This is a genomic window from Heliomarina baculiformis (assembly GCF_019966545.1).
GTDB lineage: Bacteria > Pseudomonadota > Alphaproteobacteria > Rhodobacterales > Rhodobacteraceae > Heliomarina > Heliomarina baculiformis.
The window spans coordinates 57,672-173,014 of record NZ_JAIMIC010000003.1; the positions used below are offsets into that span (position 1 = coordinate 57,672).

Annotated in this window: 103 protein-coding genes and 1 pseudogene (2 of these 104 cut by a window edge); 62 read left to right on the forward strand and 42 right to left on the reverse strand. The window is 60.1% G+C overall.

Translation table 11 applies throughout. The annotated features are described in order from the left end of the window. Together fdxA and MF268_RS07400 are read left to right on the forward strand one after the other, a co-directional pair. Positions 1-25, forward strand: partial view of a ferredoxin FdxA gene (gene fdxA, locus MF268_RS07395; RefSeq protein WP_088635587.1) — the 3' end only. It extends 314 nt beyond the left edge of the window; only the last 25 of its 339 coding nucleotides appear in the window; its start codon lies beyond the left edge, outside the window; it ends in the stop codon at positions 23-25. 275 nt (positions 26-300) lie between these two features. Beyond that, a complete protein-coding gene (locus tag MF268_RS07400) occupies positions 301-810 on the forward strand; it encodes a CarD family transcriptional regulator (RefSeq protein WP_088635588.1) in 510 nt (169 codons plus the stop codon). Between the two features lie 53 nt (positions 811-863). Here the strand turns inward: MF268_RS07400 and cobS are convergent, their stop codons facing one another. Next, positions 864-1,625: an adenosylcobinamide-GDP ribazoletransferase gene (gene cobS / locus MF268_RS07405; protein WP_238370269.1), complete on the reverse strand. Its 762-nt coding sequence runs from the start codon at positions 1,623-1,625 to the stop codon at positions 864-866. A gap of 81 nt (positions 1,626-1,706) precedes the next feature. On the opposite strand from cobS, the gene cobT reads away from it, so the two are divergent. Then, on the forward strand, positions 1,707-2,723 hold the full coding sequence (cobT, locus tag MF268_RS07410) for a nicotinate-nucleotide--dimethylbenzimidazole phosphoribosyltransferase (protein ID WP_238370270.1): 1,017 nt from the start codon (positions 1,707-1,709) through the stop codon (positions 2,721-2,723). A gap of 32 nt (positions 2,724-2,755) precedes the next feature. Here cobT and MF268_RS07415 read toward each other — a convergent pair whose 3' ends face one another. Then, the gene (locus MF268_RS07415) at positions 2,756-4,645 is read right to left on the reverse strand and encodes a monovalent cation:proton antiporter-2 (CPA2) family protein (protein ID WP_238370271.1); all 1,890 of its coding nucleotides are present in this window, start codon (positions 4,643-4,645) and stop codon (positions 2,756-2,758) included. Positions 4,646-4,684: 39 nt separating this feature from the next. Next, entirely contained in the window at positions 4,685-5,140 is a 456-nt protein-coding gene (locus MF268_RS07420; protein WP_088635592.1) for an Lrp/AsnC family transcriptional regulator, read from the reverse strand. A gap of 145 nt (positions 5,141-5,285) precedes the next feature. Between MF268_RS07420 and hppD the strand changes: the two genes are divergently transcribed. Then, on the forward strand, positions 5,286-6,380 hold the full coding sequence (hppD, locus tag MF268_RS07425; protein WP_238370272.1) for a 4-hydroxyphenylpyruvate dioxygenase: 1,095 nt from the start codon (positions 5,286-5,288) through the stop codon (positions 6,378-6,380). A gap of 86 nt (positions 6,381-6,466) precedes the next feature. On the opposite strand, the gene MF268_RS07430 is transcribed toward hppD, so the two are convergent. Then, positions 6,467-9,211, reverse strand: a complete 2,745-nt coding sequence (locus MF268_RS07430) for a hypothetical protein (protein ID WP_238370273.1) — start codon at positions 9,209-9,211, stop codon at positions 6,467-6,469. Positions 9,212-9,393: 182 nt separating this feature from the next. Between MF268_RS07430 and MF268_RS07435 the strand changes: the two genes are divergently transcribed. Then, complete coding sequence (locus tag MF268_RS07435) at positions 9,394-10,110, forward strand: SIMPL domain-containing protein (protein ID WP_238370274.1); 717 nt, start codon at positions 9,394-9,396, stop codon at positions 10,108-10,110. 71 nt (positions 10,111-10,181) lie between these two features. Here the strand turns inward: MF268_RS07435 and MF268_RS07440 are convergent, their stop codons facing one another. Then, complete coding sequence (locus MF268_RS07440) at positions 10,182-11,474, reverse strand: O-acetylhomoserine aminocarboxypropyltransferase/cysteine synthase family protein (RefSeq protein WP_238370275.1); 1,293 nt, start codon at positions 11,472-11,474, stop codon at positions 10,182-10,184. Positions 11,475-11,656: 182 nt separating this feature from the next. Here MF268_RS07440 and MF268_RS07445 point away from each other — a divergent pair, with 182 nt between their 5' ends. Then, positions 11,657-12,301 (forward strand): hypothetical protein, encoded by a 645-nt coding sequence (locus MF268_RS07445; RefSeq protein ID WP_238370276.1) that lies wholly within the window; start codon positions 11,657-11,659, stop codon positions 12,299-12,301. Between the two features lie 48 nt (positions 12,302-12,349). Here the strand turns inward: MF268_RS07445 and MF268_RS07450 are convergent, their stop codons facing one another. From MF268_RS07450 to MF268_RS07460, 3 genes are all read right to left on the reverse strand, one after another. Next, positions 12,350-12,766, reverse strand: coding sequence for an ester cyclase (locus MF268_RS07450; RefSeq protein WP_238370277.1), 417 nt, complete (start codon positions 12,764-12,766; stop codon positions 12,350-12,352). Next, a complete protein-coding gene (locus tag MF268_RS07455) occupies positions 12,759-13,367 on the reverse strand; it encodes a 3'-5' exonuclease family protein (protein ID WP_238370278.1) in 609 nt (202 codons plus the stop codon). The genes MF268_RS07450 and MF268_RS07455 overlap by 8 nt, the downstream gene beginning before the upstream one ends. Positions 13,368-13,501: 134 nt before the next feature. Continuing rightward, entirely contained in the window at positions 13,502-14,506 is a 1,005-nt protein-coding gene (locus MF268_RS07460; protein ID WP_238370279.1) for a hypothetical protein, read from the reverse strand. Between the two features lie 147 nt (positions 14,507-14,653). Between MF268_RS07460 and MF268_RS07465 the strand changes: the two genes are divergently transcribed. After that, positions 14,654-15,376 (forward strand): hypothetical protein, encoded by a 723-nt coding sequence (locus MF268_RS07465; protein ID WP_238370280.1) that lies wholly within the window; start codon positions 14,654-14,656, stop codon positions 15,374-15,376. Between the two features lie 110 nt (positions 15,377-15,486). Here the strand turns inward: MF268_RS07465 and MF268_RS07470 are convergent, their stop codons facing one another. Further along, a complete protein-coding gene (locus tag MF268_RS07470; protein ID WP_238370281.1) occupies positions 15,487-16,176 on the reverse strand; it encodes a helix-turn-helix transcriptional regulator in 690 nt (229 codons plus the stop codon). Positions 16,177-16,249: 73 nt separating this feature from the next. On the opposite strand from MF268_RS07470, the gene MF268_RS07475 reads away from it, so the two are divergent. Beyond that, positions 16,250-16,453: a hypothetical protein gene (locus MF268_RS07475; protein ID WP_238370282.1), complete on the forward strand. Its 204-nt coding sequence runs from the start codon at positions 16,250-16,252 to the stop codon at positions 16,451-16,453. Here MF268_RS07475 and MF268_RS07480 read toward each other — a convergent pair. The 6 genes from MF268_RS07480 to MF268_RS07505 form a co-directional block, all read right to left on the reverse strand. Then, positions 16,450-18,066, reverse strand: a complete 1,617-nt coding sequence (locus tag MF268_RS07480) for an AMP-binding protein (protein ID WP_238370283.1) — start codon at positions 18,064-18,066, stop codon at positions 16,450-16,452. The two genes, MF268_RS07475 and MF268_RS07480, sit on opposite strands and share 4 nt — an antisense overlap. A 2-nt stretch (positions 18,067-18,068) precedes the next feature. Beyond that, positions 18,069-19,199, reverse strand: a complete 1,131-nt coding sequence (locus MF268_RS07485) for an acyl-CoA dehydrogenase family protein (protein ID WP_238370284.1) — start codon at positions 19,197-19,199, stop codon at positions 18,069-18,071. 67 nt (positions 19,200-19,266) lie between these two features. Further along, on the reverse strand, positions 19,267-20,070 hold the full coding sequence (locus tag MF268_RS07490; RefSeq protein WP_420485424.1) for an enoyl-CoA hydratase family protein: 804 nt from the start codon (positions 20,068-20,070) through the stop codon (positions 19,267-19,269). 5 nt (positions 20,071-20,075) lie between these two features. Beyond that, positions 20,076-20,516, reverse strand: coding sequence for a MarR family winged helix-turn-helix transcriptional regulator (locus MF268_RS07495; RefSeq protein ID WP_238370286.1), 441 nt, complete (start codon positions 20,514-20,516; stop codon positions 20,076-20,078). Beyond that, positions 20,513-21,262, reverse strand: a complete 750-nt coding sequence (locus tag MF268_RS07500) for an SDR family NAD(P)-dependent oxidoreductase (protein ID WP_238370287.1) — start codon at positions 21,260-21,262, stop codon at positions 20,513-20,515. The genes MF268_RS07495 and MF268_RS07500 overlap by 4 nt, the downstream gene beginning before the upstream one ends. Then, the gene (locus MF268_RS07505; RefSeq protein ID WP_238370288.1) at positions 21,259-23,544 is read right to left on the reverse strand and encodes a bifunctional salicylyl-CoA 5-hydroxylase/oxidoreductase; all 2,286 of its coding nucleotides are present in this window, start codon (positions 23,542-23,544) and stop codon (positions 21,259-21,261) included. Before MF268_RS07505 ends, MF268_RS07500 begins: the two co-directional genes overlap by 4 nt. Positions 23,545-23,792: 248 nt before the next feature. Here MF268_RS07505 and MF268_RS07510 point away from each other — a divergent pair, with 248 nt between their 5' ends. The 3 genes from MF268_RS07510 (at position 23,793) to MF268_RS07520 (ending at position 27,925) form a co-directional block, all read left to right on the forward strand. Continuing rightward, positions 23,793-25,127, forward strand: coding sequence for an NAD(P)-dependent oxidoreductase (locus MF268_RS07510; protein ID WP_238370289.1), 1,335 nt, complete (start codon positions 23,793-23,795; stop codon positions 25,125-25,127). Positions 25,128-25,194: 67 nt separating this feature from the next. Then, entirely contained in the window at positions 25,195-26,499 is a 1,305-nt protein-coding gene (gene preA, locus MF268_RS07515) for an NAD-dependent dihydropyrimidine dehydrogenase subunit PreA (protein ID WP_238370290.1), read from the forward strand. Positions 26,500-26,584: 85 nt separating this feature from the next. Next, a complete protein-coding gene (locus MF268_RS07520; RefSeq protein WP_238370291.1) occupies positions 26,585-27,925 on the forward strand; it encodes an MFS transporter in 1,341 nt (446 codons plus the stop codon). A 142-nt stretch (positions 27,926-28,067) separates the two neighbouring features. Here the strand turns inward: MF268_RS07520 and MF268_RS07525 are convergent, their stop codons facing one another. Then, entirely contained in the window at positions 28,068-28,685 is a 618-nt protein-coding gene (locus tag MF268_RS07525) for a TetR family transcriptional regulator C-terminal domain-containing protein (protein WP_238370292.1), read from the reverse strand. Between the two features lie 146 nt (positions 28,686-28,831). Here MF268_RS07525 and MF268_RS07530 point away from each other — a divergent pair, with 146 nt between their 5' ends. From MF268_RS07530 to MF268_RS07570, 9 genes are all read left to right on the forward strand, one after another. After that, positions 28,832-29,116, forward strand: coding sequence for a cupin domain-containing protein (locus tag MF268_RS07530; protein WP_238370293.1), 285 nt, complete (start codon positions 28,832-28,834; stop codon positions 29,114-29,116). A gap of 11 nt (positions 29,117-29,127) precedes the next feature. After that, complete coding sequence (locus MF268_RS07535; RefSeq protein WP_238370294.1) at positions 29,128-30,381, forward strand: Zn-dependent hydrolase; 1,254 nt, start codon at positions 29,128-29,130, stop codon at positions 30,379-30,381. A 4-nt stretch (positions 30,382-30,385) separates the two neighbouring features. Then, the gene (locus MF268_RS07540) at positions 30,386-31,435 is read left to right on the forward strand and encodes an acyltransferase family protein (protein WP_238370295.1); all 1,050 of its coding nucleotides are present in this window, start codon (positions 30,386-30,388) and stop codon (positions 31,433-31,435) included. Positions 31,436-31,472: 37 nt separating this feature from the next. Further along, positions 31,473-31,787: a hypothetical protein gene (locus MF268_RS07545; protein ID WP_238370296.1), complete on the forward strand. Its 315-nt coding sequence runs from the start codon at positions 31,473-31,475 to the stop codon at positions 31,785-31,787. Between the two features lie 15 nt (positions 31,788-31,802). Beyond that, positions 31,803-33,257, forward strand: coding sequence for a dihydropyrimidinase (gene hydA / locus MF268_RS07550; RefSeq protein ID WP_238370297.1), 1,455 nt, complete (start codon positions 31,803-31,805; stop codon positions 33,255-33,257). A gap of 108 nt (positions 33,258-33,365) precedes the next feature. Continuing rightward, positions 33,366-34,139: an ABC transporter ATP-binding protein gene (locus MF268_RS07555; RefSeq protein ID WP_238370298.1), complete on the forward strand. Its 774-nt coding sequence runs from the start codon at positions 33,366-33,368 to the stop codon at positions 34,137-34,139. A gap of 42 nt (positions 34,140-34,181) precedes the next feature. Then, positions 34,182-35,111, forward strand: coding sequence for an ABC transporter permease (locus MF268_RS07560; RefSeq protein WP_238370691.1), 930 nt, complete (start codon positions 34,182-34,184; stop codon positions 35,109-35,111). A gap of 85 nt (positions 35,112-35,196) precedes the next feature. Next, positions 35,197-36,042 (forward strand): ABC transporter permease, encoded by an 846-nt coding sequence (locus tag MF268_RS07565; protein ID WP_238370299.1) that lies wholly within the window; start codon positions 35,197-35,199, stop codon positions 36,040-36,042. Positions 36,043-36,106: 64 nt separating this feature from the next. Next, positions 36,107-37,102, forward strand: a complete 996-nt coding sequence (locus MF268_RS07570; RefSeq protein WP_238370300.1) for an ABC transporter substrate-binding protein — start codon at positions 36,107-36,109, stop codon at positions 37,100-37,102. Between the two features lie 59 nt (positions 37,103-37,161). Here the strand turns inward: MF268_RS07570 and MF268_RS07575 are convergent, their stop codons facing one another. Further along, positions 37,162-37,563 (reverse strand): VOC family protein, encoded by a 402-nt coding sequence (locus tag MF268_RS07575; protein WP_238370301.1) that lies wholly within the window; start codon positions 37,561-37,563, stop codon positions 37,162-37,164. 142 nt (positions 37,564-37,705) lie between these two features. Between MF268_RS07575 and MF268_RS07580 the strand changes: the two genes are divergently transcribed. The 3 genes from MF268_RS07580 to MF268_RS07590 are packed head-to-tail and all read left to right on the forward strand — an operon-like array spanning position 37,706 to position 40,013. Then, a complete protein-coding gene (locus MF268_RS07580; protein WP_238370302.1) occupies positions 37,706-38,419 on the forward strand; it encodes an ABC transporter permease in 714 nt (237 codons plus the stop codon). Beyond that, positions 38,412-39,146 (forward strand): ATP-binding cassette domain-containing protein, encoded by a 735-nt coding sequence (locus MF268_RS07585; RefSeq protein WP_238370303.1) that lies wholly within the window; start codon positions 38,412-38,414, stop codon positions 39,144-39,146. The genes MF268_RS07580 and MF268_RS07585 overlap by 8 nt, the downstream gene beginning before the upstream one ends. Positions 39,147-39,176: 30 nt before the next feature. Then, on the forward strand, positions 39,177-40,013 hold the full coding sequence (locus MF268_RS07590) for an ABC transporter substrate-binding protein (RefSeq protein ID WP_420485419.1): 837 nt from the start codon (positions 39,177-39,179) through the stop codon (positions 40,011-40,013). 105 nt (positions 40,014-40,118) lie between these two features. On the opposite strand, the gene MF268_RS07595 is transcribed toward MF268_RS07590, so the two are convergent. The 11 genes from MF268_RS07595 to MF268_RS07640 all read right to left on the reverse strand — a co-directional run bounded on the left by MF268_RS07595 (position 40,119) and on the right by MF268_RS07640 (position 50,863). Beyond that, positions 40,119-40,991: a helix-turn-helix transcriptional regulator gene (locus MF268_RS07595; RefSeq protein WP_238370304.1), complete on the reverse strand. Its 873-nt coding sequence runs from the start codon at positions 40,989-40,991 to the stop codon at positions 40,119-40,121. Between the two features lie 2 nt (positions 40,992-40,993). After that, positions 40,994-41,119 (reverse strand): hypothetical protein, encoded by a 126-nt coding sequence (locus MF268_RS25180; RefSeq protein WP_273544946.1) that lies wholly within the window; start codon positions 41,117-41,119, stop codon positions 40,994-40,996. A gap of 21 nt (positions 41,120-41,140) precedes the next feature. Further along, positions 41,141-42,340: a c-type cytochrome gene (locus MF268_RS07600; protein WP_337926792.1), complete on the reverse strand. Its 1,200-nt coding sequence runs from the start codon at positions 42,338-42,340 to the stop codon at positions 41,141-41,143. Positions 42,341-42,416: 76 nt separating this feature from the next. Further along, complete coding sequence (locus tag MF268_RS07605; protein WP_420485420.1) at positions 42,417-43,631, reverse strand: formate dehydrogenase subunit gamma; 1,215 nt, start codon at positions 43,629-43,631, stop codon at positions 42,417-42,419. 278 nt (positions 43,632-43,909) lie between these two features. Beyond that, entirely contained in the window at positions 43,910-44,887 is a 978-nt protein-coding gene (locus MF268_RS07610) for a calcium-binding protein (RefSeq protein WP_238370306.1), read from the reverse strand. 207 nt (positions 44,888-45,094) lie between these two features. Beyond that, entirely contained in the window at positions 45,095-45,688 is a 594-nt protein-coding gene (fdh3B, locus tag MF268_RS07615; RefSeq protein ID WP_088632752.1) for a formate dehydrogenase FDH3 subunit beta, read from the reverse strand. A 13-nt stretch (positions 45,689-45,701) separates the two neighbouring features. Further along, a complete protein-coding gene (locus tag MF268_RS07620; RefSeq protein WP_238370307.1) occupies positions 45,702-48,737 on the reverse strand; it encodes a formate dehydrogenase subunit alpha in 3,036 nt (1,011 codons plus the stop codon). A gap of 154 nt (positions 48,738-48,891) precedes the next feature. After that, positions 48,892-49,083 carry a ubiquinol-cytochrome c reductase iron-sulfur subunit N-terminal domain-containing protein gene (locus MF268_RS07625; protein ID WP_238370308.1) on the reverse strand — a complete coding sequence of 64 codons (192 nt, stop codon included), beginning with the start codon at positions 49,081-49,083 and terminating at the stop codon, positions 48,892-48,894. Between the two features lie 69 nt (positions 49,084-49,152). After that, positions 49,153-49,761 carry a TorD/DmsD family molecular chaperone gene (locus MF268_RS07630; RefSeq protein WP_238370309.1) on the reverse strand — a complete coding sequence of 203 codons (609 nt, stop codon included), beginning with the start codon at positions 49,759-49,761 and terminating at the stop codon, positions 49,153-49,155. Then, positions 49,758-50,339: a DUF3306 domain-containing protein gene (locus tag MF268_RS07635; RefSeq protein WP_238370310.1), complete on the reverse strand. Its 582-nt coding sequence runs from the start codon at positions 50,337-50,339 to the stop codon at positions 49,758-49,760. Before MF268_RS07635 ends, MF268_RS07630 begins: the two co-directional genes overlap by 4 nt. Continuing rightward, a complete protein-coding gene (locus tag MF268_RS07640) occupies positions 50,336-50,863 on the reverse strand; it encodes a DUF3305 domain-containing protein (RefSeq protein WP_238370694.1) in 528 nt (175 codons plus the stop codon). Before MF268_RS07640 ends, MF268_RS07635 begins: the two co-directional genes overlap by 4 nt. Positions 50,864-51,115: 252 nt before the next feature. Between MF268_RS07640 and MF268_RS07645 the strand changes: the two genes are divergently transcribed. The 5 genes from MF268_RS07645 to MF268_RS07665 all read left to right on the forward strand — a co-directional run bounded on the left by MF268_RS07645 (position 51,116) and on the right by MF268_RS07665 (position 55,580). Beyond that, on the forward strand, positions 51,116-53,068 hold the full coding sequence (locus tag MF268_RS07645) for a 4Fe-4S binding protein (protein WP_238370311.1): 1,953 nt from the start codon (positions 51,116-51,118) through the stop codon (positions 53,066-53,068). Positions 53,069-53,140: 72 nt separating this feature from the next. Continuing rightward, entirely contained in the window at positions 53,141-53,335 is a 195-nt protein-coding gene (locus MF268_RS07650; protein ID WP_088632747.1) for a DUF6494 family protein, read from the forward strand. Between the two features lie 3 nt (positions 53,336-53,338). After that, positions 53,339-54,400: an Mrp/NBP35 family ATP-binding protein gene (locus tag MF268_RS07655; RefSeq protein WP_238370312.1), complete on the forward strand. Its 1,062-nt coding sequence runs from the start codon at positions 53,339-53,341 to the stop codon at positions 54,398-54,400. Continuing rightward, the gene (locus tag MF268_RS07660; RefSeq protein ID WP_238370313.1) at positions 54,397-55,104 is read left to right on the forward strand and encodes a DUF4444 domain-containing protein; all 708 of its coding nucleotides are present in this window, start codon (positions 54,397-54,399) and stop codon (positions 55,102-55,104) included. The genes MF268_RS07655 and MF268_RS07660 overlap by 4 nt, the downstream gene beginning before the upstream one ends. Continuing rightward, a complete protein-coding gene (locus tag MF268_RS07665; protein WP_238370314.1) occupies positions 55,101-55,580 on the forward strand; it encodes a DUF6505 family protein in 480 nt (159 codons plus the stop codon). Before MF268_RS07660 ends, MF268_RS07665 begins: the two co-directional genes overlap by 4 nt. Here MF268_RS07665 and MF268_RS07670 read toward each other — a convergent pair. Then, positions 55,577-56,077: a flavin reductase family protein gene (locus tag MF268_RS07670; RefSeq protein WP_238370315.1), complete on the reverse strand. Its 501-nt coding sequence runs from the start codon at positions 56,075-56,077 to the stop codon at positions 55,577-55,579. The two genes, MF268_RS07665 and MF268_RS07670, sit on opposite strands and share 4 nt — an antisense overlap. A gap of 185 nt (positions 56,078-56,262) precedes the next feature. Between MF268_RS07670 and MF268_RS07675 the strand changes: the two genes are divergently transcribed. After that, positions 56,263-56,748: a DUF992 domain-containing protein gene (locus tag MF268_RS07675; RefSeq protein ID WP_238370316.1), complete on the forward strand. Its 486-nt coding sequence runs from the start codon at positions 56,263-56,265 to the stop codon at positions 56,746-56,748. A 210-nt stretch (positions 56,749-56,958) separates the two neighbouring features. Continuing rightward, positions 56,959-57,624 (forward strand): dimethylsulfonioproprionate lyase family protein, encoded by a 666-nt coding sequence (locus MF268_RS07680; protein WP_238370317.1) that lies wholly within the window; start codon positions 56,959-56,961, stop codon positions 57,622-57,624. Between the two features lie 46 nt (positions 57,625-57,670). Here the strand turns inward: MF268_RS07680 and MF268_RS07685 are convergent, their stop codons facing one another. Then, positions 57,671-58,354, reverse strand: coding sequence for an adenylate kinase (locus tag MF268_RS07685; RefSeq protein ID WP_238370318.1), 684 nt, complete (start codon positions 58,352-58,354; stop codon positions 57,671-57,673). A gap of 4 nt (positions 58,355-58,358) precedes the next feature. Further along, the gene (acs, locus tag MF268_RS07690; RefSeq protein ID WP_238370319.1) at positions 58,359-60,335 is read right to left on the reverse strand and encodes an acetate--CoA ligase; all 1,977 of its coding nucleotides are present in this window, start codon (positions 60,333-60,335) and stop codon (positions 58,359-58,361) included. Between the two features lie 496 nt (positions 60,336-60,831). Between acs and MF268_RS07695 the strand changes: the two genes are divergently transcribed. The 3 genes from MF268_RS07695 (at position 60,832) to MF268_RS07705 (ending at position 64,007) form a co-directional block, all read left to right on the forward strand. After that, positions 60,832-61,848, forward strand: a complete 1,017-nt coding sequence (locus MF268_RS07695) for a C4-dicarboxylate TRAP transporter substrate-binding protein (protein ID WP_238370320.1) — start codon at positions 60,832-60,834, stop codon at positions 61,846-61,848. A gap of 129 nt (positions 61,849-61,977) precedes the next feature. Continuing rightward, the gene (locus MF268_RS07700) at positions 61,978-62,607 is read left to right on the forward strand and encodes a TRAP transporter small permease subunit (protein ID WP_238370321.1); all 630 of its coding nucleotides are present in this window, start codon (positions 61,978-61,980) and stop codon (positions 62,605-62,607) included. Further along, positions 62,607-64,007, forward strand: a complete 1,401-nt coding sequence (locus MF268_RS07705; RefSeq protein WP_238370322.1) for a TRAP transporter large permease — start codon at positions 62,607-62,609, stop codon at positions 64,005-64,007. The genes MF268_RS07700 and MF268_RS07705 overlap by 1 nt, the downstream gene beginning before the upstream one ends. Positions 64,008-64,133: 126 nt before the next feature. Here MF268_RS07705 and MF268_RS07710 read toward each other — a convergent pair whose 3' ends face one another. Both MF268_RS07710 and hemP read right to left on the reverse strand, forming a co-directional pair. Continuing rightward, complete coding sequence (locus tag MF268_RS07710; RefSeq protein ID WP_238370323.1) at positions 64,134-64,664, reverse strand: hypothetical protein; 531 nt, start codon at positions 64,662-64,664, stop codon at positions 64,134-64,136. Then, positions 64,661-64,828 carry a hemin uptake protein HemP gene (hemP, locus tag MF268_RS07715; protein ID WP_088632735.1) on the reverse strand — a complete coding sequence of 56 codons (168 nt, stop codon included), beginning with the start codon at positions 64,826-64,828 and terminating at the stop codon, positions 64,661-64,663. The genes MF268_RS07710 and hemP overlap by 4 nt, the downstream gene beginning before the upstream one ends. A 343-nt stretch (positions 64,829-65,171) precedes the next feature. Between hemP and MF268_RS07720 the strand changes: the two genes are divergently transcribed. The 5 genes from MF268_RS07720 (at position 65,172) to MF268_RS07740 (ending at position 70,206) form a co-directional block, all read left to right on the forward strand. Beyond that, positions 65,172-66,059, forward strand: a complete 888-nt coding sequence (locus tag MF268_RS07720; protein ID WP_238370324.1) for a class II glutamine amidotransferase — start codon at positions 65,172-65,174, stop codon at positions 66,057-66,059. Continuing rightward, positions 66,060-66,737 carry a GltB/FmdC/FwdC-like GXGXG domain-containing protein gene (locus MF268_RS07725; protein WP_238370325.1) on the forward strand — a complete coding sequence of 226 codons (678 nt, stop codon included), beginning with the start codon at positions 66,060-66,062 and terminating at the stop codon, positions 66,735-66,737. It abuts the gene before it with no gap. Further along, entirely contained in the window at positions 66,737-68,068 is a 1,332-nt protein-coding gene (locus MF268_RS07730; protein WP_238370326.1) for an FMN-binding glutamate synthase family protein, read from the forward strand. The genes MF268_RS07725 and MF268_RS07730 overlap by 1 nt, the downstream gene beginning before the upstream one ends. A gap of 59 nt (positions 68,069-68,127) precedes the next feature. Beyond that, positions 68,128-69,447 (forward strand): type III glutamate--ammonia ligase, encoded by a 1,320-nt coding sequence (glnT, locus tag MF268_RS07735; protein WP_238370327.1) that lies wholly within the window; start codon positions 68,128-68,130, stop codon positions 69,445-69,447. A 114-nt stretch (positions 69,448-69,561) separates the two neighbouring features. Further along, positions 69,562-70,206 (forward strand): helix-turn-helix domain-containing protein, encoded by a 645-nt coding sequence (locus MF268_RS07740; RefSeq protein ID WP_238370328.1) that lies wholly within the window; start codon positions 69,562-69,564, stop codon positions 70,204-70,206. Positions 70,207-70,298: 92 nt separating this feature from the next. Here MF268_RS07740 and MF268_RS07745 read toward each other — a convergent pair whose 3' ends face one another. Beyond that, a complete protein-coding gene (locus MF268_RS07745) occupies positions 70,299-70,487 on the reverse strand; it encodes a hypothetical protein (RefSeq protein WP_238370329.1) in 189 nt (62 codons plus the stop codon). Between the two features lie 11 nt (positions 70,488-70,498). On the opposite strand from MF268_RS07745, the gene purU reads away from it, so the two are divergent. From purU to MF268_RS07770, 5 genes are all read left to right on the forward strand, one after another. Continuing rightward, positions 70,499-71,383 (forward strand): formyltetrahydrofolate deformylase, encoded by an 885-nt coding sequence (gene purU / locus MF268_RS07750; RefSeq protein ID WP_238370330.1) that lies wholly within the window; start codon positions 70,499-70,501, stop codon positions 71,381-71,383. A 657-nt stretch (positions 71,384-72,040) separates the two neighbouring features. After that, positions 72,041-72,889 carry a sulfotransferase family 2 domain-containing protein gene (locus tag MF268_RS07755; RefSeq protein ID WP_238370331.1) on the forward strand — a complete coding sequence of 283 codons (849 nt, stop codon included), beginning with the start codon at positions 72,041-72,043 and terminating at the stop codon, positions 72,887-72,889. Between the two features lie 15 nt (positions 72,890-72,904). Then, a complete protein-coding gene (locus MF268_RS07760; RefSeq protein WP_238370332.1) occupies positions 72,905-73,897 on the forward strand; it encodes a glycosyltransferase family 2 protein in 993 nt (330 codons plus the stop codon). Between the two features lie 4 nt (positions 73,898-73,901). Continuing rightward, positions 73,902-75,167: a glycosyltransferase family 4 protein gene (locus MF268_RS07765; RefSeq protein WP_238370333.1), complete on the forward strand. Its 1,266-nt coding sequence runs from the start codon at positions 73,902-73,904 to the stop codon at positions 75,165-75,167. Between the two features lie 610 nt (positions 75,168-75,777). Further along, on the forward strand, positions 75,778-79,635 hold the full coding sequence (locus MF268_RS07770; protein WP_238370334.1) for a LamG-like jellyroll fold domain-containing protein: 3,858 nt from the start codon (positions 75,778-75,780) through the stop codon (positions 79,633-79,635). A 110-nt stretch (positions 79,636-79,745) separates the two neighbouring features. On the opposite strand, the gene MF268_RS07775 is transcribed toward MF268_RS07770, so the two are convergent. The 4 genes and pseudogenes from MF268_RS07775 to MF268_RS07785 all read right to left on the reverse strand — a co-directional run bounded on the left by MF268_RS07775 (position 79,746) and on the right by MF268_RS07785 (position 84,206). After that, entirely contained in the window at positions 79,746-81,011 is a 1,266-nt protein-coding gene (locus MF268_RS07775; protein WP_238370335.1) for an O-antigen ligase family protein, read from the reverse strand. Positions 81,012-81,013: 2 nt separating this feature from the next. Beyond that, positions 81,014-82,372 carry a GMC family oxidoreductase gene (locus tag MF268_RS07780; RefSeq protein WP_238370336.1) on the reverse strand — a complete coding sequence of 453 codons (1,359 nt, stop codon included), beginning with the start codon at positions 82,370-82,372 and terminating at the stop codon, positions 81,014-81,016. Between the two features lie 63 nt (positions 82,373-82,435). After that, positions 82,436-82,630, reverse strand: a pseudogene (locus MF268_RS25455) (FAD-dependent oxidoreductase); the annotation flags it as partial. Positions 82,631-82,778: 148 nt separating this feature from the next. Further along, positions 82,779-84,206 (reverse strand): hypothetical protein, encoded by a 1,428-nt coding sequence (locus MF268_RS07785; protein ID WP_238370337.1) that lies wholly within the window; start codon positions 84,204-84,206, stop codon positions 82,779-82,781. Between the two features lie 603 nt (positions 84,207-84,809). Between MF268_RS07785 and MF268_RS07790 the strand changes: the two genes are divergently transcribed. The 9 genes from MF268_RS07790 to MF268_RS07830 all read left to right on the forward strand — a co-directional run bounded on the left by MF268_RS07790 (position 84,810) and on the right by MF268_RS07830 (position 100,548). Beyond that, entirely contained in the window at positions 84,810-90,281 is a 5,472-nt protein-coding gene (locus MF268_RS07790; protein ID WP_238370338.1) for a PKD domain-containing protein, read from the forward strand. Positions 90,282-90,295: 14 nt separating this feature from the next. Then, a complete protein-coding gene (locus MF268_RS07795) occupies positions 90,296-91,906 on the forward strand; it encodes a hypothetical protein (protein WP_238370339.1) in 1,611 nt (536 codons plus the stop codon). Between the two features lie 96 nt (positions 91,907-92,002). Next, on the forward strand, positions 92,003-94,051 hold the full coding sequence (locus MF268_RS07800; RefSeq protein ID WP_238370340.1) for an acyltransferase family protein: 2,049 nt from the start codon (positions 92,003-92,005) through the stop codon (positions 94,049-94,051). Next, entirely contained in the window at positions 94,048-95,217 is a 1,170-nt protein-coding gene (locus tag MF268_RS07805; RefSeq protein WP_238370341.1) for a glycosyltransferase family protein, read from the forward strand. Before MF268_RS07800 ends, MF268_RS07805 begins: the two co-directional genes overlap by 4 nt. Before the next feature lie 73 nt (positions 95,218-95,290). After that, on the forward strand, positions 95,291-96,217 hold the full coding sequence (locus MF268_RS07810; protein ID WP_238370342.1) for a hypothetical protein: 927 nt from the start codon (positions 95,291-95,293) through the stop codon (positions 96,215-96,217). 227 nt (positions 96,218-96,444) lie between these two features. Next, positions 96,445-97,143 carry a sugar transferase gene (locus MF268_RS07815; protein ID WP_238370343.1) on the forward strand — a complete coding sequence of 233 codons (699 nt, stop codon included), beginning with the start codon at positions 96,445-96,447 and terminating at the stop codon, positions 97,141-97,143. Between the two features lie 341 nt (positions 97,144-97,484). Further along, positions 97,485-98,984: an oligosaccharide flippase family protein gene (locus MF268_RS07820; RefSeq protein WP_238370344.1), complete on the forward strand. Its 1,500-nt coding sequence runs from the start codon at positions 97,485-97,487 to the stop codon at positions 98,982-98,984. A 4-nt stretch (positions 98,985-98,988) separates the two neighbouring features. Further along, positions 98,989-99,678: a sulfotransferase family 2 domain-containing protein gene (locus MF268_RS07825; RefSeq protein ID WP_238370345.1), complete on the forward strand. Its 690-nt coding sequence runs from the start codon at positions 98,989-98,991 to the stop codon at positions 99,676-99,678. A gap of 3 nt (positions 99,679-99,681) precedes the next feature. Further along, positions 99,682-100,548, forward strand: a complete 867-nt coding sequence (locus MF268_RS07830; protein ID WP_238370346.1) for a family 16 glycosylhydrolase — start codon at positions 99,682-99,684, stop codon at positions 100,546-100,548. An 8-nt stretch (positions 100,549-100,556) separates the two neighbouring features. Here MF268_RS07830 and MF268_RS07835 read toward each other — a convergent pair whose 3' ends face one another. The 3 genes from MF268_RS07835 to MF268_RS07845 form a co-directional block, all read right to left on the reverse strand. Beyond that, positions 100,557-101,774, reverse strand: a complete 1,218-nt coding sequence (locus tag MF268_RS07835) for a polysaccharide biosynthesis/export family protein (RefSeq protein WP_238370347.1) — start codon at positions 101,772-101,774, stop codon at positions 100,557-100,559. Continuing rightward, positions 101,771-104,041: an exopolysaccharide transport family protein gene (locus MF268_RS07840; protein WP_238370348.1), complete on the reverse strand. Its 2,271-nt coding sequence runs from the start codon at positions 104,039-104,041 to the stop codon at positions 101,771-101,773. Before MF268_RS07840 ends, MF268_RS07835 begins: the two co-directional genes overlap by 4 nt. 131 nt (positions 104,042-104,172) lie before the next feature. Beyond that, positions 104,173-105,105: a sulfotransferase family protein gene (locus MF268_RS07845; RefSeq protein ID WP_238370349.1), complete on the reverse strand. Its 933-nt coding sequence runs from the start codon at positions 105,103-105,105 to the stop codon at positions 104,173-104,175. A 357-nt stretch (positions 105,106-105,462) separates the two neighbouring features. Between MF268_RS07845 and MF268_RS07850 the strand changes: the two genes are divergently transcribed. Genes MF268_RS07850 through MF268_RS07860 form a run of 3 tightly spaced genes read left to right on the forward strand, consistent with a single transcriptional unit; the run spans position 105,463 to position 108,790 of the window. Then, a complete protein-coding gene (locus MF268_RS07850) occupies positions 105,463-106,665 on the forward strand; it encodes a glycosyltransferase (protein WP_238370350.1) in 1,203 nt (400 codons plus the stop codon). Next, positions 106,659-107,663 carry a glycosyltransferase family 2 protein gene (locus MF268_RS07855; protein WP_238370351.1) on the forward strand — a complete coding sequence of 335 codons (1,005 nt, stop codon included), beginning with the start codon at positions 106,659-106,661 and terminating at the stop codon, positions 107,661-107,663. Before MF268_RS07850 ends, MF268_RS07855 begins: the two co-directional genes overlap by 7 nt. Then, the gene (locus MF268_RS07860; RefSeq protein WP_238370352.1) at positions 107,660-108,790 is read left to right on the forward strand and encodes a glycosyltransferase family protein; all 1,131 of its coding nucleotides are present in this window, start codon (positions 107,660-107,662) and stop codon (positions 108,788-108,790) included. The genes MF268_RS07855 and MF268_RS07860 overlap by 4 nt, the downstream gene beginning before the upstream one ends. On the opposite strand, the gene MF268_RS07865 is transcribed toward MF268_RS07860, so the two are convergent. Beyond that, positions 108,787-109,746, reverse strand: coding sequence for a glycosyltransferase family 2 protein (locus MF268_RS07865; protein ID WP_238370353.1), 960 nt, complete (start codon positions 109,744-109,746; stop codon positions 108,787-108,789). The two genes, MF268_RS07860 and MF268_RS07865, sit on opposite strands and share 4 nt — an antisense overlap. 608 nt (positions 109,747-110,354) lie before the next feature. Between MF268_RS07865 and MF268_RS07870 the strand changes: the two genes are divergently transcribed. From MF268_RS07870 to MF268_RS07895, 7 genes are all read left to right on the forward strand, one after another. Further along, entirely contained in the window at positions 110,355-110,648 is a 294-nt protein-coding gene (locus MF268_RS07870; RefSeq protein WP_238370354.1) for a hypothetical protein, read from the forward strand. 330 nt (positions 110,649-110,978) lie between these two features. After that, positions 110,979-111,167 (forward strand): periplasmic nitrate reductase, NapE protein, encoded by a 189-nt coding sequence (gene napE / locus MF268_RS07875; RefSeq protein ID WP_238370695.1) that lies wholly within the window; start codon positions 110,979-110,981, stop codon positions 111,165-111,167. 6 nt (positions 111,168-111,173) lie between these two features. After that, entirely contained in the window at positions 111,174-111,665 is a 492-nt protein-coding gene (locus MF268_RS25460) for a ferredoxin-type protein NapF (RefSeq protein ID WP_420485421.1), read from the forward strand. Beyond that, on the forward strand, positions 111,658-111,933 hold the full coding sequence (locus MF268_RS07880; RefSeq protein WP_238370355.1) for a chaperone NapD: 276 nt from the start codon (positions 111,658-111,660) through the stop codon (positions 111,931-111,933). The genes MF268_RS25460 and MF268_RS07880 overlap by 8 nt, the downstream gene beginning before the upstream one ends. Next, the gene (gene napA, locus MF268_RS07885) at positions 111,918-114,425 is read left to right on the forward strand and encodes a periplasmic nitrate reductase subunit alpha (protein ID WP_238370356.1); all 2,508 of its coding nucleotides are present in this window, start codon (positions 111,918-111,920) and stop codon (positions 114,423-114,425) included. The genes MF268_RS07880 and napA overlap by 16 nt, the downstream gene beginning before the upstream one ends. Continuing rightward, the gene (locus tag MF268_RS07890; RefSeq protein WP_238370357.1) at positions 114,425-114,883 is read left to right on the forward strand and encodes a nitrate reductase cytochrome c-type subunit; all 459 of its coding nucleotides are present in this window, start codon (positions 114,425-114,427) and stop codon (positions 114,881-114,883) included. Before napA ends, MF268_RS07890 begins: the two co-directional genes overlap by 1 nt. Before the next feature lies 1 nt (position 114,884). Then, a protein-coding gene (locus tag MF268_RS07895) for a NapC/NirT family cytochrome c (RefSeq protein WP_238370358.1) crosses the window boundary here: on the forward strand, positions 114,885-115,343 show its 5' portion. Its footprint extends 234 nt past the window's final position; 459 of the gene's 693 nt are visible here — the first part of the coding sequence; it begins with the start codon at positions 114,885-114,887; the stop codon falls past the right edge of the window.

Sequence of the window (115,343 nt, forward strand, 5' to 3'; positions counted from 1 at the left end):
GGAAGCTCCGGGCGAGGGCGGCTAATCGATTCGCCCTTTGCCTTGCACGGCAAGGCATGCCACAGTGCGAAAAATGCCGTGATTCACTGAGGTTTCGAAGATGATCCAACGTCATCTTCCAATCATGCAGTTTTTGTGATACATTTATCCGATAGATGATGGAAAATACCGGATCGTCCGCGACGCGCTCACGTCGGGATGGGCATATCGGAGATTGAGAACGCTGTTGGACGGGTCATGGATGTGGCCCGCTGCGGTGTCTTTGTCGCCTAAAGCACCCGGTCTGCAAGGAAGTGCTGAATGACCAAATCAAAGAAGCTGGAATTTCGTCCCAACGAGTATGTTGTTTACCCGGCGCATGGCGTCGGTCAGATCGTATCCATCGAGGAGCAGGAAGTCGCGGGTATCGCGCTTGAACTCTTTGTGATCTCCTTTGAAAAAGACAAGATGACCCTGCGGGTGCCCACGAACAAGGCGACCGAGATCGGCATGCGCTCGCTAAGCTCGCCCGACGTGATCAGCCAGGCGATGAAGACGCTCAAGGGCAAGGCCAAGGTCAAGCGGGCGATGTGGTCGCGTCGCGCGCAGGAATATGAACAGAAAATCAACTCGGGCGACCTGATCTCGATTGCGGAGGTCGTGCGCGACCTGCACCGTACCGACGATCAGCGTGAGCAGAGCTACTCCGAGCGTCAGCTCTATGAAGCGGCTCTGGAACGCCTGACCCGCGAAGTCGCGGCTGTCAGCGGCGGCGATGAAACCGTTGCGGCCAAGCAGGTCGACGATGTGCTGATGTCGCGCGCCGCCTGATAAAGCCTAACAAGATTTGTGAAGAACCGGTCGTCCCTTGGGCGGCCGGTTTTTTATGCGGCGGTGAAAGCGATGAGCAGGGTGATTTCGCTGACTTGCTGGCTGGCCCCAAGAATGTCGCCGGTCTGGCCGCCGATCTTGCGTTTGGCGATCACGGCGAGAATGCCGACGGCCAAGACGGCCAACAGGAATGGCCCGATTACCTCAGGACCGCTCGCCAACAGCGCAATGATAAGACCAAGCGCAAGCGCGCCTATACTGGTTGTCCAGCCGGGCCGTCCGACGCTGTGCGACAGACCGTCCGCGCGGGCATGGGGCAAGGCCGTCATCATCGCAGGCAGAACAGCGCGTGACAGAACGGCAACGGCGAGGATCGTCACGACTCCGGTTTCGAGAATTGCCGCCAGCGCCATCCAGCGCAGGCCCAGTGAGAGGATCAGGGCAAGCACGCCATAACTGCCGATGGCGCTGTCCTTCATGATTTCGAGCCTCCGGGCGCGGTCGAACCCGCCCCAGAGACCGTCGGCGGTATCGGCCAGACCGTCCTCGTGCATGGCGCCGGTCACCATGATTTGCACGGCCATTACCAGCCCGGCGGCGATCAGGGGCGAAATGCCCACGGCAAGGGCCGCCCAGCCAGCAAACGCCGCTGGAACGGCGACCGTAAGCCCGGCCAGCGGAAAGGCCCAAGCGGCACTGGCCTGACGTTGAAAAGCACTCGCGGCAAGCGTGGGCAGGGGCAGTCGCGTCAGCAGAACGCAGGCAAGCAACGGGTCCGTAAGTGAAATCCGACCGGCTGTTTTGCCACCTTCCATGCGCGGCGCCCTTTCTTGGGGTTGTGATGCTCTACCCAGCGGTTAAACAACGGGGTCAGTTTCGATGCAATGAGGCTTTCAATGCTGCCCGATCTTACAAACATGGACACGTTACGCGATCTGTTGAGATCCGCCCCGGGGATCGGGGTCGATGCACGGGCCGCCGCGACAGAACGCAATGCCCAGCTGACCAAGCCGCCGGGGGCGCTGGGGCGTCTCGAGGATCTGGCGATCTGGTACGCAGGCTGGCGGGGCGAGGCGCGGCCCAGCATCGCGACGCCGCATGTGATCGTATTCGCAGGCAACCACGGGGTGACGGCACAGGGCGTTTCGGCCTTTCCGCCAGCGGTGACCGAGCAGATGGTCGCGAATTTCCAGCATGGGGGCGCGGCGATCAACCAGCTTGCACAGGCGGCAGGCGCACGGATGGATGTGCATGCGCTTGAGCTCGACCGCCCGACCGGGGATTTCACCGAACAGGCCGCCATGAGCGACGAGGAATGTCTCGACGCGCTGCGCCGGGGCTGGTCGGCGGTGGACCTGTCCGCCGATCTTTTGGTGGTCGGAGAGATGGGCATCGGCAATACCACATCGGCAGCGGCACTCTGCCATGCGCTCTTTGGTGGCAATGCGGCTGACTGGACCGGGCGTGGCACCGGAGTCGATGAGGCGGGGCTTTCGATCAAGACTCAGGTGGTCGCACGGGCGGTAGGGCTGCATGGCGGGGCAGGCGATGGTCTGTCGCTGCTGGCCCGACTTGGCGGGCGCGAAGTCGCGGCGATGGCGGGTGCTATCGCGGCTGCACGGGTGTTGCGCATTCCGGTGATCCTTGACGGGTTCATCTGCTGCGCGGCGGCGGCATGCCTGCAGAATGTGGCGGCAGGAGCGCTTGATCACGCCGTCGCAGGCCACCAGAGCGCCGAAGGCGCCCACGGCGCGCTGCTGCAACGGCTGGGCAAGGATCCGATCCTGTCGCTGGGCCTGCGGCTTGGCGAAGGCTCTGGCGCGGCACTTGCGATCAATATCCTCAAGAGCGCGGTGGCCTGTCACAGCGGCATGGCGACATTCGCCGAGGCGGGCGTTGCGGCTGGAAACTGAGTGATCGCCCGGTCCCGAAACCGGGCGATCCTTTACGCTGACTTGCGGTTGTTTTCGTAAACGCGGTTCAGCAGCGCGGCTTCTAGTTCTTTCTCAAGCTCCTTGGCCTTGGCGATATAGGCCGCGTTTTCGCTGGCCGGGATGTTCGGATCCCAGACTTCGGCCAGTTGCCGGACCGTGACCCGGTCATGGGCATAGAAGGTCTGAGCCGCCTCGCTTGCCTCGTATTCCGAAAGGCCGATGTTCTCGAGCACGTAGCGCCCGGCACGCAGAGAGCTGTCGAACATCTCGCGTACAATGTCGTTCGCGCCCGCCTTGTAGAGTTCGAACACGTGCGGGCGGTCATAGGCACGGGCCACGATATGCAGGTCGGGGCGCTGGCGGCGCGCATAGGCTACCAGCATCGTGGCCTTGTCCTTGTCATCCATCGCCACGACCAGCACGCGCGCCTTCTGCAAGCCCGCCGCGCGCAGCAGCTCGGGCCGGGTCGGATCGCCAAGGAACCCCTTGAACCCGAAACGCCGCATCAGCTGGATCGTTTGCATGTCGTGGTCAAGCACGATGGTCTTGAACCCGCTGGCTTGTACCAGCCGGTTGACGATCTGTCCGAAACGGCCAATCCCGGCGATGATGACGGGGCCTTCCTCGTCGATCTCGTCGGGTTTGTATTTGGGGCCTGCCACATCGCTCATCCGGCGCGAAATCACCTCGTACAGGATGAACAGGAGCGGGGTGATCAGCATCGTCAGGGCGACGATCAGCAACAGTTTTTCCGCGACATCGCCGGGGATGACGTTCTGCTGGGTCGAAAAGGAAATCAGCACGAACCCGAATTCCCCGGCCTGCGCCAGCGAGAGGGTAAAGAGCCAGCGGTCGCGCCCCTTGAGCTTGAAGGCGCGTCCCAGCAGGTAAAGCACGATGCCCTTGACCAGAATGACCAGCACGGCCAGCCCGATCAGGTCGGCGGCATCCGCAAAAAAGGCGGTGAAGTTGATACCCGCGCCCACGGTGATAAAGAACAGCCCCAGCAGCAGCCCCTTGAACGGTTCAAGGTCGCTTTCCAGCTCGTGCCTGAATTCGCTGTTGGCAAGCACCACGCCCGCGAGGAACGCACCAAGCGCGGGTGACAGGCCCACCAGCGTCATCAGAAAGGAAATGCCGACCACGATCAGCAGCGCCAGTGCCGTATACATCTCGCGCAGGCCCGCCACATGGATGAACCGGAACACGGGCCGCGTCAGGTAGATGCCCGCAAGGATGACCAGACCGATCACGCCGATCGTCACCAGCGTGACCGCCCAGCCCGGAAGGCCCTCGACGAGAGATACCGCATGGCCATGCCCGCCGGCGGCGGCCTCGTGTATCGCAAGGGAAATCGACCCGTCGTCATTGATCGCGCCGTAGATTTCATTGACGGCAAGAAGCGGCAGCAAGGCAAGGATCGGGATCACCGCGATATCCTGCGTCAGCAGCACCGAAAAGGCGGAACGCCCGCCGCCCGTCTGCATCAGCCCCTTTTCCGACAGGGTCTGAAGCACGATGGCGGTCGAGGAGAGCGACAGGGCAAGACCGATGGCGACGGCGGTCGCAAAGGGCTGCCCGGCGACAATGGCGGCGGCCATGATGACCAACGTGCTGAGGACGACCTGCAAGCCGCCCAGACCGATCAGCTTGTGGCGCATGTTCCAGAGCGCCCTCGGTTCGAGTTCGAGACCGATCAGGAACAGCATCATCACGACGCCGAATTCGGCGAAATGGCGCAGTTCTTCCATTTCGGAGCCGACTAGATGGAGCACCGGACCGATGACGATGCCCGCCGCCAGATACCCAAGCACGGATCCAAGGCCAAGCCGGGCAGCAATCGGAACCGCGATCACCGCGGCAGCCAGATAGATCGAGGCTTGGTAGAGGAAACTATCCATTGTCAGTCGGTTCCTTCCCGAGAGGGACGAAGTACATGTTCACGTCGGCAGCGGCGCGTCGCGTTTGAGCTGATCCATCACGATCTGGCTTTGCACGCGCGCCACGGCGGGGTGCGGCAGGATGACTTCGTGTATCAGCGCATTCAGGGCGGGCAAATCACTGCAATAGACGCGTAACAGATAATCAGCTTCGCCGGTCATGGTCCATGCGCTTGTGATCTCGGCCCGGGATCGGATCAGACGTGCGAAAGAGGCGGATTGCTCGGGGCCGTGGGTGCCAAGCTGGACCTGCACGAAACCCTGCACGCTGAGTCCGAGACGCAGCGGGTCGAGCCGCGCCGAATAGCCCTGGATAATGCCATCGGCCTCAAGCCGCTGGCGGCGGCGCCCGGCCTGGCTGGGCGAGAGGTTCAGAAGCTCACCCAATTCCTGCGCTGTCAGATGCGCATTGCCCTGCAGCGCCGCGAGCAGGCGTGTATCCGTGTCATCAAGCATATGCGGCGAATCCTTTATTCTTACTTACATAGTGCATGTTTCCCGCATAACTACCCCTGATCCTAATCGAAAACGCGCAACTTTAGCATGAAGTTTGCGTTACGATTTGGCTAACCAGAAATGACAGCCAGAGGAGAAGCGAATCATGGGTCCTTTCCCGCATGACGCACCGAAATCCGAAATCACCGAGGCCAACCCGGCCGGAACGGACGGGTTCGAATTCGTCGAATTCGCCCATCCCGACCCTGAAGAGCTTCGCGGTGTTTTTTCGCGTATGGGCTACGAATGCGTCGCCCGCCACAAGTCCAAGAATGTTGAGCTTTGGCAGCAGGGCGATATCACCTATGTCCTGAATGCCGAGCCGAACAGTTTTGCCTCACGCTTTGTCGATCTGCACGGTCCTTGTGCACCGTCGATGGGCTGGCGCGTCGTGGACGCGCAGCATGCGTTCGACCATGCGGTTGCGAATGGCGCCGAACCCTACACCGGCGATGACAAGACGATGGACGTGCCCGCGATCCTCGGGATTGGCGGATCGTTGATCTATTTCATCGACCAGTATTACGACACCTCGCCTTATAACGAGGAATTCGAATGGCTGGCGCAGTCCAAACCACGCGGCGTCGGGTTCTATTACCTCGATCACCTGACCCATAACGTGTTCAAGGGTAACATGGACACTTGGTTCAAGTTCTACGGCGACCTGTTCAACTTTCGCGAAATCCGCTTTTTCGACATCGAGGGCAAGTTCACCGGGCTTTTCTCGCGTGCGCTGACCTCGCCCTGTGGCCGGATCCGTATTCCTCTGAACGAGGACCGGGGCGAAACCGGCCAGATCGTGTCCTACCTCAAGAAGTACAATGGGGAAGGTATCCAGCATATCGCGGTCGGGTCGGACAATATCTATGACAGCACCGATGCGATTGCCGACAAGGGCGTGAAATTCATGCCTGGTCCGCCGGATACCTATTACGACATGTCCAAGGACCGCGTCGTCGACCATGACGAACCGATCGAGCGGATGAAAAAGCACGGTATCCTGATCGATGGCGAAGGCGTCGTCGATGGCGGTGAAACCCGTATCCTGCTGCAGATCTTCTCAAAAACCGTGATCGGTCCGATCTTTTTCGAGTTTATCCAGCGCAAGGGCGACGACGGGTTCGGCGAAGGCAACTTCAAGGCGCTGTTCGAGTCCATCGAACAGGAGCAGATCGACAATGGTGAGATCGCGGCGGAGTAACGTCTCCCGCTTGCAAGCGATCCACGGGGAGGAGAACGGGCGGCATCCAGCCGCCCGTTTTTTTGTGTAATGCGGAGAGGTGGGGGTTAACCGCTCGGAATCTTCAGGGTCAGGTTGCGCCCGCCCTTGGAATAGCGCAGCTCGCTGTCGCCGATGGCCACGATGCGTCCGCCATCGACACTGTCGCCGACCTGAACCTTTTTATATCGCCCGCTGGGCAGGCGCACGAGCGCGCGCCGGTTCGACGGCGTGCCGTAGACCCCGATGAGGTTCACGCGGCGCAGGTTGATCGCATTGTCGAGCGTTGCCTGCCGGGCCACCGAGGCCGAGGATGGAATGGTCGGCTGCACACGGACAGGCGCAACAGGTTCCGGTTCATCCGCTTCCTCTGGTGCTGCCCGAGCAGTCCTGACGATGCTGGCGAAATCGGCGGGCCGTGGATCGGGACGCCGCGACGCCGCGACGGCCTGTGCCGACGGCGGCGCGGGGGTTGCCTGTTCGGCGCGCAGGGTTTCCGCCTCTTCCTGAAGCGAGCGGGGCCGCAGCTTGGGCCGCAGCGTGGCCAGTTCGTCGCGGGTCAGCCCGCCAAGCTGCGTGCGTTCCTGACGTTCGGCCAGATCCTCGGGGCGCAGGCGCGGGCGCAGTTCGGCCAGACGGTCGCGCAGCGCATCGCTTTCCGCCTCTTCCTGCACGTCGAGCCGTTCGGGAATCGACGAGGGGCGTATGGGCGGCAGACCGGCATAGATCCGAACCCCTTCCTGGTTCAGCGTGCCTTCGGGCGTGGCCTCGACAAGACCGTTTTCGTCCAGCGCAAAAAGCGTACCGGCGGCGGCAGGCGAGCTCACCACATCCGGCGCCTCATCCGTTTCAAATTCCTCGGGCTGGGGCAGGGCCACCGCATCCTGAGACATGTCGGTGCGGTCGATCGACGCGATGAACAGGTCGTCAAGACCGATCACGGCGGGCGAGGCAGGGGCCTCGGGCGCTTCGGGCCAGATGCCGGTCGCGGCATAGCGGGCCTCTTTCTCGGCCTCGGTCTGCGGCTCGGCGGGGACCTCTGTCGCAACAGCCGTGTCCTCGCCCCCGGCCGGGGCCGGTTCCATATCCTGCGCATCGGCAACGGCTTCGTCATCCAGCACTTCGCTGTCGATCCCAGGCAAATCGTCGTCAATCGCGGGCAGCTCGTCTGCAGGGATCGCGTCACTTTCACCTTCGTCCAGCGCGTCAAGAACCGCCATGTCAGTTTCGCTCAGACCGGGCGCATCGGGAAGGTTCTGCAGGCTGTCATCCGCGGCCGGCGCCTCGGGTGCGCCGGGTTCCGCCGCGATCTGCGGGCCCTGATCCACGTCCGTATCCGGCGCGGCATTCGGGTCAGTGTCGGTATCCGCCGCGCCAGGGCGAAACACGCCTTCGCTTTGTTCCACGGCGGTGACAACCGGGTCTGTATCCAGCACATCGGGGGCCGGTACAACGGCAGGAGTCAGCGCATGTTCGCTGGCCGCATCGTCGGTGCCAAAGAGACCGGCAATCCCGTCATCCAGGAACAGGCTGGCCCATATCGCGACGGCTGCAAGGAACAAAAGCAGCCCGGCGGTAAGGATCAGGCCAAGGTGACGGGGTTTGCCGCCCACCTTGTTGTCGCGCGCGCCAAAGACAGTCATCTTGGCGGCTTCGTCACCGGCTTCGCTCATGGCGGCGGGGGGCGGCGGCGCGATCCGGCTGGTCGTCTGTTTCGGTCTGGTGGTAACGGGCGGGTCGTCTTCTTCACGCTTGCGGCTGAGAAAGGCGCTGAACCCGGTGGCCGTCGGCACCGGGTCTTCTTCGGGCTGCGTGCGGAATTCGGGGGCCGTCAACGTGAGATCCGGTTCGGCCTCTTTATACTCCGGTTCTTGATACTCAGGGGCGGCCACGACCGGGTCGGGGTCGGTTTCGCTCTTGGCCCTGACCTCGGCCTCTTCTATCGGCTCGTCCTCATCGTCTTGAGTGACGGTTTCAGCGATGTCGCCAGCCACCGGCGTATGTTCGACCTCGGGGGCGACGCCACTGGCGACAGGACCGGGCGCCAGCGAGAAACGCGGCCGTTCGGCAGTCAGCAACTCGCCGGTCGCAGGGCTGTCTTCGGCAGGGGCGGGGCCTTCCCGTCGTGCCCGGCGCGAGGAAAACCCGGCGGGCGCGGTCGGCTGCGGGACGGTGTATTCCGTTTCGGGGGCCTCGTCCGTGTCTGGTTCAGGCTCCTCGACAGTTTGAGATTCTTCGACCGGTTCAGGTGCCGGCTCGGGGTAAACCGCCTTGCCGACGACCACGACCGCGATTCCGTCCGGTTCTACCGTGTTCTTGCCAAACTCATGGGTCGCGGCCTTGGTCTGGCCAAACCACGGCTCGCCCAGAAACGCCTCATCGCCGGGGATGGCCGCAAAGGCCAGCGGCCCCATCTCATGCTCAACCGCAAAGGCTTCCGCTTCTTCAAGCGTTTCGCGCGCTACCGCCGCAACATGGGTCATGCGCCCGTCGCTGGCGGTGTCATAGACCAGTTCGCTCAGGTCATAGGGCGTCGCCTCGGCAAGCGCCTCGCGCACGAGACTGTCGCGGATATCGCCCCGCGCATCCCCGGTTTCGACGCTCAGATATCTGATCTGCTCATTCGGCAGGATCAGCTTGGTGCGCAGTTTGCCGGTGGCAAGCTTCTTTGCCCTGGCGCGCAGCTCGGACACGGCAGCGGCAAGATCGGGCGCGTCGAATCCGGCGTCACCCACATGACGCCATCCGCCCGCCGCCCGGTGCAGCAGGGTAATTCCGTCGAACGTCAAGGAAAGGGCAAAATCGGGTTTCATTCCGCGGCCATTCATCCCATTTTCAATATGTTGCCACCCCGGCATCCGGCATAGCCAGAGCCATCCCGACCGGGCCCAGTTTAAAGCAGGACTCTGCCGAGGAAAAGAAAAACACCACAGCAGACCTTGCGATATCACGGGCAACGCTTTCATCTTGAGATATAGTTCAAAGGAAACGAGTAATGAAACCATCTATCCTTCTTGCCGGTGTTTTGGCTGCATTCTGCGCGACCACCGCGCCAGCCCTGCTTGCCGCACAGGAGCTAACCCAATCCCGTCAAATTATCGTCAACGGTGAAGGAGAGGTCACCGCGGCCCCGGATATGGCCACGATCACCCTTGGCGTGACCCACCGGGCAGACGAAGCCAAGGCGGCGATGGACACGACATCGGATAATGTCGCGGCGATTCTCGAACGTCTCGCGACACTTGGCGTGGCCGAGAGCGATATGCAGACCCGTAACCTGACGCTCAACCCGGTCTGGTCCGATAATGGCCGGACCGATCTGGAACAGAACGTCATCACCGGATTCGTCGCGAGCAACACGATCTACGTCCGGGTCCGCGATCTGGAAAGCCTTGGCCCGCTCCTTGATGCGGTGATCGAAGATGGCGCGAATGACTTCAATGGCTTGCAGTTTTCCATGCAGAACCCCGATCCGCTGATGGACGAGGCCCGCAAGGCCGCCGTCAAGGACGCGATGGCCAAGGCGGTGCTCTATGCCGATGCCGCCGGTATCGAGCTGGGGCAGGTGCGTTCTATCACCGAACAGGGCGGCGGACGCCCGATGATGATGGAAATGGCGGCCTCTGCCCGCAAGGGTGGTGTGCCGATCGCGGCGGGCGAGGTGACTGTCAGTTCCTCGGTCAGCATGGTCTTTGACATCGTTAGCCCCTGAAACCGTTCAAATCGAACAAAAAAGCGCGCCGTTTGCAGCGGCGCGCTTTTCGTTTTCGGAAAGGCGGTGCCTCAGGCCGAGGCTTTGGCCAGCGCCTGATCCAGATCGGCGATCAGATCGTCCGCGTCTTCGATCCCGATGGAGATCCGCACCATGTTCGGCCCGGCGCCCGCCGCTTCCTGCTGCTCTGCCGTCAACTGGCGGTGCGTGGTCGAGGCGGAATGGATCACCAGCGACCGCGTATCGCCAAGGTTCGCCACATGGGAAAAGATCTCGAGCGCGTTGACGAACTTTACGCAGGCCTCATATCCGCCCTTCAGCGCAAAGGTGAAAAGCCCGCCCGCGCCCTTGGGGCAGATGCGCGAGACACGTTCGTAATAGGGTGAGGATTCGAGACCCGCATAGGTCACGAAATCGACCCTCTCGTCCTGTTCGAGCCATTTCGAAACTTTTACGGCATTGGCCACATGACGTTCCATCCGCAGCGACAGGGTCTCGATCCCCATCAGCGTGTAATGCGCGCCCTGCGGATTCATCGTCATGCCCAGATCGCGCAGGCCAACGGCGATCCCGTGAAAGGTAAAAGCCAGCGGCCCGAAGGTTTCCGCGAATTTCAGCCCGTGATAGGCGGGTTCCGGTTCCGACAGCGACGGGAACTTGCCCGAAGCCGCCCAGTCGAACTTGCCCGAATCCACGATGCAGCCGCCCGTTACCGTGCCGTTACCAGTCAGGTATTTCGTGGTCGAATGCACCACCAGCGTCGCGCCATGTTCGATGGGCCGGCAAAGATAGGGCGTGGCCGAGGTATTATCCACGATCAACGGCAGGCCGGCCTTGTCGGCCACCGCCGAAACCGCATCCAGATCGGTGATATAGCCGCCGGGGTTCGCGACGCTCTCGCAGAACACCGCACGGGTGTCGTCGTCAATCGCCGCCTCCAGCGCATCGAGATCGTCGAAATCGACGAATTTCGCGCTCCAGCCAAAGCGTTTGATGGTCTGCGACATCTGCGTGACCGTACCGCCGTAAAGACGGGTGGATACGACCACATTGCGCCCCGGTGCCATCAGCGGGAACAGCGCCATGATCTGTGCCGCATGGCCCGAGGAACAGCAAACCGCTCCAACCCCGCCCTCGAGCGTGGCGATACGTTCCTGCAGCACGGCCACCGTCGGGTTGGTCAGGCGCGAATAGATATAGCCGACCTCCTGCAGGTTGAACAAAGCCGCCGCGTGATCGGCATCGCGAAAGACATAGGCGGTGGTCTGGTAGATCGGCGTCTGCCGCGCGCCGGTGGCCGGATCGGGCCGCGCGCCGGCATGGATCTGCAGGGTGTCGAAACCATAACTGGGGGCGTCGCTCATCTGTCTTTCTCCCGTGTTCAGATGTGTCGCATATGCCTAGGTCATCGCGTCGATCAGGGCAACAACCATGGCGTTGCACGGCAATGTCACCCGCCGGTCACGATCGGAACATACTCTGCGACTATGTTGACTTTTGAAGGTGAATAACATAGTCAACAACTATGTTGAGAACGGAGGCTGAAATGCCAGCAACACTAGAGACACTTGAAAAAGCGAATAAAAAGCGTGCCGGCAAGGCAAAAACAGGCGCCCGTGCCGACGCTGCGACATCCGCCGAAACCGGCGAAAAACCGACCCTCGCCCAGAAGCGCGCGCTGAAACGCAAGCGGATGGTCGAACAGAACACCGTTACCTTCCTTCTCGATACCGAGGTGCGCAAGTTTGTCGGCGCGGCTGCAAAAGCCGCCGGTATGGATATCGCCCCCTTCATGCAGAAGATGGCCGAAACCTACGTGATCGAAAACGCCCCGGCCGAGGATCTGATGGCCCGGCGCATCGCGGCCAAACGTGCCGTGCTCGACCGCGCCGTCGAACTCGCCCGCGAAGTCGATGCAGAGGGCGGTTTCGACGAAAACTTCATTCTGACCGTTGTCCGCAAGGCGTCGAGCGAAATCGAATTCGTCGACAACTACGAAATCGCCGTCGATGCCAAAACCGCCGATGACCGCGCGCTTGCCCGGGCGCAGGCGCCGATCAACCAGCAGATGGGCCGTCTTATCAAGCGGGCCGCCGGTGCGAGGAGCAAACGCGACGCGAATGGCAAGATCATGCGCGGCCAGATCCAGAATGAGCTGATCACCACCTACACGCTGCTCGAAAAAGCCTGAGCACAGCAACTGATCCCGGCGCGCCGGCCTCGGCCCGCGCCGGGCATGTCATTCGATCTGCTGGCGCACGGTATCCTTGTCGATCACAGACCAGACCCGCCGGATGCGGCCCGCTTCGATCTCGTAAAATACATTCTCGTCAAACCGCACGCGCCGCCCGTTCACCGGCAGGCCAAAGAGCAGCCCAACTGGCGTACAGTCGAAATGGAGGCGACTAGCGATAAAAGGTGCGTCGCACAGGATCATCCGCACATCGAAGAACAGGTCCGGAATGGCCGCCACATCGCTCTTCAGCATCTCCCGATAGCCGGACAGTCCGATCCTGGTGCCGTTATGTTCTGCCTCTGCATGCACAAAGTTGCCAAGTGCCGCCCCGTCCCGTCGGTTCAGGCACTCGATATAGTCAAGATAGAGACGTCGCAGGCCTTGCGCCGTCACCTCCCCCACAACCGGTGCCTCAGTCAAAATCCGACGGCTTTAATCGACCGTCGTTCAGCAGATGCTGCATCGTATAGGCCACGGAAAGCGCATCATCCAGCGCGTCATGCCCTCGCAGCGGCGCGTGTTCGATCCCGAAATAGGCCGAAAGCGTATTGCTCCGGGTCACCTTGAGGTCCTCATAGGGCATCCCTGCTTTCAGCAGCAACTGGCAGGCATTCCCAAACCGCGTGACCGGGATGGGCGGCACGATCCCCTCGACATAACAGCTGATCGCCAGCATGTTGAACTCGTCCTTGCCCCAGGACCAGAGCTTCGCCCCACCACAGAACGTCTCGACTTCGGCCAGCGCCTGTTTCAGCGCCAGCCCCTCGGCCTCAATCACCTGCTCATCGATCCCGGTCAGCCGCGTGAACAGCGGATCAAGCGCCTGCCGACCACCCTCCCGGTCCGGTGGCACAACATAAAGTCGCTTGGTCTCGGCAATAGTATAATCCCCCTCCAGCCCCAGCCGGACAATCCCGATCTGCGCCACCACGGGGTCGGGGTCGAACGGCCCGCACCAGAACCGCGACGGCGCCCCCTCCGCCGTCAGAAATTCGCAGTCAAAAATGAATGCATCCGCCATTTGTCTCCCTCTCTTCGATAATCCCGTCGCCAAAGTTGGACCCGGCCCCTGATACCGACCGGCCCCTGCTTCTTTGGGTCATAAAATATCCCCGCCGGAGGCTCCCGTCCTCGCCACGGGCGCGCCCGGTTCGTTCAGCGCATCCAGAAGCCATGTGCCTTGATGCGGTTGCGTATCGCCTGTTCGCGCCGGGGCAGGGCCGATCGGTCGAAGAGCGCGCGCACCTTCTGGCCGCGCCCTTGGTAGATCATCCGCTTGATCGGTTCATGTTGTTTCAGGATTTTCTTGATCCGGTTCGGCGCGGCGCAGGCTTCGACCATTTCGATCACCGCATCGCTTTCGCGCGCATAGAGTAGTGGGAACATCCGGTAATGACAGCTGATGCGCCCGTCCAGCAGACCTCCGGGCAGGGCATCCCGACCGCCGCCAAGTCCGTGAATGACCAGCGGCAGTGCGATCTGGTCAAGCCAGGGATCAAGGCTCTGACAGGTCAGTTCGACAGGCGGGTCGTCCCGGATCGACCGCGCATAGTCGAGGTATCTCTCGCCAAACTCTTTCGGGCAGCGGTAAAAGAAATAGCCTGCGTTGAAATACAGGTAGCGTTCCCAGTATTCCTCGGGATGCTCCGTCGCGAGGCTCGACGCAAAATCGAGTCCAAAGCGGTCATAAAGCGACTTCCAGATGCCGTGATAGCCGGGGCCGTAAAGCGTGGGCGTGGGCCAGCTGCCTTCCCGGCGCAGCGAGGCACCGGGATACGAGAAATCGAACGGCACGTCGCTCAGATCGCCGGTGATCAGGGTGTCGCTGTCGAAAAAGACAAAAGGTTGCCCCTCGGGCAGGGCCGCCAGCGCCTCGATCTTGTTGCCCTGCGGGTAGGACTGGCCAAAAACGTGATTGTCAAAAGGCAGGATTTCCGCGCCAAGCTCGCCCAGCATATCGAGCACGCCGCTGTCTCGGATCGCGGGGTCCCGGTCCCAGAGTGGTCCGTCATTGGGCACGGCGACGAACAGCCGCCCGGCAAATTCCGGATTGGTATGGCGCAACGTCGCCGCGAATAGCAGGCATTCATATTGCAACCGGCCCGATTGCCCGATGATCAGGATATTGAAGGCTTGGCGAGGGTGCTGTTTCTTTGCCATACTCGATTCAGCCGCTTGATTTGGTCTGCGGCATTAGCCGATGCCGCTGATTATAGGCATGAATTTTGAAACAAAAAACCTGAAATTCGGGAAGGGCAGGCTGCCCGGAGAATGGCAGCCCCGCAGGAAAAGCGAAAGGCCAGGGTCATGCTGGAAGTGTTCTTGTTGATGTTCTCTGCCTCGGTGCATTCCCTTGCGACCGTCGATCAGGTGGCGGCCGATAGCGCGGCGCCGGCGCTTGCGGCGGCCCCGATGGACGTCGCCCAGGCCCCGGGTGAGGCGGAGACTCCCGAAAACGCCGTTGCCACCAGCCCGGAGACAGAAACAAAAAAAGCGGTCGCCGCCGCCCCGCAAGAGGACAAGGGGACGTCTGCTGCCGGTCAAGAGCCCGACACCGGGGAGGAGATTGCCGTCATGCCGGAAAGCAAGGATGATCCGGCAGCGCTGCCATCGGAGACGCCCGGGGCCCATGCAGAGCCGGCGACCGGCTTTGCGGCAGAACCGCAAATCGCCTCGGGCCGGTTCCTGACAGCGCTTGAAGTGCGCCCGATCCTGAACGCCACCCGTGGCAACTGGATTTCGGTGCGTGAATTCGGCGGGCAGGATCTTTTGTATGTAAGCCATCTCTGGGCATGGCGCTGCGGGCTGCATGAAATCCGGGTCGGCGTGAACGGCGCGGCGCCGGAAGTCTGGGCCATGCCGGAATGCCGCCCCGACCAGACCGCCCCGGCAGCCGTTCTGGACGGCGATGGCCTGCCATACCGCAGCTTTCCCCGGCGCAGTGTGCAGTTGATCGAGGTGCATCTGCTCTATGATGACATGACAACGGCGCAGCTGCGCTTCAATCGGGCGGGTATCGTGATTCCCTGAGGCGCCGTTGCGTGACGTGACGAGTGGCGCGACGAGCTGATGGGACAGGAGCCTCCGGCGGGGATATTTTAGGACCCAAAGAAGCAGGGGATGTCGTGCCTTCGGGGCGTTCAGCTTGCGGCGGGCGTTTCGTAGCGGTTGTTTTCCAGCCAGAGGCGGCGCAGCGCATTGCCTTCGCCGGTGAAATAGCTCTCGAGTGCGGTGCAGGTCCAGATCCGGTCGACCCTGAAGTGGCGAAATGACTGGCGCAGCTCGCACCAGCCCGCGAGCATGGCGCAATCCAGGTGATAGACGACCCCCACCGGGCGTACGGTTCTTTCCGTCTCACGGTCATCGGCATCCCGGTAGGTGATCCGCAGCTTGCGTTCGTCGCGCACTGCTTCGCGCATCAGAGCGATGGAGACGCAGCCCTTGAGCGGGTCGTCCTTTTTTGCCCCCCAAGGGGCGACCTGCAACCAGTCGGCGGCACAGTGCAGCGCGTCGATCTTGGCGCAGATTCGGCTGGCGGCGGCCTGGAGGGCGCTGTCGCCGGTGCGGGCGAGGAGGGCGAGACCGACGTGCAGCGCTTCGATTTCCTCGGAATCGAAGTTCAGCGGCGGCAGGTCGTAGCCGCGCCGCATGACATAGCCGATGCCCGCTTCGCCTTCGATCGGGGTGCGCATTGCCTGAAGCGCGGCGATGTCGCGGTAGATCGTGCGTTCGGAGACTTCGAGCTGTTCGGAGAGTGCGCGGGCGGTCACTGGCCGGGAGGTAGCCCGCAGAAGCTGGATGATTTCGAACAGACGGTTGGAACGGTTCATTGGGTGGGCCTCTGGATGTGCTGCTGACACAATAGCAAGGGCTGCTGACAGCAGGGTGTCAGGAGAGACGTGATTGAAAGAAATTGCAATCACGGAGTTTCCCATGTCCTATTACGATCACGCCGTCGCCATGGCCCTGCAACTGGGGCGCTGGGCGGCACCGACCCGGCGCCTGCGCCCTCACGAGTGCGAGATTGAAGCCGCGCGGGAAGAACAGGCTCCTGTCTCAGAGGAATACCGCAAGGAGCGCGATCTGTACCGCAGGCGGATTGCCTAGGTGTCGCGCAGGCGGAAGCGCTGGATCTTGCCGGTTGCCGTTTTCGGCAGGGCATCGGTAAAGATCACCGAACGCGGGTATTTATAGGGGGCGATCTGCGCCTTCACGAAATCCTGCAGGAGTTTCACCTGCAAAGGGCCAGGTTCGACACCATCCCTCAGCACCACATGGGCCTGCACGATTTCACCGCGTGCGTCGTCCGGAACCCCGATGACGGCGCATTCCGACACGTCCTCATGGGCCAGCAGCGCGGCTTCGACCTCTGGGCCGGCGATATTATAGCCTGATGAGATGATCATGTCGTCGGAGCGGGCAGCGAAATGCAGATAGCCTTCGGCATCCATCGAGAAGCTGTCCCCGGTGAGGTTCCAGCCGTCATTTACGTATTCGGCCTGTCGCTTGTCGTTCAGGTACCGGCAGCCGGTGGGGCCGCGCACCGCCAGCCGTCCGACCTTGCCCGGTTCGACGTCGGTACCGTCTTCGCCAAGGATACGTGCCTCGTAGCCGGTCACCGGTTTGCCGGTGCAGGCTGGGCGGTGATCGTCGAAGCGGTTCGAAATGAAGATATGCAGCATTTCGGTTGACCCGATCCCGTCGAGCATCGGCTTGCCGGTCTTTTCGATCCAGTCGTGATAGACCGGGGCGGGCAGGGTTTCTCCGGCGGATACGGCAGCGCGCAGGCTGGAGAGATCCACGCCTTCCTCCATCGCGGCCAGCATCACGCGATAGGCTGTGGGGGCGGTGAAACTTACGGTCGCGCGGTATGTCTCGATGATCTCGATCATGTTCGGCGGCGAGGCATTCTCCAACAGCACTGCGCAGGCGCCAAAGCGCAAGGGGAATACCGCCAGCCCGCCAAGGCCAAAGGTAAAGGCAAGCGGCGGCGAGCCGACGAAGATATCCTCGGGGGTAACGCCCAGCACCTCACGCGCATAGCCATCGGCGATAATCAGCAGATCGCGATGGAAATGCATCGTGGCCTTCGGCTCACCCGTGGTGCCCGAGGTAAAGCCAAGCAGCGCCACATCGTCCCGCCCGGTCTCAACCGCGTCAAAGGTCACGGGCTTGTTCAGGGCGGCGCGGTCCAGTTCGGCATCGTGATTGGCGGTGCCATCAAAGCCAACCACCGTCTTGAGCGTTGCACTGGATTTGGCGCAGGTGATCATCTCGTCCATCAGCCTTGTGTCGCAAAGCGCATGGGTGATCTCGGCCTTGTCGACAATCTTGGCTAGTTCTCCGGCGCGCAGCATCGGCATGGTGTTCACCACGACCGCGCCTGCCTTGGTCGCGGCCAGCCAGCAGGCCACCATCGCCGGGTTGTTCGCGCTGCGGATCAGGATGCGATTGCCCGGCTTGACGCCGTAATCCTCGACCAGCGTGCGCGCGATCCGATTGGTCCAGTCGGTCAGCTCCTTGTAGCTGCGCCGCCGCCCGTTGCCGATCAGCGCGGTGCGATCACCATACCCTTGCGCCACCAGCTTGTCGGTCAGTTCGACGCCGATGTTGATATATTCCGGATAGCTATGCGTGCCGAGGTCGATCTCGGGCCACATATCCGGCGCGGGCAGGTTGTCCCGCGTAAACGTATCGCTATGCGCGCTTGGTCCCAGCATGGTCATGCTCCCATCACCTGTCTTGCGATCACCACCTTCTGCACGTCCGAGGCACCCTCATAGATGCGCAAGGCCCTGATCTCGCGGTAAAGGCTCTCGATGATATGCCCATGGCGCACCCCGTCGCCGCCATGCAGCTGCACCGCCGCGTCGATCACCTGCTGGGCGGTCTCGGTCGCGTGCAGCTTGGCCATCGCCGCCTCGCGGCTGACCCGCGGCGCGCCCATGTCCTTGGTCCAGGCCGCGCGATAGACCAGCAGTGCCGAGGCATCGACCCCCAGCGCCATGTCGGCCAGATGCCCCTGTACCATTTGCAGATCGTTCAGCGGCGCGCCGAACAATTGCCGCGATCCGGTGCGGGCAAGGCTCTCGTCAAGCGCACGCCGCGCAAATCCCAGCGCCGCCGCGCCCACGGTCGAGCGGAACACGTCCAGCACCGACATGGCAATCCGGAACCCGCTGCCCGCCGTGCCGATCAGCGCCTCGCGCGGCAGGCGCATATCGTTGAACCGAAGCCGCGCCAGAGGGTGCGGCGCGATTACCTCAAGCCGCTCGGCAATCTCAAGACCCGGCGTATCGGCCGGAACCAGAAAGGCCGACAGTCCCTTGGCGCCCGGCGCTTCGCCGGTCCGCGCGAAAACCGTGTAGACATCCGCGATCCCGCCGTTCGAGATCCAGGTTTTCTCGCCATTCAGCACATACCCGTCGCCGTCAGCCACGGCTGTTGTCGAAAGCTGCGCTACGTCCGAGCCACTGGCAGGTTCGCTCAGCGCAAAGGCGGAAATCGCCTCCCCGGCGCGGGTCCGCCCCAGCCACTCCCGCTGCGCCTCCGAGCCAAAGAGCGATACCGCCCCCATGCCCAGCCCCTGCATGGCAAAGGCGAAATCCGCCAGCCCGTCATGGCGGGCCAAAGTCTCGCGGATCAGGCAGAGCGAACGTACATCAAGCGCCTCGCCACCGGAATGCTGCAGGAACCCGGCCGCCCCCAGCGCCGCGACCAGCCCGCGGCAGGCCCCGTCCACATCGCCGTGATCCACCGGCAGGTTCGCCGCGCACCACGCCTCCAGCGCCGCCGCCAGTTCGCGATGCCGATCCTCGAAAAAAGGCCAGTCCAGAAATGTCCGGTCCACCATGATGCGCAACTCCCCCTTCTTCTCGTTCCAAATACGGAAAATCCCGGCCCCTCGGCCTGTCCCGCGCTCAGTTGCCTTCGAACACCGGTTTTTCCTTGGCGACAAAAGCGCGATAGGCGCGTTCGAAATCGCCGGTCTGCATGCAGATCGCCTGCGCCTGCGCCTCGGCTTCGATCGCCTGATCGAGGCTCATGTCCCATTCCATGTTCAGCTGGTTCTTGGTCATCGCGTTGGCGAAGGTCGGCCCCGCCACGATGCGGCGCGCCATTTCCATCGCCGCTTCTTCCAAGGCGTCGGCCTCGTGCAGCGCGTTCCAGTAGCCCCATGCCAGCCCTTCTTCGGCCTTCATCGCGCGGCCCGTGTAAAGCAGCTCCGCCGCACGGCCCTGACCGATGATCCTCGGCAGGATCGCGCAGGCGCCCATGTCGCAGCCCGCAAGGCCGACGCGGTTGAACAAAAAGGCGCATTTGGCCTCCGGTGTCGCCAGCCGCAGGTCCGAGGCCATGGTGATGATCGCCCCGGCGCCAGCGGCGATCCCGTCCACGGCGGCGATGATCGGCTTGCCACAATGCAGCATCGCCTTGACCAGATCGCCGGTCATCCGGGTGAATTGCAGCAATTCCGGCATCTCCATCGCCACCAGCGGCCCGATGATGTCATGCACATCGCCGCCCGAGCTGAAATTGCCGCCGTTCGAAGTGAAGACAACCGCGTGGATATCGCTCGCATAGGCCAGCGCTCGGAACATGTCGCGCAGCTCGGCATAGCTCTCGAAGGTCAGCGGGTTCTTGCGCTCGGGCCGGTTCAGGCAGATCTTCGCGATGCCATCCGCCGCTTCGAATTTAAAATGTTCCGCGACGTATCCGCTCATCTCGCTCATGCGTTTTCTCCTCCCATCCGCTCCAGCAGACGGATCAATTGTTCCAGCTCATCGCTGTCGAATGCTGACAGCTGCTCATTAATCCAGCCCTCATGGGCCGTTGCCATCTCGGCAAACCGCTCGGCACCCGCAGGGGTCAGCCGCACCAGCATCGCGCGCCGGTCGCCATCCACGGCCACACGCTCGACCAGTCCTTCGCCCGCCAGCCGCTCTACGATGCCGGTCACGTTCCCGTTCGATACCTTCAGCTTGGCCGACAGTTCGCTCATCCGCAGCCCGTCGCGATAGCGATCCAGCGCCGAAAGCACGTCGAAACGGGGCAGGGTGCTGTCGAACTTCAGCCGCAGCGCCTCGCGCAGACCGGTTTCGATCTCGCGCTGGGCCGACAGCATCCGCAACCAGACCCGCAGCCGCTGCTTCGGCAACGGGCGGCTCAAACCTCGCCTCCCGAGATGGAAATTGCCTGTCCCGTCACCCCTTCGGAGCCCGCGCCGCAAAGCCAGAACGCCGCCGCGCTGACCTCTTCGGGCTTGATCAGCCGGTTCTGCGGTGACATGCGCGCAAGGCTGGCATGGGCGTCCTCGGCGCTCATCCCGGTCTTGATCATGATATTGTCGACGCTGCGCACGGTCATTTCCGTGTCGAGGAACCCGGGGCAGAGCGCATTGACCGTCACCCCCGACTTCGCCGTCTCGAGCGCCAGCGATTTCACCAGCCCGATCACCCCGTGTTTCGCCGCCGCGTAGGGCGCGACATAAGGATAGCCCTTAAGCCCGGCGGTCGAGGCCACGGCGATCAACCGCCCCCAATGGCTGCCCTTCATCCGGCGCAAACCTTCGCGGAAAGTCAGGAAAACACCGGTCAGGTTCACGGAAAGCATCGAGTCCCATTCGGCCAGTTCGGTGCGCACCATTGGCCCGCTCGACGAGGCCCCGGCATTGGCGATCACGATATCGGGCGTGTCGATGAAATCGAACATCGCCGCGACCGAGGTCTCGTCGGTCACATCCGCCTCGACCATGTGGATGTCGCCATGCTGGCTGGCCACCTGTTCCAGCGTCGCCGCCGTCCGGCCTGAGACCCAGACCCGCGCGCCTTCGGCGGCAAAACGTGCCGCCATATCCGCGCCAAGCCCGGTGCCGCCACCGGTGATCAGGACCGTCTTGCCCTTGATGCCGCTCATACCTTGATCCCCATGCCTTCGCCGCGTTCTGCCAGACGCTGCATCTGGTCGCGGCCGGGCAGATAGGGCAGGGGCCATTGCGTCGCGGTATCGCCAAGCGCCGCCGCCGCGTGCAGTGTCCAGTAGGGATCGGCGAGATGCGGACGGGCAAGGCAGACCAGATCGGCACGGCCCGCCATCAGGATCGAATTAACGTGATCGGGCTCATAGATATTGCCCACGGTCATCGTTGCCATGTTCAGCTCGTTGCGGATGCGGTCCGAGAACGGCGTCTGGAACATGCGCCCGTAGACCGGTTGCGCCTCGGTGCTGGTCTGCCCGGCCGAGACATCGACGATATCGACACCCGCATCGCGGAACATCGCGGCGATCTCGACCGCTTCCTCGGCCCCGACACCGCCTTCGGCCCAGTCCGTCGCGGAAATCCGCACCGACATCGGCTTTTCCTCGGGCCACACCGCGCGCATCGCGGCAAAGACCTCCAGCGGATAGCGCATCCGGTTTTCCAGCGATCCGCCATACTCATCCGAGCGCCGGTTCGACAGCGGCGAGATAAACGAGGAAATCAGGTAACCGTGCGCCGCGTGCAGTTCGACCATGTCGAACCCGGCGCGATTGGCCATTTCCGTCGACGCGACGAACTGATCGCGAATCTCGTCCATATCGGCGCGCGTCATCTCGCGCGGCGCGGCATTGTTGTCGGACCAAGGCACCGAGGAGGCCGAAAGCAGCTCCCAGTTGCCATCCTTCAGAGGCGCGTCCATCACCTCCCAGCCCAGCTGGGTCGAGCCTTTGCGCCCGGAATGACCGATCTGCATACACAGCTTCGCCTCGGTCTCGGCATGCACAAAGTCACAAAGCCGCTTCCACGCCGCCTCGTGTTCGGGCGCGTAAAGCCCCGGACAGCCCGGCGTGATCCGCCCTTCGGGCGACACACAGGTCATCTCGGTATAGACCAGCCCCGCGCCGCCCTTGGCCCGTTCCGCGTAATGGGCAAAATGCCAGTCTGTCGGGCAGCCGTCGACTGCCTTGTACTGCGCCATGGGCGAAACCACGACCCGGTTGACCAGCCGCATGTCGCGCAACTGGAAAGGTGCGAACATCGGTGCACGATGTACCCCGTTCGCCCCGGCCTGCGTCTGAAACCATTCCTCTGCCGAGCGCAGCCATTCCGGGTCGCGCAGGCGCAGGTTTTCGTGACTGATCCGCTGCGACCGCGTCAGCAGCGAATAGTTGAACTGCACCGGGTCCAGATCCAGATAACGCTCGACTTCCTCGAACCATTCGGTCGAGTTGCGCGCCGCCGATTGCAGGCGCAACACGTCCAGCCGCCGGTCTTCCTGATAGCGGGTAAAGGCGTCTTCCAGCGTCGGTTGGCTCTCGATCAGATCCGCCAGCGCAATCGCCGATTCCAGTGCCAGTTTCGACCCCGACCCGATCGAGAAATGCGCCGTGGCGGAACTGTCGCCCAGCAGCACGACATTCTCGTGGTGCCATTTCTCGCAGAGCACCCGGTTGAAATTGATCCATGCCGAACCGCGAATATGTTTCGCATTGGTCATCAGCGCATGGCCGTCCAGATGGTCGCGGAAGATGTCCTCGCAGGCCGCGATGCTTTCCTCCTGGGTCATGTTGCCAAAGCCCCAGGCATCAAACGTCTCTTCCGAGCATTCGACAATGAACGTCGCCGTGTCGCTGTCGAACTGGTAGGCATGGGCCCAGACCCAGCCATGCTTTGTTTTTTCAAAGATAAAGGTGAACGCATTGTCGAACTTGGCATGGGTGCCAAGCCAGACGAACTTGCAGGCGCGGGTGTCAATCTCGGGTTTGAAATGTTCCGCGAAATGGCTGCGCACCCGCGAATTGATCCCATCGGCCGCGACAACCAGATCGTATTCCTTTGAGAGCGCGTCGATGTCGGTCACGTCGGTTTCAAACTGCAGATCGACGCCAAGCTCACGCGCCCGTTCCTGCAACAAGAGCAGTAGACGCATCCGTCCGATACCGCAGAACCCGTGCCCTGTGGAAACGGTGTTCACCCCTTTGTGGATGACCGAAATGTCATCCCAATAGGCAAAATGTGCGTGGATCGCATCGGCGCTTTTGGGATCGTTTTCGCGCAGATTGGTCAGTGTCTCATCCGACAACACCACGCCCCAGCCAAAGGTATCGTCAGGGCGATTCCGTTCGAGCAGGGTGATTTCATGCTCGGGATTGCGCAGTTTCATACTGATCGCAAAATACAGCCCCGCAGGACCGCCACCCAGACAAACAACTTTCATGATACGCTCCGCTTTCGGGCTTCCTCCGGGAAAGAGTGGCAGTCTCCAGAATTTATTTCAAGTATAAAATATCTGCACCTGAAATATCTCTTTTGACCCGGCTCGGGCGGCTTTCCTGCTCAACGGAAAGGCATTTCAGGCGCGCGGATGAATATTTTGACCTTTCGGTAAAAAAATTATTGCCAAGTGGCAAAGCTGTGGCAGGGTGCAGGTAACAATAAAGCGAAACGATCATCAGGGAGATGATGATGGGCAATAGCCAGACGACCCCGGGCATCGTGGCCGGGCGCCTTCCAGCCGACCGAATACAAGAAAACTTCGACGACCTGCATCCGGCCTACGCACCGCACGAGGCGGCGGTGGCTGCGGACCGGTGCTATTTCTGTCACGACGCGCCCTGCATGACGGCGTGCCCGACCAGCATCGACATCCCGCTCTTTATCCGCCAGATCGCCACCGGCACGCCCGAGGCGGCGGCCAGGACGATCCTGAACCAGAACATCCTTGGCGGCATGTGCGCTCGCGTCTGCCCGACGGAAACGCTCTGCGAAGAGGTCTGCGTTCGCGAAGTGGCCGAGGGTAAACCGGTCGAGATCGGCCGTCTGCAACGCTATGCCACCGACACGCTTATGGATGCGGGCAAGCATCCTTTCACCCGCGCCGCACCGACGGGCAAAAGCGTCGCGGTGGTCGGGGCAGGGCCTGCAGGTCTTTCCTGTGCGCACCGTCTCGCGATGCTTGGCCATGACGTCGTGATCTACGAAGCGCGCCCCAAGGCGGGCGGGCTCAACGAATTCGGCATCGCCGCCTATAAGGCACCTAACGGTTTTGCCACGGCCGAGGTCGAGTGGCTGCTGCAGATCGGCGGCATCACCATTCAGGAAGGGCAGGCGCTGGGCGACCAGATCACCCTGTCGGGCCTGAAAGAATCCCATGACGCGGTTTTTCTCTCCATCGGTCTCAGCGGCGTCAACGCCCTGCGGGCCGAGGGCGAAGACCGTGAAGGTGTCGAAGACGCGGTCTCCTTCATCGCCGAGTTGCGCCAGACCAGCGACCTGACCACCCTCCCGGTGGGCCGCAACGTGGTCGTGATCGGCGGCGGCATGACAGCCGTGGACGCGGCGGTTCAGTCGAAGCTGCTGGGCGCCGAAAATGTGACCATCGCCTATCGGCGCGGGCAGGAAGCGATGGGCGCAAGCCGTTACGAACAGGATCTTGCCGCCCAGAACGGCGTGCGCCTGATGTTCAACGTCCAGCCCGTCGCCGTGCACGGCAATGGCCGCGCGGTCGAAATCGAGCTGGAATATACCACCGACACCGGCAGCGGGCTGACCGGCACCGGCGAAACCTTCCGCCTGCCTGCGGATCAGGTGTTCAAGGCCATTGGCCAGACGCTTGGCGACACGCCCGAGGGTATCACGCTCGAGGGTCGAAAGATCGCCGTGAATGACACGGGCCGCACCTCGCTCGACGGTGTCTGGGCCGGGGGCGATTGTGCCAGCGGCGGCGATGACCTGACCGTGACCGCCGTGGCCGAAGGTCGCGACGCCGCGATGGATATTCACGCCACACTGGTGGGCTGACCCATGTTCGACAAAGACAAGACCAGCAAAGCCAATCCAAGTTTCCGTTTCATGGGAGATACGCCAAATGGCTGATCTGACAACAGAATTTCTGGGCATCAAGAGCCCCAACCCGTTCTGGCTCGCCTCGGCGCCGCCCACCGACAAGGAATATAACGTCCGCCGCGCCTTTGAGGCCGGCTGGGGCGGGGTCGTCTGGAAGACCCTCGGCGCCGAAGGCCCGCCGGTGGTGAACGTGAACGGCCCGCGTTATGGCGCGATCTATGGCGCCGACCGTCGCCTGCTAGGGCTTAACAATATCGAGCTGATCACCGACCGGCCGCTGCAGACCAATCTCGATGAAATCACCCGCGTCAAAAAAGATTACCCCGATCGCGCGATCATTGTCTCGATCATGGTGCCCTGCGAGGAAGAGGCTTGGAAAGACATCCTGCCCCGGGTCGAGGCAACGGGCGCAGACGGGATCGAGCTGAACTTCGGCTGCCCGCACGGCATGGCCGAACGCGGCATGGGTTCGGCCGTTGGCCAGGTGCCGGAGTACATCACGATGGTCACGGAATGGTGCAAGAAATACTACTCCAAGCCAGTGATCGTTAAGCTGACGCCGAACATCACCGATATCCGCAAACCGGCGCAGGCCGCGTTCAAAGGCAATGCCGACGCGGTTTCGCTGATCAACACGATCAACTCGATCACCTCGGTCGATCTTGATCTGCTGGCGCCGCAGCCGACCATCGATGGCAAGGGCACCCACGGCGGCTATTGTGGCCCCGCGGTCAAGCCCATCGCGCTGAACATGGTTGCCGAGATCGCCCGCGATCCTGAAACCCATGGCAAGCCGATCAGCGCGATCGGCGGCATCACCACATGGCGCGACGCCGCCGAATTCATGGTGATGGGTGCGGGCAACGTGCAGGTCTGCACGGCGGCGATGACCTACGGCTTCAAGATCGTGCAAGAGATGATCTCGGGCCTCAGCCAGTGGATGGATGAAAAGGGCTATGCCTCGACATCCGAATTCGTCGGCGCAGGCGTGCCGAACGTGACGGACTGGCAGTATCTCAACCTGAACTACATCACCAAGGCGCGCATCGACCAGGACGCCTGCATCAAATGCGGCCGCTGCTATGCCGCCTGCGAAGATACCTCGCACCAGGCGATCTCCATGTCGGCGGACCGGGTCTTCGAAGTGCAGGATGACGAATGCGTGGCCTGCAACCTCTGCGTCGATGTCTGCCCGGTCGAGAACTGCATCACGATGATCGAGCTGCAACCCGGCGAGATCGACAAACGCACGCAGAAAGTGGTCCAGCCGGAATACGCGAACTGGACGACCCACCCGAACAATCCTGCGGCGCAAGCGGCGGAATGATCCCTCCCGACCGCGCCCAAGAAAATTTCATTTTCTTGTAAAATTTCTTGAAAGAAATTTGGGCGTGGTCACATAAGGGCGGGACATGAAACAGTTTCTCCCCATCAGCGCCTTGCTTTTCGGCTCCGCTCTGCTGATCTTTGCGGGCGGGATCAACGCGCTGATCCTGCCGATCCGGGGCTCCGCCGAAGGCTTCAGCGCCGCCTCCCTCGGCCTGCTCGGCACCGGCTGGGCCATTGGCTATGTGCTCGGCTGCATCTTCTGCCCAAGGCTCGTGGGTAAGGTCGGTCATATCCGGTCCTTCGGCGTCATGGCCGCCTTTGCCGCCATCTCGGTCCTTTTCTCGCTGCTCTACATGAAAACCTGGGTCTGGGTGCCACTGCGGGGGCTGTCTGGGTTCTGTTTCGCCGGGGCCGCGATGATCGTCGAAAGCTGGCTCAGCGAAAGGGCCGAGCCCGAATCTCGCGGTCGTATCTTCGGCATTTACACGATGGTGAACCTGCTGGCCTCCACCGGCGGTCAGATGTCGCTGGCGCTGGGGGATACGGGCGGTTTCGCCTTCTTCGTCTTCGCCGCGATCTTTTACTGCCTCGCGCTGGTGCCGCTTTCGATCTCTTCCAGCGCCACGCCCAAACCGCTGGTCAGCGTCCGGCTCGATCCCGGCGCGCTCTGGCGCAATTCGCCGGTCGCGGTGGTTGCCGTGTTCTGCGTCGGTGTCTCCAACAGCGCCTTCGGCACGCTTTCGGCGGTTTATGCCGACAGGGTTGGGCTCATTCTTGGATCCGTTGCGCTCTTTGCGAGCTTGCCGGTGCTTGCCGGGGCGATATCGCAAGTGCCCATCGGCATGGCCTCGGACCGGCTCGATCGGCGTAAGGTGCTGATCGCGGTGGCGGTTGCGGCCTTGCTGGCCGATCTCGCTTTTATCCTGCTGCAACCCGAGACTCTCAGCATCAACCTTCTGCTGGCCGCAGCCTTTGGCGCTACGGTCTTTGCCATGTATCCGATTATCGTGGCCCATGCGAATGACCACGCCCCGCCCGGCACAGGGATTCAGGTCAGCGGCGGCCTGCTGATGATTTTCGGAGTCGGTTCGATCATAGGGCCCACGGTCGCCGGTTTCGGTATGGCGCAGTTCGGCTCTTTCGGGCTCTTTCTCACGACTCTTGCGGCGCATGTCCTGCTGATCGGTTTTACTTTACTGCGCATCCGGACCCGTGCCCCCGTGGCCGAGGCCGACAAGGGCAGCTTTGTCATGACGCCCGCCGGTCGCGGATCGACACCGGAAACCGCCGCGCTGGCCTATGGTGAGGGCGAAGACGCGCCCGTCGAACCCGAGGCTGCGCAAACCGAGGACGTGCTGCAGAACCATGACCGGCCAGACAGCGCGGCGCCGGAAACCAAAGCGGCGGACGAGCCAAAAACCTAAGGATGCCGCTGCGCGCGCCTTCGAGAAAATTGCGCGGGGGCCGTCTCAGGTGCCCGCAAATTATGCAGAAACAGCCCGTTGCCTGCGGCCAACCGCCCTGCGGCGACGCGCAGGCCAGCCATTCAGAGGGCGAATCTCTCCCTCAGGACGGGGTCAGCATGCGGGTGAAAAGGGTGGTCAGATAGATCTCTGCCTCGGGGAAGGGGTCGTCCACGCCTTCGCCAAGCACGGCGCGCACCTGCACGTCGAAATCGGCATAATGCTGGGTCAGGGACCAGATCGAAAAGAACAGGTGATGCGGATTCACCCGGGCAATCCGGCCCTCTTCCGCCCACTGATTAATGATCTTTGCCTTCTCGTCGACGAGGCTGCGCAGGGCGCCGCTCAGCTCGCTTTCAATCAGTGGCGCGCCCTGGATGATCTCATTGGCAAACAGCCGGCTTTCGCGCGGGAAATCCCGGCTCATTTCCAGCTTTCGCTGTACGTAGGCAAGGATTTCCGGCAGCGGTTCGCCGCTTGGTTTCATGGCCCGAAGCGGGTCGAGCCATGTGTCAAGAAGCCCGCCAAGAAGTGCCTCGTAGATCGCCTCCTTGGTCGGGAAATAGTATAGCAGGTTGGGCTTGCTCAGCCCCGCCGTCGCCGCGATCTGGTCCACCGTCGCGCCGCCGAACCCCCGCAGCGAAAAAACATCGAGCGCCGCATCAAGGATGGTTGCGCGGTTTTTCTGCTGGATACGGGTCACGGGGCGGGCTTCGTTCATCGGGGCTCCTTCGTCTGCCTAAATTCGCGTCGTTCCCGACGCCCAACGCAAGAGGGTTTCGTGTCAACTTCTTGACGTATCACCCTGTCGTGATAGCGTCGCTTTGACCATATGGTCAAAAAGATAATAGCCAAGGGGATCCAGCCATGCGCGATGCCGCCAAAGCCACCCAAATGATTGACGATGACCGCGTCCGAGTCACTCGTTTCGATTTCGAACCCGGTGCGGAAACCGGCTGGCATAAGCACGGCATGGATTACGTTGTCACGACGCTGACCGACTGTACCATGGAACTCGAAGATCCCGATGGCAGCTCGCGCGTGGTCGAGATGGCGGCGGGCACCAGCTATCGTCGCTCCTCCGGCGTGCATCACAACGTGATCAATGGCGGGGACCAGCCCATGGCCTTTGTCGAAGTAGAATTGAAATAGGAGAGCCACCCATGGCCGCAGCACCGGGCGAAAACCTCAAGATCAATGGTGAAAGGCTGTGGGACAGCCTGATGGAGATGGCCAAGATCGGCCCCGGGATCGCGGGCGGCAACAACCGCCAGACCCTGACCGACGAAGATGCCGAAGGCCGCGCCCTGTTCCAGAAATGGTGCGAAGAAGCGGGCTGCACCATGGGGCTCGACCAGATGGGCAACATGTTCGCCCGTCGCGAAGGCACCGATCCGGATGCGCTGCCGGTCTATGTGGGCAGTCACCTCGATACCCAGCCCACCGGCGGCAAGTATGACGGTGTTCTCGGCGTGCTCGGCGCGCTAGAGGTGATCCGCTCGATGAACGATTTGGGGATCAAGACGAAACACCCGGTCGTCGCCACCAACTGGACGAACGAGGAGGGGACGCGCTTTGCCCCCGCCATGCTGTCGTCTGGCGTTTTTGCGGGCGTTCACACGCAGGACTGGGCCTATGAGCGCGAGGACGCCAAGGGCAAGACTTTCGGCGATGAGCTGAAACGTATCGGCTGGCGTGGCGAGGAAGAAGTCGGCGCGCGCAAGATGCATGCCTTTTTCGAATTGCATATTGAACAGGGTCCGATCCTCGAAGCCGAAGGCAAGGACATCGGCGTGGTGACCCATGGTCAGGGCCTGAGCTGGACGCAGGTGACGATCACCGGCAAGGACTCGCATACCGGGTCGACCCCGATGCCGATGCGCAAGAACGCCGGTCTCGCGATGGCCCGCGTGCTGGAAAAAGTCGAAGAGATCGCGCTGTCGCACGCGCCGGATGCGGTCGGTGCGGCCGGGCATATCGATATCTACCCGAACTCGCGCAACGTGATCCCCGGCAAGGTGGTCTTTACCGTCGATTTCCGCTCGCCCAATCTCGCGGTGATCGAGGACATGGTCGCGCGGCTCAAGACCGACGCGCAGGCGATTTGCGATGACATGGGCATGGAGATCGAATTCGAGAACGTGGGCGGTTTCGACCCCGTCGCCTTTGACGAAACCTGCGTGGGCGCGATCCGCTCGGCCGCCGAACGGCTGGGTTATTCCCATCGCGACATCATCTCGGGCGCCGGGCATGATGCCTGCTGGATCAATCAGGTGGCGCCGACCGCGATGGTGATGTGCCCCTGTGTCGACGGTCTCAGCCATAACGAGGCAGAGGAGATCAGCAAGGACTGGGCCGCCGCCGGTGCGGATGTGCTTCTTCATGCTGTGCTCGAAACGGCCGAGGTCGTGGAGTGAAACAGTGACCCCCGTCAGCACAAGGCTGGACGGACTTCAGGCGGGCCGTGCCGTGGCCGCCGTGATGGTCGTTCTGTACCACCTGACGGTCTATTTCCTGCCGGAGCATTACTATGGCGGGGCAAAAGTCGGGCCGGGGATCTTCAGGATGGGCTACGCGGGGGTCGAATTTTTCTTTGTGCTGTCGGGTTTCATCATGGTTTTCGTGCATCTGCGCGACTTCGGTGTCCCCGAACGCGCGCCACGCTTTCTCGAAAAGCGGATCGTGCGGATCTATCCGATCTACTGGGTCATCTACGGGGTGCTGACGCTGGCCTATTTCGCCGTCCCCAGCGCGGGGCCCGAAAACGCGCGCGAACCTGTTGCGATCCTGACCTCGGCGTTGCTCTGGCCCATGCCCGAACTGCCGGTGCTAAGCGTGGCATGGTCGCTCCAGTACGAGATGCTGTTTTACCTCGTCTTCACCCTGCTGGTGCTGAACCTGCGCTTTGGCGCAGTAGTTTTCGTGCTCTGGACGCTGGCCTGCGTCTGGGCCTCTATGGCCCGGTTTGACAGCTATCCGTTCAATTTCCTGCTGTCCTTCTACAATCCGCTTTTTGCCTTTGGCATCCTTGCAGCCCTCAGTTTTCGGCGGCTCGACCTGCCGAGTGCGCGCTGGGTGCTTCTCGTCGGGGCGTTGGCCTTCTTTGCCGTGGGCATCAGCGAGCAGCTGGCTCTTGTCGACTGGAGCAAGGCGGTGCGGACGTGGTGCTATGGGATCGGGGCCTGCCTTGCGGTGATGGGGCTTGCCGCCGGAGCCATCCAGCCGCCAAGATGGCTGTCTTTTGTCGGCGACGCCTCCTATTCGATCTACCTCGTCCACATCCCTGCAATCAGCTTCGCTGGTATCGTTCTGGTCAAGCTGGGCGCGCCGTGGGGACTGCCGCCGTTGGGCATGATGGCGGTCATGACGGTCTATGCCGTGGCGGCTGGGGCCATCGTTCACTTGCTCGTCGAAAAGCCATTGTTTTCAATGCTGTCGCGGCGCCGCGCTCCAGTTCCAGGCGGGGCATGATGGCGAATACATCAACCACACGAACGGCGGTGACGACATGAGCGACACCGCAACACCGGAAAGGATCAAGGCGCTCATCGAAGCCGAGATCGCGGATTACGACATGTCCGCGCGCGAAGCGGCTCCGACGCTGGAAGCCTTTCGCGCCGCGTTGCGCGAGCCGCGTGAAGTGACGGTGAATTTTTCGGGCGGGATCACCCAGAAATGCTGGTCGGTCACCCGCCCCAACGGGCCCTACCGGGTCATATATCTGCCGACGGCAGGGTACTTTTCGCTTTGCGTCGAAAGCGATTTCGGACCTCTGGACATCGGCGTGCATGGAAAGGCGATCGGGTGTTATGCCTCGGTCTGACAACAGGAGAGAGACATGAGTACAGTCATCAAGAACGGGGCCATCGTCACGGCGGATCTCAGCTATGAAGCGGATGTGCTGATCGAGAACGGCCAGATCATCGAGATCGGCAAGGGGCTGCGTGGCGACGAGGAACTTGATGCAAGCGGCTGTTACGTGATGCCGGGCGGAATCGATCCGCATACCCATCTCGAAATGCCCTTCATGGGCACCTACAGCTCCGACGATTTCGAAAGCGGCACACGTGCGGCGCTGGCAGGTGGCACCACGATGGTGGTCGATTTCGCGTTGCCCGATCCGGGTCAGGGTCTGCTTGATGCGCTGAAGCGCTGGGATAACAAATCCACCCGCGCACATTGCGACTATTCCTTCCACATGGCCGTCACCTGGTGGGGCGAACAGGTGTTCAATGAGATGGAAACCGTCGTCAAGGAACGCGGCATCAACACGTTCAAGCACTTCATGGCCTACAAGGGCGCGCTGATGGTGCAGGATGACGAGATGTATGCCTCGTTCCAGCGCCTGTCCGAACTGGGCGCCATCGCGATGGTCCATGCGGAAAACGGCGACGTGGTCGCGGACCTGTCGGCGCGTCTGCTGGCCGAGGGCAATAACGGCCCCGAGGGCCATGCCTATTCCCGGCCCACTCAGGTCGAGGGCGAGGCCACCAACCGCGCGATCATGATCGCCGACATGGCTGGCGTGCCGCTTTACGTGGTGCATACCTCCTGCGAGGAAAGCCACGAAGCGATCCGCCGCGCGCGCCAGCAGGGCAAACGCGTCTGGGGTGAGCCGCTGATCCAGCACCTGACGCTGGATGAGAGCGAGTATTTCAACCAGGACTGGGATCATGCCGCGCGTCGCGTGATGAGCCCGCCGTTCCGCAACAAGAAGCATCAGGAAAGCCTGTGGCACGGGCTGATGTCCGGCTCTCTTTCGGTGGTGGCTACCGATCACTGCGCCTTTACCACCGAGCAAAAACGCTATGGCGTCGGCGATTTCACCAAGATCCCGAACGGGACAGGCGGTCTGGAAGATCGCTTGCCGATGCTCTGGACCCATGGCGTTGCGACCGGGCGGCTTACGCCGAACGAATTCGTGGCCGTGACCTCGACCAATATCGCCAAGATCCTGAACTGCTATCCCAAGAAGGGTGCGATCCTTGTCGGCGCGGATGCGGATATCGTCGTGCTCGATCCGAAAAAGGGCAAGACGATCTCGGCCGCCACGCAGCAGTCCTCGATCGATTACAACGTGTTCGAGGGGCAAGAGGTCACGGGCCTGCCGCGCTTTACCCTGACCCGCGGGCAGGTCGCGGTTTATGACGGCGAAATGCGGGTCGAGGAAGGCCACGGCAAGTTCGTCGAACGCGCGCCGAACACGCCGGTCAACACCGCGCTTTCCCAGTGGAAAGAGCTGACATCGCCGCGACCGGTGCAGCGCACGGGCATTCCGGCAACCGGTGTCTGACCGTCTCTGGCGCCTTTGCGATGTACAGGCGGTGTACAGGATGTGCACCGCTTGTGCATCGCCTGAAATCGGGTGCCTTAAGTTTTTATGAACAAGAAGAGAGCCTTAATGCCGGTCATTGAAGCCAGAAATCTCGAGCTGACCTTTCAGACCAATGACGGTCCGGTTCATGCGCTCAAGGATGTGAACCTTTCCATAGAAAAGGGGGACTTTGTCAGCTTTATCGGCCCGTCGGGCTGTGGCAAGACGACCTTTCTACGCTGCATGGCGGCGCTTGAGCATCCAACCGGGGGCGAGATCACCGTTAACGGAGTGTCGCCGGAGGAAGCGCGTCAGGCGCGGGCCTATGGCTATGTGTTCCAGGCGGCGGGGCTTTACCCATGGCGGACCATCGCGGGCAATATCAAGCTTCCGCTCGAGATCATGGGGTTCTCCAAGGCCGAGCAGGAAAAACGCGTCAAGGACGTGCTGCAACTGGTTGATCTGGAAGGTTTTGGTGGCAAATACCCTTGGCAGCTTTCGGGCGGCATGCAGCAGCGCGCCAGTATCGCGCGGGCGCTGGGATTCGATGCAGATATCCTCTTGATGGATGAACCCTTCGGGGCGCTGGACGAAATCGTGCGCGATCACCTCAACGAACAGCTTCTTGCGCTCTGGGCGCGGACCGAGAAGACGATCGGTTTCGTAACCCATTCGATACCCGAGGCGGTGTATCTGTCGACGCGGATCGTGGTGATGAGCCCCCGGCCGGGCCGGATCACCGATGTGATCGAAAGCCCGCTGCCGAAAGAGCGGCCACTTGAAATCCGCGATACGCCGGAATTCATCGAGATCGCGCACCGGGTGCGGGAAGGTCTGCGGGCGGGGCATCTTGATGAGTGATCTCATGTGTTTGCAAGCCGGCCTTGATGTGAGGGCGGCATGATGCGGACGTTCTGGGCCGTACTGGTGGTGGTCGCCGCAATCGTGCTGTTCTGGTACGCGGCGGCGGTGCCGATGAATATCAAGACCGCGCTCACACAGGCGGAACGCGAGGGCGCGGTGATCTCTCCCGAAGGCGCGGCGGCGCGGCGCGACATGAGCGCGATTGCGCTGGCGCTGGCGAACCCGGGTCAATGGGGCGATACGCTGGTGCAGGACAAGCCGAGGCTGCCGACCCCGGACCAAGTGGCGGTGGAACTCTGGCAGACCAGCGGGGCGATGGTCCTGAAAGGGCGTGCCTTTTCCAAACGCAGCCTGCTGTTTCACGGCTGGGTCACGCTGAGCGCGACGCTGCTCGGGTTCGGGATCGGCACGGTGCTGGGCGTCGTGCTCGCGGTCGGGATCGTGCATAGCCGGGTGATGGACATGAGCGTGATGCCCTGGGCCATCGTGAGCCAGACCATCCCGATCATCGCGCTGGCGCCGATGATCATCGTGGTCCTGTATTCGGTCGGGGTGCAGGGGATCATCCCCAAGGCGATCATATCGGCGTATCTGAGTTTCTTCCCGGTGGTGGTCGGCATGGTGAAAGGGCTGCGCAGCCCGGATTCCATGCAGCTCGATTTGCTGCGGACCTATAACGCGAGCACATCGCAGGGGTTCTGGAAGCTGCGGTTGCCATCTTCGCTGCCTTATCTCTTTGCCTCGCTGAAGGTGGCGATTGCCGCCTCGCTGGTGGGGGCCATCGTGGGTGAGTTGCCGACGGGCGCGGTGTCGGGCCTTGGCGCGCGGCTCTTGGCCGGGAGCTACTACGGGCAGACGATCCAGATCTGGTCGGCTCTGTTTGCGGCCGCCATCCTCGCGGCCTTGCTGGTCGGGATACTGGGCATGATCGAGCGGCTGTTGCTGCGCCGCATGGGGGTACTCGCATGAGGCTATGTCGGAGGGGCTCTGCCCCGGTCGCGCAGGCGCGACCTCCCCGGGATATTTTTGACCCAAAGAAGCAGGGGAACGCAGCATGACGGAACTGGTGCTGGCACTCGTGATCTGGGCCGCGGGATGGGGGCTGAATGCATGGCTGGCCCGGAGCGCGGCCTCGGAGACGCGGGTTGTGAAATTCCTTGTGCCCTTCATCTTTGGCGCGACGCTCGTGCTGGTCTGGGAAATGGTGGTGCGGGGGCTGAATGTCCCGATGGTGATCCTGCCGGCGCCCTCGGTCATCGCGATGCGCTTTGCCTCGAGCCTGCCGATCCTTTGGGTCGATTTCGTGCAGACCTTTCTGAAGGGGGCGCTGGGTGGCTATGTCATCGGCTGCGCGGCGGCCTTTCTGGTGGCGATCCTTGTGGACCGGTTCGATTTCCTGCGGCGCGGGCTGTTGCCGGTCGGAAATTTCGTGGCGGCCCTGCCGATCGTGGGGACCGCGCCGATCCTCGTGATGTGGTTCGGATTCGACTGGCAGTCAAAGGCGGCGGTGGTCGTGGTCATGGTGTTCTTTCCGATGCTGGTGAACACGGTGGCCGGTCTGCGCGAGGCGAGCGCGATGCAGCGCGACCTGATGCAGACCTACGGGGCCAGCTATGGCCAGGCGTTTTTCAAACTGCGCCTGCCGGCGGCGATGCCGTTCATTTTCAACGGTTTGAAGATATCGACGACGCTGGCCCTGATCGGGGCGATTGTTGCCGAATTTTTCGGCTCGCCGACGCTGGGGATGGGGTTTCGCATCTCGACCTCGGTAGGGCAGCTTGCGCTGGACATGGTCTGGGCCGAGATTGTGGTGGCGGCGCTTGCCGGGTCGGCGTTTTACGGGGTTGTGGCGCTGGTGGAGAAGGCGGTGACCTTCTGGCACCCGTCGCAGCGGGCCTGAGGCCCATAACGACAGAAGAATTCCGGATAAACCGGGGTGGAAGTGTAAACAAGGAGTGTAGAATATGAAGAAACTGATGACGGGAATGGCGCTGGGACTGGCAATAGCTGGTGGCTCGGCGACGGCGGAGACCGATCCGAACAGCGTGAAACTGCAGCTGCAGTGGGTCACGCAGGCGCAGTTCGCGGGATATTACGTGGCGCTCGACAAGGGCTATTACGAGGAAGAAAACCTCGACGTCGAAATCCTGCCCGGTGGTCCGGATATCGCACCGCCGCAGGTGCTTGCGGGTGGTGGCGCGGATGTCATGCTGAACTGGATGCCCTCGGCGCTGGCGGCACGTGAAAAGGGCCTGCCGGTTGTGAACATCGCGCAGCCATTCAAGTCTTCGGGTCTGATGCTGACCTGCTGGAAGGACACCGGCATCACCAGCCCGCAGGATTTCAAGGGCAAGACCATCGGCGTCTGGTTCTTTGGCAATGAATACCCGTTCCTCAGCTGGATGAGCCAGGAAGGCATCTCGACCGATGGCGGCGAGGATGGCGTGACCGTGCTCAAGCAGGGCTTTAATGTCGATCCGCTGATCCAGCGTCAGGCCGATTGTATTTCCACCATGACCTATAACGAATACGGTCAGGTGCTGGATGCGGGGGTTTCCGAAGACGAACTGGTGACCTTCAAATACGAAGATCAGGGCGTTGCCACGCTGGAAGACGGGATCTGGGCCCTTGAGGAAAACCTCGAGGATCCGGTGTTCGTCGACAAGATGGTACGTTTTGTCCGGGCCTCGATGAAGGGCTGGAAATACGCCGAGGAGAATCCGGAAGAAGCGGCGATGATCGTGCTCGACAACGATGCGACCGGCGCCCAGACCGAAGCGCATCAGGTGCGGATGATGGGTGAGATCGCCAAGCTGACCGCCGGCTCCAACGGCGCGCTGGATGAGGCAGATTACCAGCGCACGGTCGATACCCTGCTTGCGGGCGGTTCCGATCCGGTGATCTCCAAGGCGCCGGAAGGGGCCTGGACCCATGAAATCACCGACAAAGCGCTAAACTAAGTTTACGCTTTTGCGATGAGACAGGCGCGGCTCCCGGGATCGGGGGCCGCGTTTTTCGTTCAGATCTCGGCGTAGATTTCCAGCAGGTTGCCGTCGGGGTCGCGGAAGAACAGCGTACGATGGCCAAAGCTCTGGTCGGTAGGGGGCGCGATGGGCGTTATGCCATGACGCTCAAGCGCCTCGGCGCAGAGATCCACATGGCCGGGCGGCACACGGAAGGCAAGTTGCAGGGCAGCGCTCCCGCGTGGGAGCGGCGTATCCGAGGCGGTGAGACCGGGCCTTGAGAGGGCCAGAATGTTCGAGCCTACGCGGTATTCGATCCAGCCGGCCGATAATTCCCGTTCCAGCGCAAAGCCCAGAACGCCCTCATAAAATCGGCGCATCGCGGCCATGTCGCGGGTAAGGATGACCGTATAGTCGATGGCGCGGATCGCGGCAAAGGGCGAGGGCTGGTCGTTCATGGCAGGGGACTCCGGGTGCTTCGGCTACAAGAGCAAAAGGGTGCGTCCGACGTCAAGAACAGCGCGTGATTCCGGGTGACCTTTCGTCATACTTATGCAATATACTGTAATCGATACGAAATTGAGGAGAGTTTCGTAAAAATTGCAGAATTTTGCAGAAGAACTCCGCCATGCGATGGTGCTGATCCTGTCAGGCGACAGGGATTTGTGGGAAATTGTCCTGCTTTCCCTGCGGGTCTCGGTCATTGCGGTTCTGATCGCGGCACTTCTGGGGATGCCGCTTGGCGCGGCATTGGCGGTCGGGCGTTTTCCGGGGCGGCGCGGCGTCATCATTCTTGTGAATGCGCTGATGGGCTTGCCCCCCGTAGTCGTCGGGTTGCTGGTCTACCTGTGCCTCTCGCGCTCGGGGCCGCTTGGGGTGCTGCAACTGCTCTATACGCCCAGTGCGATGATCATCGCGCAGGTGGTTCTGGTGACACCGATCATTACGGCGCTGACCCGGCAGACGGTCGAGACGCTGAACGCGGAATATGCCGAACAGCTCCGTTCACTGGGGGTATCGCGGCTGGCCTCTGTGCCGACCCTGCTCTGGGACGGGCGACTGTCGCTCTTGACGGCGCTTCTGGCCGGGTTCGGACGGGCGATTGCCGAGGTCGGAGCGGTGATCATGGTGGGCGGCAATATCAACCATGTGACGCGCGTGATGACGACGACGATCGCGCTCGAAACTTCCAAGGGCAATCTCGCGCTGGCGCTGGCGCTTGGTGTGATCCTGATCGCGCTGGCGGTCAGCATGACGGCCTGTGTGAGTTTGCTGATCCAGCGCAGCGACGTTGAGGGGCTTCATCATGCGTGACTTTGCCGAGCAGCTGCATCCCGAAATCGAGGTTTCCGGTCTGCGGATCGAACGGGATGGCAAACGGCTGCTGGATATCGACCGGCTTGTGCTGAACGGGCCGGGGCCTTTGATGATCCTTGGGCCGAACGGGGCGGGCAAAAGCCTGCTGCTGCGCTGTCTGCACGGGCTGATCCAGCCCGATCGCGGGGTGTTCCGGCAGGACGGGCGTGAGATGGGTCCCGCCGACCGGCAGCATCAGGCGATGGTGTTCCAACGTCCCGTGCTTCTGCGCCGCTCGGTGGCGGCGAACCTGAATTTTGTTCTGCGGCGGCAGGGGTTTGATCGGCATCTGCGGGGCCCGCGCGTCGCCGAGCTCTTGGCCGAAGGCGGGCTGGACGGCAAGGCGCGGCAACCGGCCCGGTCCCTGTCAGGCGGCGAGGCGCAGCGGCTGGCGATCCTTCGGGCGCTGGCTACCGAACCCGAGTTGCTTTTTCTGGACGAGCCGACCAGCGCGCTTGATCCGCAGGCCACGCAGGCCATCGAAGCGCTGGTCGCGGCGGCGGCGCGGCGCGGGGTGCGCATTATCATGGTGACCCATGACATCGGGCAGGCTCGGCGGCTGGGTCAGGATATCCTGCTGATGCAGGGGGGGAAGGTGGCCGAACAAGCCGAGGCCACCGCATTTTTCACCAATCCGGAAAGTCAGGCGGCGCGACGCTTCCTGTCGGGCGGGCTGGTGATCTGAAATTTGACTAAAGGGAAGTGGAGTAAGACGATGACTGTAGACATGAACCGCGGCCTTTGGCTGGCGGGTGCGCTGGCGGCTGGATTGCAGATGGGCATTGCCGGGGGCGCTTGGGCCGCGGATGAGTTCATCGTGGTGCAGTCGACCACCTCGACCGCGAATTCGGGCCTGCTCGACGCGATCCTGCCGGAATTCACCGAAGGTTCGGGCGTCGAGGTGCGGGTTGTCGCTGTTGGCACCGGTCAGGCGATCAAGAACGCGATCAATGGTGACGGCGATGTGCTGCTGGTTCATGCAAAACCGGCCGAGGAAAAATTCGTCGCCGATGGCTGGGGCGTACAGCGGTTTGACGTGATGTATAACGATTTCGTGCTGGTCGGCCCGGAGGAAGATCCGGCGGGCATCAAGGGGGGATCCGACATTGTCGCGGCCCTGCAGGACGTGGCCGAAGCGGGCGCGGTCTTTGCCTCGCGCGGGGATGACAGCGGGACCCACAAGGCCGAGCTGCGTCACTGGCAGGCGGCGGACGTGGATGTGGCTGCCGTCTCGGGCGGTTGGTATCGCGAAACCGGCAGCGGCATGGGCGCAACCCTGAATGCTGCGCAGGGTATGGGCGCCTATGTGCTGACCGACCGTGCGACCTGGATCTCCTTTGGCAACAAGGAAGGAATGGAGATAATGGTCGAAGGCGATGAACGGCTGTTCAACCAGTATGGCGTGATCCTTGTGAACCCCGAGAAGCATCCGAGCGTTAAGTCCGATGCCGGGCAGGCGTTTATCGACTGGCTGATCGGTGAGGAAGGTCAGGCCGCGATTGCCGGGTATCAGGTCGACGGGCAGCGGTTGTTTTTCCCGAACGCCGATTAAAGTGAATGCCCTGCCGGGCATGCCTCCGGCGGGGATATTTTTTGACCCAAAGAAGCAGGGGCGTGGTTATGGGGCCGCGCCCTTGCGTTATCTGGGTGAGGGCGGTCAGGCACGGGCACCATTGTGGTGTACCGTTCCGAGGCCTGCAAGGTTGTAGCCGCCGAGTTCGCTGGCTCGGTCTGCACAGGCAGGGCTGGCGAGGAAGGCCATCAGTTTCTGAAGCGGCGGTTCGAACCATGCGCGACGCCAGAGAGCGAGGTCGAAGCGTTCTTCGGTGAGTGGTGTGAAACCGAGGCCATAGAGCCCTGAGAGAGCGCCGAGGCCAAAGCCCGCCTCGGCCTTGCCGTCGTGCAGCGCGATGGCGAGTTCTTCTTCGGTGCGGGCGCGGGTATCGAGCGGCGCGATGTCGGCGGAGGTGAGACCCGCCTCTGTGAGACGGGTGTCGAATTCGCGCTGGGAGGCGGCATTGTCCTGCCGCAGCACGACGCGGCGGCCTTTCAGATCGGCGAAACTCTCGATGCCGGTGACACCGGGGGCGAGCAGAAGGCCGCGCTGACGCCGGGCGATTTCGACCAACACGAGCGGTGCTTCGCCGAGCTTTGCCCTGAGTGCGCCGCGGTTCCAGTCATCGCCTTCGCGGATATGCAGCCCGGCGGCCTGTGCCTCGCGCCTGGCAAGCCTTTCGATACCGTCGAAAGAGCCGTCGTAGTAGCTGGCAAGGCCGGACCCGCTTTCGCGCAGCGCCCAGTCGAGCAGGGGGTCGTGGCTGCCGGCGAGGATCGGGGGCAGGGGCTGGTCGGCCGTTTCGGGACCGCTGCGCGAGGCGGAGAGCCATGCGGTGATCTCGGCCTGTGGGAAGAGCAGTTTGCCGACGGCGCGGACGCAGGGCACCTCGCCGTTGGCGGCGAGGTCATAGACCTTGCGCTCGCCGATGCGCAGCAGGTCGGCCAGTTCGCGGGTGGTCAGGTAGTCGGGCAAACCTAGTCGAGCCGCACGTCGGGGCTGCTGGTGGCCTGGGCCGAGCTGAAGCCGATTTCGTGCAGCCCGTACCAGGCGGCTACGGAGATCACGGCGATGGCGGCAAAGGCGAGAATCGCGGCTTTCATTCTGTCAGGTTCCCTCTGGTGTTACGGGGTGGTGGCGCGGCGCAGGTAATCGATCAGGTCGGCCCGGTCGTCAGGGTCGGCGATCCGCTGCATCGGCATTTTCGAGCCGGGAATGTAATGATCTGGGCCGAGATCGAACAGGGCGTCTATGCTCTTGTCATTCCAGACGATATCCGATCCGTCAAGCCTCTCGGAATAGCTGTAGCCGGCGACCGTTCCGGCCCGGCGTCCGAAAAGCGCGTGCAGCGTCGGGCCGGCGCGGCGGTTGCCGCCGGTGGTCAGGGTGTGGCAGATCGAGCATTTCCGGGCGAACTGGCGCTCGCCGTTTTCCATCTCTTCCGGGGCGCGCTGAAAGCTGTGTTCGGTGGCGGCGATAGGGGAACCTTCGCCAGCCTGGGGAACCGGCCAGCCGTAGAACGTGCTGTCGAGGCCGCCCGCGTACAGCCATGTGCCATCGGCTGAGAAGGCAAGCGTCCAGACCGGGCCTTTGCTGGCGGCGCGCCTATCGCTTTCGATCTGCCATTGACCGGTGTCGACCACGGTGATGAACCCCATGCCATCGCCAATGGCGAGCCGGGTGCCATCAGGACTTTGGGCAAGGGCGAGGATCGGGCGGCGTTCCAGCGTGAAATCGGCGATTTCCTCGCCGGTGCTCGAGTCGACAACCTTGGTCGATCCGTCTACCGTGCCATAGGCCAGCCAGCCAGCCTCTTCGTTCAGCGCCAGCCTGTTGATACCAAACCCGTGCTGGAGGAGCTGCCGGCTCTCGCTTTTATCGCCAATGTTCCAAGCCCGGATCGTCCCATCGCTTGCGGCCGAATACAGTATCGCGCCATCGGCACTGGCGGCCAGCGCGTTGACTCCGCCGCCATTTCCGGTGAGGCGGGTCGGGGCGGCACCATCCAGCGGCCAGAGCCCGATGGATCCGTCCCAGCTTGCCGAGGCGATCAGACCGGGGAGGGCGGCGATGGCGGTGATCTTGCCCTCGTGGCGGCCGATGACCTCGCCCGTGGGCCAGCGGCGCAGGGTGAAATCGTCGCCGCCGGACCAGAGCGTGTCATGGGCATACAGCACCGTGTTCACGGCGGCTTCGTGTCCGTCGAGCCAGATAGGCGTCGCATCTTCCCAAAGACCGACCGCGTTATCGAAGCTTGCGGTGGCAAGGCGGCCATCGGGCAGGGCTTCGATGGCCATGACCGGCCCGCCATGGCCGGACAGCACCTCTACCTCCTGTGAGTGAGCGCCCAGCGGAGCAAGACATAAAGCAAGTGACAGGCGCATGGCGCAAAGGGCCATGTTACTCGGCCGGGGTTGCGACACCTTTTCCGGCCTCGCGGGATTTGACCTCATCGACCCAGAGACTGTGGTGCTCGCGCGCCCATTGTTCCTCGACGCGGCCGGTGCCCATCGCGTCGAACGCCCCCTCCATGCCCAGCGTGCCAAGGTAGATATGGGCAAAGATGATGGCGATGAAGACGAAGGCGACAATCGAATGCCAAAGCTGCGAATATTGCATCTCTTCATGCGGGGCCATCTGGTCGGGCAGCGGGCCAAGACCGACAAGCTGCGGCAGCCCCCAGTCGTTCAGATGCGCAAAGGTCGACGCGAACATGGGCAGTTGGAAGGGAAACAGCAGCGACAGGCCCGAGGCGCTTATCGACACGCCCAGCACGATGCAGGCCCAGAAGATAAGTTTTTGACCTGCATTGAATTTCTTGGCGGGCGGGTGCGTGTGCTTGGAAAACAACCCGCCGCCCTGCGCCAGCCATTTCAGATCGGTTTTGTCGGGCAGGTTGTGCCAGATCCAGTTTATCGTGACGATCACAAGCCCCAGCATGAACGCCCAGGCGACGTTGTTGTGCACCCATTTCGAGGCAATCGCGAGGGTCGAAAACGCCTGATGGCCAAAGGCGGGGATCAGCACCATCCGTCCAAAGAGCGAGATCAGCCCGGTCAGCGCCAGCAGCAGGAAGGAGCCGGCGAAAAGCCAGTGGCCGAAACGTTCGAATGCCGTGAACCGCAGCAGTTTGCGTCCGGTTTTCCGGCCCTCGATACGGATGCGGCCCCGGATCAGGTAGAACAGTGCCAGAACGACAAGCGTACCGCCAAGCAGCCAAGCGCCATAAGTCGCCAGCGGACCACGGCGGAATTCCAGCCACCACATGCCGCCGTCCTGTATCAGCACGTTCGAGGCGGGACCGTTGTTCGAAACAGTCACATCCGCACTGCCATAGCGAATTGCGCGGTACATCTCGGAATCCGATGCGCCGCCAAGCGTTCCAAGCTGGTTGGCGATCCCCGCCGCGTTATCCGGGCTGCCGGTTGCGTCGCGACGGAAACTGTCATCGACTTCCTGGCCACGCTGACGGGCGAGGATATCCTCGAGCGTCTGGGCGCCGCCGGTCGCGCTGCGGTCAACGGGGGGAGCGGTGGTCTCCTGCGCCTGCGAGATCATCGGCCAGGGTGCCAGCACCAATGCCAGGACCACAAGAAAACAGCGCAGATAGGACATTGGAACCTCCCCGAAATCAATTGCCTCAAACCTAGCTGTTTCCAGTGGATTTGCAAAGAAAATGCGGATGAAAGTCAGGTTTACCCCGAGAGATAGAGTGTGGCTTTCAACCTGGAAATCTAAAATTTTACAATCATTTGTTAAAGAAGGTTAATCTCTTGATGGAAGGTTTGCTCAACCGGGCCAGTCCAGTTTTCCGGGAGAACCACCTACGCCCTTTCCCTATTTCGATTGCGAGGGGGCCCGAGCCGGTCAGGAAACCGGCCCCGGGCCGGCTATCAATAGTAATAATCGTAGCGCACCGTATCCACGGCGCTCTGCACGTCGGCCAGCATGGCGTCAAGGATGGTGACCATATTGTTGTTGTAGGTGATCACGACATCATTGCCGTTCTGGGTGAATTCCAGCTCCATGTTGCGGCGAAATTCGGTGAAAAGAAGCGTATCGCCCTCTTCGAAATCTATGATCGTGTGAGACATCGTAAGGTCGTCTTCGGCGAATTTCTTGAAGACGAAGCTGTCATTGCCACTGCCGCCGGTCAGGGTATTGGTGGTATTGCCCGAAATCAGGGTGTCGCGTCCTGCGCCCCCATCCATGATGTTGTCGCCATGCCCGCCGACGATCCGGTCGCGCCCGTCACCGCCGAACATGTGGTCGCCCCCGCCGCCGCCATAGAGATTGTCATGCCCGGCATTTCCGAACATCCGGTCGCTTCCCCTGCCGCCATAGAGATAGTCGCCGCCATCGCCGCCGCGTATCCGGTCATTGTTGTCACCCCCGTAGAGGTTATCGCGGCCTCCCATCCCGAACAGCTTGTCACGACCGTCAAAACCCTGAAAGAAATCGGAATCTCCGGTGCCGTTGTACTGATCGTTGCCGTTGAATAGTTCGGATTCGAAACCCGACCCTCCAAGCAACAATGCCCAGATCATCCCCGCATCACCGTCGATGTCGGTGATCTCCATCAGGGTTTCGCCCTCGTAGCTTGCCGTGATCGACTCCATGCTGCCCGAAACCGTGCCCAGATCGCCGTAGCTGAAGGTGCCGGTGATCGTCACATCGACAAGCGTGACCTGCGGGGAGTAGGGCGGATAAAGATCATAATAATAGTAATCGTCCACAACGGCCATGACGCTGGTTATCGTGGTCGCGTTGGCACTGATTGCCGCGTCTATATCCAGGTATTCCAATAAGAAACCTGCCTCGTAGTATGGGAACAGGTCGTCATCAAACGGAAAGAAAGTGATTGTGGCCATCGCGCTGTCCTCTGTCTGAATGGAAAGGTAAAATGCCGGAAATTCTGAATGGACCTAATTTACTCTACCGGCGGGCTTTCCGACAACTTGGCATTTAAACGCCGAGGACCGAGGCCTGCGTTTTATCGAAATTTTCAGAGGTAGATCAGACAAAAAAGCCCCGGTGCAGGACCGGGGCTTTGACGTTTTGATAAGGGTTAGAAGGGCTTAGTTGCCCTTTTGATCATAGGCTGTGCCCCAGCCCCAGGCGCCCGAACCAAAGCCGCGCGCCACGACGCGTTCGCGGTAGATTGCCGATACCGTATCGCCATCGCCTGCGAGCAATGCCTTGGTCGAACACATCTCGGCGCAGATCGGCAATTTGCCCTCGGCAATCCGGTTGCGACCGTATTTGGCGAATTCGGCGGCCGAGTTGTTTTCCTCTGGGCCACCGGCGCAGAAGGTGCATTTGTCCATCTTGCCGCGCGATCCGAAATTGCCCGCCTGCGGGTATTGCGGCGCGCCAAAGGGGCAGGCGTAAAAGCAGTAACCGCAGCCGATGCAGAGATCCTTGGAGTGCAGGACGATGCCTTCCTCGTTCTGGTAGAAACAGTCCACCGGGCAGACCGCCATGCAGGGCGCGTCCGAGCAATGCATGCAGGCAACCGAGATCGAGCGTTCGCCCGGATCGCCGTCATTGATCGTCACCACCCGGCGGCGGTTGATGCCCCAGGGTACTTCGTGCTCGTTCTTACATGCGGTGACGCAGGCATTGCACTCGATGCAGCGTTCGGCATCGCAGAGAAATTTTGCTCTAGCCATATCGTTCTCCTCCTTACGCTGCCCAGATTTTGCAGAGAGTCGCTTTGGTTTCTTGCATCTGGGTCACCGAGTCATAGCCATAGGTCTGCGCGACGTTGGTACTTTCGCCAAGCACATAGGGGTCCGCGCCTTCGGGGTATTTGTCCCGCAGATCGACACCCTCGAAATGGCCACCAAAGTGGAAGGGCATGAAGGCCACGCCCGCACCTACCCGGTTGGTGACCATCGCCATCACCTTGACCTTGCCGCCTTCCGGGCCTTCGACCCAGACCTGCGCGCCGTCCCGGACCCCAAGGTTATTGGCATCGCGGGTGTTGATCTCGACGAACATGTCCTGCTGCAATTCAGCCAGCCACGGGTTGGAACGTGTCTCGTCCCCGCCGCCTTCGTATTCGACCAGACGACCCGATGTCAGGATGATTGGATATTCCTCGGAGAAGTCGTTCTTCTGGATCGACGCGTACATGGTCGGCAGACGATAGAACTTGCGGTCTTCATAGGTCGGATAATCCGCCACCAGATCGCGCCGGTTCGAATAAAGCGGCTCGCGGTGGACAGGCACCGGATCGGGGAAGGTCCAGACCACGGCGCGGGCCTTGGCGTTGCCGAAGGGCGCGCAGCCATGGGCGATCGCGACCCGCTGGATTCCGCCCGAGAGGTCGGTCTTCCAGTTGATCGCGGCGACCTTCTCGTCATAGTCTGACGGGAAGGGCGACATCGACTGTTCGCCGACCTCCTCGTTCGAGGCCTGATCGCCGCTGGGCGAAGTAGTGCCGTCGTCGCCGTCATCGCTTTCACCGACCGTGGCATCAAGCCCCTGGAACCCGACGATGCTGCCCATGGTGATCTTTTCCTCGCGGGTTAAATCGCCGTCCCAGCCCAGATCCACCAGCATCTGGTAGGTGAACTCGGGGTAGCCGTCCTCGATTTCCGATCCGACGGAATAGACACCCTCGGCCAGCAGGTTCTCGCCGTCGCGTTCCACCCCGAAACGGGCGCGGAAGGTCAGGCCGCCCTCGGCCACAGGTTTCGACATGTCGTACAGGTTCGGCGTGCCGGGGTGGTTGATCTCGGCCGTGCCCCAGCAGGGCCACGGCAGACCGTAATAGTCGCCATCGGCAGGACCGCCGACCGCCTGCAGCGTGGTGCGGTCAAAGGTCTGCTGGTTTGCCATGTGCATCTTGAGCCGTTCAGGCGTCTGCCCGGTATAGCCGATGGTCCACATGCCCTTGTTGATCTCGCGCAGCGTGCTTTCGACGTTGGGCGTGTTCGCATCATCCATCTCGATGTTGCGGAACAGGCGGTCGGCAAAGCCGAACTTGTTCGCGAACAGGCCGATGATCTCATGGTCGGGCTTGGATTCGAACAGCGGCTGTACCACCTGTTCGCGCCACTGAAGCGACCGGTTCGAAGCGGTCACCGAGCCGCGCGTTTCGAACTGGGTCGCGGCCGGCAGCAGGTAGACGCCATCGGTGCGGTCGTTCATCACGGCGGAAACGGTCGGGTAGGGATCGATCACGACAAGCATGTCGAGCTTTTCCATCGCCGTCTTCATTTCCTTCATCCGGGTTTGCGAGTTCGGCGCATGACCCCAAAGGACCATGGCCCGTACCGGGTTCGGCTGATCTGTGTTGGCCGGATCTTCCAGGACGCCGTCGATCCAGCGGCTGACCGGGATGCCGGTCAGGGTGCACAGGTTCTGATCCTCGCCCTCCTCGCCCTTGACGGTGGCGAACTGGCCTTTCAGCCAGTCCAGATCTTCGCCCCAGACGCGTGCCCAATGCGCCCATGCGCCATCGGACAGCCCGTAATAGCCGGGCAGGGTGTGCGACAGCACGCCAAGGTCGGTCGCGCCCTGCACGTTGTCATGGCCGCGGAAGATGTTGGTGCCGCCGCCTGCTGTGCCCATGTTCCCCAGCGCCAGTTGCAGGATGCAATAGGCGCGGGTGTTGTTATTGCCGGTGGTGTGCTGGGTCCCGCCCATGCACCAGATCACCGTCCCGGGGCGGTTGTTCGCCAGCGTCCGCGCCACGCGCTTGAGCTGGCTGCCCGGTACGCCGGTCACGCGCTCGGTTTCCTCGGGCGTCCATTTTTTTACCTCGTCGCGGATCTGGTCCATGCCCCAAACACGGGTGCGGATGAATTCCTTGTCCTCCCATCCGTTCTCGAAAAGATGCCAGAGGATGCCCCAGACCAGCGCCACGTCGCTGCCCGGGCGCAGCCGGACGAATTCGTCCGCATGGGCCGCCGTGCGCGTGAAACGCGGATCGCAGACGATCAGCGGCGCGTTGTTCTGCTCTTTCGCCTTCAGCAGGTGCTGGAGCGAGACCGGATGCGCCTCGGCAGGGTTGCCGCCGATGATGAAGATCGCCTTGGAGTTATGGATATCGTTGTAGCTGTTGGTCATGGCGCCGTAGCCCCATGTGTTCGCAACACCCGCAACGGTGGTGGAGTGGCAGATCCGCGCCTGGTGGTCGACGTTGTTCGTGCCCCAGTAGGCGGCGAACTTGCGGAACAGATAGGCCTGTTCATTGGAATGCTTGGCCGAGCCGAGCCAGTAGACGCTGTCGGGGCCGCTTTCCTCGCGGATCACGTTCATCTGGTCGCCGATCTCGTTGATCGCGTCTTCCCAGCTGATCCGGGTCCATTCGCCGCCGACTTTTTTCATCGGGTACTTGAGCCGCCGCTCCCCATGGGCGTGCTCGCGCACCGATGCGCCTTTTGCGCAATGGGCGCCAAGGTTGAACGGGCTGTCCCAGCCGGGTTCCTGTCCGGTCCAGACGCCGTTTTCGACCTCGGCAATCACCGTGCAGCCGACCGAGCAATGGGTGCAGACCGATTTGATGGTTTCAACCGCCGTCTGCGCCGCAGATTGCGCCGTGGCGCGGGTGACGGTACCGCCGGTTGCTCCGACCGCTGCAAGGCCCCCGATGGCCAGCCCCGAGCCGCGCAGAAAGGCGCGGCGGTCAACGGTACTTTCCCCGACACGGGAAAGAACACTTGTCCGCTGCGGGCGTCGCGCCACCCCGTTGGTCTTTTTCCTCAGCATCTTCTTGTCCTCCAAAGCTCGCCGTTTCGCTCGGCTGGCATGGTTCCTGTTCTTCTCCTCCCGCGTGATGGCCAAACCAAGCCACTGCGGGGGCGATCTCCGTCACCGGTCATCCGCGACACCATTCGCGGGCGCCTCGGTGCCCATCATGAAACTAGAAGCGGGCGCTTTCGTAATAGGCCCGGGTATGTTCGGTATCCTGTAGCCGCGTCTCATTGACGGGGGCCTCGGCGGCCTGCGCCTCGGTCCCGCTCATCGCGGCGGCAGCCACGGCGGCGGGGGCCGCAGTTCCGGCAAGTTTCAGAAAATCGCGGCGGCTTGCACCGTCTTCGTTTTTCTTGGTCATCGGGGTCTCCTCCCTTCCTTTTCTTCTTCCTTCATCCTGCCCCGTTCATCAAGGCAGGTACCGCGCCGGTCAGGCTGCGGCCATGCGGAAACCTTCTTTTTCGATTTCCATGTAATTGCGTCCAATTGCCCCGACCGAGGCGTAAAACACCGAATTCTTCGCTGCTTCGAGATCGGCAAAGAAATGCGCGGCCCAGGGGCCGATGTGCCGATTCCAGAATTCCTGCTGTGTCGCGAGGCCTGCGGGCTGGCCAAAGCGACCGGCGATCATGCCGCCCATCATCTCCATCAGTGAGGCGATGTTGTCTTCGGGCTCATAGACGTTCGGGGCGCGGGTGATGCCGCGCGCCGCCATGTCCGAGCGCAACTGGGCCAAGGGTTTTTCGTTCAGGAACCCGGTCAGGTAGTAGCTGGCATAGGGGAGCAGTTCACCGCGCCCCAGCCCGATGAAAAGCGCGTTGAACTCTCGTTCCGCCGCGGCGGGCTTCGTCACGTGGGCGACCCGCGCCAGCCCGCTGATGGACTGGCCAAGGGCGGTGTCATCGCCCGAAAGAGTTGCCGTTTGCGTCAGGACCGTCTGCGATGGGGGACGGGCCAGCAATAGCCCGAGATAATCGTATAGATCGGCGCGCATCCGGTCTTCTTCTGCAATTTCAATCATTTCAGATGTGTCGTTCATGCGCTTTCCGCCTGGGTATCCTGTGGCGTCGTCTCTGCAAAGCGGAACCGCATGCGCCGGGGGCGTCGGTCTTCGACAACCTCTGCCGGTCGCGCCGTGGTCTCGGCTTGTACCGCTGGTGCCGGTTCGGGTTCGGTCTCTGCCACCAGTTCTTCAGGCGTCTCTTCGAACTCTTCCACGTCAGCGTCGCGCGCCATCGCCTTGATATGCGACAGCATTCCCTTGCCAACCTGATAGGTCGTCTGCAGGTTTTCGACCACCGTGGCGCTGTCGGTAAAATCCTCGCCATATTCGACAAGGCCGTCCACATTCGCCAGCACCGGATTGACTTTCCACAACCGGCGCAGGGCCATGCGCCGCAGATGCTCCGGCACGGCCTTGGCCATGAAGGCGCGGATATCGTCGCCCGCTTGCAATGTTTCCGGGTCGGGCAGGCCCAGTTCCGCCAACAGGGTGGCGTCGTCCTTTTCGGCTACCACATCCTCGCGGATCTGCGCCTCGGCCATTACTTGCGCGGCATTTTCCTCGGCCCTGACGGCTGCCTTTCGGCGGCTCCAGAAATCTTTCCGCGCGGTCATGGCATCATCCTTCGCGGCGCGCGATACACATCGGAAACCTGACGGATGCGCGCATCGCCCTTTCCGTCTTCGGTCAGGTCCACGCGTTTTTTATCGCGCCGACGCTTAACAAAAGCTTCATCTTCGTGATGCTCCTGGGCAAAGCGGCGCACCCATGCGGCCAGACCGTCGGGCATCGCCACCTTTTCGACGATATCCTCGCCGTTATCCGCGTAATCCTGCCCCTCATAGGGCGAAGCGGTCACCAACAGGACCTCCAGCGGCTTGTTGCGATCAGTGCTTTCGCGCAGAACCACGTAGATCGATGGCACATTGTCCGCGAGGTTCGTGAGGTATGCTTCGGTATCCGTGGCCCAGAGAGTCAGCGCCTTTGTTGCCGCGTGATACTCGACCGTTTCGCCATCGCAGCGCAGCTCTGCCCAATCGGCCGGACGCGCGCCCGGCAGCACGGCGACCGCACGCCAGTGCCATTTCGCCCAGCGGGTCACACCGGGCATTCTGCGAATGACGATGCCCAGCGGCATCTCCGCGCGAATGGTCGTCGTTTCGATCAAGGCTATGCTTTCGTTGGCTTATGATCTGGGCAACTGGCCCGACTATGTAACTTTTCATCCCGATGGCCAAGCCTCATTCGTGGAAAGTGATCAGATTTTCTGACCAGTTCGGGGTGGCAGCGGCGGCCCGGATCGCGCTAGTGTCATCCAGAAGCGGCGTGGCAGGAAAAATGACCGCACAGCGGTACACTGTTCCGCGCAGACCCGAGGGGAGAGCAGGGAATGACAGGCAAGATAATTCTGTGCGATTGCGCGGGCAGTCAGCGTCTTGACGTGGATGCGATCGAGGCAGGCGGGCTGACCTGTTCCCGCGTCCATACAGCACTTTGCACCCATGAAATCACCAAGGCGGCGCGCTTTCTGACCGAACCTGACGTCACCATCGCCTGCGGGCAGGAACAGGCGGTGTTCGAGGATCTTGCTGCAGAGCTCGGCGTCGAGGCACCCGGGTTCGTCGATCTGCGCGACCGCGCGGGCTGGTCAGAGGAGGGCGCGAAAGCGGGGCCGAAAATGGCGGCCCTCGTCGCCGAATCCCAGTTGCCATCCGCACAGTCGCAAAGTTTCGATGTAATCAGCGAAGGCGTCTGCCTTGTCTTTGGCACGGCGCGTGCCGCGCTCCCCATGGCCGAGATGCTGGCAGAGTCGCTCGCCGTTACTGTGGTGCTGACCGACGAGGCGGAACCGCCAATGGACCGCCGGTTTGACTGCGTCCGGGGGCATATCCGTCGTCTGATCGGCGCTCTGGGCGGGTTCCGTGTAGAAATCGACGGTTTCCAAGAGCTTGAGCCCGGCGGGCGTGGCGAATTCACCTTTGCTCCGCCGCGCGACGGGGCGGAATCGGAATGCGATATCGTCATCGACGTGACCGGCGATACGCCCCTCGTCCCCGCGCCGAAGAAACGCGACGGCTACCTGCGCGCCGATCCGCGTGATCCGCTGGCGCTGTCGCGTCTGGCTTTCGATGCGGTGCAGCTTGTCGGGACTTTTGAAAAACCGCTTTACGTGCGGCTCGACCCATCGCTCTGCGCCCATTCCCGCGCCGGGCAGACCGGTTGCTCCAACTGCCTTGATATCTGTCCGACCGGCGCGATCTTGCCCGATGGCGACCACGTGGCGATTGATCCGGGAATCTGCGCGGGTTGTGGCGCCTGCGCGGCCCTGTGCCCCTCGACGGCGATCACCTATGATGACCCGCCGCTGTCGCATCTTGTCTCGCGTCTTCAGGTACTTGCGGGCACCTATTCATCTTCCGCAGGTAACGCGCCCCGGCTCTTGGTCCATGAAAAACACGGGGCTGAGATGATCCGCTTGTCGGCGCGTTTCGGTCGCGGGCTTCCGGCGGATGTCATCCCGTTTGAGCTCGAGGTGATCTCGGGCTTTGGCCATGCCGAGATGCTGGCAGCGCTGGCCCTCGGGTTCAGCGATGTCACCATCCTGCTGGCCCCGACAACCGACCGCGACGCTCTGACCCGCGAGAGCGTGCTCTGCGAGGCCAATGCGGGTTCTGGCCGCGTCACACTGCTTGATGAAAGCGATCCTGACCGGATGAGCTATGCGCTGTACGCCGCTGAAAACCAAGAAAATATCGCCAAGCCGATCCTGCCCCTGGGCAATCGTCGCCAGATCGCGCGGCTTTCGGCGCAGGCGTTGAACCGAAGCGCCGAGGCTCCGCTGCCCCTGCCGGAAAACGCGCCCTATGGCGCAGTGCTGGTGGATACGGATGCTTGCACACTCTGCCTTAGCTGCGTGTCACTGTGCCCGTCGGGGGCTTTGATGGATAACCCCGACATGCCGCAGCTCCGGTTTCAGGAGGATGCCTGCCTGCAATGCGGTCTCTGCCGCAACATCTGCCCCGAGGATGCGATCACGCTCGAACCACGTCTGGACCTGAGCGAAGCTGCGCTGACTCAGAAAATCCTGAACGAGGAAGAACCTTTTGCCTGCGTCGAATGCGGATCGCTCTTTGGCGTGAAATCCACCATCGAGCGGGTGATGGAAAAGCTCTCGGGCACCCATCCGATGTTTGCCACGACGGCGCAGGCGCGGATGATCCAGATGTGCGACAATTGCCGGGTGAACGCGCAGTTCCAGAGCGATGACAATCCGTTCAAGGGCAAGGAACGGCCACGGCCGCGCACCACGGACGATTATCTGAACGCGCGACGCGATCACTAAACCAACTGGGGGCTGGCGGAGGCTGCGCCTCTCAGGCAGAACGTACCTGATCACGATAAAGGAGAACGGGTGATGAGCGACGATTTCAACATGTCGATGCGCAAGTTCCTGAAACAGGTTGGCGTGACCAGCCAGCAGGCCATCGAGGAAGGGCTGCGCAACAAGGATGCCAAGCCGGGTGACAGTTTCACGGCCAAGGTGGTGCTGACGGTTGACGGGCTGGATGTCCATCACGAGGTCACCGGGACGATCAAAGGGAACGAGTAAGACATGGCAAGCCGGGACGCGGTTCTCGCGGAACTGAAGAATATCAAGGATCCGGTCAGCGGCAGTGACATCGTCGCCGCCGGTATCGTGCGGGCGCTGAATGTCGAGGACGGGCAGGTGCGTTTCGTGCTGGAAATCGACCCGGCCCGCGCCGAGGCGATGGAACCGGTGCGCGCCGAGGCCGAAGCCCGCGTCAAGGCACTGCCCGGGGTCGAAAAGGCCTCGGTCATGATGACGGCCCATAGCCAGAAGGCGCCGCCCGAGCTGAAACCCAAGCCCAAGCCTTCGGCGACACCGCCGCAGCGGGTGGCCGGGGTGGATCACATCATCGCCATCGCCAGCGGCAAGGGCGGGGTGGGCAAATCCACCGTCGCTGCGAATCTCGCCGTGGCGCTGGCCGCCGAAGGCCGCCGCGTCGGGCTGCTCGATGCGGATGTTTACGGACCGTCCCAACCCCGCATGCTGGGGGTGAGCGGCCGTCCCGCGTCGCCCGATGGCAAGATCATCCTGCCGCTGCGCAACCATGGCGTCACCATGATGTCGATGGGCCTGATGACGAACGAGGATCAGGCAGTCGTCTGGCGTGGCCCAATGCTGATGGGCGCGCTGCAGCAGATGATGAACCAGGTACAATGGGGTGCCCTCGACATCCTGTTGATCGACCTGCCGCCCGGCACTGGGGACGTGCAGCTGACCCTCAGCCAGAAGTTCGAGATTGACGGCGCCATCATCGTCTCGACCCCGCAGGACGTCGCGCTGCTGGATGCGCGGAAGGGCATCGACATGTTCCGTCAGCTCAAGACGCCGATCCTTGGCATGATCGAGAACATGAGCACGCATATCTGCTCGAACTGCGGGCATGAGGAACACGTCTTTGGTCATGGCGGCGTCAAGGCCGAGGCCGAGAAGCTGGGCGTGCCGCTTCTGGCGGAAATCCCGCTGCACCTTGATATTCGCACCGCCGCCGATAGTGGCGCGCCGATCGTGGCGACCAGCCCAGACAGTGCGCAAGCCGCAGCATTCCGGGGCGTGGCGCGGGATCTGGTGGCGCGGGGCCTCGCGTGAACCAAGGGCTCAGCCTGCCGCCGCTGCTGGTGGGCGAGCCCGCTTCGGGCGCCGACCCGATGTCGCGCGCCCGCGCTTTGGCGGCGCAAGGCTGCGATGGCGGCACGCTGGTCCATGACATCCAGCCCGACCGGCTGCGCGCGGCGCTGATTGTCGCGCCAGAGGTGCCGCTTGCCGATGCCATGGCGATGCTGCCGATCTGCGCGGTCGGGTTCCAGAACGCCTTGGGCGCACTGGCACCGCCCGAAGTGGCGGTGCATCTGACATGGACGGGTGACATTCTGGTCAATGGCGCACGTTGCGGCGCGTTCCGGGTCGCGGGGTCGACGCTGGATTTACAGGCCGTGCCCGACTGGCTGATCGTCGCGATCGATCTGACCATTCAACTAAACACCGATGATCCCGGCGTCTCCCCCGACAAGACATCGCTCTACGAAGAAGGCTGCGCCGAAATCGATCCGGTCCGCCTCTGCGAGGCCTGGGCCCGTCATACGCTGGTCTGGATCAACCGCTGGACAGACGAAGGCAACGCGCCTGTTCATGCTGACTGGGTGCCGCTGCTGGAAGGCGTCGGCAAACCCGTCACGCAGGGCGGCTATCAGGGGGAATTCCTTGGAGTGGACGAAAAATTTGGCATGCTGATCCGCGACGATGAAACCACGCAACTGCTGCCGCTGACGACACTGCTGGAGACAGACACATGAAACTGGCCCGCGCCATTCATTTCGACGAAAGCGACATGAACGTCTTTCACGCTCCGGCCCGGACCGGGGAATGGTGCATCTCGGGCGGGTTCGAGTTTTCCAACTGGGGCGAGGCCGATCTGACCGGCAAGGCGCGTCAGGCCTTTGCAAATGGCTGGCTTGGGCTGGAAACTTTTGGCCGGGTGACTTTCGTCGCTGTCACCCAGATCCAGCCCGAGGAAATGGCGAGGCTCGAAGAGGCGCTCGCCCGGCATTTCGTCGACCTCTATGGCGCGCCGTCAAGGGAAGCTGCCCTGATGGTTGCGCGCGATGAACTGGCACATATGGCCGATCTGTGCTCTGAGCACGATCCGAATACGTTGCTGACTGTCGCGCGTGAGCTGGACGATGACGGCGTGCGCGAAGCCTATCGCACGATCACCGCAAGAGGGGCCGAGATCGACCTGCTTGCGGTGCATGGCTCGCTCGACGATTAATCCTCGCGGAGGAAACCGCCGTATTTGCCGCGCTTGTAAAGCAGACCCAGCCCCGGGCGGTGCCACGCCCGTTCGACCTGACCGACGACAATGGAATGATCGCCCCCGTCATGCACATCGCGCCGAAGACAGTCGAACCGCGCAAGGCAACCTGACAGGATCGGCAGGTCGTTTTCGCCCTGATGCCAGTCGACGCCGGAAAAATCGTCGCCGGTGCGGGCGAAATGCGTCGCGATCTCTTTCTGATCTTCGGCGATGATATGGATCACGTAATGCTTTGCCGCCGCAAATACCGCGTGGCGCTTGGACGATTTAGCCGGGCACCAGAGAACCAGCGGCGGATCGAGCGATACCGAGGCAAAGGAATTGGCCGTCATCGCGACAGGCCCGGTTTCCGTCATGGTGGTGACAACGGTCACACCCGTGCCAAAGGCGCTTAAAGCCTCGCGATAGGCAGCCTCGGTCTCGGGGCCGGGAACAAAGTCGGGTTGGGCCATGACGGCGGGCTGCCTGCATTACAAAAGTACCGTCCGGAGGTGCCATGCCTGCGCGCCATTGTCCACCTCCCCCGTCGCTTTTCATCGACGGTGGAACCTCGCCGCAGGTTCCGAGTTGATTGGGACAGGAAGCCAGCGGGGTGTGTGATCTCGCAGGTTCATCTGGAAAAGTGAAAGGTAAGAATATGTTCAACAAGGTACTTATCCCCGCTATCGGTCTTTCGGCAGCTTTGCTTGCAGGCACATCTGCGCTGGCTCAGGACAACAACCACACTGAAATCGGTTCGCTGAGCTGCGACGTAGGTGATGGCACCGGCTATGTGTTCGGGTCTTCGAAAGAGCTCGATTGCACCTTCAACCCGGTTGAAGAAGGTGCCGAAGACGAACATTACACCGGTACGATCAACCGGTATGGCATCGACATCGGCAAGACCCAGAACGGCGTGATGAGCTGGCTGGTATTGGCTCCGACCGAAGATTACGGCAAAGGTGCCCTGAGCGGTTCCTACGGCGGTGTCTCGGGCGAAGCGACTGTTGGTGTCGGCGTTGGCGCAAACGTGCTAATTGGCGGTTCTGACGAAACCATCGCCCTGCAGCCGATCAGCGTGAATGCGCAGAATGGTCTGAACCTCGCGGTGGGTATCGCCGATCTGACGCTGCAGCACCAGTAAACTGCTGCCGGGTTCCGTCGCCCGATTCATAGAATTGAATGAACGACCGGTCCTTCTGGGCCGGTCGTTTTTTGACCTCTGTAATGACCGCTCATCGCGGTCTCGATCGCGCTAATTTTAATAAATTCCCCGGTTTAATCTGTCGCGGACAGGCAATCAGTGACGCAACCGGCAAAGAGCCATGTCATCTCTCTCCGATAAGAGCCGCGCATGACAGATCAATTGCACAGCGCCCCGAACTGGACCTACCTGCTACGCGAATTCGACACGCTCTATCGCCATGGCTCGGCGGGCGGCAGTCGCCCGGTGCGCAGCCATCGAAAACGTGTACGCGAGAAAATCGCCGGCCTTCTCGACCGTGACCCGCCGTTTCATCATCGCGACCCGGAAAACAAGCCTGTGGTCGAACACCTTGGCCGTGCTTTCGATCTCGCCGAAACGACTGTTATGCGCGGGCTGAGCCGGGCTCTGTCGCGGGTCTCGCACCAGCTGACATGGGAATACGGCTACGAACGTCTTCCCAAAACGCTGGAAAAGAAATACGCCTATTGCGAAGTGGTGGGACCCAAGGGGCCGGTCGTCAACGACACGCTGATCCTCGGCTTTGTTCTCTTCGCGCCGAAAACCACCTATCCGCAGCACAGCCATCAGGAAATCGAGGAAAGCTACATCTCCATCGCGGGCGCGTGGTCGGAAAACGATACAGCCGTCTACGCACCGGGGTCGCTGATCCTGAACCGTACGGATCAAAAGCACCGCATCACCACGGGCGACATTGATCCCTGCCTGCTGGCCTATGCCTGGGTTGGCCCGGCAGAGCGGCTTTCCGCGCCGGGCATGAAATTCTCACCCTCCCGCAAAACCGCCGGGAAATAACTGGAAGTCAAGGAAAAGCCGCGCCGGACAAGGCGCGGCCTTTCAGTCAGGAAATCACGTCGGCCGTCAGCGACTGCACCTTACCCGCGACGTCCTTGATCGGTTTCATCGCGTCAACTTCCTGCAAAACGCCGCGGTCGCGGTAATATCCGATCAGCGGCGCGGTCTGGGCGTGATAGGCCTCAAGCCTGCTTGCCACGGTTTCCGCCTTGTCATCCGCGCGGCGCTTCATCTCGGTGCCGCCGCATTCGTCGCAGACACCATCGACCTCGGGCGTCTTGAAGCTGTCGTGATAGCCTTCGCCACAGTTCGCGCAGGTGTAGCGGCCCGAAATCCGCTCGACCATCGCCGCATCGTCCACCTCAAGGCTGATCGCCGCGTCGATTTTCTGTCCTGTCTCCGCCAGCAGATGATCGAGCGCTTCGGCCTGCACCGTGGTGCGTGGAAACCCGTCAAGGATCACTCCGCGCGACAGGTCCGGCGCTTTAAGCCGGTCGCGCAGGATATTGATGACGATCTCATCCGACACGAGCTCTCCGGCTTCCATCACGGCCTTGGCGGCCTTGCCCGCTTCGGTCCCTTGGGCCACGGCTTCGCGCAAAAGGTCACCGGTTGATAGCTGCACAAGGCCGAAACGGTCTTCCAGCATGCGGGCCTGCGTGCCCTTGCCAGCGCCCGGAGGCCCCAGCAAAATCAGGACGGCGGGGCGGGTCAGGGTTGCTGTATCCATCCGCCTATCCCTTGTTCGGTCGGTTTTCGATCAGGTCGTCGACCACCGCTGGATCGGCCAGTGTCGAGGTATCCCCAAGCGAGCCGAAATCGTTTTCCGCGATCTTGCGCAGGATGCGCCGCATGATCTTGCCCGAGCGTGTCTTGGGCAGGCCCGGTGCCCATTGCAGCACGTCCGGGCTCGCAATCGGGCCGATCTCCTGCCGGACCCAGTTGCGCAGTTCCACGCGCAGCTCGTCCGAAGGTTCGACCCCGTTCATCAGCGTCACGTAGCAATAAATGCCCTGACCCTTGATGTCATGCGGGTATCCGACCACCGCCGCCTCGGCGACCTTGGAATGGGCGACAAGCGCGGATTCGACCTCGGCTGTGCCCATCCGGTGACCCGAGACGTTGATCACGTCATCGACCCGGCCGGTGATCCAATAATCGCCATCCGCGTCGCGTTTGCAGCCATCGCCCGAGAAGTAATAGCCTTTGTAATCGGCGAAATAGGTTTTTTCGAACCGCTCATGATCGCCCCAGACTGTGCGCATCTGTCCGGGCCAGCTGTCGCGGATCGCCAGCACGCCCTCGACGCCGTTGCCCTCGACGATCTCGCCGCTGGTCGGGTCAAGTACCACGGGCTGCACGCCAAAGAACGGTCGCTGCGCCGCGCCGGGTTTCAGCGCATGGGCGCCGGGCAGGGGGGTCATCATGTGGCCGCCGGTTTCGGTCTGCCACCACGTATCGACAATAGGGCAGCGCCCGTCCCCGACCACGTTGTAATACCAGTTCCACGCCTCGGGATTGATCGGCTCACCCACGGTGCCAAGGATGCGCAGCGAGGACCGGTCGCATTTCGTCACATAGTCGTTGCCCTGACCCATCAGCGCCCGCAGCGCGGTGGGGGCGGTGTAGAACTGGTTGATCTTGTGCTTTTCGATCACCTGCCAGAACCGCGAGGCATCCGGATAGGTCGGCACACCTTCGAACATCACCGTGGTCGCACCATTGGCGAGCGGTCCATAGACGATATAGGTATGGCCGGTGACCCAGCCCACGTCGGCGCCGCACCAGTAGATATCACCGTCGTGGTAATCGAACGTTGTCTCATGGGTCAGCGCGGCATAGACAAGGTAACCGCCCGTCGTGTGCACCACGCCCTTGGGCTGCCCGGTCGAGCCGGAGGTATAAAGGATGAACAGCGGATCTTCGGCATTCATCTCTTCCGGCGGGCAGTCGGCCGAGACCTTCTCGACCTCTTCGTGATACCAGAAATCCAGATCCGAGCGGAAAGCGATCTGCTGCCCGGTGCGGCGCACGACCAGGCATTTCACATCATCGAAATCGTTGCGCAGCGCCTGGTTTACGTTGTCCTTGAGGTTGGTCACCCGGCCGCCGCGCGGCGCGCCATCCGAAGTGATGACCAGTTTGGCGTCGCAGCCATTCACCCGCGCGCCAAGCGCGTCCGGTGAAAAGCCCGCGAAGACGATGGAATGGATCGCGCCGATCCGTGCGCAGGCCAGCATCGCATAGGCGGCCTCGGGGATCATCGGCAGGTAGAGCACCACGCGGTCGCCCTTGCCGACGCCCAGTGATTTCAGCACGTTGGCCATCTTGCCTACATGCTCGTGCAGCTCACGGTATGAGATATGCAGCGCGTCGTCCTTGGGATCGTCGGGCTCCCAGATGATCGCGGTCTGATCGCCGCGCGTCTCCAGATGCCGGTCGACGCAGTTGGCCGATACGTTCAGCGCGCCATCGGCGAACCAGTTGATCTTGACCTGACCCAGCGTGAAATCGATGTCCTTGACCGTGCTGAACGGCTTGATCCAGTCGATCCGCTGTGCCTGCTCGCGCCAGAAGGCATCCGGATCTTCGACCGAGGCCTTGTACATGGCGTCATACTTGTCCGCATCCACATGAGCTTTGGCGACGATCTCGTCGGACGGTGGATAGGTCGTGGACTTCGTTTGTTCGGCTTGGATTGTATCGCTCATTCAAAGCTCCTCCCTTTGGCTGTCGCGTTTTCCGGCCAGCAATCTTCGTGTGATCCTGCGCGCCCGCGCGGGCTGCGCCGTCTCCCCTCGCGGGGATCATAAGCCCGCTTGGAAAAGAATGGAATAAGCGGCGGTTCTGAAACGATTTGTCAGTAAAGGATTTTTTTCTGCAGTGCAGTATTTGTAAACTTTTTGCAAAACTTTCGTTCAATTCCCAATTTTAACAGGGCGAAGGCTGTAAATGAATTCTCCGTTTGCTACGTAAATCCCTGATGCGACAGGGGGCAGGGTCGATCCGCAGGGGTGCGGCATTTCGTGCCCAAAGGTCGGTAGGCCGGGATTCCGCCGGTCGCCACGTCAACTCAGCGTCTTAACGCAAGACATTCATCCAACAAAACCCGGTGCTTCGGGCTTGGCAACCGGAGATGTGCAAGCTAGTTTCGCTCGCAAGCGGCATGTGAGATATCTTAGGACCGCGAAAAAGGGAGAAAAATCAATGAACAAGTTCATGACAAGCGCCGTAATGGCGGCGCTGGGTATGGGAATTGCAACCGAAGCGGCCGCGACCGAGTGGAATGTGTCGGTCTGGGGCAAGCGTCGCGCCTTTACCGAGCATATCGAAAAGCTCGCGGAACTGGTCAGCGAAAAGACCGATGGCGAGTTCACCATGAACATCAGCTACGGCGGCCTCTCGAAGAACCGAGAAAACCTCGACGGCATCTCCATCGGCGCCTTTGAGATGGCACAGTTCTGTGCCGGTTATCACCCGGACAAGAACCGCCTGATCACCGTGCTCGAACTGCCCTTCCTCGGCGTCGAGAACCTTGAGCAGGAAGTCGCGGTTTCCAACGCGGTCTACGCCAATCAGGCGGTGCAGGACGAAATGGCCCAGTGGAATGCCAAGCTGCTGATGACCTCGCCCATGCCGCAGTACAACATCGTCGGCACCGGCGAGCCTCGCACCACGCTGTCTGAATTCGAAGGCATGCGTATCCGTGCGACCGGCGGTCTTGGCGAAGCCTTTGAAAAAGTCGGCGCGGTGCCGACCTCGGTGACCTCTTCCGAAGCCTATCAGGCGATGGAATCCGGTGTCGTCGACACGGTTGCCTTCGCTCAGCACGCGCACCTGTCCTTTGGCACGATCAACCAGGCCGACTGGTGGACCGCGAACCTTAACCCCGGCACGGTGAACTGCCCGGTGGTGGTCAACATAGACGCCTATGAAATGCTCTCGGACGAAGAGCGCACCGCGCTGGACGAAAGCGTGCCCGAGGCGATTGATTACTACCTCGAAAACTACGGTGAGCTGCTCAAGCGCTGGGATACCGTGCTCGAGGAAAAAGGCGTAGAAAAGGTCATGATCAGCGAAGACGAGCTTGCCGCCTTCCGCGAACAGGCCGCCGATCCGATTGCAGCCGCTTGGGTCGAGGATATCGAAGCGCAGGGCCTGCCCGGTCAGGAGCTTCTCGATCTGGTCAAGGCCGAACTGGCGAAAGCCAAAGGTACCAACTAAACCTTGTCTCCCCGCTCTTGCGAACGGGGGGCAGTGCCTTTAACAGGGCGTCTCCAAATCCAGTACCCGAGTGGTGATGACCTCTCGGGTACATGGCTTTCAACACAGATAATATAAGGGGGCAGAGATATGGCCGGTGGCGCCGCCGTACTTGAAGACTCCAGCCTTTTGAGCCGTCTGGACAGAGCTTTGCTGCCCATCGAACGGTTCTGCGCCTTGCTGAGCGGTCTCGCAATCTTTTCGCTGATGTTCCTTGCCGCTTATTCGGTGATCAGCCGCAAATTCTTCGGCGCGCCGATGATGGGTTATATCGACTACATCGAAGCGGCGATGCCGATCATCGCGATCATGGGCATTTCCTACGTTCAGCGCGACGGCACCCATATCCGCATGGACATGCTGGTGGGCAACCTCAGCGGCCGGGTGCTCTGGCTGTTCGAGCTGATCTCGGTGATCCTGATCCTCGTGCTGATCGTCGCGCTGACATGGGGGGCATGGGACCATTTCGCGCGCTCCTTCGATTGCTCGCGCCCGTTTTGCAGCCGGGACAGTTCCATCGACATCGGCCTGCCCACATGGCCCTCGAAACTGGTCGTGCCAATCGCCTTCGCGGTGCTGGTGCTTCGGCTCCTGTTGCAGATTGTCGGTTATGGCCGGGCGCTGATCTATAACATCGACCGCCCCGTCGCGGTGCCCCTCAACCTCAGCGTGGCGGAACAGGCCATGCACGAAGCGGAACTTATGGAAGGGCACGACTGATGGAGCCTATCGATATCGGTCTCTGGACCACCGGCGGGCTGCTGGTCATGGTCCTTCTGGGTATGCGCGTGGCCTTTGCCGCCGGTATGGCTGGATTCGTCGGCCTTGTCTGGCTGCGCTGGAACGGGATGGATTACGACCCCGCCCGGTTTGGCAAGGCGCTTGAAATCTCGGTTCGCATCGCCGGTCTGACGCCGCATTCCAAGGTTTCGGCGCAGGTGCTCAGCCTGATCCCGGTCTTTATCCTCATCGGCTACCTTGCCTATTACGCGCGTCTCACAACCGCACTGTTCGAGGCAGCCAAGCGCTGGATCGCATGGGTGCCGGGTGGGCTGGCGGTGTCGACCGTCTTTGCCACGGCCGGTTTTGCCGCCGTTTCGGGCGCCTCCGTCGCCACGGCAGCGGTCTTTGCCCGTATCGCCATCCCGGAAATGCTCAAGGTCGGGTACGACAAGAAATTCGCCGCCGGCGTCGTTGCGGCAGGGGGCACGCTTGCCTCGCTGATTCCGCCTTCGGCGATCCTCGTGATCTACGCTATCATCGTGGAACAGGACGTGGGCAAGCTGCTGCTTGCAGGCTTTTTGCCCGGCGTCTTCTCGGCTATCGTCTATGCCGTCCTGATCATCGGCATCGCCGTCACTTTCAAATCCGTCGGCCCGCCGGTGCGCGGCTTCACTTGGGGGCAGAGGTTTGCCTCACTGCCACCGGCGCTGCCTATCGTCGCCGTGGTCGTGATCATCATCTTCTTTGTCTACAACCCGTTTGGCGATGCCTGGGGCACACCGACCGAGGGCGGGGCCGTCGGCGCATTCATCGTCTTCCTGATGGCGCTTTATCGCGGCATGCGCTGGGCCGAACTCAAGGCGGCATTGCTGGAAACGGCGAAGCTCACGGTGATGATCTTTACGATCATCTGGGGCGTGCTCATTTATGTGCGCTTCCTTGGCTTTGCCGAATTGCCTGCCGCCTTTGCGGACTGGATCACCTCTCTGCAGATGTCGCCGATGCTGATCTTGATCTGCATCCTGCTGGCCTATGCGGTGCTGGGCATGTTCATGGACGCAATCGGCATGCTGCTGCTGACCCTGCCGGTGGTCTATCCAGCTGTCATGGCCTTGAACGGCGGCGAGATGGTTTCGGCGGCTGACAGTGCCTTTGGCATGAACGGCACCATGTGCGCGATCTGGTTCGGGATCCTCGTGGTGAAAATGGCCGAGTTCTGCCTGATCACACCGCCCATCGGTCTCAACTGCTTCGTTGTGGCCGGGGTCCGCGACGACTTGAGCGTTCAGGATGTGTTCAAGGGGGTGATGCCCTTCTTCCTTGCGGATGCGGTGACCATCGGCTTGCTCGTGGCTTTCCCGGCCATCGTTCTCTATCTGCCAAGTCTCGCCGGTTAATCTGGCGGGGCCGCACCGGAAAAGGGGCAGGGGAACCTTCGTGTTTCTTTAGTGAGCGCCAGACATGAAAAAAGGCGTGGGGTGCGATGCAGCCCACGCCTTTTTCAATTCACATGTCTGTTCAATTCAATGGATGCGCGCGCCTGCTGCCATCTCCATCGAATGGAACGGGTCGTCCGGTTCCGCCGTCAGCCCTTCAAAGGCGGCGATCCGCATCAGCGCAAGGCCCAGCGATTCCGCCAGCCCGGTCAGCGACGGTGCCATGTCGGCCCGCACGATCAGAGTTGCGATCAGCATCGCGTCTTCGCGATCGCCGCGCCCGGCCGCCGCGATGAAATTGGCAAAACAGGCTTCATCCGCGCCAAGGCAGGCGCATTTCAGATCGTGCCGGACAATCGGGCGTCGCGCGTAGTGGGCGCAAAGCCGCATGATATTCTCCAGCGCCTTGAGGGCCTGCCGCCCCTGAGCTGCGCCCAGTGTCCGGGCGAATTCGTTCCAGACCCGGGCCTGCGCTTCCGGACCGCTGTTCCACAGCCGCAGGTACAGCACCGCGCCGGCTTCGACCGGATCGAGGTCGCCGACATGTCCCACCGCTACGCCGCCCCGGTTGCGGGCGCGTGTCTCGGCGGCGCTGCCGGTCAGGTTTTCAGATGTCATTTCGTGAGGATCAGCTTGCCCGCGCGGGTGATCCGCAGCGTGTAAAGCTGGTCGTCCAGCCGGATATGGGCCAGCGATCCGCCATCGGTCAACTCGGCCGCATCATGAACGGGAAGAGGGGCAACACCGTATTGCGTGTCGCGCGTCTGGGTTTGCGTATGCATCGTTTCATGCTCCTGCTGTTGCGGTATCGGGCTGACCCAGGAGCAAGCCCGGGATGGCTGGACATGTTTTAAATCTGACTTTTTTAGTCGGGTTAGTCAAGCCACTCTTTTCGCAGAGAATCGAGAAAATCCGTGAAATGCGAAACCTTGCCGAAACCCGGCTTGTCTGCGCGGCAATCGGCATCAACAAACCTGACCGGAAGAGCGCTTTGCACAAAGCTCGGGCGAATTCCGCAATTGGCCGCCTCTGCGCTGACACCCGACAGGGATATTCTTGCAGGTAAAATTATTTTCCCATATGCCCGACTTGACCGCGCTCCTGCGCGACAGAATGGAGAACACAATGTGTGGTATTGTCGGGCTCTTCCTGAAACAGGAAAATCTGCGCCCCCGGCTTGGCGACATGCTGACCGATATGCTGATAACGATGACCGATCGCGGCCCCGATTCTGCCGGAATCGCGATCTATGGCGATGAAACCGACGGTCTCAAGGTGACCGTGCAATCGGATGACGCGGCCTCCGCCTTTGACGGGTCGCAGGACGACCTGACCAACCGGCTTGGCACATCGGTTCCGGTCAAGGTGCTCGATACCCACGCGATCATCACCTTGCCGCGCGACAAGCGGGACGAAGGGCTTGCCTGTCTCGAAGAGCGCGGCCTGCGGATCATGGGCGTCGGCGACGCGATGGAGATTTTCAAGGAGGTCGGCTTGCCCAAAGACGTGGCCGATCGTTTCGGAATCCGCGCGATGCAGGGCAGCCACGGCATTGGTCACACCCGAATGGCGACTGAATCCGCCGTCACCACGCTTGGTGCGCACCCGTTTTCCACGGCAGATGACCAGTGCCTTGTGCATAACGGCTCGCTTTCCAACCACAACCAGATGCGCCGCCAACTGGCCCGAGACGGGTTCGTCACCAAGACCGAGAACGATACCGAGGTCGGCGCCGCCTATATCTCCTCGCGCATCGCCAAGGGCGACACGCTGGGTGAGGCGCTTGAAGGCACGCTCAAGGATCTCGACGGGTTCTTTACCTTTGTCATGGGCACCAAGAACGGATTCGGCGTGGTCCGCGACCCGATTGCCTGCAAACCCGCCGTGATGGCCGAAACCGACGACTACGTGGCCTTTGCCAGTGAATACCGGGCTTTCGCCGATCTGCCCGGGATCGACACTGCCCGCATCTGGGAACCGGAACCCGCCACTGTCTATTTCTGGGAGCGTTGAATGCAGACCCTCGACATGAACGACATCGACCTGCGCGCGGTCAACGCCACCCTTCAGGGCGCGGCCGGAACCGATACGGAATTCGAGGTGCTGAACCTGCGCGGCTCTCACGCCGTTGCCGTTGGCCTTGATGCGCCCATCGACGTCACGCTGCACGGTTCTGCCGGCTACTATTGTGCCGGTATGAACAAACAGGCAAGGATCACGGTCAAAGGCTCGGTTGGGCCAGGAGCCGCAGAAAACATGATGTCCGGCGAGGTGATTGTCGATGGCGACGCCTCGCAATATGCGGGAGCGACCGGGCATGGCGGCTTGCTCGTGATCAAGGGCAATGCCTCGTCGCGCTGCGGCATTTCCATGAAGGGGATCGACATTGTCGTCGGCGGCAACATCGGCCATATGAGCGCTTTCATGGCGCAAAAGGGCAACCTTGTGGTCCTCGGCGATGCAGGCGACGCGCTCGGCGACAGCCTTTACGAGGCGCGGCTTTTCGTGCGCGGTTCCGTCAAATCGCTTGGCGCGGATTGCGTCGAAAAGGAAATGCGCCCCGAACATCTCGACCTGCTGGCCGATCTGCTGCAGCGCGCCGGGATGGACGCCAAACCCGAAGAGTTCCGACGCTATGGTTCGGCGCGCGAACTCTATCATTTCAAAGTCGACAATGCGGGGGCCTATTGATGAGCGACCAGCACACACCCCGGACCATGCCCCGGCAGTCCTGGACCTTTTCGAACGAGATCAACTCGGAAATCCGCCGCGCGGCGGCCACCGGGATCTATGACATTCGCGGTGGCGGGGCTAAACGGCGCGTGCCGCATTTCGACGACCTGTTGTTCCTTGGTGCCTCAGTCTCGCGCTACCCGCTCGAAGGCTACCGCGAGAAATGCGAAACCTCGGTCACGCTGGGCACGCGCTTTGCCAAGAAACCCATCGAGCTGAAAATCCCGATCACCATTGCGGGCATGTCCTTTGGCGCGCTCTCGGCCAATGCCAAAGAGGCGCTGGGCCGGGGCGCGACCCTTGCGGGCACTTCGACCACCACGGGCGATGGCGGCATGACCGATGAGGAACGCGGCCATTCCGAGATGCTGGTCTATCAATACCTGCCCAGCCGCTACGGCATGAACCCCGACGACCTGCGCCGCGCCGATGCGATTGAAATCGTCGTGGGTCAGGGCGCCAAGCCCGGCGGCGGCGGCATGCTGCTCGGCCAGAAAATCACCGAGAGGGTGGCCGGAATGCGCGATCTGCCGGTTGGAATCGACCAACGTTCTTCCTGCCGCCACCCGGACTGGACCGGGCCGGACGATCTCGAAATCAAGATCCTCGAGCTGCGTGAAATCACTGGCTGGGAAAAACCGATCTATGTAAAGGTCGGCGGCTCGCGCCCCTATTACGACACGGCGCTGGCGATAAAGGCGGGCGCGGATGTGGTGGTTCTTGACGGGATGCAGGGCGGCACCGCCGCGACGCAGGACGTGTTCATCGAACATGTGGGCCAGCCCATCCTTGCCTGTATCCGTCCCGCCGTGCAGGCGCTTCAGGATCTGGGCATGCACCGCAAGGTGCAACTTGTCGTCTCCGGCGGTATCCGCACCGGGGCCGATGTGGCCAAGGCGCTCGCGCTTGGGGCGGATGCGGTTTCGATCGGCACGGCCGCGCTGATCGCGATCGGCGACAATGATCCGAAATGGGAGGCCGAGTATCAGGAACTCGGCTCGACCGCCGGTGCCTATGACGACTGGCACGAAGGCCGCGACCCGGCAGGGATCACCACGCAGGACCCGGAACTGATGGCCCGTTTGGACCCTGTCGAGGCCGGTCGCCGTCTGCGCAACTACCTCAATGTGATGACGCTGGAATGCCAGACAATCGCGCGCGCCTGCGGCAAGAACCACGTGCACAATCTCGAACCCGAGGATCTCTGCGCCCTCACCATGGAGGCCGCCGCCATGGCACAGATCCCGCTCGCCGGGACGGACTGGTATCCGGGTAAAAAGGGTTTCTGAAACATCATGACGGGTGGCGTCAGACCGCCCGCAGCCACCAACAGGGAAAAGGACCGCAAATGAAGGATCTCGCCAAATTCGCCAAGGACAAGGGCGTCAAGTATTTCATGATCTCCTATACCGACCTGTTCGGGGGGCAGCGGGCCAAGCTGGTCCCGGCGCAGGCCATCAAGGAGATGCAGAGCGAAGGCGCGGGGTTTGCGGGTTTTGCCACATGGCTCGACATGACCCCGGCCTATCCCGACATGCTGGCGGTGCCCGATCCCGAAACCGTGATCCAGCTGCCGTGGAAGCCCGAGGTCGCATGGGTCGCGGCGAATTGCATGATGGAGGGCGAAGAGGTCGCGCAGGCCCCGCGTAACGTGCTGCGCAGACTGGTGGCCGAGGCCGCCTCCGAGGGACTGCATGTCAAGACCGGCATCGAGGCGGAGTTTTTTCTGCTGACGCCCGAGGGCACCGAAATTTCCGATCCCGCCGATACGGCGGAAAAGCCCTGCTATGACCAGCAGGCGGTGATGCGGCGCTATGACGTGATCTCGGAAATCTGCGACTACATGCTCGATCTCGGCTGGGGCCCGTACCAGAACGACCATGAGGACGCGAACGGCCAGTTCGAGATGAACTGGGAGTTTGCCGACGCGCTGGTAACGGCGGACCGGCACTCCTTTTTCAAGTTCATGGTGAAATCCGTGGCCGAGAAACACGGGCTGCGCGCCACCTTCATGCCCAAACCCATCGAAGGGCTGACCGGCAATGGCTGCCACGCCCATATCTCGGTCTGGGATGCCAAGGGCAAAAAGAACGTCTTTGCCACCGAAAAGGGAAGCGGCTCGACCGGAGAGCTTGGCCTCTCCGAACAGGGCGCACAATTCCTTGGCGGGATCATGAAACACGCAACCGCTATGGCCGCGATCACCAACCCGACGGTGAACAGCTACAAGCGCATCAATGCGCCGCGCACCACCTCCGGGGCGACATGGGCGCCCAACAGCGTGACCTGGACCGGCAACAACCGGACCCACATGGTGCGCGTCCCCGGTCCGGGCCGGTTCGAGCTGCGCCTGCCCGACGGGGCGACCAACCCCTACCTGCTGCAAGCGGTCATCATCGCGGCCGGTCTGTCCGGCGTCCGGACCAAGGCCGATCCCGGCATGCGGCACGACATCGACATGTATGCCGAGGGCCACACCGTGACCGACGCGCCGAAACTGCCGCTGAACCTGCTGGATGCGATCCGCGCATTCGATGCGGACGCGGGCCTGAAGGAAATGCTCGGAGCAGAGTTCTCGGCCTCTTTCATCAAGATGAAACATCAGGAATGGCATTCCTATGTCTCGCACTTCTCGAGCTGGGAGAGGGACAATACCCTTGATATCTGACCCCAAGGTTGCACCGCCGGTGTACGCGGGGGGCGTACAGGGGGTGTACAGCTTGTGCACCGATATCATCCCCTGTTTTTCGACCTCTCGCGACTGCCGGCGTGGCGCGGAAAAATGAGCGAAGTGGACGACAGGCAGGGTTCGAAACCACTGCGTCAGGACCCTCATGCGGTCGGAGAGACGCGCGAGAAGAACCTCGAACTGGCCATCGGCCGCCAGATCCGCGAATTGCGAAAACGCCAGCGCATGACCGGCACGGATCTTGCCGCCAAAACCGGTATTTCCGTCGGTGCGCTTTCCAAGATCGAAAACGGGCTGATCTCGCCCTCGCTGAATACGCTTCAGGCGTTTTCCCACGCGCTGGGCGTGCCGATCGTGAACCTGTTCTCTGGCTACGACCAGCCGCGTGGCGCGATGCATGTCAAAGCCGGGCAGGGGGTCGAGATCGAACGACAGGGCAGCCGGGCGGGCCACCAGTACAACCTGCTGGGGCATATCGGCGCGACAGATTCTGGCGTGGTCGTCGAACCCTACCTGCTGACCCTCACCAGCAAGAGCGACGTCTTTCCGGTGTTCCAGCACGAGGGCATCGAATTCATCTACATGCTCGAAGGCCAGCTCGACTACCGGCACGGCGATCAGCTCTACCGGCTTGAGCCGGGCGACACGCTGCTCTTCGACGCGGACGCGCCGCACGGGCCGGAAATGCTGCTGGAATTTCCCATCCGCTATCTCTCGGTCATATGCTATCCGCAATGACCGCCGCAGCGCGAGTCACTTGGCGGACTGAAAACCCCTCCCAAAATCGCCCCAAAGCCCGCCCGATGAGCCTCGCGGCGATGCTTTTTCGGTCAAGCCTGCTTGGCTTTCGCGTCGTTCTCGCGCGATAGGGTGACGCTTTTGCCGAAGCGTGTAAAATAAGCGCTAAACGGGTGTTTTACGGCGTTTTCTTTTCCTTGACCGATGCCTTTCTTCGCGCCAACACATGCGCCAGCCATCGGTTTGAACCCTCCCGCAAAGCCCGTCAGGGCCGGATCCAAGGAATACCAGAATGAACGACTACATCCTGACCGTCCACTGCCCCACCCGACGCGGCATCGTTGCCGAGATCTCGACCTATCTTGCGGAGAAGGGATGCAATATCCGCGACCTGCATCAGTTCGATGACACCGAGACCGGGCATTTCTTTTCGCGCATCAGCTTTGACAGCGAAACCGGCACCACAATCGACGCGCTGCGCGAAGGGTTCGGCCCGATCGCCGAAACATTCGGAATGACCTGGGATTTCCACGACCCGGCCAAGAAGATGAAGGTCGTGCTGATGGTCTCGCGTTTCGGCCACTGTCTGAACGATCTTCTCTACCGCTGGCGCATCGGCGCGCTGCCGGTCGAGATCGTCGCGGTGATTTCGAACCATCTCGATTACCAGAAGGTCGTGGTGAACCACGACATCCCTTTCCACCACATCAAGGTGACCAAGGAGAACAAGGCCGAGGCCGAAGCACGCCTGCTGGGCGTGGTCGAAGACACCGACGCCGATCTCGTGGTGCTTGCCCGTTACATGCAGATCCTGTCAGATTCCCTGTGCCAGAAGATGTCAGGGCGGATCATCAACATCCACCACTCCTTCCTGCCCAGCTTCAAGGGCGCGAACCCCTACAAGCAGGCTTTCGAGCGCGGCGTTAAGCTTATCGGCGCAACCTCGCATTATGTTACGGCGGACCTCGACGAAGGCCCGATCATCGAACAGGATACCGTGCGCGTCACGCACGCCCAGTCTGCCGATGATTACGTCAGCCTTGGGCGCGATGTGGAAAGCCAGGTGCTGGCGCGGGCGATCCACGCCCATATCCACCATCGCGTCTTCCTGAACGGCACAAAGACGATTGTCTTCCCGGCAAGCCCCGGTTCCTACGCGTCCGAACGGATGGGCTGATCACGACGTTTGACAGCGATCACAGTTAGTTATCTGTGGTCGTTGGGGCATGCCCTCCCGAATGGTTTCCGGCGCCAGTCATCTGGCGCCGCACTCATTTTCCCATTTCAAGTTTCGCGCAGGGGATGAGTTGTATCGCTAAGACGACCTGAGGTGCGCCCCTATGCTGGGCGAAGAAGGTTAAGGCCCTATCTGGGAAAGTTCTCTTGCCTGATCAGATACGGATGTTCTGCCGCTAAGCTGCGGTCATCTCCAACAATTCTTTCAGCGACAAATGAATTGATTTTACGGGCAAGTTTTATTAACAAAGAAAACACTTACTTTGTACCAATAGAATTTCTGACGACTTTTGACTTCCTGAACACATTTACCGAATAGCATTTCGCTGACTTCAATAAATTACCGAGATGTGGCTCAGAACAGACAGGCCCCACTCTCATTTACTGGCCCCAGGATGACGACATAGTGCGCCGGACTCAGCGGGAAGATTCGTTCTCAGATGCGCTAAAACATGTTAGATTGCATAATAAATAGACAGACAGGCCCGGTTTCTTCGAATTTTGGGAACACATGGGGCCTGTATATGCTGCATGTCGCAATTCTGACGATAAGAGAACGGATAAGGTCAGTTGAGGGGCTTCAATTGTGAGGCAAGTAATGATCGACATTACCGCAGACCCGGCCAGTCTTGACGCAAACCGCGTCCTCGATACGCGCACCTCGCTGAACCGCAATGGCCTCTCCCGCCTGCAGAACGGTCTCGACAAGTTCATGGGGCTCGGGCGTAATCATTTCTGCCTCGACGTGAACCGCAAGAAAATCGGGTATTGCTACATCCGGAAAAACGGCTGTTCGAGCTTCAAGAAGATGTTTCTTGAACAGTCGCCACATGGCTATGACCCGGCAAGCCAGAAGCGCCCGATCGATTTCATCCGTATGAACCATTTGATGGAGGACAGTGATTTCGCGACATGCGATCATGTGGTCCTGGTTTATCGCGATCCGGTCAAACGGATGCTTTCGCTATTCCGAAACAAGTTCATCCTGTGCAGCGGTGCCGACGATCTCTTCGCCAATTACGAACGAGTGACCGGGACTGCGCCTCTCGATGCGAGTTTCCGCAGTTTTGTAATGGATTACCTGCATCAGCCGTGGGCGGCGCTGGACCGGCATGCGCTACCGCAGCGCTATCATCTGAGACGGGCGGTCTATACCGATGTTATGCCGGTGGAAAAGATCTACAACCGGATGATCGGGGTAGTCGGTCAGTCGATGGCCGACAAGTATTTCCGCAGACCGGTGAACCGTACCTCTGATGTCGAGCGCGTGGAAATGGAGGGGGCTGACGTCATGCCGGTAGAGGCGTTGCGCGAGCATTATGCGCAAAGGCATGTCTTACCGGATGATGCCAGCTTGCTGGGTGAGAATCTTAGTGAAGTTCTGAAGGATCGGTACCAGATGGATTTCGAGTTTATCGCCCGTTTTGAAACGCAATCGGTACAGTAGGAATGGGCACGCGCGGTGGCTGATAAATGGAACAGCGTCGGGCAGAAAAGCGGTGATAAACCCGGCCTCCCGACCGTTTCGGTTGTCATTGCAGCTTATAATGCCTCTGCGTGGCTCAAACACTCGGTCGACAGTGCATTGTCGCAAGAAGGTGTCGAGGTCGACGTCCTGATCGCGGACGATCAATCTACGGACGATACATTCGACGTGGCCAAGAAGCTTGCCGAACGCGACCCGCGGGTGACTGCCATTAGATGCGCGGAAAATGGCGGCCCCGGGGCGGCGCGTAATACCGCTTTGAACGTGTCCAAAGGGCAATGGGTCGCCGTACTGGATTCAGATGACCGGTATGCGCCGGACAGGCTGGCCATGCTTTGTGACGAGGCGGAAAAGCAGGCCGTCGATATCATACTGGATGATTTCATCGCGCAGGATGAAAACGGCGTGCCGCTGGATGAGCGCAGCCTAAGCGATATCTGGGGCCCCGGTGCAATGACCCTCGCGGACTGGATCGGGTTGAACCGGGTCGCTCATGGAGAAGTCAGCTTTGGCTATGCCAAGCCGGTTATAAAGCGCGACTTCATCGAAGCGCATTCCCTGCGGTATGATGAGAGCCTGAGAAACGGCGAGGATTTCCACCTTGTCCTTGCCGCCATGATCTCGGGCGCAAGGGTGTGGTTTTCGGCGACACCCGGCTATTACTATACGCGGCGCATGGGGTCGGTATCGCGCCGCGCGCAGGACGATCATTTGCGCGCGCTTCTGGTCGCGGACCGGGCAGCGGAGGTCCGGTTGAATGCCATGGGCGAAAGCGAAGTCCTTGCATTCATGCGTGAGCGGCGCCGCAATCTCGAAAGCCTGATGACAAGCGAGCGGGTTTTTGGCGCGATCAAGGCGGCAAATGCGGCCACGGTGTTCAGCGAATTGATGCGAAACCCGCGCGCCACGCCCCGGATTTTCAGTCACGCACGAGAGGCAGTTACCAAACGCTTGCCGCGATGGCTGTAAAGCGATGGATGGCACCATTCAGAACCTGGCAAGAGAAGGCCGTGGCGTGCTCATCGTGGCGCGCCGTCTGGATACGATGCAATCCGGCAGCAGCCAATATATCTATGGCTATCTGAAGCTTTGTCGCGATGCCGGCCTGTCGACAAGGCTGGTATTTGCCCCAAGGCGCTCTTTCGGAAACCTTGCATGGGCGCGGGTCCACCGCGATTTCGCAGACGTCGTGGACGATATCGTCTGGCCGCAAGCCGCGCGGTTTGGCGATCTGTTTGTTTCGACTTCGCCCAAGGTATGGGGAAGGTTTCTGCGTCGCGCCCTTTTTGAGATGCGCCGCCGGTTGTCTTCGGATGCGAGTGAAAGGGTGCCGAGCCTGTTGGGGAAAGAACTGAGCGAGGACGAAGCGCAAGAGCTCATGGATCTGCTTGCGCCGTTGCGGGCAACTATCGTGACCGCGGAATACAGCAGTCTCGGCCCGCTATTGTCCGGCGCAGGAGATGCCTTTCGCGTCGTGTTCCTGCACGACCTGTTTTCCCTGAGAGCTGAAAGTTTCCTGTCGAGCGGGGGTCAGCCCGATCATCACGTGATTACGATGGAAGAAGAGGTTAACCGCTGTCGCGCGGCCGATCTTCTGATCCACGCGAGTTGCAGTGAATATACCGCGATGAAGGCCGTGTTTCCGCAGGTCGAGCACGTATGGATGCGCCCCACCGTGAATGTCCGGGACTTCGACGTGAGCGGCGGCGGAGAGCCACACGCGGTATTCATGGGATCGCTTCACCAGGGCAATATCGCGGCGCTCGATTTCCTGCGGCGGAAAGTCTGGCCGCTGGTGCGGGCACAGAAACCGGAAGCCAGAATGCACATCGTCGGTACGGTCGCCTCGCTCGTTGATCCCGAAGAGGCGGAACGCGAAGGTCTGGTGTTGGTCGGGCCAGTCGATGATCTGTCAGAAATTGGTGGAGAGAATGCCATCGGTCTGGCGCCCATGGATCTCGGCAGTGGCATACCGATTAAGATCGTCGACTACCTTGCGCTCAGGATGCCAGTGGTTGCCACGTCAGGCGCGTTGGCGTCCTTTGGCGGCGCGCTGGATGGATTACTGCTTGAGCCCGAGGATCTTCAGGGGTGCGCGGCGGCAATCCTGGAACTGCTCGACGACGAAGACCTTCGCAGAAGGCTGTCGCAAGGCGCCTCGGCGGTACGTGCACGTCTGTCGAACGAGCCGCTGATCGAGTCGCTAGGCCCGGCGCTGACGCTAGTTAGCGACAGATAAATCTTGGTTTCCCAAGCTTGAGCCTCCCTCAAAACGAGTTGATTCGGCAATTCACGCCTGATGATGGCTGAGTCCCGCAGATTGCCGCGAGGGCACCTAACGAATTCTCAGCAGAAGCTTGCGAATTTGGATTCAATTTGAGTCAAATTTCCGCCGATTACGAAGGGTCAGTTTTTAAAGTTTAGGCAATCAAGCGGATTGTTGCTCGTAAGACAGCATCTAATTCCGCTGTGATTTTTTACATGTCGAAAAATTGCCGATCCAGGCTTGAGCGAAAATCCGTTGACGTGAATTTTTCAATTCGAAAAATTTCAAATCGATGTGTGTAATTGTATGTAAATTAATGGAAAATTTGGCAAGATTATTTTTGTTTGATCGGCGTTGAGTCGCCACTTTCAAATAGAAAATTAATAGACCATTAATTGCCAGAATTGCAGCTACTTTTGATCCGAAATTTGCCCATTTTTTGCCCTGTTTCACTAATAGGCACAAAGATGGTTAACGGTAGCATTAGTAACTTATTCATCAGTCGAACCCAGTTTCAGCGCGAGTCGAGGCAAATGACCTACGGCCAATTGGGTACGTCATCGGGACAGAGAAAGAGAGATAGATGAACACGGATGAGACTATGGATTCCGGCGGTGCTATGGACGCGAGCATGACATCGCATATGGGTCATGGCGAGAGCATGACGCTATTCCTATTCGATCCGGCAGAGGCCACACATGTAGCGGTTTCGTCGGGCAGCTGGACAGATCCGTCGACATGGAAAAACGGCAGGGTCCCCGGAGACGATGCCAAGGTTTATGTCCCGGAAGGGATCGAGGTAAAATACAATTCCACCTCCAATGCGCGGCTCGAGATGGTGCGTGTTGACGGTGCTCTAGATTTCGCGACGTCGATTGATACGCATATGCGCGTCGAGACCCTGCTGACGGGTGTGAATTCCCGCCTGACAATTGGCACCAACGAAAACCCGGTCGATGCCAATGTCACGACCAAGATCGTATTCGCGGACGGGCCGATCGATCTTAACATCGACCCGGGACAATTGAGCCACGGGCTTATTGCCGAAGGGCACGTGGAAATCGTCGGCGCTGAAAAGGCACCTTATTCTGCAATGATTGGCGAAGCGCAGGCAGGCGCCAAATCCATCGTGGTTGCGGATGGCAACGGCTGGGCTGTTGGCGACGATGTCGTGGTGATGGGCACGACGCTGGGCAAGTTCCAGGACGAAGAGCGCAAGGTCGTCGCGGTCGAGCAGACCTCGGCCGGTCTCAAGCTGACCTTCGACAAGGCGCTGACTTACGATCACACCACGCCGGACGGGCACGATCTTTCTGTCTACGTCGGCAACTCGAGCCGCAATGTCGTGCTGACCTCGGAAAACCCCGAAGGCGTGCGCGGCCACGTCATGATGATGCACACCCCGGATGTCGAGGTCCGTTACGCGGAATTTGATGAACTTGGCCGTACGGACAAGTCTCTTCCCCTGGACGAAAACGGTAACGTCGCCTCGCGCTATTCGCTGCACCTGCATGAGACAGGAACCGAAGCCGGTGCCGACATGGCCGTACTCTATGGTAACTCTGTCCATGGCTCGCCGGGCTGGGGCATCGTTCAGCACTCGAGCGCCGCAGCGGTCGATTTCAATTTTGTTTACGACATCCAGGGCGCGGGTATCGTGTCTGAGGACGGGAACGAGACCGGTCAGTGGATCGGTAACTTTGTCACCGGTGTCTATGGCGACGGGAACAAGTTCTCGATCCAGCGGGACGAGCTGAAAGCCGATTTCGGCCACGCCGGGGTCGCCTATGAAAACCAGGCCCGCCAGATCACGCAGCAGGACAATATCGCGGCGAACTCGAACTTTGGCTGGACCTTCCGGGGCGCGGAGACAAGTGTCGACAACCCTGACCGCGATGCGCTTGCCTATGACCCGGCGCCGCTCAAGGGGGTTCTTAATAACGAAGAACCCGCGATCATTGATTTCAACGACAACACGGCAATTGCCGTCGGCACGGTCATCGATACCGGACACCGGCAGGAAATCTCGATCACGACGGATTTACGGAGCAACATCGACGGTCTCACGGCTTGGGAAGTTGACCGTGTTTTCGACATCTTCAGCTATACCGGTGAATACGTCATCAAGGATGGCCTGTTCATCGGCGCGGCGGCAGGCGCGGGCCGTGCGATCCGAATGCCGACCAAGCACGAATCCACTTCGATCATCGACACCCATTTCGAGAACTTCCGTGTCGCGATCTCGGATGTCGGTCTGAACAACGAAGGCGTCTATGTTGGCAATACGTTCACCAATGTCGGCGACAAGGTAGAGTCGACCTTTTATGGCGAAGAACGCCTGTGGTCGCACAGCGATATCAATCCGGTCAGCCGGGTGAAGCTTGAAATCGACTCAAGCTCGGACCTGACGATGGGCCCCCGTGATCACGAAGTGACCATTACTGGGACGATCACGGACAGCGCGGGTCAGTTGCGTCTCGGGTCGAATAAGTGGGGTGACAAGGACGCGCATGAACGCGAGGGCATCACCACCGACGACAACATGATGGGGCACCCGACACCGGAGGATCTGCTGGCCATTCACGGTGCGCTGCAGGTTGACGGCGGCTGGGTGATGCCGATTGCGATCTGGATCACCGACCGGGTAACCGGCGAGCATTTTGCTTTCCGGATCGACATCGACCTAGTCGGGTACACGAACGAGTTCCTGTCGCAGTACGAAATCTCCGAATTCGTGATGCCCGACGGCGATCTGAACATCATTGATTCATCGCTCAGTTCCGGTAGCGGCGGCATGGGCGGTGGTCACCATGGCGGTGGAACCGACCCGGATATGGGCGGTGAAGACTCAGACATGGGCGGCGAAGATCCCGATACCGGCGGAGAAGACCCCGACACGGGGGGCGAGATTCCTGACACCGGCGGTGAAGTTCCTGACACCGGCGGCGAAGACCCCGACACCGGCGGTGAGGACCCCGGAGAGGGCGGCACCGACCCCGAAGAGGGCAATGGCGGGTCTGAACCTGTCGATCCTCCGGTAACGCCTCCGAGCGGCTCGGAATACGGCTCTTCGCTGTTCTTCGACAGCAAGGGCGTGGATGTGGGCCCGGTCAAACTCGACGGCGACTTCACCATCGAATCCTGGGTCAAGCTGGCCGAAGGCAAGAACATCAACGCAGCGGATGCAATCGTAGGTGGGCCGAACTTCGACATCAGCTTCCATAACGGCACCCTGTCGGTGATGTCCGGTTCGATTGAAATCGCCTCGGCCAGTGTTCCGACGGTCGATGGTGTTTGGGCCCATTACGCCGTGGTGCGCGAAGCGGGCGATGTCAAAATCTACGTGGACGGCAAGTTGTCCGGCCAGTCGAGCGGCCCGTGGAACGATTCAATCTCTATCGACACGCTTGGTGACGGCCTTACCATGTCCCGTGGCTTGATGGGCGCGCTGGACGAGGTGCGGATGTGGGATGAGGCGCGCAGCCCGGCCGAAATCACCAGCAACATGTATCACAGCATGGACGCGAGCGAGCTTGATGGCCTGTCAACGGCGTTCAGTTTTGATGATGGTCAGAGCATGGGTAACGACACCACGTCGGTCAGCGACAGTATCGTGTTCGTCGGAGAGCCCGTCGAAGAAACTGGCCCATTCCTTGAAGTCGGTTCGGTCACAACGGCGCAAACGACGGCAGACGGCTGGATGCATGTCTCGTTCAGTTCGCAGATCGAAAACGCGAGCGTGGTCATGGGGCCTGTCTCATTCGGGTTTGAAAAGCCGGCCTTCGCAGCGGTTCGCAACGTGACCTCGGAGGGCTTTGAATTTCAGATCGAGGAATGGGCTTATCAGGATGGTACTCACGGTGAGGAAACCATCGCGTGGATGGCGATGAGCGAAGGTACCTACACGCTTGGCGATGGGCGTCAGATCACCGCAGGCACCATGGATACGGATCTTCAGGGGCAAACGAGCCTCAACCTCGGCGGCATGGGCAATGATGTGTCGGTGTTCTCGCAGGTACTGACACAGAATTCCGGCACGCCCATCGTGGCCCGGATGGACGACAAGGGCAACGGGACTTACGATATTGCCCTGCAGTCCGAGGAAGCCGTGTCGACCAACTGGTCGCCTGAACAGCTTTCGTACATCGCAATCCAGGAAGGCGGGGATGCCGCGTCTGGTCTGATCGCCGGTTCGACGAGCGGTATCGGTAGCAAGGTCACCTCCGTCTACGGTGACACCGAGCTTGATGCCGAGGCGTTCTTTGCCACCATGGCGTCGACCAATGGCAACGACACCTCGACGATGCGCCTGAACAGCCTGGGCAATGGCGTTGCTGACATCTTTGTTCAGGAAGAACAGTCGAAGGATTCAGAAGTCCGCCATGTCGGCGAGGATGTCGACTGGATGTTCGCAGACACCGGGACTTTCGATCTTTTCTAAGGCGTGTAGCGACTCGCTCCCTTCCCGTTCTTAGGAAGGGGATGGCAAAACGAAAGACCGCGACGGGTTGCCCTGTCGCGGTCTTTCGATTTGATGAAATGCTAAAAAGTTCATCGCGCGCCGCGTCTTCGCCTGTGGCGGCCCGGGTATTTCGAAGCGTAGATCGCGCCGATCCAGATCAGGATGTTGGCGAGCAGCAGCGGTTTCATCATTTCGCTTTCGACCATTGCGCGAATGGTCTCGACCACAACCACGGTCAGGAAAAAGATAAAGGGCATTCCACCGTGCCTGAAGACCAGCGTAATGATCCGGACGATCGACCAGAGTGCCACGGGGAGGGCGATCGCCAACCCGATCAGCCCTTGGTGCACCGCGATTTCATAGAAGGAATTGTGAAACGAAAAAATCTGGTTCGGGTTCTTGTGAAATTCAGCAAAAATCTCGCGCACCAGATCGTTGTCGGAATAGCGCCAGAAGCCCCGTTCGCCAACGCCGATGTAGGGGCGCTGCCGAATGACGTCCTCGGCATAGCTCCACAGCTGCGTTCGACCTGTCAGGGTGCTGCTCTTTCCGAGGCTCTCCAGCAATAGGGCGAAGGGCGAGCCGGGCAAACTGCTCAGGATCACCGGTGCCGCAGCACCCAGCACCCCGGCAAGTAGAAAGACAAAGGCAATACGATCCGGGGGCGTGCGCGTGCCTTGGCCGGCCACAAAATTCGCGCCAATCGTGACGCAGAAGATTCCAAGCGCGAGGACAAGAGCGGTTGCCGAATGACTTGCAAGGATAAGCAAGAAAGCCAATCCCAATAGAGCGGCCGCGAAGATCCTTAATCCCCGTCGGATGTGCCTGTCGAGCATCGTGCAGACCGATGCGCTGACCAGCAAAAGCATTTTCGCGCCCAGCATGTTTTTATGCGCGAATATCCCTGTCATTGCGCCATCATGATAGGACGTGATGAAGAGGCTGAGGATGGCGCATAGGCCTGACGCGGCCAGAACGGCGAGCACGATCTGGCGCGGCGTGAACCTCGCCGCGAGGAGGACGGCCAGCGTGACCGTCAAGAGCAGCAAGATCGCGCTGCGTAGCGCCTCGGCCGGGACTTCCACGAATGGAACGGTGACGATCTGCCAGAGAGGAAACAAGAGCAGGGGCCAGCACTTGGCCATCAAGGGAAAGGTGACCTGCCGATCAAGCAGAAAGGACAGAAAGAAGTACCCGGCGAGCGGATAGAGCAGAAGTTCATCACGCGGAAATGTGGTGAAGGTCACCAGAAACCAAAGCACGATCAGCAGGTTCTGAATGGCGTTTGCGCGTCTGAGCGTTTGTGGGGGGCGACTGATAGGGTGGCTTAGTGTTGCTGCGCTCGCGTAGGCCATGATCAACCTTTTCCGCGCGCAGTTTTCAGATGATTTGCGAGCCTCAGGGCAAAGGCGACTATCGACAACGTCGGAGGCACGGCAGCAGAACTGCGGAATATGCTCGAGCTTGCGATATAGAGGTCCTGCAGGCCATGAACACGGCAGTTGGGATCAACGACACTGTCCGAGGCGCATCTGCCCATGCGTGTTGTCCCGATCTGGTGGTAGCCATCCATGGCGCTGCGGCGGATTTCCTGAGCTATTTTGCTTTGCTCGATAGTGTACGCGATTTTTGCGATATTTGCAGCCTTGAGATCATGTGCCAGTTGGCGATGGCCTTCGAGTACGGATTCGATGTCGGCATCGGAAAAATCGAAATCGATGTGGATCGCGGGAAGTCTGTCGGGCCGAACGGACTCCGAAAGCGATATCCTGTTGCTCCGGATCAGCGCATGTTCGGAGTGATAGCAGAGCCGGTAGGTGTTGGTACGGTTCGGTACTAGGTAGTCCATACGCGGGCGGCTGGTTGAGCGGCGTGCTTTCAGCATCTTGTTCGTTACGCCAATCGCCGAAGGGCCGTCGAGCAGGATGTTCATCACATGGCTTGGCACCGGGGTCGCCTTGCGCTTGTTCAGGATGCGCGGGGCATCTGGATCGTCGGTCTTATTTCTGTAAGTGCGCAGTTTCGAAACGATATGCTTGGCAGAGAGAATTGCCGATCCGTGCGATGCGTCCCCCAGCGGCTTGTTCTTTGCCCAAAAAATCATGCCCGCCCCACAATTCCTCGCCCGGGAATAATGAAAAACCCTGCGGCGGAAAGATCCGTCCGGTCGGACGCTCCAGCCGAACTCACCAATGTCGCATGTCCGAGGAAATTCGATGGACGCGATGCTGCCTGTCAGATGGCCGGAATAATATGCGCCAAGTTCACTTAGATGACCAAAATGCTCCGGGGCTCGTGCTTGCGCTGCCAGCATTAACCTCGTGGTGGAAATGCCGCCCGCTGCCAGAACGATGGTTTGCGCCTGAATCGTAATCGGTTTGTCTTCTCCAACCACGCGCGCTTTTACCCCGACACATCGCGGCTTACCGGATTGGTCGTCGTTCCATATTTCAAGCCCGGTCACCTCGATAGACAGGGCGATATCCGGGCCGGTTTCGTCCTCGAGCTCGTCCTGATAGGCCTGCGATACCGATGTGAACGCAGTCATTTTCTCGACGGCATCAAGGTCTGCAGGGACATCTTTGAAATAGGATTCTACTGTTGCATGGTCTTTCGGCCCTTTGAGGAAACATGCCGCTTCTTCAAGGAAATCCGTGTATTCCTCGTAGTCTAGCGGCCATTCGTAATCCTTGAAATCCGCCGAGGCGATCGGCATGATGCGGCCGCCCCATTTCCAAGACGTTCCACCGAGTGCATTGGCCGAAACTTCCTTAAGGGGCGCATGTGTCTGGCCGAAAGGGCCCGTCGCGTCAAAGCTGCAACTGGCGGGGTTCTCCGTGCCAGCTTCCAATACAAGCACTGAAATGCCGCTCTTGTTCAGCGAGAATGCGACTGCCAGCCCTGCGGGACCGGCTCCGACGACGCAAACTTCATAGTGCTTTTGCGAAGCTGTATCGCAGCTTACGAAGGGCATCAAAAATTCACCTTCTACAATAGTCTAAAAAGCTCGCGTCAATGCGTTGAAACTAAATATTCAGATACCGGTCGGACAAATTCTTAGAATGGAATTATGCGGTTGGCGTAGAAAAATGACTTAATCGATTTGGTAGGTGGAGTCGTCTTTAATAGGAGTGCAATACCAGCGCGGACCAAGGGACACGTTCGATACGGCTGTCGTTGAGTATGGCAAGCCAATCCCGGTTTGCAAAGCCATTCCAACAGGTTTCGTCATTTGCCCATAGCCGGACTGGCGAAAAGCTTTTTTGGAAGTCACTATCCGCTATCAAACCTTTGAGAGGGCCCTCTGCCGCGTTCGGTTCGATCCAGTCCGTTTTCTGGCAGATCCCACTGGTAAAGTTCGCGATCAGGTCCGGCGTCTCATCCCAGAAGACGCCCTTGTCGAAACTCGCGTGGTTCCTGTAGCCAACTTTGACGGGGTTTGCATGGGCCATCCTTGTCCAGTTCAGGCCCATCAGGTCGAGAAGCCAACCTTTGTAGCTTAGGGCGATGCCGCCTGCGGCAACGACGCCCAGACGCGGAAGAGGCGTTACCGTGTTCAGGTAATCTCCGAATTCTTCGCCGCGATATGTCAGAATGTATTCTATCTGAACTTCGAAGCGGGCCTGATAGAAGGGGAGCCAGCTGCATCCAAGCAGCATAAGAAACGAGGCGGAGAGAGCGGCAAAGGTTGCTAAGGAACTGGCCAGGTAGGGACGGATCAGATCGAAACCCAGTAGAACCAGCAGAGCCGGTCCGATTGCAAAGAGCGGAAGCAAGGGTTGGTAGAAACGCCATTGTGCGAAGTGGTCCCCGCCAAGAACAGCATAAATCGACAGCATTCCAAAGACCGTTGCGGCAACAACCAAAAGGCCAGCGGTGTTGGTTCTTCTTTTCCGGATGAGATTGGCAATGGCAAGCACGGCAAGGCCGGCCCAGCAGAGCACGAAAAAATCCGCGAAGGGTTGCTGGTTGAGAAACCGAACCAGGTACTTGAGACCATCGACGATATCCTGAACCCGGTCCGAGGACACTTTGGCGTAATAGGTGTTCGGAAACGGATACCCAAAGTAGCTGAGCCGGAACAGAACAAGCGCCGCGAGCGAAGCCAGCGCCGCGCAAGTTGCGATCAGAGGCGGTAGGGAGCGCCCCGGCGCAATGATCAACGTGAGGGCAAGCAAGCCTACCGCAATCGCAACACCCTCTGGACGGATCAGTGGAAGCACCATGGCCCCGAATAAAAGCCCGCCGTCGAGCCATCGGGCAGGGGGCGTCGCGTCGAGATGCCGTACGATCCGCCATACAAGAAAGGAGATGGCGGCGGACCAGATCGCTATTTCCATCATAGATACGACCGACCACATGAAATAGCCCGGCATGGATATGTAGATGGCGATAAGTAGTCCCGTTAAGCCTTTGCGGGAAATGGAAAAATGTCGCGCAATGCTCGCGGCGGTCCAGAGCGAGAAAGTGACTCCGAAAACCGTTACGACGTAGTTTATCGCGATAATCGTGAATTCGACCTTGAAGGGCAGGAGATAGGCGAGACTCACGATCAGGGTCCAAAGAAACGAGGTCGCTCCTTCGACTCTTTCACCGCCTATATTATAAACGAACCCATAACCGTTCGCGATGTTTTCGGAATAGGATCGCGTTATTGCAGCATCATCGATTCCGACAAGGGGCGGCTGCCCGGAAAGAAACCAAGCAATGACTGACATAACTGCGGTCAGAATTATTGATACGGGAAAAATAGTTAAACGGAATCGGGACATAAAATGGATGGTCCTTGAATGATCACGGCTTTAAATATGGGAAGCGTACTGTCGGTGACCTGCAAGGCGCAAGCCTTCTGAGTGAATTAAAGGTGTCATTCAAAATCGACTTTTCATTTTGGAAACACCCCCGCTTTCAAGGACTTGCGCACGTATAGGTTGATCAAGGTTTCGTTGACTCGGTTGCTGGTGTTGTATAGCCTGACATCACGTAAATTGGCTGTATTGTTAGCCGTGGTGGGACTACGCTCATCTTTGCTCCGTTTTAAGGGGGCGCTTGGGTGAGCCGATTTGAAGAAAATTTCGATATTGGCGTTGAGCGGCTTTCGGGCTCATGTTCAGCGTATAATTTCTTGCGACATTTTTGGTGGCGGATGTTAAATGAATTATGTTTTGGAAACCGATAATGTCGGTGTAAATATTGAAGATATCGCGCTTAGCGGCGACTTCACAATCGAATTCAACGTGTACTTCGAGCCGGGATCGGAGATTGCCAAGAACGACGGTATCGTTTCTTCGAACATCGATGGTGGCAATGACATCAACTTTTTTGGCGGTATTCCACGGCTTTATGACGCCAATTGGGGGGATGTTGTTGTTGGTACAAGCGCGCTGAACACCGGCGAGTGGAACCACATTGCCTTTGTTCGCGAAGGCGGCGTTGTCCGTCTTTATGTCAACGGAGTGAATGACGCGAATTCGACTACCACGAATTATACGGACGTCTTCAATATCTCGACTTTGGCCACCAGCGTGGCCGGAGCACTTGAAGGTCGGCTGGACGAGGTCAGGATATGGTCGTTGGCCCGGCCCGGAGCCGAAGTTCTGGCCAATGCTGACGGGGCGCTGAACCTCTCTGGCGGGGTGCCGGTCGGGCTTGAACGATATTATCGCTTTGACGATGATATTGGGCATATTGTCGACGCGACCGGCAACGCCGAAACGGGTCATGATCTGCATCCGCCGACCGGCACATCGATCATTCAGGACGATACCGTCTTTGACACGCCCGTCGGCGATGTCGGTGGCTTCATTGACACTAAGGTCGTGACCGGGCTGGTGCTGCCCACTGACCTTGCCTTCCTGCCGGATGGCCGCGCCCTCGTCATACAGAAGAGCGGCGAAGTGCTGTTGATCGAGGATCCGAGTGTCGCGAATAGTACCAAGACCCTTTACATGGACCTAAGCGCGCAGGTCGAAAATTCGCGCGAGGCAGGTCTGCTGAACGTCGTGGTCGATCCGAACTTTGACGACAACGGCTATTTCTACCTGCTTTACACAAACCTCGATGAACAGCGGACAACGGTTTCGCGGTTCCAGCATCAGGAAAACGCGGGCGGATCGACAAGCACGGGCGATATCTCCTCGGAAACCGTGCTTTGGCGGGAATTCGATACCTATTCTGAAAAGGACCATCAGGGCGGCGGCCTTGCCGTGGCCTATGAACCCATCGATGCGAATGATCCCAGCCCCTACAAGCTTTACATCACTGTTGGCGAGGAATTCGAGGGCGAGAATGCGGCCGATCTGACCCATGATGACGGCAAGGTTCACCGGATCAACCTGACGGACGGGTCGATCCCGACCGACAACCCTTATTACGATCCGGTTGTCGCGGCGACCTACACGCCTTGGATCAATACACAGACCGCCATCTCGACCAGCGCGGCAAACACGGCGATCGACCCCGAGGGCGTTCTGACAACCGTGTACAGCTATGGTCTGCGCAACCCGTTCCGGGCGGAATACGATCAGGACAGCGGCACGCTCTGGATCGGCGAGGTTGGCGGGAACGGCCGTTATGCCAGCGAGGATGTGCATATCGCTTATCCCGGCGCAAATATGGGATGGCCGAGCGAGGAAGGTTATCTGTCCGATCCCGATGATCCGGGCAACCCGGTTCACAGCTACATTCACGCCTCGGCACCGGGGCAGGATCAGTTGCCCAGCTACGGTGACTCTGGCTCCTCCATCTCGGGCGGTGTCGTCTATCGCGGCTCGGACTTTCCCGAAGAATTCCAAGGCGCTTATTTTTATGGTGACTGGGTACGGAACTGGATCCGTTATCTCGAGGTTGATTATTCCTCTGGCGAACCGGTTGTCGTGTCGGACAATCACTTCAAGAACGCGACCGGTCAGGTCCTGACGTTTGCCGAAGCCCCGGACGGGACGCTGTATTACATCACCACGTTCCAGACCGGTAATATCTTTAACTTTGAAGGTGCTGTGAACCGGCTGGAGTACAGTTCTACCAATACCGCGCCGGGAGGAACGGGGATCATTCTGGATCCGGGCGAGGAAGCCAGTCTGACCGCCCCGCATACAGTTACCTTCGAAACTGATGCTTTCGATCCGGACGGCGATGCGATCACCTATGAATGGTCGTTTGGTGATGGACCGGATATTGACGGGGACGGGATCGGAGACGGGGCGACCTCAACCGATATGAACCCCACCTATACCTACACCTCCGAAGGCCAGTACACGGTCGAACTCATCGTAACGGATGCCAATGGCGCGCAGACGGTCTACAATCCCAAGGTCATCACGGTTGGCGAAGCGCCGGTTGTGACCATCAACGCGCCCACCCAGGGACAGACGTTCCGGGCTGGCGAAACCATCACCTTCACCGGGTCGGCCTTTGATGCCAACGATGGCGTGCTGACCGGTGAGGATGTTTTCTGGTCGGTGAACTTAGCTCATAACGAGCATTTCCACCCCGAAGTTTCTGCTGTCGAAAATACGCCGGGCGGCTTCAGCTTCGTGGTCCCGACCGACGGGCACGACTATTATGAAAACGTCGGCTATCAGGTTTCCCTGACCGCCATTGACAGCAGCGGTCTGCGTACCACGAAATCCGTGACAATTTTCCCGGAAGAATCGAACACGACCTACGACATGCCCGAAGTCTCTGGCTTCAACTTCTATATCGACGGTATCGGGTATTCGGGCGATCAGGTTCGCGACAACATCATTGGATTTGAACATACGGTTTCGGTTCAGGCGTCCTATATAGATGCGGGTTTTCTTTGGGAATTCTCCCATTGGGAGGATGACCCGTCGCTGACCAGCACATCGCGTCAATTCATCGTACCCGAGACGGATAGCGTTCTGCGGCCCGTTTACGCACAAACGGATGTGGTCGGGCCGGTAAATGCCGAAGACGATACGTTCGCGCGGGATCTCGCATCGCTAAACGGTAACCAGATCCAGACCATCGGCAATGTACTGCTGAATGACGACAACCCGACCGGTGATCCGTTCAGCGTTGTTGGTCTGAACGGATACAAGATTACCGGCGCTCCAAAAACCGACGACACGATCGATTCAAGCAACAAGTTCGGGTGGATCTGGGGCGATCAGGGCGGACAGTTCCGCGTCAATGCTGATGGTACGGTCGAATTCCGTGACCGTGATCTGCAATTTGCTGGTCTGACCGCCGGTCAGAGCATCACGACAAGCATCAGCTATCTGATCGCCGATGGCGATGACATGGATGAGGCTTCTCTTTCTCTGACAATCACCGGGGCAGGGACGGGGAACACCGCGCCGACCGGCGCGGGCATCCTGCTCGATCCGGGCGAGGACAGTTCGGTCAGCGCGCCTCATACGGTGACCTTCGAGTCGGACGTGACCGATGCCGAGGGCCATACGCTCAGCTATTTCTGGGACTTCGGCGACGGGACGACCTCGACGCTCGCGGCACCCGAGCACACCTATGGCTCGATTGGCTTCTACAACGTGTCGCTTACCGTGACCGATGAGCTGGGCGCCGAGACGGTGTTTAACGAGCTCTCCATCGACGTGGGCAATGCGCCGCCGGTGGCGGTCGCCGATAGCTTTGCTCTGCCCGTCGGCTTTGATCCGATGGCGAACCAGTTGAACATCCTCGACAACGATTACGATCCGGACGGATCGTTGAACATGCAGGTCGTTGAGATCGTCAGCGGTCCGAGTTTCGGCACGGTCGAGATTTTGGATACCGCGCAGGAACTGGCGGACCGTGGCCTGCCCGCCGGGCAATATGGTCAGGCCGAATACACCGCTTTCGATCCGAATTTCGAGGGAACAGACAGCTTTACCTATCGCGTTCAGGACAATGAAGGCACGTGGTCGAACATCGTGACCGCTGAGATCGTTGTTCAGAATGCGCCTGTACTGACGCTGGACGCGGTTGATGACGGCTATTCGGTTTTGGTGGCGGATATTGCCAGCGGCAGCTGGGTTCAGATATCGGGCAATGTATTTGACAACGATACGAGCGACGGTGCCCTGAACCTCTTGCAACTGGACGGCTTCAAGCCTTTCGACGTGCCGGATAGCACCACGAGTTTCGACTCTCAGGGGCGGCTCAAGATACGTGCCGACAATGGTGGTTTCTTTCGCATCGGATCGGATGGCAGTATCGAATTCAAGGATCGAGATTTCGACTTTACGGGCCTTGGTTCCAGCGAGAGCGCAACAACGACCATAGGTTATACCATCGGAGATGGAACCGATACGGATGCGGCCTTTATCTCATTGACGATCAATGGATCGGGCAATGTGAACACCGCACCTTCCGGCGCGGGCATCCTGCTCGATCCGGGCGAGGATAGTTCGGCCAGCGCGCCTCATACGGTGACCTTCGAGTCGGACGTGACCGATGCCGAGGGCCATACGCTCAGCTATTTCTGGGACTTCGGCGACGGGACGACCTCGACGCTCGCGGCCCCAGAGCATACCTATGGCTCGATTGGTTTCTACAACGTGTCGCTCACCGTGACCGATGAGCTGGGCGCCGAGACGGTGTTCAACGAAGTCTCCATCGACGTGGGCAACGCCCCTCCGGTGGCGGTGGCCGACAGCTTTACGCTGCCAGTCGGCTTCGATCCGGTGGCGAACCATCTGCATATTCTCGACAACGACTATGATCCGGACGGATCGTTGAACATGCAGCTCGTCGAGATTGTCAGCGGGCCGAGTTTCGGTACGGTCGAGATTATGGATACGGCGCAGGAACTGGCGGACCGTGGCCTGCCTGCCGGTCATTATGGCCACGCCGAGTACGCGACGTTCGATCCGAATTTCGAGGGAACAGACAGCTTTACCTATCGCGTTCAGGACAATGAAGGCACGTGGTCGAACATCGTGACCGCAGAAATCAACGTGCAAAGTGCGCCGTCAAACCCGGGCGGTGCGCTGGCTTCGGTCAACAGCGGATCTGGACTGGATATTCAGGATATTTCGGTTGCAGGCGACTTTACGGTCGAGTTCTGGATCGCCCTCAATCCGGGCACCAACACCAACAAGTATGACTCCGCCTTTGCCGGCGGGGTGTATGATGACACACCGGGTGATGATCCCTCGACGGACGGTGTATTTGGCAACGACTTCAACTTCCATGCCGGTCTCGCGCGTCTGTATTCGACCGAGATCGTCAGTGGCGGTGATGCCATCGTGGCCAACACGGCGCTCACCTCGAATGGAGTCGCAAATCACGTGGCGCTTGTTCGGGAGGGCAACGATTTCAGCATCTACATGAACGGAGTTCTCGACAGCACTTCCACACTTGCACTGGACGGAGATCTTCTGATCGAGCGGTTAGCGACAAACGTGCGCGCGACAAAGGCCCTCTCCGGCACGCTGGACGAATTCCGGGTTTGGGATGATGCGCGAAGTGCCTCTGAAATCGCAAACTATATGAACCAAGAGGTCGCCTCGAATGCCGAAGATCTGCTTCGTTATTACCAGTTCGATGACGATACGTTCGTTATCGATTCGACCGGCAATGCGGAAACAGCGGGTGATTTGTCCTACGCTTCGGTCGCTGGAGTCGACTGGATCGAGTTCTCGGATTGGTTTGGGGCGTGACAAAGCCGCATGACATGCCTTCTGGTCTCGTGAACGATAGCGCGCGAGACCGTATGATACCGTCTTCCCTCAGGTTGAGCGAAGAGACTGCAGCCTATGTGATTGCCGGGTTTGGCACCTTGGTTGCGGCGGTCAATATCTGGCGCAATCACTTGTTCCTTCACGATGACGCCTTCATCTCGCTGCGGTATGCGAAGCACTTCGTCGAGCATGGCGATTTGTCGTGGAACCTTGGCGACCGCGTCGAAGGGTATACGAATTTCCTCTACGTAATCATGACCTCTTTCATGATGGAAATGGGCATCACACCCATACTGGCAATCCAGCTGATTAACATCCTGTCCGCAATAGCGCTGGTCGCCGCAGTGGTGTACGCGGCGCGTCGCATAATGCCCGAAGCACCGCATTTGCAGGCCTTGGCCTATGCGGCCGTCGTCTGCAATGTCTCCCTGTCCGTCTGGGTTTTCGGCGGGCTCGAGGCACCTGTCGTTGCAGCATTCCTGGCTTGGGGCATGGCCTTGTCGGTTTGCTATTTTCAGCGTCAGAACCGACCGCAGACAAATGGGCTTGCAGCTTTCAGCGGGGTTTTCTTTGCAGCCGCGGCCCTTGTGCGGCCGGACGCAGTGATCGTCATCGCGGCTTTTTCGCTGGCGCTTTTCTTCTTCGGGGCCGGGCGGGCGTCGAAACGTTTTGCCCGGATGATCGTTGCGGGCGGCATTCCCCTGCTGGCCGTGCTTGTCCACATGATCTGGCGTCTGGACTATTATGGGGACTTTCTGCCAAACACTTTCCACGCCAAGGTCGGGCTTGAGCTGGGCCACCGGCTTCAGAAGGTGAGCGAGTATCTAGTTGTTACTGGTGCGTTGTATCTGCCTGTGCTCAGCCTCGCAGGTCTGGCGTTCTTTGTCGCCGCGTTTCACCGGCAAACCTCAAGGCTTGCCTCTGGGCTTGTTTTCACAATTCTCGGGTTCCTGCTTTACGTCACATGGTCGGGCGGGGATCACATGGCGGCGTCGCGGGTCATCCTGCCGATTGTCGGGTTCGCGGCAATCTTGCTGGTCGTTTCGATCCGGGCATTGCCCGAGAGACTGCGGACCTATGCCATTCTCGGCAGCCTGTGCCTGTTCGCCCTGTCAGCAATTAACGCGAGATCCTTCAAAATGGACTGGGCCGCGTTCAATGGCACCATCGTCGGTAAGTACATCGCGACCGCGTGGCCTGCCGGATCATTGGTTGGATTGAACACCGCCGGTTCGACGCCTTTTTACGCCGACAATCACGTCTACATCGATATGCTTGGCCTCAACGACCGGACGATCGCCAAGCGCGAGGATGTGCCCGTGCTGGCAAGACGCCAACGGATGCCAGGCCACGCCAAGGGGGACGGCGCATACGTGCTGTCTCGCAAGCCCGATTACATTATCTTCGGTGGATCCGAAGGGATCGATATTGCCGATGCGGAAAAATGGTTCCTGACCGGGGTCGAGCTTCGCGGCGATCCCGAGTTTCAGACCTGCTACGAGAAAGCGACCCAGCAACTGCCGGTCCCCGAGGATATGCGCAGATCAGGTCGTCCAGGAGATCCTATCGTTTTTACCTATTACCGCCGCACTTGCCCAACCTGATAACGGCCGCGCGTTTATTCGAAGTCACATGTAACATCAGGCTTTTCGACATATGCCGATCACGGGTCGCAGCCAGCTTGAAGGAAGAGACCGGTCTTGAAATCCTACCGACCTGATATTGACGGGTTGCGTACCATCGCGGTGATGCCCGTCGTGCTGTTCCACGCTGATGTCTCGGGCGTGTCGGGCGGCTATGTCGGTGTCGATGTGTTTTTTGTCATTTCCGGGTTTCTGATCACCTCCATCATCCATCGGGAGGTCGAACGAGGCGATTTCTCGATCCTCCGCTTCTACGAGCGACGCGCGCGGCGTATTCTTCCCGCCCTCATCGCAGTTGTCGTTGCGACCTTGATCGCGGCGTTCTTCCTGTTCATGCCGCGCGAGTTCGAGCAAACCGCAAAGTCGGCCGCGGCCGCGATGCTCTTTGTTTCGAACCTGCTGTTTTATTCAGACACCGGCTATTTCAGCCCGGGCATCTACGAAAGGCCGCTTCTCCATACATGGTCGCTGGCAATCGAGGAGCAGTTTTACATCTTTTTCCCGCCGCTGATGATGCTGCTGGCAGCGTTGGGGCGACGCCCCGGCGCCATTATCGCGGTTCTGACGCTGATATCCGTGGCGCTGAGCGTTTTTACCACGGCCAGCAAAGCGGACATGGCTTATTACCTGTTGCCGTGGCGTGCATGGGAGTTGGGTATTGGCGCGCTGATCGCGCTGTGGATGCCGCGAAGTTCCGCCAGCCGACCGCTGAGAGAGATGCTTGGTCTTGCCGGGCTGGCCATGATCCTGTTGGCCGTCGTGACGTTCGACGAAGCCACCGTGTTCCCGGGCTATGCCGCCCTGCTTCCCTGTCTTGGGGCAGGGCTGGTGATTGCCGTTGGCGGTCATGGCGACACCATGTTCGAGAAGTTCCTGTCGCTGCCGGTCATGGTATTTATTGGTCTTATTTCCTATTCCCTGTACCTTTGGCATTGGCCGGTTATCGTTTTTTACCAACAGTTTACGCTGGACCGCCCCGATGCGCTGGGCTGTGTGCTCGTTGTTGGGCTGTCGATCTTTCTCGCCTGGCTTTCATGGACCTATATTGAGGCGCCATTCCGGGGTAACCGTGTTCCGGGTGCCCGCAATCACAGTCATGTCTCCCGTCGCGCCATTTTTGCAGGATCGGCTGCGGGTATGGTCGCGGTCTCATTTGTCGCTGCAATGATTGTCGCGGGACACGGGTGGGGCTGGCGGCTGCCGAAGGAAACCGTCCGCCTTGCGGCTTTCGAGCTCGATAAGCATCCGAAGCTACGTGAATGTACGGGACGGTTTGAGCAATGGCGCGCGCCCGACGATCCTTGTGTCTTTGGAACACCTGGGCAGATCCCGACGGTCATGATCTGGGGCGACAGCCATGCCGCGGCGCTTTTGCCTGAAATTGAAGCCGCAGCAAAGCGCACGGGCAGCAATATCGGCTATCTTTCGCGAGCGGGCTGTCTGCCCGTGACCGATACGGAACGGGCGGATGGGGGCAATGGCGGCTGTGAGGAGTATGGCGATGGCGCGATGGCGTTTTTGCTGAACACGCCAGAGGTCGATACTGTTTTCATCGTCGCCCGCTATGCTCTCGCCGCAAAGGGGTATCTATCGGATTACGGACTGGCAGAGCGGGACTGGCCGCCAACCAGGTATTCCGACGCGCAAACAGGAGCTTGGCCAGAAGCGGACCGTCTTTCAAAACTATTGTACAAGATCGAAGAGACGGTGTCAGCCCTGCGTTCCAATGGTATGCGCGTCGCGCTGATTTATCCGATTCCCGAAATGGGCTATCGCGTGCCGGAAACGCTGGCAAAACTGGCGTTGCAGCATCGGGAGCTCAAGGATTTTGGCGTTGACCGGGCGCTCTATGACGCCCGCAACGAAAAGATCATCAAAGGGCTTAATGATATCGCCGAGCGTCACGGTGCCATTCCAATCCGCTCAGACGAAATCCTTTGCGATGCGGTGCTTTGCCGTGCCAGCCGGAACGGCGAGCCGCTTTATCATGACGACGATCACCTGAGCTCGGTCGGGGCTAGGCTGTTCGGCGAAAGCATCGACAAGATCATCGAAACCGGAAAGACTGCGTCAGCCGCTCCGGCAACGAGGAATGCAATGCCATGATGCTTGATGTTCTTTGTGTCATGGACCCAAGGTTTGCGGGCGGCACCGCATCGGCCGTGGCAACGGATATCGGTGCAATGCTTAATGCCGGGCTGTCGGTCGGCCTGTGCGAAGTTCAAAGCCCCTATCTCGCCAAGGACCCGGGCCCGCGCAGCAAGGTGATGGAAAAACTGGTTCAGGACCGGCGCCTGCACGTCTTTCCGGCGTGTTCACAGCAGGAAATTGAGGCGAATACTGTCTTTCTGCATCATCCGATGACGTTTTTTTACGGGCTTGAAACCAAGGTTCGCATCAAATCGGACCGCGCGTTTCTCGTGGCGCACCATATGCCGTTCCGGGGTGACGGATCGCTGCAATATGAACCGGTAACAACGTCACATCGTGTACAGCGTGACACCGGCCTAGCCCCGGTTTGGCTACCGGTCTCCGGCCTGTGCCGAAAGCATCTTCAGTCTTTCCATCCTTTGATACGACTGTCGCCGGCGGACTGGCCGAACCTTTTCGACGTCACCGAGTGGGGGTCGGAACGTGAAATTTTTGACAGCAAAACCGTCACGATCGGTCGTCACGGACGGGCGGATCCATTGAAATGGCCGAACAGCGCCTCGAAGATCCGCGCGAGCCTGCCCGTCCTGCAGGACACTCAGATCGCCGTGATGGGATGCCCCAAGGATAGATTGCTTGCCATGGGCGTCGAGCTTTCCGACTGGACGCTCCTCGATTTCGATCAGGAACCGGTGCCAGCGTTCCTCAACCGTCTCGATGTTTTTGTCTATCATTTCCACCCGGACTGGAGCGAAACCTTTGGCAGGACAGTTGCCGAAGCCATGCTGTCCGGGTGTGTCTGCGTTCTGGATCCTCGTATCAAGGCCACTTTTGGTGATCTGGCCATCTATTGTGAGCCAGAGGAAACGGCCGCTGTCATCGAAAAACTGCGGCGCAATCCGCAAGAGGCGCGGGCGCTCGCCAGACGTGCCCGCGACGCCGTCGCGAAACGCCATGACATTCGTTCGATCATGGATCGTCTGGCCGCTTTGACCTCCGGCAGAGGCGAGATAGCCCCTGCCTGCCCGGCCTTTGCCTCACCTGTGACTGTCTTGCGAAAAACCATCGGTATGATGCGCCGTCGTGAGTACTTGCGGTCGGATCTTGGAGTAGGGCGGTGAGGGCTGAAGTGGACGATCTTTGCAAAACGCCTGGGCGCGTTGATTTCTGGTACTTCCGGAGTCTAGAGCGGTCATGAAACACGTCATTCGATCTGCGCTGATATCTTCCAGCTTCAAAATGCGCGGTTTCAGACCGGAAGACGCCATCGTGCTGTCCTGCGATCCGCGTAGCGGTTCGACATGGTTAAGCGAGTTGCTCGTCTCGGCCACGCCAAGTGCCGTGATCTGGGAGCCGTTCCACCTCGACAAGGTGCCCCGTGCAAGAGAGGTCGGATTTTCGTGGCGTCAGTATATCCCGGCGGATGCAGACTGGCCCGAGGCCGAGCGGTTCATCCGCGATGTGCTTACGGGGCAGGTGATCAATGAATGGACGGGCTGGGCCAACCCCGTCCGCGAGTTCATTTCTGCGCAGCAGTTGATCGTCAAATGCTGCCGCGCGAATGCGTTCCTGCCGTGGATGGTGCGAAAGATACAATTTCGCCGCCGGCCAATTCATTTTCTTCGCCATCCCTTCGCAATTGCGGCTTCGCAAATAAAGATGGGGAACTTTGGGACTGAGAAGATGTTGGAGACATTGAATTCGGACAGGTATTCTCGGGAACTCACCGAAAGTACGAATTATATAAAAGGGCTGGAAAACGACGAAGAGCGTATTGTCGCGATGTGGTGCAGAACGCAAAAGCCTTGTCTCGACGATCCCGACTATGACGCAAACTATGTGCGAATGCATTATGAGACTTTATCGCTGGACCCTGCCACGGAAGTTGCGCGGCTGTTTGGTTCATGGGGCGAAACCGTTCCTGGCATCGCCAAAGAACAGGTTCAGAAAGCCAGCCGCATGACGCAGGGCGAAAGCCTCAGCCACAGTCCGGAGCGTCAGGTTCGTAAGTGGCAGGAAGTTTTCACTGACAAGCAGGTTCAACGCATGTCACGAATCATTTCGGACTTCGGGATAACTATTTATGATGAGCATCCAATGCCGCATGCGCAAAAAAAGTGATCGATCCGCTGTTTATCCAGCGCTATTATTACTGACATTCCCTTAAAATATGGAAATGTGGCAAAATTTGGCTTGGTCGGAGGTATGTGCTGGCGTAAGTTAATAAAGGATTAAGAGATTCTAGAAGGCGTCTGTATTTCAGGACGCACCGTCGTTAATGAATATGTTACCTACCGTGTGCGGGAGGTGACAAGCTGATTTTTTATAATGTTGTTGGGGGTATTGCAATGAAGGACGAGTTCGCACGCGTGCCAGATGGAGAGTATTTCTTCTCCGAAGCTTCCCAGGATTTTAGCAATTGGACCACCGGCGCATTTCACAAGCGTCTTTTTGATTTGCTTTTTTCTATTTCCATGATGGTTGCTTTTGCACCTTTATTTTTCACCATCGTTATCTTGCTGAAGTTCATGGACAACGGGCCGGTCATTTTTGCGCATAAACGAATTGGCAAGAACGGGCGCGAGTTCAAGTGCTACAAATTCCGTACCATGATAATGGATGCGGACAATGTTCTTGAGGCCGTCCTCAAGGACTCCCCGGAAATGCGCCTTGAATGGCTGGCCACGCGCAAATTGAAAGATGACCCGCGAATTGTCCCCGGCATTGGACACATTCTGCGCTCGAGCAGCCTTGATGAGCTGCCGCAGATTTTCAATGTGATGTTCGGAGACATGAGCGTGGTCGGACCCAGACCCATCGTGAAGGACGAGCTGAAGTACTATGGCGCTCAGCGCGTCGCTTATCTGTCTGTGCGTCCGGGGCTGACGGGGCCTTGGCAAGCGGGAGCGCGATCAGACACTTCGTATGACGAACGTGTCGCTCTGGATCTTGACTATATCCGCACCGGTTCGCTTCGGCGGGATCTGTCGATAGTCGCGAAAACAGTCTGGAAACTTCTGAGCTTTAACCAGCGTGGCGCTTACTGACGGTCTCGGCAGCATTTTCGTCGAGGTCGTCTTCGCCTTGTTGCGTTTTGAATTTTCTACGGAGTACCGCGTCGACCAAAACAACCGGTCCGGATGCAATCCAGCCCGCAAGGGTCCACAGAATGACGTTATCGGACCCCATGGAGTAGGCCGTGACTCCCGCCACCGCTACAAACAAAAGTACTATCACAAATGGGCGTAAAATCCACATTGTTCGTATCTGCCCGTCGGCCTCCCGGAGATCAACGTAGCGCAAGCACCATGTCGTCTGCTGTTGTCATGTTGGGCGATAAGATAGGCGCGAAACTGCACATTTCCACCGGGGAAGGCGGAAATCTGCCATGAGATCCGTTCGGGTGTGGTATTCCAACCGCAAATCAAAGGCGTCCAGGGACGAGACTTCGGGCTTTTTCGCGAGCACCCGTTTTCTTGTGGCGGCGCGCGGTGCTTCTGTCTTCCTACAATTCCTGAGCCTGCCCATCCTTGCCCGGCTTCTGAGCTTCGATGATTTCGCCATCATGGCGCTGGGAATGGTGGTTGTGGTTTTTGCAAATATCGTCAGCGATGCGGGTATTGGCAGGTCGCTCGTCCGGGTCGGCAAGATCGATCCGGATGAATGGAGCACCGTTTTCTGGTTTCTTACATTCGTTGGGGTGCTAATTTCCGGCTGCCTCGCTGTTGTCGCGCCGCTCTACGCGGGTTTCATGGATGAACCACGGCTTACCGGTGTGATCGTCTGCCTGGCAATGCTGCCGTTCCTGCAAGCCCTGACATCTGTGCCGCAGGCTTCGATCGAATGGGGCAACCGCTTTGGTCTCATATCCATCCTCATCGTGCTTTCCGGGCTGGTCAGCGCGATTGTTGCGGTCGTCATGGCATTCATGGGGGCCGGGTACTGGGCGCTGGTGGCGCAACAGGTCACCTTGCTTGGTACAAAGGCCATCGGAAGTTGGTACCTGTCGGGCTTTGTACCCCGAATGGTGTTCAGGACTTCGCTTCTTAAGCCTCATGTCCGGTTCGGCCGTGATACGCTGCTTTTCTCGTTCGTGATGACGTTGGACAAACAAATCCCCGTAGTCGCCTTTGGGCAGATGTTCGGCAATACGGCCGTGTCGCTTTGGGCGATGACCGAAAGGGTGGCGCGGTTGCCACGGCTGGCCATCGCCGGCCCCTTGTCGCAGGTTGCCATGGTTCTGATGTCAAGACAGTACCACAATGGCGCAGGCGACACGGATGTCGGACGATCCTATATCGCGTCGACCCGGCTGCTCGCGACCTTGATTATACCGCCCTTTGCGATATTGGCCGCCGCCGGTCTTCCGGTTTTTGTCGTGCTCCTGTCCAAAGACTGGGCGCCGGTTTCTGTTATTTTCGGACTGGCGGTTCCTGCTCTGATTGTCGAAGCGCTGATCGCACCTGGAGGGCGGGTCTTTATGGTAATGAACCAGACCGGCATGCGGTTTCGCATGTCTGTCGAGCGGTTCGCTATCGGGACCGTGCTGTTCTTTGTCGCGCTCCCATTTGGTCTTGAGGCGGCGATTATCGTCAGAAGCCTTTTCGCAGTTGCCTATCTCCTCCGCTACTGGACTTTCATCAACCGCTGCGTCCCTGTCCGCCTGATGCAGGAAGTGCGTACGCTGATCATCCCGACCCTGGTCGGTGTTGGTGTTTGCTTTGTACACCTCATCTGGATCGTTCAGGAAATTCAAAATCAGGTTCTGTTGGCCGCGATTGTCATCGCCGAAATGCTCGTCGCTGTGCTGATCACGGCGGCGCTGACCAGTCGGGCGCTGAAATTCGATGTTGCCTGGCTGCAGCGCCCGGTGCCGACTGTCGCCTGAAAACATGATCGTATCGCATGAGCATAAGCTGATTTTCATCAAGACACTCAAGACAGCGGGCACCAGTGTCGAAGCGATGCTGGCCAAGTCATGTGGCCCCAACGCCATCGTGACACCGATCTTTCCCGAAGTGCAGGGACATCAGCCTCGGAACTTTCGCGGATGGTTCCCGCCATGGCGCGAAGTTCGTTCGCGCGAAGATCTTCGGAAGAACCTTGTCGAATTTCGCCGCCGTGAGAAATTCTACAATCACATCCCCGCCCGGTTTGCCCGGGCTCGCCTGCCAAGGGAAATCTGGGACAGCTATCTGAAAATCTGTGTCGAGAGAAACCCGTGGGACAAGACGCTTTCGCATTTCCAGATGTTCAGGCATGCGGACTGGCATCAGCGCTATGACCCGACGCTGACACTGGACAAATACCTCGAACGCGGAATTTTCTGCCACAACGCCCGGTTCTATTGCGACGCCCAAGGTAAGGTGATTGTCGATCGCGTCTTGCGGTACGACCAACTGGAAGCTGATCTTAGCGCCTTGTACGATGAACTCGGGATGAAATACGAAGGACTACCCAACGCAAAGGCAGGCATCCGCACCGACAAGCGGTCCTACCGGGAAGTCTTCAGCGACGCTCAGCGCGAAAGAATTCAAAAGGAATTTTCGCACGAAATTGCTCTGTTCAATTGGAAGTTCTGACCAATGACGTTCCAAGTACCCTTCTACCGTGCGCTTGTATTGACCACAGCGATTGTCGCGACCGCCCAGATGACATCTGCGCAGAAACGCATGGGAGAGCCTTTCCTTAGCGTGTTTCCTGTGGTCGGCCTGAATGATGATTGGTGGGTCGCCGAATACGACCATCCTGCGGATCTTTTCCAGACGGGCTGGCGCAAAGAAGGAACTGTTGTTGGGCCGGAGGGCGTCAAGCTTCAACTGAAGCCCACGGCCGATGAAAACATCGTCAGCCGGGAGGAGATGGACGCGGATGACGGGACGCTTCTGACGGCGGGCAAGACCTTTAAACCCTATGTCAGCGGCCAGATGCAGCGGCGCGGGTGGTTTGGATACGGCAGGTACGAGGTCGTCATGCGGGCAGGCGCGGGGTACGGGATGATTTCGTCATTCTACGTCTATACCGGCCCCTACTTTGGCCACACGCATGAAGAAATCGATTTCGAATTTCTGGGCCGCGATACCGAAAAAGTCTTCCTGAACCGGTTTGTCGAAGGTGAACCTTTTGAGGATCTCGTCTGGGCCGACCTCGGTTTCGACGCGGCGGAGGAGGCTCACCTCTACGCGTTCGAATGGACGCCCGATGCCATCGTCTGGTATGTCGACGGTAAGGAAATTCACCGCGCGGATGGTGCAGAGAATGTGCCGCGCCCGCCCGCGAAAATCTATTTCGATCTATGGGCTGGCGGTCCCCGTCAGGCGGATTGGTCTGGCGCGGTTTCCGAGGAACAAGATGAGAGCAATGCGCTTTACCAGTGCGTTTCCTACGCGGAACTCGGCGCCGATACGCCGCAATGCAGTGATCTGGCTGGCTGGAATGTCAGTGTGCGGTAGCGTTCCGGCTATTGGCTGATCGGAGCGAGATCCATGCTGAATTCGATCATGTCTCCAGGATAGATTGCGTCATCCGGGCCCACCTCCAGCACAACGACCTCGCCATCCTTTTCTCGGCGTACTCTCGATGTGACACCAACGCGAAGTTCGGGCGACATCGCTCCGCTGGTCGCAGCGAGTGTCATCAACATCGACTCTCGTTTTGTCGATAGTTCGATGGACCTCCGGGTCTCTTGCAACTGGTTCACGATGTCCCGTTGTCGGTTATCGGCAAGCTGCAACTGCGCTCTTTCGGTCTCCCCGATCCTTTGGCGTGCCCGGTAGATCGCTGTGTTCAGGTCCAGCTCTTCGGCGCTTTGCGACAACAGGCTGCTTTCGATGCTGTCCAGCCGGGTCAGGGGAACAGTGCCGCGCTCGGCCAGTTGCCTGATCCGGTCGGCCTGTTCCTGCAGAAGTGCCATTTGCGTTTTATGTCCCTCTTGCTTCGCTTCAAGCCCTTCAAGCTCGGTGTGATAGAGCGCCAGCAAGGACTTGTTGGATTCCGTCTCACGTTCAAAGGATTCAGCGCGGATTTCCAGGATCGCGCGCTCTTCGTCGAATATCCTCTCAAGAGACGCATTTCCGTCCGGGTGCGACATATCTCTCCTGAATTCGATCGAATTCAGGCCCGCAAGCTCGGCTTCAAGCCGCGCTTCTCTTGCGAGAAAGCGAGCAAGTTCGACCTGCACGCTGCGGAGCGAGGCGATGTCGCGCACCGTGTCCATGTCCGATCCGTTGCTCAGCCGCATCGTGCCGCCGGCCAGCGCAAGCGCCTTGCTTGACGTCAGACCGGGGCGCCAGATGAACTCGCCGGGACGCACCACGTCGCCGCCCACGTAGAACGGGCGATATTGCGAGATCTGCAGCGATACCGTCGGTGGCTGGTACAGACCTGCCGTTTCCTTGAGTGACGTCGCCAATTCGGCGCTCAACTCATCCGGCGAACGATCTTCAACCGGAACGATACCCAGAACGGGAACGGAAATGGTGCCCTCCGGGGAAACCCGGTACTCTCCGTTCAAGGCCTCCATGGGCATGTAGGTCGACGCGTTTTCGTCCCAAAGCACAACCCGCAGCGACAGCACGTCCAGCGGCCCCAGAAGGTATTCTTCCGCCGTGACCGATGTTGCGGCCAGCAGGGCGAGAGCCAATGCCTTGACGGAATTTCTCAAGCCATGTCTGATCATGTGCGTGCTACTTGTGTGTTCTTGAAACCGCGGTACTCATACTGGGCTTCCTTGCGGCGGTTCACCATCGTCAGAACCATGTACATGTTCTTGGTTCCCAGGTCGCGCAGCCGCTCGACGCAGGACTCGACCGTCTGTTCTGCCGTCGCGTTCCATTTCGTGGCCAGTACGACAGCATCGGATTCCTTGACGAAACCCAGTCCGCCACCCGATGACAGCACCGGTGGCGCCGCGATGATGATGTAATTGTAAGTCGACGAAAGGTCTTCGAGAAACTCGTTGATCTTGCGCCGCAGATGGCCGCCCTCTGACGAATTCAATTGGTCGGGAAATTGAAGATAATCATATCCCGTTTTGCTGGTAATCGGCATGCTGAATGCCGTGGGTTCACCCTCAGATGTGCCACCACTGCCAAAGTTGGCCTCATCGGAGCCGGACTTCACGAGGAGGACACTCTCTCCGTCCAGAGCGAGCGCGGTCGCAATAGCGATGGAAACGGCGGTGCGGCCTTCGCCTTCGACGGCGGAGGTCACCAATATGGTACCTGAATCGCGGTCCAGCGAACTTGTCAGGAACAAGGCGGTCTTTCGCGCCTCGCTAAGCAGATGCCGACCGCCCGCCGCATGATACACGTCCGATTTCTTGTGACGCGCGAATGGGTTGAAAGCGCGAATGCGGGAGAAACTGCCGATGACCGGCAGACCCGAAACCCGGCGCAACTGCCCGACGGTCTGGATGCGGTTGTTCAGGATCTCCAAAAGGATCGCGACGCTGACGCCGATAATCAAGCCGGCGAGGCCAGCGACCGCGATGGTCATGAGCGAGCGGGGCGAGCTGGGGCTTTCAGGAACTTCCGCATATGACAGGACCCGGATGGTCGGCTGCTGAAGCGCCCGGTACTGCGCGGATTCCGTTGCGAGGTTTAGAAACTGTTCATAAGCAATGCGGTTCGCGTCAGCGATCCGTCGCAAGTTGCCCAACTCGACCATGCTGCGCGATCGGCTGATGACTGTCTCTTCCAGAGCGTCGATTTCGCGCTCGATCAGGCGCGCGGTCGCGTGACCGACTTCGGCCTCAGTCGCGAGTTCCGCCACAATCCTCTGGGTCTCGATCTCGATTTCTTCTTCGATGCGTTCACTGTTGGCCAGAATGGCAGAGACCTGACCGCTATTCGGTCCGAACTGCTCGCTTGCACGGCTCAACTCGATACGTCGGCTGGACAGTTGCGAGCGAAGCTGGATGAGGATCGGCGAATTCTGGAATTCCGAAGCCTTCAGCGCCCCTGACTCCTGGATGATTTCCTCAATCAGGTCGTGGCGGGCTTCAGCGCGCAGAATTTCCGAACGTACTTCGACCAGACGGCGGAACAGGTCCTGCAATTGCTGGTTCAACAGGTTAACGCTGTCGTTATCCGCGCCCACGGACTGTTCCTGGAAGTCGACAACCGAATTCTCGGCACGGGCGAGATCACGCCCAAGGTCTTCGACCCTCGCGCTCAGTAGTTGAACCTGGTCTTCGATGGACTGCCCCCGAATATCGAGGCTGAAACGGGCGTATTCGGTAGCCGTGACGTTGGCGATCTGCGCGGCGGTATTCGGGTCGTCCGAGGTCGAAGATACCTCGATCACGTAACCATTGCCGCGCTGGGCGATGTTGAGATTGCTGGCAAGCTTGTCTGCGGCCGGCCCGTAAAGCCGGATGTCCTCGGCGAGGCCGCGAAACGCCTCTGCCTGCGACGGAGTCATCTCCTCGGCACCGACGACCGCGTCATCCTCGGCGGTCTGCTCTTCATTCTCGACAGCCGGTTCGGGCCGGGAAGGCGCGAGGATCGACCCGACAAAGCCTTTGATGCGTGAAATCACCCGGCGGGGCAGGGACGGTGCCGCCTCGGAATTGATAATGGGCGAGCTTTCGTCGATCCCCAGTGTTTTGACGACGTTGATCATGAAAGCTTTGGAATTCATCGTGGTGATTTCCTGCTCTACAAGCTGGCGGCTTAGCGGAACACCGGACAGGAGATCGGTGATCGGGGTCGTCTGCTGACGCTGGTCGATCAGGGTAAGTTCGGCAGTGGCCGTGTAGCGGGGTGTCACGCTCGACAGCAACATCGCGGCCAGAATGACGGTCAGGGTCGCAATCAAGCAGATCAACAGCCAGCGACGCCGGAAGAAACGGTAGAGTTCGTTGAATCCGAGGGGAGCGGCGACCGGCGTTGCGTCGATCGGGTCGTCGATCATCAGGGAAAATGCATTAGACTGGCGGTTCAAACTCGTCCTGCTCCCATTCGTTCTCTCGCACCCCTTCCAATGATTAAGGCACGAGCCGGTTTTCTAAGCAATTCACACTACGGTAACAAAAAACAACCTCAGGGTGTATTTTCTTGTCGCAGGCATTAAACTCAGCATGTCATATCTTTCCACACATTCGACAGGTCACGGCCCAGCAGCTCTGATAGCCCGGCGTTCCTTGTCGACAAATGCTGGACGAGAAAGGCGCGCGTGTCCTCTTTCATCGGGAGCGGTCTTTCGGCCCGAAGCAGTCGCGGATTGACATGGGCAAACCACCAGTAGTGCAGCTTGTCCTCGACACGTCGCTGCATTCCCCGTTCACCGCCCATGTGCCGGTGATAGCGGCCTTTCACCAGATGTCGGCCTATCCGGTTCGCCTGACGCTGAAGACCGATATTCGACGGGTACATCGTGCGATTGAACCACGATCGCTCGGGATCCACTTTCATTCTGGTGGCACCGATGAAATCGGTCACCGAATCCACGCAACCTTGCATATCGGCCCGAAAATCTTCGAACAGGCACACCTTGACCCGCTCTTGTCCCAGAACATGCTGGAACCGCCGGATACCCGAGCAAAAGCTGGAACCGAGCAAAATATGCGGGTGTTTCGTCAGGGCCGTCTCGAATGAAGCCGTCGCCCGCGAAGTCTTCATCAGATGCCAGTACTGGGAATAGGCACGTTCCACCGGATGCCGCAGCATGAAAATGACCTTGGCTTCGGGCAGCAAAGCGTTGATCCGGGCAGCGGCCACTTCGGACATCAGGTAGGTTGTTGAATCCTCACCCAGAAATTGCGGATTTCCCAATACGGCAAACCGGTCTGCATACCAGTTGAGATTATCCAGCGCAGGCGGTCTTGGATCCCACCATTTCAGCGAACCCTTTTCCTCGTAAAGGAAATCCGGATGGGTGATTGGATCGTCGGCATCGAAATAGTGCACCTCTTCGTCGGGAATACCGATATCCGGGTGCTGATCCAGAATAAAGTGAAGCGAAGTCGTTCCGCATTTAGGCGCACCGCCAATAATGAAGTCGGGCAACCTTTGCTGCGACGCAGTATTGCGCAGTTCGGATTCAGGGTGAAGCGCAGCCAATTGAGCCAAAGAATTATACTCTACAGGGTCCGGAAGCTGAAAATCGCTGGATCCGGACTAAGTTTTTAATCAATAACAAATTTTCATTATGATAGGCGCTGATGGCTTTTCAGGCAACGAACAATTCGCACGCGGCCGGTTGACCGCGCATAGACAGGCCAGAAACGCCCCAAATCGCTCATCTGTGGCTTTGTTGCCCGAATTTCTTGCCATCGTGCGGCTGATTGACTTCTAACATCATGGTCTGTTGTCAAAATTCGCGAATCGTCAGATTCTGTTAAGATATTATTTTTGAATTTTAAGGTGGGGTTAGTTTTGTCGACCATTGCCGCTATTGTTCCAACGTATAACAGGAAAGATTATCTTGTTGATACGTTGCAGTCGCTGTTCGGCCAGACTCGACCCGTGGAACAGATCATCGTTTGGGATGACGGTTCCGTCGATGGCACCGAAGATGCTGTAAAATCTCTCCTGCGTGACAATCTCACGTACCATCGCGCGCCGAATGCCGGGAAATCCTCGGCGCTCAATCAGGCAATGAAATTCGTTAAAGGGGATTACGTCTGGATTTGTGACGATGACGATCTGCTGTTGCCCCATGCAGCCGAAACGCTGGCCGGTATCCTCGATGCCGACCCTTCCATTGGTGTCGCCGGCGGCTGCTATGCGCGGTTTTCGGAAGGTCCGTCGGGCCGTGTTGTGACCGATGCGGGTTACTGGCCGGACTTGGCGCAGGGCACGCCTGCAAGAAGCCTTCTCGAGGATATCTTCCTTTTCCAGCCCGCTATGATGGTGCGCCGCGAATGTTATGAAAAGGTGGGGCCCTTCAATGAAAACCTACACCGGTCGATCGACTACGACATGATCGCCCGGCTCGTCGTCAGCACGCCCATCCGCATGACCGAAGACATCCTTTTCCAGCAGAGAAAGCACGACGGCGACCGGGGATCTTCGAAACATCGCCACTCTGCAAGCGACTCCGAAAAGGTCTGGAGCGCGCAGGACAGGAAGGTTTTCCGGAACCTGCGCGAAAAAATCCCGCTGTCCTTCTATGTCGCGATGTATTGCGATGAACGGCCGGAATTGGCCGAACGGGCGGGTTTGATGCAGCGCGGCTGTGTCTATGGGCGGCGCAATGACTGGAACAACGCGCTGGACGATTTCGAAGCCGCGGCCACCATCGCGACAGACATGCCACTGGGCGCGACCGAGATGACGATTTGTCGGCGCGCGATGTCGGGCAAACATGGGGTATGGCCCGAACCCGAAGAAACCCTGCGTCTTGGCAGGCTTAAGGAACGCTCGGATATCGGGCGGCAAATATCGCAATCGCTCGGGCGAGGTCTGACGTGGCGCATGCGCGTCGCAGCAACCGAGGCGCAGCCGGCAGAGATCTTGCGGTTACTCGGTCTGCTCAAGAAAACCGGCCTGTCGCTCAAGCCCGACCCCGAAGGTTCAAAGGTGCAGGAAAGGCGGGAACTGCCAGCTGAGGCCTACCTGTGCTAGATACCACTGTTGCCCAAGGTACAAAGGTTCTGGTTCTCATCCCCGCCCTGAACGAAGAAGCGCATATCGAGCTTTGCCTCCGGTCCATCCTCAAGCATGACGAACTGGCCAGAACGGCAGCCGTTTGTGTCGCCGACGGCGGCAGCACGGATGCGACGCGGGGTATCGTCACCAAATTGAGTGCCGAGTTCCCGAATATCCAGCTGCTGGATAATCCCAAACGTCTTCAGTCGGCCGCCATGAACCTAGCCCTCGATCCCATGTGGGCCGATCGCGACATATTGGTCCGCTGTGATTGCCACGCCGTGTATCCCGCAGGCTACGTCTCGCGGTTGATCGCTGTTCTTCATGCCAAGGATGCCGCCTCGGTCGTCGTGCCGCTGGATTCCGAACCGGCAAGCCCGGCGGCATTTGCCACTGCGGTCGCTTGGGTTTCCAACACGCCGTTCGGCACCGGAGGGTCCGCGCACCGGGCCGGGCGGGTTTCAGGTTATGTCGATCACGGCCACCACGCAGCCTTCCGGCTTGGTGATTTTCGCGCTGTTGGCGGCTACGACGAAACCATGGTCGCCAACGAAGATGCCGAGTTGGATCGACGGATTACCGGCAAAGGCGGGCGGATCTGGCTCGATTGCGATAACCGCGTCACGTATTTTCCGCGCGACAAACCGCACCGTCTCTGGCAGCAGTATTTTCGCTATGGCTACGGGCGTGCAACGACCTGTCTGCGGCATGGGCAAAGGCCCAAGCTTCGACAGCTTGCGCCGGTTTTGATTGTGCTGGCCATTCTGATCGGCCTGTTGGGGGTGATGCTGTGGCAGCCGTGGCTGATGCTCCCTTCCTTCGTCTACCTGCTTGGACTGGTATTCGTAAGCGCCCGCGTCGCTTATTCACATCACTCAGCAAAGGGTCTGCTGGCAGGAGCCGCCGCCGGTATCATGCATGTCTCCTGGGGCCTGGGCTTTCTCTCGCGGCTGGTGCGGGGCAGGGAGGGATGACACGGATCGCCTTCTTCGGTCACAACCTGAATGAACCCGCAGTGCGAAAACGGGCAGGGGCTTTCATGCAGGCCGGATGCGAGGTTATCGGCATCATGCCCCACCGGGGCGTCGCAAAAAGCGCGGATTTCAATTGGATTTCTCTGGGCGAAACACGCGACAATGACTATGCGGGACGCCTTCGGCCATTGTTGAAGAGTTTTTCCTTGTCGCGCCAAGCCTATCCCGAACTGGGCGCGGTCGATCTGATCTATGCCCGCAATCTCGACATGCTCGCCTGCGCCCATGCCTTTGCCCGACGCAACCGGCTCAAGGTGCCGATCATTTATGAATGCCTCGATATTCACACCAAGCTGATAGGTGAAGGAAAGGTCTCGCGTTTTTTACGCCGTTTGGAGGGCGCGCTGATCAAGCGCAGCGATATGCTCGTCTATTCCTCACCGCGTTTTGAAAGCGCGTATTTTGCCCAGCATCATCCGGGCCTCTATCGCGGCCGTCTGCTCGAAAACCGATTGCTGGCAGAGGATGCTGGGCCGCGCCCCGTCAGTGCCAAGCAGCCGCATAAGCCCTTGCGTATCGGCTGGGTGGGTAATCTGCGCTGCCGCCGCTCCGTTGATTTGCTGGCCATGGTCGGCAAGACCTTCGGGGATCGTGTCGATATCCGGCTGCATGGCTATCCGGCCCCCGGTGTCTTTCCGAATTTCGAGGCCAACGTCGCCAGTGCAGAACGGATGACTTATTTCGGGCGCTACGACGGAGCGCAGGACCTGCCGCAGATCTACGAAAAGCTCGATGTCGTCTGGGCCGCCGACTGGTACGAAGCGGGGCATAACTCGGTCTGGCTGCTGCCGAACCGGATCTACGAAGGCGGATATTATGCAACCCCGGCGCTGGCACCCTCGGGAACCGAAACCGGGGCATGGATCAAAAGAAACCAAGCGGGGTGGTGTTTTGACGACCCGCCCGAAGCCACGGTGCCAGAGCTTGTTCAGCACCTTCTCGACCATCCCGAAGCGATCACGCGGAAAAGCGAAGCGCTGCTTGCGCTGCCCAATCCAATCTACCTGGAGACTGTCGCCGACACGCGGGCTTTCGTGGCCGAGATGCTGACGGCTGGCAACCCCTAGGTCTCGCCCGTCAATCGCCGCCGCCCGCGCAACCAGACCTGTTCAAGCAGCTTTCCCATAACGGAAAGCGAAACCGCCGGTGGTTCGACGGCCAGAGAGGCAATATCGGAAAAGTCCCGCGCCTTGACCGCGTCGATCGTCCTGCGCCATGCCCATTCCTTGCGTACATCTGTCAGGTGTCGCCGCAGCGCTGCCTTATCCCGTTGCGAAATGTCGGGGCGGGTCAAAAGCGCGCGGTCGACCGCGACAATGGCGCCAAGGTCGGCCGTCGTATGGTTTGAACTGAGTGAATCGTCTCGGTGCACGGCAAAGTAGCCCTTTGGCCCAACAAGCTGAAAGTTGCAGCCCGCCGCCAGCGCTTCGGCGTACAACAGGTAATCCTCTGCAAGCCGCATGCCCTCTGCATAGCGCAATCCGTTGCGTTCCAAGAAACTCCTGTTCATCAACGGTTTGACGAACCCAAGCTCGCCCCTGTTGCCATGGCGGTTGCGGCGGTTTCCGTCGACAAATTTTTCGAATGTGATCCGCTCGGGAATCGTGCCGTTTACCTGCCACAACGGGCTCTGCGTCGAGTTCAGATCGCAGTTGGTGACGCGATAGATATCATCGGCCAGAAAATCCGCGCCGCAAGCTGTCGCCTCGGCCAAGAGCCGTGCCAGACGGTCCGGCGCCATGAAATCATCGGAATCGAGCACCGCCAACCAAGGCGCCGTACTGGTCTCGATACCATTGTTGCGGGTCGATGCTGCGCCCATATTCTTTGACTGGCAAATGACCTTCAGCCGTGGATCTTGGACAGATTTCGCAATCGCCACCGTATCGTCCTGCGAGCAATCGTCGACGACGATCACTTCGACCTTAGCCGTCTGCGCCAGTGCCGAATGTATCGCACGAAGAATAGTATCGCTTGCGTTATAAGCCGCAATAATAACGGCGATTTCCGGATTTGGGGTCACGTCTGCCTCCCCTTAGAAATAAAAGCCGATCTGGCGGCTTCGGAAAAATTAACTAAGTAAAAAATGTCTCGATTAATGCGATCGTAAGGCACTTTTCAGCGAGCACAAAGTCAAAACGGCCTTTTCTGCTTTTTCCCCCGCGCGAACGCCTCAGGGCCGGCATTTTCACCAACGCTGGCTCTCAGCGGTCGCCCGTGACGGGCCTTGGGTCGCAAACCGGTTGCCTTTTGGCCTCAATTTTGAGAGATGATCCCGCTTCAAACGCCAGCATCCGTCGCCTTGAAGCTACGGGCAAACGGACAGGGCAAAACGGGAGTCCGATGCCGAAATGAGTAAAGACGCCAGATCAGCTTCCCGCCTCTCCGTCGCCCCCATGATGGATTGGAGCAACGCTTCGTAGGTCATTGATCTTAATTGGAGAATCCGCCTCTCAGAGTCAAGTAGCAACAAAATAGCAGCAACATGTGGCCGTCGTTGGCGGTTCTCGTTGATCGAGAAGTGCCGAGAATCACGTCGGGCGCGGGACGTGACCGAGTGACATGGTTCTCGGTTTGGTCGATGCCCGATCTGGCCAAGCTCCATTGCATAGAGCAAGTGTAGCGACATCCATGCAGACACAGGACACCCGGCCCGATCGCTTCGGCCGGTTCCAGAATGCCTTGCGTGCTACCAACTGCGACCTGCAGCACCTGCGCATTTACGCGCAAACGAATGTCGGCCCGCTGAACCGTATCGCCTTAGTCGTGGTTCACGGGGGCGGAGAGGACCGCGACCGTCGCCGCCGGGTCCGCGCCGAGGCAAACGATCTCCTGCAGCGCCTCGGCTATACGGTCGAGCTCGAGCCCAAGCGGAACGTCTACGACGTGGCGCCGCGCCGCCCCGTCATCGAAGCCTACGGCTGAGGCGAAGCCAAAGGACATTCGCCGGCGCACACGGAAGCACCATCCGTGCGGGCCCAAAATCCAAATCGTAGTTGAAGGGTAGGAGGAGCGCCGTGACGAGGTGGCCGAGGAATGCGCATCATTGGCGGCCTCAGCCGGGACCAGCTATAATCCATATGGCTTCCGGTCATTTTGAGTTTTCCATCGCCTCACGGTTGCGTGATGCCATGCAGAGCTGCCAATATGCATCCAAGATGCTGATTCATGGAGCGCTTGCTTCAACAGTTCCAAGACGGTGCATCGGCCGGGTCGATCTGGCTTTCGCATCGCGGTAAGTATCGCAGGGGCATAATGATAGATAGCAGCAACAATCCGCCAGATGGCCCTCAAATCCTTAACAAGCGGCAAGAACTATTCAGGTTCTTCGTGCTCGCATTTGGCATATGGCCGATTGTAGCCGTGGGCGTTGTCGGCGGTTATGGCTTTCTTGTCTGGATGTATCAGATCATCGCCGGCCCACCGGGTCCCCTCGGGCATTGATCCTGAATGCCAGCCCAAGCCAGCATATCCCGCCGCCAACTTCTGAAAGGGTCTCCTCGACCGGCTGAATTCGGGCCGAGGCCGCCAGGTGTGACCGTGGCGTCGCTTGGTGAATGCACGCGCTGCGGGGATTGTGTTTCGGCTTGCCCGGAGGGGATTCTCGGCCTTGCCGATGAAGGTGTGATCCTCTTGCCGGACCGGGGTGAATGCACTTTCTGCGGATCTTGTGCCGAGGTTTGCGAGGCATCGGTCTTTGAGACTGATGTTCGCATGTCTCACAGCTTCGCGATTTCGAACGATTGCCTCGTGCTGGCCGGTATCACCTGCATGTCCTGCCGGGACGCCTGTCCGGAGGTGGCCATTTCTATGCAACCGCGGATCGGTGGGCCTTTCCTGCCGGTCCTACACCAATCGGCCTGCACGGGCTGTGGCGCTTGCGTCGCACCGTGCCCAGCCGATGCCATTCATGCCGTGAGAAAGGAGCCCGCCGATGCCTGAGCGCTGGCACGTCTCGTCCGCTGTTGTGAGCGTGAGTGACACGCATCGCGATGCCGTTGCAGACTGTCTCATGAGCTTGGAAGGGGTGGAAATCCATGGTGGCGATGCGACCCGGCTGATCATCACGATCGAGGGTGGCAGCACCGGTCAGCTTGGGGACCGACTGACCGAGATCAACCTCATGCCCGGCGTGCTCGTGGCGAACATGGTTTTCGAACACGCAGAAGAACCCGACGAAACGGAGGAGCCAATATGCCACCCGACCTGAACCGACGTCAGCTTCTGAAGGCACAGGCGGCTGCGCTCGCCGCATCTGCCGCAGGGATTCCACACGAGTCGCTTGCGCAGCCGGTTCCGGGCGGTGTCGAAGCCCTGAATATCAAGTGGTCCAAGGCGCCTTGCCGGTTCTGCGGCACCGGCTGTGGCGTGATGGTCGGCGTGAAGGAGGGCAAGGTCGTCGCCACCCACGGCGACATGCAGCACGAGGTCAACCGCGGGCTCAACTGCGTGAAGGGCTATTTCCTGTCCAAGATCATGTACGGCCAGGACAGGCTGACCACGCCGCTGATGCGCAAGACGAACGGGGTGTTCGACAAGAACGGCGACTTCGAACCCGTCAGCTGGGACGAGGCGTTCGACGTCATGGCCGCCCGGGTCAAGAAGGTTCTGGCCGAGAAGGGGCCCGAGGGCATCGGCATGTTCGGCTCGGGCCAGTGGACGGTGATGGAAGGCTACGCCGCGACCAAGCTGATGCGGGCGGGGTTCCGGTCGAACAACCTCGATCCGAACGCGCGGCACTGCATGGCCTCGGCCGCGACCGCCTTCATGCGGACCTTCGGCATCGACGAGCCGATGGGCTGCTACGACGATTTCGAACATGCCGACGCCTTCGTGCTCTGGGGCTCCAACATGGCCGAGATGCACCCGATCCTCTGGACGCGGCTCGCCGACCGGCGGCTCGGCTCGCCCGGGGTGAAATGCGCGGTGCTGTCGACCTTCACGCACCGCTCGATGGACCTGGCCGACATTCCGATGGTCTTCAAGCCGGGCACCGACCTCGCGATCCTCAACTACATCGCGAACCACATCATCCAGACCGGCCGCGTGAACGAGGAATTCGTCGGCAAGCACACCACCTTCAAGAAGGGCGCGACCGACATCGGCTACGGCCTGCGCCCCGAGCACGAGCTCGAGATGGCCGCGACGGGCGCCGGCAATCCGGGGCTGATGGAGGACAGCGATTTCGAGGCGTTCAAGGAGCACGTCTCGACCTACACGCTGGACTACGTGAGCGAGCTGTCGGGGGTGGAGCCCGGCTTTCTCGAGGAACTGGCCGAGCTTTACGCCGATCCGGACACCAAGGTCATGTCGCTCTGGACGATGGGGTTCAACCAGCATGTCCGGGGCGTCTGGGCGAACCAGATGGTCTACAACATCCACCTTCTGACCGGAAAGATCTCGGAGCCCGGCAATTCGCCCTTCTCGCTGACCGGCCAGCCCTCGGCCTGCGGCACGGCGCGCGAGGTCGGGACCTTCGCGCACCGGCTGCCGGCGGACATGGTGGTGACCAACCCCGAGCATGTCGCGCATACCGAGGAGCTCTGGAAGCTGCCGCACGGGCTGCTGAACACCAAGCCGGGGTTCCACGCCGTGCTGCAGGACCGGATGCTGAAGGACGGTGTGCTGAACTTTTACTGGGTGCAGGTGAACAACAACCTGCAAGCGGCACCCAACTCGCAGAACGAGACTTACCAGGGCTACCGGAACCCCGACAACATGATCGTGGTCTCCGACGCCTATCCGACAGTCACGGCCATGGCCGCCGACATCATCCTGCCTGCCGCCATGTGGGTCGAGAAGGAAGGCGTTTATGGCAATGCTGAACGCCGGACACATGCTTGGCATCAGCTGGTCGATGCGCCGGGTGAGGCGCGGTCGGACCTCTGGCAACTGGTCGAATTCTCGAAACGTTTCACGACGGACGAGATCTGGCCGGCCGAAATCCTCAACGCGCATCCTGAATACCGGGGGAAAACGCTCTACGATGTTTGCTTCGCCAATGGGCAGGTCGATGCCTTCTCCTTGGGTGAGGTGCGCGACGACTACGAAAACCAGGAGGCGAAGGATTTCCGGTTCTACCTCCAGAAGGGCCTCTTCGAGGAATACGCCGCCTTCGGGCGCGGTCACGGTCATGATCTGGCGCCCTACGACACCTACCAAAGCGACGAGGTGCGCGGGCTGCGCTGGCCGGTCGTTGATGGGGAAGAGACCAAGTGGCGCTTCAAGGAAGGCTATGATCCATATGTGACGCCAGGCAGCGGTTGGGAGTTCTACGGAAAGCCCGACGGCCGGGCCGTCATCATCGCGGTCCCTTACGAGCCGCCGGCGGAAAGTCCGGACGACGAGTTCGACATGTGGCTGGTGACGGGCCGGGTTCTGGAACACTGGCATTCCGGGTCGATGACAATGCGCGTGCCGGAACTCTACAAGGCGTTCCCGGGAGCCAAGGTCTTCATGAACGCGATCGACGCCAGAGAACGCGGGCTGAATCAGGGGATGGAAGTGCGGGTGATCTCGCGCCGGGGAGAGATACGCAGCCGAATTGAGACGCGCGGTCGCAACCGGATGCCGCCTGGCGTGATCTTCGTGCCGTGGTTCGACGCCAGCCAGCTGATCAACAAGGTGACGCTGGATGCGACTGACCCGATATCGAAACAGACGGACTTCAAGAAATGCGCTGTGCGCGTGGAGAAGGTCTGATGAGACAACTTCGCCTTCCCGCCATCTTCGGTGCCTGCCTGACAGCAACCTTTGTTCTGGCTCAGAACGTGCCGGAGCTTTCCGGACCGTCCCCCAACCCGATGGAACCTGTGCCAGCCGCCCCGCTGGAACGCTATGTGACGGACGACGTGCGCCAGATGCGGGCCTATCCAGAACAGCCACCGGTGATCCCGCATTCGATCGAGGGTTACCAGCTGTCGGTCAATGCGAACCGCTGCATGTCCTGCCACAAACGCGAACATTCACTCGGGTCCGGGGCCCCGATGATCTCGATCACGCATTATATGACGCGCGACGCTCAGATGCTCGCCGACGTGTCCCCTCGTCGGTATTTCTGCACCCAGTGCCATGTGCCGCAGGCCGATACGTCGGCGCTGATCGGCAATACCTTCACGGACATGTCCGAAATGGGTGCGTCCGGCGCGGGGAGCGAGTGACATGCGCTGGATACTTGCCCCTTTCCGCTGGTTCTGGGACGTCCTTTGGACCCCTGCCGGAACGCTCGGGCTCGGGTTCCTGACCCTGGGAGGGTTCGTCGGCGGGGTGGTCTTCTGGGGCGGTTTCAACACTGCGCTCGAATACACCAACACCGAGGACTTTTGCGTCTCCTGCCACGAAATGCGCGACAACGTCTTCGAAGAGCTGTCACACACCGTCCATTTCTCCAACCGATCCGGGGTGAGGGCAGGGTGTCCCGACTGCCACGTGCCGCATGAATGGACCGACAAGATCGCCCGCAAGATGCAGGCGTCGAAAGAGGTCTGGGGCAAGATCTTCCGGACCATAGACACCCGCCAGAAGTTCCTTGAGCATCGATTGGTCATGGCGAAGCGCGAATGGTCGCGGCTGAAGGCCAACGACAGCCTTGAATGCCGGAACTGCCATTCCGAAGTGGCC

What these genes read in the sequence shown, in the direction of transcription:
- cobT (WP_238370270.1), top strand. Translation starts at nt 1,707, where the DNA reads ATGCTGCCCGATCTTACAAACATGGACACGTTACGCGATCTGTTGAGA.
- MF268_RS07695 (WP_238370320.1), top strand. Translation starts at nt 60,832, where the DNA reads ATGAACAAGTTCATGACAAGCGCCGTAATGGCGGCGCTGGGTATGGGA.
- preA (WP_238370290.1), top strand. Translation starts at nt 25,195, where the DNA reads ATGGCTGATCTGACAACAGAATTTCTGGGCATCAAGAGCCCCAACCCG.
- MF268_RS07665 (WP_238370314.1), top strand. Translation starts at nt 55,101, where the DNA reads ATGAAACTGGCCCGCGCCATTCATTTCGACGAAAGCGACATGAACGTC.
- MF268_RS07555 (WP_238370298.1), top strand. Translation starts at nt 33,366, where the DNA reads ATGCCGGTCATTGAAGCCAGAAATCTCGAGCTGACCTTTCAGACCAAT.
- MF268_RS07420 (WP_088635592.1), bottom strand. Translation starts at nt 5,140, where the DNA reads ATGCTTGATGACACGGATACACGCCTGCTCGCGGCGCTGCAGGGCAAT.
- MF268_RS25460 (WP_420485421.1), top strand. Translation starts at nt 111,174, where the DNA reads ATGCCAGCCCAAGCCAGCATATCCCGCCGCCAACTTCTGAAAGGGTCT.
- MF268_RS07815 (WP_238370343.1), top strand. Translation starts at nt 96,445, where the DNA reads ATGAAGGACGAGTTCGCACGCGTGCCAGATGGAGAGTATTTCTTCTCC.
- MF268_RS07400 (WP_088635588.1), top strand. Translation starts at nt 301, where the DNA reads ATGACCAAATCAAAGAAGCTGGAATTTCGTCCCAACGAGTATGTTGTT.
- MF268_RS07605 (WP_420485420.1), bottom strand. Translation starts at nt 43,631, where the DNA reads ATGTCCTATCTGCGCTGTTTTCTTGTGGTCCTGGCATTGGTGCTGGCA.
- MF268_RS07620 (WP_238370307.1), bottom strand. Translation starts at nt 48,737, where the DNA reads ATGCTGAGGAAAAAGACCAACGGGGTGGCGCGACGCCCGCAGCGGACA.
- MF268_RS07635 (WP_238370310.1), bottom strand. Translation starts at nt 50,339, where the DNA reads ATGACCGCGCGGAAAGATTTCTGGAGCCGCCGAAAGGCAGCCGTCAGG.
- MF268_RS07680 (WP_238370317.1), top strand. Translation starts at nt 56,959, where the DNA reads ATGACAGATCAATTGCACAGCGCCCCGAACTGGACCTACCTGCTACGC.
- acs (WP_238370319.1), bottom strand. Translation starts at nt 60,335, where the DNA reads ATGAGCGATACAATCCAAGCCGAACAAACGAAGTCCACGACCTATCCA.
- MF268_RS07470 (WP_238370281.1), bottom strand. Translation starts at nt 16,176, where the DNA reads ATGAACCGTTCCAACCGTCTGTTCGAAATCATCCAGCTTCTGCGGGCT.
- MF268_RS07625 (WP_238370308.1), bottom strand. Translation starts at nt 49,083, where the DNA reads ATGACCAAGAAAAACGAAGACGGTGCAAGCCGCCGCGATTTTCTGAAA.
- MF268_RS25180 (WP_273544946.1), bottom strand. Translation starts at nt 41,119, where the DNA reads ATGAAAGCCGCGATTCTCGCCTTTGCCGCCATCGCCGTGATCTCCGTA.
- purU (WP_238370330.1), top strand. Translation starts at nt 70,499, where the DNA reads ATGAACGACTACATCCTGACCGTCCACTGCCCCACCCGACGCGGCATC.
- MF268_RS07705 (WP_238370322.1), top strand. Translation starts at nt 62,607, where the DNA reads ATGGAGCCTATCGATATCGGTCTCTGGACCACCGGCGGGCTGCTGGTC.
- MF268_RS07520 (WP_238370291.1), top strand. Translation starts at nt 26,585, where the DNA reads ATGAAACAGTTTCTCCCCATCAGCGCCTTGCTTTTCGGCTCCGCTCTG.
- MF268_RS07610 (WP_238370306.1), bottom strand. Translation starts at nt 44,887, where the DNA reads ATGGCCACAATCACTTTCTTTCCGTTTGATGACGACCTGTTCCCATAC.
- MF268_RS07765 (WP_238370333.1), top strand. Translation starts at nt 73,902, where the DNA reads ATGGATGGCACCATTCAGAACCTGGCAAGAGAAGGCCGTGGCGTGCTC.
- MF268_RS07710 (WP_238370323.1), bottom strand. Translation starts at nt 64,664, where the DNA reads ATGACATCTGAAAACCTGACCGGCAGCGCCGCCGAGACACGCGCCCGC.
- MF268_RS07685 (WP_238370318.1), bottom strand. Translation starts at nt 58,354, where the DNA reads ATGGATACAGCAACCCTGACCCGCCCCGCCGTCCTGATTTTGCTGGGG.
- MF268_RS07870 (WP_238370354.1), top strand. Translation starts at nt 110,355, where the DNA reads ATGCAGACACAGGACACCCGGCCCGATCGCTTCGGCCGGTTCCAGAAT.
- MF268_RS07430 (WP_238370273.1), bottom strand. Translation starts at nt 9,211, where the DNA reads ATGAAACCCGATTTTGCCCTTTCCTTGACGTTCGACGGAATTACCCTG.
- MF268_RS07890 (WP_238370357.1), top strand. Translation starts at nt 114,425, where the DNA reads ATGAGACAACTTCGCCTTCCCGCCATCTTCGGTGCCTGCCTGACAGCA.
- MF268_RS07730 (WP_238370326.1), top strand. Translation starts at nt 66,737, where the DNA reads ATGAGCGACCAGCACACACCCCGGACCATGCCCCGGCAGTCCTGGACC.
- MF268_RS07650 (WP_088632747.1), top strand. Translation starts at nt 53,141, where the DNA reads ATGAGCGACGATTTCAACATGTCGATGCGCAAGTTCCTGAAACAGGTT.
- MF268_RS07820 (WP_238370344.1), top strand. Translation starts at nt 97,485, where the DNA reads ATGAGATCCGTTCGGGTGTGGTATTCCAACCGCAAATCAAAGGCGTCC.
- MF268_RS07545 (WP_238370296.1), top strand. Translation starts at nt 31,473, where the DNA reads ATGAGCGACACCGCAACACCGGAAAGGATCAAGGCGCTCATCGAAGCC.
- MF268_RS07700 (WP_238370321.1), top strand. Translation starts at nt 61,978, where the DNA reads ATGGCCGGTGGCGCCGCCGTACTTGAAGACTCCAGCCTTTTGAGCCGT.
- MF268_RS07460 (WP_238370279.1), bottom strand. Translation starts at nt 14,506, where the DNA reads ATGGCAAAGAAACAGCACCCTCGCCAAGCCTTCAATATCCTGATCATC.
- MF268_RS07640 (WP_238370694.1), bottom strand. Translation starts at nt 50,863, where the DNA reads ATGCCGCTGGGCATCGTCATTCGCAGAATGCCCGGTGTGACCCGCTGG.
- MF268_RS07525 (WP_238370292.1), bottom strand. Translation starts at nt 28,685, where the DNA reads ATGAACGAAGCCCGCCCCGTGACCCGTATCCAGCAGAAAAACCGCGCA.
- glnT (WP_238370327.1), top strand. Translation starts at nt 68,128, where the DNA reads ATGAAGGATCTCGCCAAATTCGCCAAGGACAAGGGCGTCAAGTATTTC.
- MF268_RS07465 (WP_238370280.1), top strand. Translation starts at nt 14,654, where the DNA reads ATGCTGGAAGTGTTCTTGTTGATGTTCTCTGCCTCGGTGCATTCCCTT.
- MF268_RS07485 (WP_238370284.1), bottom strand. Translation starts at nt 19,199, where the DNA reads ATGGTGGACCGGACATTTCTGGACTGGCCTTTTTTCGAGGATCGGCAT.
- MF268_RS07510 (WP_238370289.1), top strand. Translation starts at nt 23,793, where the DNA reads ATGGGCAATAGCCAGACGACCCCGGGCATCGTGGCCGGGCGCCTTCCA.
- MF268_RS07805 (WP_238370341.1), top strand. Translation starts at nt 94,048, where the DNA reads ATGATGCTTGATGTTCTTTGTGTCATGGACCCAAGGTTTGCGGGCGGC.
- MF268_RS07790 (WP_238370338.1), top strand. Translation starts at nt 84,810, where the DNA reads ATGAATTATGTTTTGGAAACCGATAATGTCGGTGTAAATATTGAAGAT.
- MF268_RS07565 (WP_238370299.1), top strand. Translation starts at nt 35,197, where the DNA reads ATGACGGAACTGGTGCTGGCACTCGTGATCTGGGCCGCGGGATGGGGG.
- MF268_RS07880 (WP_238370355.1), top strand. Translation starts at nt 111,658, where the DNA reads ATGCCTGAGCGCTGGCACGTCTCGTCCGCTGTTGTGAGCGTGAGTGAC.
- MF268_RS07440 (WP_238370275.1), bottom strand. Translation starts at nt 11,474, where the DNA reads ATGAGCGACGCCCCCAGTTATGGTTTCGACACCCTGCAGATCCATGCC.
- MF268_RS07445 (WP_238370276.1), top strand. Translation starts at nt 11,657, where the DNA reads ATGCCAGCAACACTAGAGACACTTGAAAAAGCGAATAAAAAGCGTGCC.
- MF268_RS07500 (WP_238370287.1), bottom strand. Translation starts at nt 21,262, where the DNA reads ATGAGCGGCATCAAGGGCAAGACGGTCCTGATCACCGGTGGCGGCACC.
- napA (WP_238370356.1), top strand. Translation starts at nt 111,918, where the DNA reads ATGCCACCCGACCTGAACCGACGTCAGCTTCTGAAGGCACAGGCGGCT.
- MF268_RS07740 (WP_238370328.1), top strand. Translation starts at nt 69,562, where the DNA reads ATGAGCGAAGTGGACGACAGGCAGGGTTCGAAACCACTGCGTCAGGAC.
- MF268_RS07835 (WP_238370347.1), bottom strand. Translation starts at nt 101,774, where the DNA reads ATGATCAGACATGGCTTGAGAAATTCCGTCAAGGCATTGGCTCTCGCC.
- MF268_RS07535 (WP_238370294.1), top strand. Translation starts at nt 29,128, where the DNA reads ATGGCCGCAGCACCGGGCGAAAACCTCAAGATCAATGGTGAAAGGCTG.
- napE (WP_238370695.1), top strand. Translation starts at nt 110,979, where the DNA reads ATGATAGATAGCAGCAACAATCCGCCAGATGGCCCTCAAATCCTTAAC.
- MF268_RS07480 (WP_238370283.1), bottom strand. Translation starts at nt 18,066, where the DNA reads ATGCTGGGACCAAGCGCGCATAGCGATACGTTTACGCGGGACAACCTG.
- MF268_RS07530 (WP_238370293.1), top strand. Translation starts at nt 28,832, where the DNA reads ATGCGCGATGCCGCCAAAGCCACCCAAATGATTGACGATGACCGCGTC.
- MF268_RS07575 (WP_238370301.1), bottom strand. Translation starts at nt 37,563, where the DNA reads ATGAACGACCAGCCCTCGCCCTTTGCCGCGATCCGCGCCATCGACTAT.
- MF268_RS07585 (WP_238370303.1), top strand. Translation starts at nt 38,412, where the DNA reads ATGCGTGACTTTGCCGAGCAGCTGCATCCCGAAATCGAGGTTTCCGGT.
- MF268_RS07775 (WP_238370335.1), bottom strand. Translation starts at nt 81,011, where the DNA reads ATGGCCTACGCGAGCGCAGCAACACTAAGCCACCCTATCAGTCGCCCC.
- MF268_RS07655 (WP_238370312.1), top strand. Translation starts at nt 53,339, where the DNA reads ATGGCAAGCCGGGACGCGGTTCTCGCGGAACTGAAGAATATCAAGGAT.
- MF268_RS07560 (WP_238370691.1), top strand. Translation starts at nt 34,182, where the DNA reads ATGCGGACGTTCTGGGCCGTACTGGTGGTGGTCGCCGCAATCGTGCTG.
- MF268_RS07725 (WP_238370325.1), top strand. Translation starts at nt 66,060, where the DNA reads ATGCAGACCCTCGACATGAACGACATCGACCTGCGCGCGGTCAACGCC.
- MF268_RS07630 (WP_238370309.1), bottom strand. Translation starts at nt 49,761, where the DNA reads ATGAACGACACATCTGAAATGATTGAAATTGCAGAAGAAGACCGGATG.
- cobS (WP_238370269.1), bottom strand. Translation starts at nt 1,625, where the DNA reads ATGGAAGGTGGCAAAACAGCCGGTCGGATTTCACTTACGGACCCGTTG.
- hydA (WP_238370297.1), top strand. Translation starts at nt 31,803, where the DNA reads ATGAGTACAGTCATCAAGAACGGGGCCATCGTCACGGCGGATCTCAGC.
- MF268_RS07435 (WP_238370274.1), top strand. Translation starts at nt 9,394, where the DNA reads ATGAAACCATCTATCCTTCTTGCCGGTGTTTTGGCTGCATTCTGCGCG.
- MF268_RS07415 (WP_238370271.1), bottom strand. Translation starts at nt 4,645, where the DNA reads ATGGATAGTTTCCTCTACCAAGCCTCGATCTATCTGGCTGCCGCGGTG.
- fdh3B (WP_088632752.1), bottom strand. Translation starts at nt 45,688, where the DNA reads ATGGCTAGAGCAAAATTTCTCTGCGATGCCGAACGCTGCATCGAGTGC.
- MF268_RS07755 (WP_238370331.1), top strand. Translation starts at nt 72,041, where the DNA reads ATGATCGACATTACCGCAGACCCGGCCAGTCTTGACGCAAACCGCGTC.
- MF268_RS07795 (WP_238370339.1), top strand. Translation starts at nt 90,296, where the DNA reads ATGCCTTCTGGTCTCGTGAACGATAGCGCGCGAGACCGTATGATACCG.
- MF268_RS07825 (WP_238370345.1), top strand. Translation starts at nt 98,989, where the DNA reads ATGATCGTATCGCATGAGCATAAGCTGATTTTCATCAAGACACTCAAG.
- MF268_RS07770 (WP_238370334.1), top strand. Translation starts at nt 75,778, where the DNA reads ATGAACACGGATGAGACTATGGATTCCGGCGGTGCTATGGACGCGAGC.
- hppD (WP_238370272.1), top strand. Translation starts at nt 5,286, where the DNA reads ATGGGTCCTTTCCCGCATGACGCACCGAAATCCGAAATCACCGAGGCC.
- MF268_RS07670 (WP_238370315.1), bottom strand. Translation starts at nt 56,077, where the DNA reads ATGGCCCAACCCGACTTTGTTCCCGGCCCCGAGACCGAGGCTGCCTAT.
- MF268_RS07590 (WP_420485419.1), top strand. Translation starts at nt 39,177, where the DNA reads ATGACTGTAGACATGAACCGCGGCCTTTGGCTGGCGGGTGCGCTGGCG.
- MF268_RS07645 (WP_238370311.1), top strand. Translation starts at nt 51,116, where the DNA reads ATGACAGGCAAGATAATTCTGTGCGATTGCGCGGGCAGTCAGCGTCTT.
- MF268_RS07720 (WP_238370324.1), top strand. Translation starts at nt 65,172, where the DNA reads ATGTGTGGTATTGTCGGGCTCTTCCTGAAACAGGAAAATCTGCGCCCC.
- MF268_RS07830 (WP_238370346.1), top strand. Translation starts at nt 99,682, where the DNA reads ATGACGTTCCAAGTACCCTTCTACCGTGCGCTTGTATTGACCACAGCG.
- MF268_RS07505 (WP_238370288.1), bottom strand. Translation starts at nt 23,544, where the DNA reads ATGAAAGTTGTTTGTCTGGGTGGCGGTCCTGCGGGGCTGTATTTTGCG.
- MF268_RS07810 (WP_238370342.1), top strand. Translation starts at nt 95,291, where the DNA reads ATGAAACACGTCATTCGATCTGCGCTGATATCTTCCAGCTTCAAAATG.
- MF268_RS07490 (WP_420485424.1), bottom strand. Translation starts at nt 20,070, where the DNA reads ATGAGCGGATACGTCGCGGAACATTTTAAATTCGAAGCGGCGGATGGC.
- MF268_RS07455 (WP_238370278.1), bottom strand. Translation starts at nt 13,367, where the DNA reads ATGGCGGATGCATTCATTTTTGACTGCGAATTTCTGACGGCGGAGGGG.
- hemP (WP_088632735.1), bottom strand. Translation starts at nt 64,828, where the DNA reads ATGCATACGCAAACCCAGACGCGCGACACGCAATACGGTGTTGCCCCT.
- MF268_RS07570 (WP_238370300.1), top strand. Translation starts at nt 36,107, where the DNA reads ATGAAGAAACTGATGACGGGAATGGCGCTGGGACTGGCAATAGCTGGT.
- MF268_RS07675 (WP_238370316.1), top strand. Translation starts at nt 56,263, where the DNA reads ATGTTCAACAAGGTACTTATCCCCGCTATCGGTCTTTCGGCAGCTTTG.
- MF268_RS07860 (WP_238370352.1), top strand. Translation starts at nt 107,660, where the DNA reads ATGACACGGATCGCCTTCTTCGGTCACAACCTGAATGAACCCGCAGTG.
- MF268_RS07780 (WP_238370336.1), bottom strand. Translation starts at nt 82,372, where the DNA reads ATGCCGATCGCCTCGGCGGATTTCAAGGATTACGAATGGCCGCTAGAC.